This window comes from Candidatus Nitronereus thalassa (genome assembly GCF_032191465.1).
Taxonomy (GTDB): Bacteria; Nitrospirota; Nitrospiria; order Nitrospirales; family UBA8639; genus Nitronereus; species Nitronereus thalassa.
In genome coordinates, this window is sequence record NZ_JAQOUE010000001.1 from 397,035 (window position 1) to 512,377 (window position 115,343).

Here is a 115,343-nt window from a genome sequence, read left to right on the forward strand (position 1 = left end):
CGGGTTTTTCCAGTTGGACGTCTAGATTTTGATGCCGAAGGCTTGTTGCTGTTGACCAATAATGGGCTCGTCGCTCAAGCCTGTCTCCATCCTCGTTACCATGTACCCAAAACCTATATCATTAAGGTCTCGGGTGTATTTACGGATGAAGAACTTCAAATGCTGCGCGAAGGTGTGGTTTTGGAAGATGGTGTGACGTTGCCTGCTGATGTCAAAAAATCAGGAAAAGCCCAATCTAACTCTTGGTTAGAAATTACCATTCGCGAAGGAAAAAAACGACAAATAAAGCGAATGGTTGAAGCCTGCGGGCATCGAGTCTTGCGTATTAAGCGTATTCGATTTGGTCCCCTTCAATTACGAGATATCCCCGTGGGCACATTTCGCTATGCCACTGATGCCGAAGCCAATGCGTTGCGAGCCATTCTTCAACGAACAACCACGGAAGGGCCGACTGTCCGACCACGTCCCAAGCCCTACTTGAAAAATCGTATCAAACCTGGCGATACTCCGTCGTCTCGTTCTCCCAGAAAACCGGTCAGAAAAACTTCTGTGAGCAAAACCCGGAAGCCCAGAGTGCCACTGGAAAAACGAAAAATGGAGAGAAGTGGTGGGGTGAATCTCACACAGACAACACGACCAGTTAACAAGCGAGTAAGTTCTGTGAAGGGACCAGGTGTACAGAGCAGGGATCGACGTACTGCCAATTCTAAAAAATCTTCAAATCCTCGAGTGGCTTCTGGAAAACGTCAATCTCTGAAGGGGCGGGTGGTGTCCTCAAGTTTTTCCAAAAGAGGGACGCCTCAGAAACGAAAACCCGTTGCCCAACGGCGACCACGATAGTTATAGGGTACAAGAGTGACGCGAACACATCATTGTGGTGAATTAACTCTTAACGAAATCGGTCAAACCGTAACCCTGATGGGCTGGGTCCATGGGCGTCGGGACCATGGGGGTGTCCTATTTATTGATTTGCGGGATCGGTTTGGCGTGACACAACTGGTCTTTGACATTGAAAAAGATGCGCCCATTCATGCCGATGCGAACGCACTGCGAAATGAATTTGTTGTGGCGGTCACGGGGAATGTCCGTGTTCGTCCCGAAGAATCGATAAACCCACAATTAGCAACGGGGCATATTGAAATTGAAGTGGCCTCGCTCACGGTGCTCAATGAAGCCAAAACTCCTCCTTTCTTAATTGAAGATGATGTTCAGGTGACGGAATCGATTCGTCTGAAACATCGATATCTCGACTTGCGTCGTCCAAGAATGCAGCAGTTGTTGAAGCTCCGGCACGACGTCACCTTTCAAGTGCGACATTTTCTTCATCAACGCAGGTTTCTTGAAGTGGAGACGCCCATTCTTACGAAAAGTACCCCGGAAGGCGCTCGTGACTATTTAGTCCCAAGCCGAGTGAATGCTGGAGAGTTTTTTGCCCTTCCCCAGTCACCCCAATTATTCAAACAAATTCTCATGGTGGGAGGGGCCGATCGCTATTTTCAAATTGCGCGGTGTTTTCGTGACGAGGACCTTCGTTTGGACCGGCAACCGGAATTTACCCAAATTGACATGGAGATGTCGTTTATTCAGCAGGAAGATATTCTCACCTTGGGAGAAGAACTGATTGCCACGGTATGTCGTGAAGCCGCTGGCATCATCTTACCCACCCCATTCCCGCGTTTAACGTATCATGAAGCCATGGATCGATATGGAACGGATAAACCTGATCGACGGTTTGGTTTAGAGTTGCGGAATCTCAATGAAGTGGCCAAGCAGGTTGAATTTAAGGTGTTTCGAGATACTGTAGAATCCGGTGGGTTGGTCGCGGGATTGGTCATCAAGGGGGGCGGGCAGATTGCCAGAAACCAAATCGATCGCTTGATTGATGTGGCCAAAGGGTTTGGCGCAAAAGGGTTAGCTTGGGTGAAAATTGCTGATGGCTGGAAGCTTGATTCCGCCATCGCCAAATTTCTCAAGGCTGAACCATTTCAACAAGCCCTTCCCGATGCGGAGCCAGGTGATCTCATGGTCTTTATCGCGGATAAACCAGCTGTAACCTATGATGTCTTGGGCCGGCTAAGATTGCATCTTGGCGAAGAACTGAAGTTGATAGATCGTGACCGGTGGGAGCCCTTGTGGGTGACTGACTTCCCCTTGTTGGAATATGATCATGACGAACGTCGTTACGTGGCATTGCACCATCCCTTTACTGGCCCCAGGATCGAAGATATTCCCAAGTTAGATACCGCACCCTTGGAAACCCACGCGCAGGCCTACGATCTTGTGCTTAATGGGTTTGAAATTGGAGGGGGTAGTATTCGTATATATCAAAGCGACGTACAGCAAAAAGTTTTTGATCTTCTGGGTATCACGAAAGAGTCAGCTCAGGAAAAGTTTGGCTTTCTACTCGATGCGCTGGAGTACGGCGCCCCACCACATGGGGGCATTGCCTTTGGTCTTGATCGATTGGTCATGCTTCTTGGAAAGACTGAATCGATTCGTGATGTCATTCCATTCCCAAAAACCCAAAAAGCCCAGTGCATGATGACCGAGGCTCCTTCGGCTGTCAGCAATGTGCAACTCAACGAACTGCACATTAAGCTGAATCTTGAGTTGTAATCGGGCAGGAAAGGGAAAAATCTGGCACCGGCCTAAGTAACTACTCGAGCTTGATAGACATTCACGACAATACTATGTAGGCCCGTGGCTCCGTTTGGTTGGGGGCGAGTGATCTCCGAGGTTTGGACTTTTCCGGCGGTATCGATCGCGCGGACAGAAACCATTTTTTTCCCTGCAGGCACATCATTCCAATGATAATTCCACACCACCCAAGACCATGGAGATTGAGGTGGTTCAATCTCGGCCTCCACCCAAGTTTTTTCCTGATCCAAGCTTAGCTGGACTTGGGCAATAGAATGGGGACCTCCGAAGGCAATACCCCGGAAGTGAACGTTTGGGCCAGGCACATCCTGATAATGGCCTGGGCTGTCAATGCGCGAAAAGATGTGGATGGTGCCCTCATCCGTCCATCCCTTGCGTTGCCAATACCCTTGATAGTCACCGTTATACACTTCAATCTCAGTGATCCACTTCACATTCTTAATGCCATAGAGTCCCGGGACCACCAATCGGACAGGAAACCCGTGTTCTTTGGGGAGCTTCTCCCCGTTCATGAGATAGGCGAGCATTACTTCATCCCGCATGGCACGCTCAAAGGGAATACTATCGTGATAGGCATCCGCCCCACGGAAGATGACATCACGGGCGGTTTCGGTATCCGCACCCGCTTCAAGTAAAAGTTCTTTCAATGAAATTCCTCGCCAAATGGCATTGCCTATACTCGACCCACCAGGGAGGGTATCAATACACATTAAGGTTGAGATCTGATCAAACGAAGGCCGGTTTAGCAGATCACGCCATTTCAAAACCACTCGATTGCTAACAGCACCTTTCACCACCATCTGCCATTGTTCCTGGTCCAGATCCCGTGAAAGATTATACGGGGAGTCCATGTAGTTAACCGTGTAGAACTTATCATTTGGCGTAAAGTAAACCGTGTCGCGAGGCGGAACACCAAACATACTCCCGAGATCACAGCCACTCGTGATACTCGTGAGCCCGGCAAGAGCACCAAGCCCGGTCAGTTTAAATAAATTTCGTCTGGAAATATCCATGGATTGGGCTCAAGGAATTGCAGAAAATTGGAGGAACTCTCCGGCCAAAGTCTGTACGAATATTATCCCTCAGCAAGATTTATACTGCAAGGGAGCAAATTCTGGTTAGCATGTTGAAACCATGACCTCAATTGGTAGATTTCCTTGCTGGGAATCAATTTTGGGAGCAATAACCCGGTATTTTTGATTAGGGACCAATCAGGCGGATGGGGAAGTTTTTGCTTCCGGTTCGGCGAGATGTGCTCGGACTTCTTTGACATAGGTTTTGAAGGGGTTCGGCATGGGGAAGGGGGGCTGGCCACGGAGTTGGAAGATGGACCAGTTGATGACGTAGTGGGGGAAGCGGCGTTCGAGTGACGGCTCGAGGCTTGGGTCTTCGTTCCAATCTTTGCCGATGAGTTCTTTCACTAATTCGCTACGTCCAAAGGCGCGGGTGTTGCGAGGAGGGTTTTGCATGGCCAGGTCAATGGCGGTATTGGTGGTGACTCTGGGAGCACGGCCTTCTTCTTCCAGACCGAAGTATAGGCTTTTTTCAGGATTCAGATTGTGATATTCCAAGTCTAGGCTTTTCAGCCACGGATCATCCCATTCGAGTTTTTCTTCTTCTCGAAATGATTCCAAGAGCCAGAGTTTCGATGCCCAGTCCACTCGGCCAACCAGTTTGGTGTAGTCCCCACGAAGATCGTGAAGCACGGATTCCCATTGATCCAAGACCCAATCTGTGTCGTCATCTTGCCCGGCGTAGTGATCTTGGGCCGCTTTGAGAAAATCTTCCTGAATATCAATAGCTGATCGTATTTGACCATTCGCCAACCGGACTTCCCATTTTCTGGTGGGATCACGAGAAATTTCTTTTAAGGCTTGGATGGGTTCCTCTAGTTCTAGGCCAACCGGAGCATGGCCATCTTCGACGAGTTGCATGACCAAACCGGTGGTTCCCATTTTCAAGGCTGTGGCGACTTCAGCCATATTCGAGTCCCCGAGCAACAAATGGATTCGTCGAAATTGATTGGGGTCGGCCAATGGTTCATCGCGTGTGTTAATAATGGCGCGGTTATGTTGGACCCATTCAAAGAAATCGTTCACGATATGGTCGGCCCGTTGAGATATTTGAAACGGAACGTGGAGACGTCCTTTTTGATCTCGATGTCCAGAGTCTTTGGGCAACAATTGTTCAACCGGAATCCAGCCGTCATATATTTCCGCCATCCCGATTCGACCTGCACCGGTGAAAATTTGGCGGGTCACTAAAAACGGAATCAATTTATTTAACCCCTGGAGGTTAAAGGGGAAATGGCGCGATACCAGGTAGTTTTCATGACAGCCGAAGGTGGCATCAGTTTCGTGGTCGATATTATTTTTAATGAGTGAAATCTCTTGATCAACATTGAGTTCCGCCAATGTGCGTTGGAGGAGGCGGTCCCCGGCTCGGTCTGTGGCCACCAGATCGGCGAGCGTGGTGCATTCTGGTGAGGCAAACTCCAGATGTCCCATATCGACATAGAGCCGTCCGGAATTCAGTAAAAATCCTCCGTTGCCCGGAGGTTCATCGTATCCACGGTAATGAAGATCGAGCACGCCTTGTTCTCGAATCCGAAACACCTGATCAATCACACGATGGGCGAGCCACGACGGGGAGTGATCCGGGTCATCGCTATTGATGAGAAGCCCGTATTCTGTTTCAATTCCAAAAATTCGATTTAACATTGTGACTAAACGATTGAGTTAATTGGTGGCCTGTTTCAATAACGGCAGCAGAGAATAAATTTCTTGCTGGGAAAGAGTTCGATACTTTGAACTTCCAGGAGCTTGTCGTTCCAATACCCCACATTCCAACGTTTTATCCTTGAGCCCATTTTGGAGATGTTCCAGAATCTGTTCTTCTGAAAATGAATCATTCGATGAGTCCGTTTCTTTGGATTCCGACGAAGAGGATTCAGCATTTTCGTGATACTGATTTTGGGACAGAGCCCCAAGAGCCCAGGTGCGAACTGCGATGTCGAGAACCGTTTGTAGAGCTACCACAGTCGGAGTGATGTGTTTTTTCAGATAGGCTCGCATGGTGTCTTGAATAATTGGCGTGGCTCCAAGTACAGCGACCTCATGGTGTTCTTCAAACGTTCCATCATAGTCAACGGTAAAAAAATTATCTTGATTTGGCAGGTTTCCGAGTTCGGCCAAAACGAGTTTTGTGATGTAGGGCGCTTTGTAGATCTCTTCAAAGGCCTGTTTGATTGCAGGAGCCAAGCCATATTTGATGAGTCGCGATCCCGTCACATCTCCTGGTGATCGTTGAAATCCTTCCGTATGCGCCATATCTAAAATGGCAAACCGAAGTTTTTCAAGATCCGCAGGATGCCCCATCCCTCCAAGTCCGATGCGATCGTAAATCTCATAGAGTTTCGGGGTGCCATGGCTGGTCGTGAGCAGGATAATCCCGTCCGCATACGAGATGGCAACGAGGGGACTGCCTTGGCGAAATTGATCGTCGAGATATTGGCGTCGATTGCCAACGGCTTCGACCCATCGGTACGGTTCATCATACATACTGGGCAACCTTTGTCGTGAAGAGCGTTTTCAAATGTTCGGCTGGAATGGTTTCTACCCCTTCCTTCGTGATCCGCTTGACGATCGGGTAAAGATTGGCTTCAAAATTGGCACCACCAGTGGCGGAGTCGAACTCAGCGGCGCTGGTGAGTAATCGCAGGACTATAATAGATGCTTCTTCTTCATCAAGACCAGCGAGCGGTTGGCCACTCCAACGGTTGAGGTAATGGAGGATTCCTCGAATAATGGACGACCCAGATCCCGACACCGCATGGTCGACGGCTTCAAATTCAGCGCCAAGAATATCATGGAAATAAATTTTTCCACATTCATGTTGGTGGTCATATCCAGCAAAGACTGGGACCACAGCCCCAGTGCCGGCCAAGGCCGCAGGTGCATTTTCTTTCATGAGCTTTGATAAGGCTCGGAGCTTCCCTTCAAAGCTGAGATCTTGAAGTTGGCTCCGTCGGAAATATTTGAACGAATGTTCAAGGACTCTGGCCATTTCAAATGCTGTGGCAGGAACGCCGGCAATGGCCATGACACAATAGCGATCGATCTCCAGCACTTTATCTGTGCGGTCATACATGATCATGTTGCCTGCCGTCGCCCGACGGTCGCCGGCAACAAGCACGCCATCACGATATTTCACGGCTAAAACTGTGGTGCCCTGGGTAATCGACGGAGTTGAAATTTGCCCCTTCTCACCGAATTTCGGCGAGGGGAGTTCGAATTGATAGCCTTGTTCTTTTAAGAGTTGTAAAAAGTCGCCTTGAAAGCCCATGTTGATTATTCCCCTGTGCGTTGTCGGTAGCGTTCTGCCTGTTTGGGATCAACTTTGCGCATGCGCTTGATCAGATTATCCCGGCTTGGCGATCCTGGTTCTGGTTGGCGCGGCCCGGCATCATCATCTTTTTTGGGCCCGGGTGGTTTAGGGATGGGATCAAGAGGCCGCTCCCGTCGTTCTAATGTAGTCGGCTGGTTCGTTGGCGTGCTCCCTATCATATAAAACTGATTCTGTGATTTCATGAGATACCCTCCTTATACCGAGCTTATCGAATCTATGACGGCATTGAAACCACATCGGCCAGATGCTTGGCATTGTCGATTTTTTGCCAAAGCCGAGTGATGTGAGCCGGATCAAAGAGGTCAGACATATCTAATTGCTGCGGTTGAGTCAAACTTTTTAGCTGAATCCGTTCCCATTGGACTGATTGAATTTCATGCCGAAACTTCTTTACGCACAATCCACGAATTCCCGCTCTGGTCGTCCTCGGCCCTTGCCTCATGGCGGTTTGGATCTCATTTTCTGAGCACAGCCGATGGGCTTTGCCTTCTTGTTCAATTCCTAGGTACAACCCTCGGTCTGTGTTTACATTATGATACTCGAGATCAAGGCTTGCTAACCAGGGATCGGTCCAGTCTAATTTTTCATCTTGAGCAAATGATTCCAAGAGCCAATACTTCGTGATCCAGTCGATTCGTCCAATAAGATCCAAGCGGTTACGTTCTAGAAGCGCAAGGGTCGCTTCCCAATTTCTCAAAATCCAATCGGTATCGGGATCCTTTTCAGTGAAATGGTGTTTGGCGGCTTCAAGGTAGCCTGTCTGAATTTCCAATCCCGTCAGGGCTTTTCCCGATTGTAGGGGAATGGTGGCCTTGAGATCATGATCACGTGAAAGCGTCTTTATTGCCTTCACGGGATCGGACAATTGAAATTCGGGTGCCAAGCCTTGTTCAATAAGTTCGAGTACGAGTTGCGTGGTCCCCACTTTGAGCGCCGTGGCAAACTCACACATATTCGCATCCCCAACAATCAAATGTAGCCGACGATATTTTTGTCGATTGGCATGGGGTTCGTCTCGGGTATTTAAGATGGGACGGTTGTGCATGGTATCCACGCTCAGGTCCGTTTCCATAAAGTCCGCCCGCTGGGAAAGTTGATAAACGCCTGGTTGGTAGGGCTGATCTTGAGCTTCAATGCCAATTTTCCCTGCGCCAGCAAAGATTTGCCGAGTCACGAGAAACGGAATGAGCCCAGAACACAACTGATCAAAGGGAAGGTTTCTGGAGATAAGGTAATTATCGTGGCATCCGTAGCTGTGGCCATGCAGGTCGGTGTTGTTTTTGTACAGTTGGACTGCGGATGACCCCAGAATTGCATTTCGGGTATCGGCAGCATGTTGGATAATCCGTTCCCCTGCACGATCATGCGCAATGAGTTCGGAAAGGGTCGAACATTCTGGGGTGGAATATTCCGGATGGGTGTGATCGTTGTAAAATCGAGCGCCGTTGGTCAGGACCAAGTCACTTTTCATTTCGTAAAAGGAAAAGGGGCGATGGGCATCTAACTCGGCAAACTGTTCTTCTTCGACATCCTGTTGCAGCCCATGGACTCGAAACCCACGCTGGTCTTCGTGTGGATCTTCGCCTTTATAATCCCAGGTCTGTTCAAACTGCTCGGACATATAGGCACGAACGAGTTCCATGGATTCGACCACAGGATCAGACTGTTTTTGGTCTTCTCGGATAATGCCGTATTCAGTTTCAATGCCGAATAATCTCATGAGGTTCAAGAAGAACGTGGGGGAATTAAATGATGGCTCGATTGATCCGTTCTTCAGTCCGCCGGCCTTTCCTGAATGATGATACTCCAATGACTTGATCAGGATGATGATCGAGGAGCTTGAGCCATTCTTCGGCGGAATCATCTGGCGGAAGAATTTCGCCCTCACGGAATTCATCATCAATGGATTGGAGCATGTCCTCCAGTGTGAGACCATGGGCTTGTTCATTGATGGCTCGTTCGATTGCCCGTTCTTTGGCTCTTCGGGCCAGTGAGGCCAAGATGGCGCCGCTGATCAAGTCACGACGATACAGGGTTTCCTGTTTGCCATTTCGTAATCGAATACTCAGTACTCGTGTCTCGTCAGACTTTTTAAACAATTGTTCGATGGTTTCTTGAATGAGCGCGTCACAGGCGTTATCAGCGTTCTGCCCATGGGCCGCGAGAAATTCTTCAGAAAGTGGGAGCGTGGGTGTCAGGTAGATTTGAAGAATCTCCTGCGCTTCTTGTCGATCCGGCCGTTGCACTTTAATCTTTCGATCGATCCGCCCTGGACGTAAGACCGCGGGGTCAATGAGGTCGGGACGGTTCGAAGCTACGATGACCACCACATCTTGCAGCGAGTCGACACCATCGAGTTCTGCACAAAACATGGGAACCAGGGTGTTCGCGATATTATAGGAGCGAACGGCGCGACGAGTGCCTAAAATCGATTCCGCTTCATCAATGAAAAGGAAGGGGAGCAGGCCTTCCTTTCGTCGTTCGCGCGCCTGCATAAATAAATCTCGAATGATGCGCTCGGATTCACCCACCCACATATTCAACACTTCTGGGCCTTTGACATGAAGAAACGTTCCACCGGTAATCGGAGGTAGTTGACTTTTGGCCGAATCTTTTGGCTCGGCCACCTGGTGTTGAGCGACAATGTTGGCCAAACTGGCTGCCGTGGCTTTTCCAATCAGCGTTTTTCCGCACCCCGGAGGGCCATAGAGAAGAAACCCTTTGGGTTGGGTAAATTGATAGGCTTCAAAAGTTTTGGCGTGCAAGAGCGGATATTCAATCGCGCGCCGAATGGCATCAATCGCGTCTTGTTGTCCACCGATTTGTTCCCAGGTGACATCCGGTATTTCATCGAGCGCATGTTTGCTGCTTTGAGTATTTTCTATTCGTTCGATTCCTAATCGATGAGTGGGATCGAGTCGGATTTCATCTCCTGGTTTGATTGGTAGGTCTTGTAATTTGAAAGCCAGGTCAATCAATTGCCCAGGTCGTCCAGCCTCAGAATCAAGGCGCACCCTTCCATCAGATAACAATTCTTTCACTTTGACAATTGGGCCATTCCGATCAAATCCTAATGTGCCAATGAGTGCATAGGCTTCGTTGACTAAGACCTGTGCGCCAATCTCAAGGTCATCGGATGGCAATTGGGGGTCGATATTGGCATAGAACTCGTTGCCTCCTACGGAAATGCGAGCGACGCCTTCCGCGGGTTTATCAATTAAGGTGCCAATGCGATTCGCCGGGGCAGTCAGTTTTTCAACCACACTGTGGAGTTTTTTGATTTCCGCTTCACGTTCTTGTTGCGAAACCCCTTCTTGCAACAGTTGATGACGAATCTTATACAGCAGCTTTTGTTGAGGCGCTTCTTCCGGCAGCGTAGCTAAGCATTCATCAAGCAGCACAAGTGGATCCGTCTTGGTCGGTGGCTCTCGCAATGGTGGTGTGTCCTCGGGTATGTGCGATGGTTTTCGATCACTCATATTGTGTTTCGTCCATTTATTTGGTTAGACATTCAGCGGCCTCCTGGGTATAGCACTATCCTTATTGTACCCTGAGAATCTCCTAAATCTACAAGAATCTCCCCAAAAATACAGAAAAGCCTAAAATCCTCAAGAAACACACACCAAAAACCGAAAAGTTATCAAAAATAGGCTACATGTGTCTTCTTCTACCCCAAGCTGCTTTTGAACGTTGACCCATGGTTGAGTAGATGGATAATCCTTATTCCTCGTGCACCTCTTCCCTGCTTCAGGCGATTGTTGATGCACAGTCATGCTTTATCAGGGCCCAAAGTATTAGTCAAAGTTTTCAGGTTTTACTGAATAAACTACTAGCCATCACCCAAAGTGACTCCGGAATTATTGGGGAAGTATTAGAGTCCGAAGATGGAGCCCCATATTTTCAGGCCCATTCGATTTCCCATCTGACATGGAATGTGGAACCCCAACATCTCAATACCCACCCTGATCAAAATTTACGGTCCACGAATTTCGAGACGGTCTTTGGAAAGGTGATCTTATCCGGACAGCATGTGATCGACAACCATCCAGATCAGGATGATCCTTGGGTAACCATAGACGATCATCCAATTGCAGCATTTTTAGTAGTGCCGTTTTATTATGGTGATACTCTGGTTGGGATGGCAGGTATGGCCAATCGACCAAGTGGGTATGATGAAGCGCTCGTCGAGTTTTTGCGACCCCTGCTTGCGGTATGTGGAACCTTAATTGCGGCGAATCGGAACAAGCAAACTAGGAGTTACGCTGAAAGAGCACTTCAGGAAAGCGAAGAACGATTTGAGCTCGCGGTATGGGGTTCGAATGATGGAATTTGGGATTGGCCTAATATTCAAGAAGATAAGGAATGGTGGTCTCCACGGTTTTATGATTTGCTGGGATACGAGTTCGAAGAGATAACTCCTAGTTTACAAACTTTTAAAGAACTGTTGCATCCTGAGGAGCGAAATCGAGTCTTCGTTGCGGTGCAAAACCATTTTGAGAAAGACCTTCCATTTGACGTCGAATATCGCCTGCAGACGAAATCAGGGGCCTATCGATGGTTTAGGGCTCGTGGGAAGTCGGTCAGAAATCAGCAAGGAGTGATCACCCGAATGGCCGGGTCAATTCAAGATATTCATGACCAACGACAGGCCGAAAGGGCGATGTGTGAAAGTGAGGCACGATTCCGCACCATGGCCGATACCGCTCCAGTGCTCATTTGGATGTCTGATTCTGAAAAGAACTGCACCTATGTCAATCAAAGGTGGTTAGATTTTACCGGCCGGACCCTTGAACAGGAATTAGGAATGGGGTGGATCGATAATGTGCATCCTGAGGATCAGCAAAGGTGTTTGCCTATCTGCGAGGCTGCTTTTCAAAGTCACACCCCCATGGAGATGGAATTTCGGCTAAAACATAAGAAAGAAGGATATCGATGGGTCATTGATCGGGGTGTGCCTCGGTTTAATTCAGATGGACAGTTTCTTGGATTTATTGGAACCTGTGTTGATATTTCTGGACAAAAACAGCATGAACAAGCGATTTTTCGTTATAATCGTTGGCTTCAAAAAGAAATTGAGGAACGTACGATTCGCATTCATGAGTTGGAGCAACGACGCATGCAGGTGGAAAAACTTGCGGCACTGTCCCAGGTGACTGCGGGCATTGCCCATGAGATCAATAACCCTCTGGCGAGTATTCAACAGTCACTTCAGCTGGTGAAACAAATCATTCCCATGGACCATCCTCGGGCAAAGTATGTGCCAAAAATTGAACAAGAGATTCATCGAATGGCCACAATCATCAAGCAGATGTACCAACTCTATCAGCCACGCCAGGAATTTCCTCGATTACTCAACCTCAATCAGATCGTCAAAGATGCCAGTGATTTCATTGTCAATCTTCACAAAAATGGTCATGGACAAATACATTTGGATTTGTTCAATGGCATGTATGATCTGCCCCTCCCGGCGACTGAACTGCGTCAGGTGCTCTGTAATGTGTTACAAAATGCATTCGATTCGGTGGAGGTGCATGGACGGGTGGTGGTTCGTACAGGAATGAATGCGGGGACGGCTTGGATTCAGATACAAGACGATGGAGCGGGTATCAGTCCTGATGTTCTTTCTCATATTTTTGAACCCTTCTATTCTACGAAGGTTAATATGAAAAGGAATGGGATGGGGTTGGGTCTATCCGTTTCCAAAAGCCTACTCGAAGCCATGGGAGGGAAAATTCAGGTTTCCTCCACTCTTGGGAAAGGGGCGACGTTTACTATCTCGTTTCCCTTGCCCCTGGTTCCCACATATTCCACTCCTCCAGAAGAGAGTGTCTCCAGAGTTCTTAAGCCAATATCCTAATTGGCATGTTCCGGGTGTAACCTTACTCGGGATAAGACTCACCCAATAATGTTAGTGCTTGTGTGCTCGTTTCGGCTTTGGGGCGGTGTGAGGTTTGGGAATGGTCACAAAATCGGTCATGCCGATTTGCGGATTAATTGTGGTGTGGTTTCTCCACGGATAACAGCATCGGTGATGACCACTTCTTGAATCCCTTCCAAGGCTGGTGTGTCGTACATCAAGTTCAACATTTTTTCTTCAAGGATACTTCGGAGGGCCCGAGCGCCGGTTTTGAGCGACGCCGCTTTGTGGGCAATAACTTGAATTGCCTCATCGGTAAAGACCAGATCAATCCCGTCAAGTTCAAATAACGCACGATATTGTTTCACCAGGGCATTTTTGGGTTCGGTTAGGACGCGAACTAAATCGGCTTCGCTCAAGTCGGTAAGCGTGGTCATAATGGGAAACCGTCCGACGAATTCTGGGATTAACCCATACTTGAGCAGATCTTCTGGTTGCACGAGCTGGATTAAATCACTGGCATGGGACTGGCTTTGCGCTTCGGGGCTTGCACCAAATCCGAGGCGTTTATGACTCGTGCGTTGGGAGATAATTTGATCCAAACCGACGAATGCACCACCACAGATGAACAATATATTTTTGGTGTTAATACGAATGTATTCTTGATCGGGATGTTTTCGTCCGCCTTTGGGAGGAATATTACAAGTAGTGCCTTCAACAAGTTTCAATAACGCTTGTTGTACACCCTCACCCGAAACATCCCGGGTAATGGAGGCACTTTCTGACTTTCGGCTAATTTTGTCGACTTCGTCAATATAGATAATCCCAGTTTCCGCCCTCTTGGCATCAAAATCACAAGATTGAAGAAGTTTTAATACAACGTTTTCAACGTCTTCGCCCACGTATCCTGCTTCAGTGACAGTAGTGGCATCTGCAATCGCAAACGGTACTTGAAGTAGGCGCGCCAAGGTTTGAGCCATTAAGGTTTTGCCTGTACCGGTCGGGCCAATCAGCAGCACATTACCCTTTTCGAGCTCGACATCCTTGATTTCTTTCCCACTGAATACGCGCTTGTAGTGGTTATGAACGGCAACGGCCAGCACTTTTTTCGCTTGTTCTTGTCCAATGACATATTGGTCCAGAATAGCCTTGATCTCTGGCGGGCGTGGCAATTGAAAATTCGGTGGTGGAGAAGGGGCTTCTGCTTGTTTAGGGGAGTGCTCTGCGAGAAACCTTCCGCAGAGTTGAACGCATTCGTTGCAAATCAACAGGGTACTGTCGTTCCTACAAGTACCGCAGGTATATTTCGAAGGACTTTGAATAAAACCTGAGACGGCATTTTGTGCCCGTCCACAGAATGAACAGGTTGGATCAGAGGTCCCTTGTTTTGAATCCCAAAAAGGCATGAATTCATTCCTTCGTTAAAGCCCAACCATAGTTATTACAAAGTTGCTTGAGCCATGAAGCTCATTAGGAAATCATCCTGAATCCATCATAGACACAAGAGGATCTAATTTCAAATAGAAAGGTGGCTGTCATTGGTTGATATTCGTCTGGCAACTTCTTTTGACCAATTTGCAGAGAAGATGGTAGATAAGTTTTCTACACCCTTCTTTCATTTTAGTGATTGGGCCCTTCGTGTCAGAACCATCTCATCGTCTTTCCACTCTCCTTACACATCCCGGCACTGTTGCCTTATCCGGAAATATTCCTTTTGTTGAGGACCTCGGTGTCGCCAATCTTTCTCTTCGTCAACAACCAAGTGGACATTGGGTTGTGTATGGTCCGCTTGGTCGGCGAATTTTGTTTACCGATCCTGAAGGGCATCCTCTTCATGAATGCGAATGGGAATCGTCATCCAACGGCCAGATTCGACTAATCGCGGCCAGAATGTTTCTGGATTGGAATCAATGGGTGGGGATCAAACCGTCTGGATTAGTCAATTCCATGACCATGGATCTCAGTACTCGTCCAGGTTGGGAAGCCTTGACTCGTCAAGACTTGCGCCTTATGGCGTCGCAGGCTATGGGGGTCGCCCTAGAGGAGGTTGAGTTTTTCTATACTGATGAGGATTTGCGGATTGACGCATCTGGACAAGCCACCATCCAACAACGAAAGGATGCCTTTTACATTTTGGAAGATGGCACCTTTCACCATTCCCGTTTTATGTCCTGCATGAGTGCGATGCATTGGGACGCCATTGATTATCTGCCGGTCGTTGAGTTGTTTAAATCATTGTTGCCTGGAACGGGGAGCGCCGCCTTCGAATTGATTCGTGGGTTGTATGACGACCAAAATCCACAAATTCCCCGATCTCTGCAGTATCGCGGTATTCCAACGTATCCTTCTGATGCGGCCTTTGGTCTGTTTAGTCAATACTTTACGGCGTCGTTTTCCGGGAGAGAAAATCCCTTTACGGTGTTTATGGATACTCCGCGATCTCATCAAGTCTCCTGGCTACCCAATGCGAACCCGCCGTGTCGATATATCGATTCCGCTCAAGGGGTTTGCCTAACGGTGGCACAAGGACGCATCCAAAAAGTCACAGTGATGGATGATTCTACGGGGTTGCCGTTTTCGGCGTCGAATCCTCAGGGGTTTGCCGCATGCGCACGAACTCTTTCAATCAAAGATAATCAACTCATTCTTCAGGATAAGTCTATAACCAAGACCCTTCAGGTAAAGCCTATGTGGTCTGTGTCGAAGGAACAGAATGGGATATTATCTTCAGAAATTTCTTCGGCCCCGGATTGGCGAACCCTTTTTCCTCAAGGGGTGCCTTCGGTCAAACCGGCTGATGCCTTTTCTGCGGTCCTTCTGTATCCGCAAGATGATTCACCCATTGAAGAATTTGCCAGTCAACCATTTATCGCCGATTTCCTTGATGACTTCGTAGAACAGAATCAACAGTTGGCCATCAAACGGTCTGAAGCCCAACATGTCCTGATCCATACCTTTGACGCAGCGATCGGAACATGTTTGCTGCTAGACCAACACCGGCCTCATAGGGTTATGTATTCTCATGCGGCTTTGGCCCAGAAACAGGCTCAGTTGTTGTGGAATCAACTCGCTCGAAGTCATCGATTGGATTGGCTGTCCTCATTTCGATTTCTCCCGATGTCTCCCATGAAGCATTCAGAAAAGTTTAATTGGATTTATCGATGGATTCCTTTTGCCGATTATCAGCAAGATCAGCGTCTCCTTCAGAATATCCAAGATATCGTGGCGACTCTCGCCCCTCAGGGATTGGCGTTTGTGGCCGGTCCCGAATCAATTCCTGCTCTCGTTGCAAACTTGCCTGTACGCATCCTCTTTGGCGAGGCAGGTTCCGAATTGCAACCTTTTCTCATGCATCGATCGATCTTGCCAAAGTCACGGCTTAATCCTCACTTACATATCTGGTGTCTTCAAAAAATCTAATTGGTCGTGAAGTTTGGATTGTGTTGCCGTACCTTGCCGATCAGTGCATTCTTGCTTAAGGTGAGTAATCTTGACTTGATTGGTAGGAGCACGTAGGATGGTCAAGCCTTTAATGTCCCATCCGGTGAGGTGGGAAAGGAGACAAAACATGAATCATACTTCAGGGAGACTCCGCTCCCTAACATTTTGACCTTTCCTTCGTTTCGAGGGAAAGGTTTTTTTTTGCCAAAGCCCTACTTTTATGCCTAACGACGAAAATCCTCAAATGCAACAGGTCTCCATCATGGATGCCCATGAAATGGGAAGGGCCTTAACACGCATTGCTCATGAAATTGTGGAACGTAATAAAGGCGTGAAGAATTTAGCCTTGGTCGGAATCCGAACGGCAGGAATTCCCTTGGCACAACGACTACAAAAAATTATACGAAACATTGAGCAGGTCGATGTGCCGCTTGGAGAACTGGATATCACGCTGTACCGCGACGATTTAGCGATTCGAAAAAATCAACCACTCCTGAAAAAAACAGATATTCCCTTTCACATTTCAGATTTGATTGTCGTGTTAGTCGATGATGTTCTGTTTACCGGTCGAACCATTCGAGCGGCCATGGATGGACTAATCGATCTCGGGCGACCAGCGGAAATTCAATTAGCTGTTCTGGTGGATCGAGGACATCGTCAGTTGCCTATCCGTGCCAATTATGTCGGTAAAAATATTCCCACGTCCCGCGAAGAAAATATTCGAGTGTTCCTTGAGGAGTTAGGCGAGGAAGATCGGGTGTGTAAAATTGAGGTGAGAGGATAGAGGGGATCGGTCATGAGTCTCAAACGCAAAGACCTATTAAGTATTGCTTCATTGTCGGCTGAAGAAATTTCCCTGATTTTAGAAACGTCGGATCCGTTCAAGGAAGTGAGCGGGCGGGAGATTAAAAAAGTTCCGGCTCTTCGAGGGAAAACTGTTGTGAACCTTTTTTTTGAACCGAGTACCCGCACGCGTACTTCGTTTGAATTGGCTGCCAAACGTCTAAGCGCGGATGTCATTAACTTTTCTCCATCATCGAGCAGTGTGGTGAAAGGGGAGACGCTGATTGATACCGCACGAAATATCGAGTCTATGCAAGCGGATATTATTGTGTTGCGTCATTCCTCTTCCGGGGCCGCAGAAGCTCTGGCGAAGCATGTACATTCTTCGGTCATCAATGCGGGGGATGGGTGGCACGAACATCCAACACAGGCCTTGCTGGACCTCTTTACGATTAAAGAAAAAAAAGGCCGCTTGGCGGGTTTGACCGTGGCCATTGTCGGTGATGTGGCTCATAGCCGTGTGGCACGTTCAGATATTCATGGGTTGCTGAAGATGGGGGCGGAAGTGCGACTCGTTGGCCCGCCCACGATGATCCCTCCCTTCATTGAACGCATGGGCGTGAAGGTCTTTTCGAACTTTGATAAAGCCTTGCCTGGCGTGGATGTGGTGATCATGTTGCGCCTTCAACTTGAACGTCAGGGGCGATCCCTTTTTCCGTCGATTCGTGAATATGCCAACCTTTATGGCCTGACCTCCGAGCGAGTGCAACGGACCGAAACCGATCTGCTCGTGATGCATCCAGGCCCGATCAATCGAGGAGTGGAAATTTCCCATGAAGTGGCGGATAGCGCTCAAGCAGCGATTTTGGCTCAAGTTTCCAATGGGGTCGCGGTCCGAATGGGCCTGATGTATCTCTTGTCACAATTGCAATAAACGTTTTATCGATTCATCAACAAAGGACACAGACGATCAACATGAGAATTCTCATCAAAGGTGGCCACGTAATTGATCCTGGGCGTAGGAATGGCCAGGCTGATGTCTTAATCGAAAATGGAAAAATTCAGGCGATTGATGTCAGCCTTCAGGGTACACTGAAAAATCCTAAATCGGTTACCATCATCGATGCAACGGATTTACTCATTTGTCCAGGGTTCATTGATCTACATGTTCACTTTCGTGAACCTGGCTTTGAATATAAGGAAACCATTGCCAGCGGGGTCAACTCCGCGGTCGCGGGTGGGTTTACCACCGTGTGTTGTATGCCTAACACGAATCCTGTGAATGATTCCCAGTCCATCACGGACTTTATTTTGCAACAAGCCAAAATTGCCAACAAAGCGCGGGTCTTTCCTATTGGCGCGATTACGAAAGGATCCAAAGGCGAAGAACTTTCAGAGATTGGTGAATTGCATGAAGCCGGGTGTGTGGCGATTTCAGATGATGGGATTCCCGTGATGAATAGTCTGGTGATGCGCCGTGCCATGGAATATGCGCGGGCATTTGATCTTCCGGTGATTGACCATTGCGAAGATGTTCACCTTTCTGCCGGTGGCAGTATGAATGAAGGATTTGTGTCTACGGAACTTGGCATTCCTGGTATTCCGAATGCGGCAGAAGAGGTGATGGTCGCACGGAATATTTTTCTCGCTGAGCTCACAAAATCACGATTACACCTACCTCATGTCAGTACGATAGGATCGGTTCGGTTATTGCGAGAAGCGAAGTCCCGAGGAGTGGCAGTCACGGCCGAAGCCTGCCCACACCATTTTACATTGACGGATGAGGCGGTACGCGCGTTTGATACCAACGCGAAAATGAATCCACCCTTACGGACGGACGCGGATGTCCAGGCTATTAAGGAAGCCTTAACGGATGGCAGTATTGATATTATTGCAACTGATCATGCTCCTCATGCCACCCATGAAAAGCAGCGGCAGTTTGATAATGCCCCTTTTGGAATCATTGGGCTCGAAACAGCCTTCCCATTAACGTTGAATCTTGTCGAGGAAGGTGTGCTGACCATGGAGCAAGCTGTGGCCAAACTCACCTCTGAGCCAGCGCGAGTGTTTAACCTGCCCTATGGCTCCCTGGTCGTGGGAGCTGATGCTGATGTGACCCTCATTGATCCAAAAAAATCGTGGACCCTTGACCCCAATCGTCTCCATTCCAAAAGCCGTAATACCCCGTTTGCGGGATGGACGCTCAAAGGGAAGGTTGTCAAAACATTTGTTGGTGGACGTTTGGTGTATGAAGCTAATTAACTATACACCTAAATCTGAAATGCCAAAGTTCTAGGTTCACTCTTCCTTTGGTAGTGGCATATGAAGGAACAGACCCATGGCTCGTGTAACATCTGGTTGGCAGTTTTCCCTTTCACTGGCTGAGTTGATAGGTCTGGCTATATGGATTGGGGGACTTACCGTTATTCTGACTACAGTAATTCCTGCCGTGTTTAATTCATTGGGAATGGAACAAGGCGGACAGTTTTTACGAAAAGTCTTTGACGGGTATAACAATCTCACGAGCGGAATTGTGGTGGTGTTGCTGGGAACGGCGGCGCTTCGAACTTGGAAGTTTCAGTACATGCCCGAGAACATTCTGGCGGTGAGTCGTACCGAATGGGCTTTACTGTTGGCCCTCGTCTGTGTCACCGGATTGATAGTTTTCTTTCTTGGCCCCAAGGCGATTGAATTACAGGAACTCGCCTTTATGGCTGAAACACCGGAAGAAAAAAAACCTGCCTATGATGCCTTTTTTCGTACGCACATGATTGTTCGAGCACTACATTTAATCAATGGTGGACTGGCTATCAGTATATTGGTCGTAAAATTCCGACAATGGGTAAGATATCGAGCAGCGTTTGGTTTTGAATGATGACCCTTTACTTCCACGGAAACTATGAATAAAGCGATTTTAGCCTTAGCCGACGGAACGATTTTTGAGGGATATTCCTTGGGGGCATCCGGCGAGACATCTGGAGAAGTGGTCTTTAATACGGCCATGACCGGATATCAGGAAATTCTCACCGATCCATCCTACAAGGGCCAATGTGTGGCCATGACCTGCTCGCATATTGGCAACTATGGTGTGGCTCGACAGGATCATGAATCGAGGAAGACTTGGGCTGAGGGGTTTATTGTCAATGAAGCCTCGCGGCGGCCAAGTAACTGGCGGTCCTACCAATCCTTACATGAATATTTACAACAGCAGGGCGTGGTGGGAATTGAAGGGATTGATACTCGCTATCTTACCCGGCACCTTCGTGACCGTGGGGCCCAGCCCGGGGTTATTTCTCATGTTGATTTCGATACCGGCAATTTGGTGAATAAAGCTAAGGCCGTGCCTTCTACTACTGGACGGGATCTGGTTACTGAGGTCACCTGCTCGGCTCCTCATCCCTGGAACGAGGGTTCTGAGGAATGGACCATCTCCAACGGGGATTTGCCGAAGTATGGAAAGTCCTCACCTTCTCATAAATATCGGGTCGTGGTGTATGACTTTGGTGTGAAACTCAATATTTTAAGAAGGCTCGTGGATTGTGGGTGCGAGGTGACCGTGGTCCCGGCTTCGACTCCAGCTAACGCTATTCGGGAGATGAATCCCGATGGGCTCGTTCTCTCCAATGGACCTGGTGACCCACAGGGTGCTGCCTATGTGGTTCCCCATATTCAGGACTTATTAGGATGGAAGCCAATATTGGGAATTTGCCTAGGACACCAAATCCTCGGGCTTTCTCTTGGGCTTCCTACCTATAAATTAAAGTTTGGCCATCATGGGGCAAATCATCCAGTCATGGATCTGCGATCAAGAAAAGTGGAAATCACTTCGCAAAATCATAATTTTGCCGTCACGATGCCGGAAACTGTTGCAGCCTCCCCCAAGGGAAGGGCGGTCTTTGATACAAACTGGGGACCATTTACTCCAACCCACCTGAGTTTGAATGATGGATGTTTGGAAGGTCTGATTGGATGCAAGGCTCCGGTACTGTCGGTCCAGTATCATCCCGAAGCATCGCCGGGTCCGCATGATTCTTCCTATCTATTCAACCAATTTACCACCATGATGGAGCAAAGCCGTGCATAATCGTTTTATCCTTCTCATGTTTTTGACCATCGTTGTGACTTCCAGTGGATGCGTTTCTCAGGGGTTGTTTCCTAAAGCCGGACCTCTGGAGGAAACTGAGGTATCCGGAAAGGGAAAAGACAAAATTCTCCTCATTGATGTGTCCGGTCTCCTGACGTCCTCTCAACCAAGCGACATGATCGATCGCTTGTTCAACCGACCTAGCCTTCCGACACGGTTTAAGGAAGAACTTTCTAAGGCCGCGGAGGATAAAAAGGTCAAGGGAATCGTGCTTCGTATTAACACCCCTGGCGGAACCGTGACGGCATCCGATATTCTATATCATGAGGTTCAAGAATTTAAAAAAGAACATAAGATTCCCGTGGTGGCCTCCATCATGGATCTGGGGACTTCGGGAGGGTATTATCTTGCCGCGGCCAGTGACCGCATCGTGGCGCATCCTTCGGCCGTCACTGGGAGTTTGGGAGTCATTATGCTCACCATTAACGGCTCTGGCCTGATGGAAAAAATCGGGATTGAAGCCAATGCCATAACGTCCGGCCAGCACAAGGATATGGGGTCGCCATTTCGAAAAATGACGGAATCAGACCGTGCTATTTTTCAGAGCGTGATCGATTCTTTCTATCGGCGGTTTCTTGAGGTCATAGAGCAGGGGCGTCCCAATCTGACAAAAGAAAAAATTCGACAACTCGCCGATGGCCGGATTTACTCCGCGCCACAGGCCAAAGAAGCCGGGTTAATCGATGAGGTCGGATATTTGGACGATGCCATTGCCTTGGCCAAAAAACAAGCTGGTCTTAGCGATGCCACAGTGGTGATGTATCAGCGAGCTGGTGGATATCATCCCAATATTTACTCGCAGTTTTCGGGAAATGCGCCGGATACGAATTGGATGTTTCCCAAACTGGATGCGGTTTCGTTTGCCACTCTCTTGGGTGGGACACCCGCATTTATGTATTTATGGTTGCCATGATTTCTAAACCCATATGCCATTGGTTCAAAGGATCGGTGAGTTCGAGTTTTTGGAGGGACCGTCTTCTATTTGGGATACCCGTATTCATTGTGTGTCTCGTAGTGGTCGGATGCGTGAGAGCTCCTGGAACCGCACGAGACCAAATTATCTTTATCTCGGAAGAAAAAGAAATTGCCTTGGGCGTCAGCGCATTTCGGGATGTTCTCAAGCATGCGCGCTTGAATGCCAATCCAGAAATTAACGCGATGGTAAATCGTGTTGGCCGGCGTATCGCGGCCGTGGCGAACAAACCCGAATATCATTGGGAATTTGCCGTGATTCAAGATGATGAGCAAATAAATGCGTTTGCGCTTCCAGGCGGTAAGGTGGCCGTCTTTACAGGAATTTTAAAACATACGAAAACCGAAGCCGGATTAGCGACGGTGATGGCTCACGAAGTTGCCCATGCCCTTCAGCGTCATGGGGCGGAGAGGATGAGTCGAGGTATTCTTGAACAAATTGCCCAGGTAGGAGCCATTGCAGGAGCGGCATCAGGAACGGTGGATCCCCAATTGGCTTTGGGCGCCATGAGTGCCTATGGCGTGGGCGTAACGCTTCCTCATAATCGCCGACAGGAATCCGAAGCCGACTTTATCGGTCTGAAACTCATGGCCCAGGCAGGCTATGATCCACGGGAAGCCATTGGCTTTTGGGAACGTATGAGTGGGTGTCCTAAACAAATGATTGGTCGCTTTTGTTTCCGTTCCCAATCTGCGATCCCCGAGTTTCTTTCTACCCACCCCTCCGACGTCACTCGGATCAAACAAATCGAAGCCTGGATTGAAGATGCCTTGCAGTATTACCAGCCACAAGGGTCTGAAGAAGTCGTTCCAGGGAAAAAAGCCACTTTGCCCCAAACCCTTTCCTTGGCTTACTGAACCCAGTTATGCCCAAACGTCATGATCTCCATCGAATACTGTTGATTGGGTCCGGCCCGATTGTCATTGGTCAGGCCTGCGAATTCGATTATTCCGGTACCCAAGCTTGTAAGGCCTTAAAGGAAGATGGCTATGAAGTCGTGTTGGTGAACAGTAATCCTGCAACCATCATGACCGATCCAGATTTGGCAGACCGTACCTATGTAGAGCCGATTACTGTTGAAGTTGTGGAGCGCATCATCGAACGAGAGCGACCTGATGCATTGTTACCGACAATGGGAGGGCAAACGGCCTTAAACCTTACAGTGGCGTTGCATCAGCAAGGTATTTTAGAAAAATACAAAGTTCAATTGATTGGGGCGTCTTACGAGGCCATTCAAAAGGCAGAAGATCGTGATTTGTTTAAACAGGCGATGGAAAAAATTGGGATCTCTACACCGACCAGCCAACTGATCAAACACCGGGATGAGGCCATGGGTTTCCTGGAAGTGATTGGCTTTCCCGCGATTGTCCGTCCTTCCTTTACCATGGGCGGAAGCGGAGGGAATATTGCTTATAATCGCGAGGAATTTGAGCAATATGTCGATTGGGCTCTTCTGATGAGCCCGGTTGGGGAAGTGTTGATAGAACGATCCTTAATTGGTTGGAAAGAATACGAACTCGAAGTCATGCGAGACCTGAAAGACAATGTCGTCATTGTATGTCCCATTGAAAACTTCGATGCGATGGGTATTCATACTGGCGATAGTATTACCGTTGCGCCCGCCATGACCTTAACGGATAAAGAATATCAAGTTATGCGTGACGCGGCCCTAAAGATCATTCGGGAAATTGGAGTAGATACCGGAGGTTCCAACATTCAATTTGCCCTCAACCCGACCAATGGCGACATGATCGTCATTGAAATGAATCCTCGCGTCTCCAGGAGTTCGGCCTTGGCCTCCAAGGCCACTGGTTTTCCGATTGCAAAAATCGCAGCGAAGCTGGCGATTGGTTATACGCTCGATGAAATCATCAATGATATTACCCAAGTTACGAAAGCTTCTTTCGAACCTACGATTGATTACGTGGTAGTGAAAATCCCCCGGTTTACTTTTGAAAAATTCTTGGGATCGGATCCGACTCTCACTACGCAAATGAAATCAGTCGGGGAGGCCATGGCCTTGGGTAAAAATTTTAAAGAAGCATTCCATAAAGCCATTCGTTCCCTGGAAACCGATCGATGTGGGTTGGTGTCATTAGCTGGTATAGATCAATACCTTCCTGGAGATTCGTTAGAGGATGAGGTTCTGCAGCAAGTGAAGCAAAAGATTCGTTTGCCCCATCCTGATCGTCCTTGGCATATTGCCGATGCGCTTCGCCTTGGCATCACAAAAGACGAGCTTTATTCCATCACCCATATTGATTTTTGGTTTTTGGATCAACTCCAGGACCTTGTGGAATATGAACAAAGAGTTTTGCGAAAACTCCGAGATGCTGGAAAACGCCGTGCCGACCAGCCTGAGACCATGTTCTCCGATGCCGATGGCCATTCGCTGTTAACAGCCATGAAGAGAGTCGGGTTTTCCGACGCACGAATTGGACAATTAATCGGTTCTTCAGGGACGGAGATAAGGGTGTGGCGAAAGGCCAATGTTTCCCAAACCGTCACCTATGCGCGAGTCGATACCTGTGCCGCCGAATTTGAAGCTCAGACGCCCTATTTGTATTCCACCTTTGGCATGAACTGTGAAGCACGACCCACGGCTAATCAAAAAGTGGCAATTCTTGGGGGCGGCCCCAATCGAATTGGGCAAGGTATTGAATTTGATTATTGTTGCGTCCATGCGGCCTTGGCTTTACGTGAATTAGGGGTGGAAACCATTATGGTGAATTGTAATCCAGAAACGGTGAGTACGGATTACGATATTTCCGATCGGCTCTATTTTGAACCGCTGACTGAGGAAGATGTTTTGAACATCATGGATACCGAGCAGCCTATGGGCGTGGTCGTTCAGTTTGGGGGCCAGACCCCATTGAAATTGGCACTACCTCTAGAACGCGCGGGGGTTCCGATATTAGGCACCTCACCAGATTCTATTGATCGGGCTGAAGATCGTGAGCGATTCAGCGATCTCATAAAAAAATTACACTTGCAGCAGCCCATCAATGGCACGGCTCGATCAGGAGATGAAGCCTACGCCATTGCCAAACAGATTGGGTACCCTGTGATTGTCCGGCCCTCCTATGTGTTAGGTGGACGGGCCATGCAAATTGTTTATGACGAAGAGTCGCTGCGGAAATATATCCAAACGAATGTCATGACATCCTCCCAATACCCCCTGCTCATTGACCAGTATCTTCGTGATGCCACCGAGGTGGATGTTGATGCGCTCTCGGATGGGACTCATGTGGTTGTTGCGGGGATCATGGAGCATGTGGAGGAAGCCGGAATCCATTCCGGTGATTCGGCTTGTTCATTACCTCCTTTTTCGTTGAGGTCAGAAGTGATATCACGTATTCGCGAACAAACCATGGCACTGGCCAAAGAACTTCATGTTATTGGTTTGATGAATATTCAGTTCGCCGTGCAAAATGGCGATGTCTATGTTCTAGAAGTCAATCCTCGTGCATCACGAACCGTGCCTTTTGTCAGTAAGACTATTGGGACTCCCTTGGCAAAACTCGCGATGAAAACCATGCTTGGCAATTCTTTGACCTCCCTAGGATTTACCGAAGTGAAAAAGTTTCACCATATTTCGGTGAAAGAGTCGGTATTTCCCTTCAACAAGTTCGGAAACGTCGATGTGCTGCTTGGACCGGAAATGCGTTCTACGGGTGAGGTGATGGGTATCGATCAAGACTTCGGATGGGCGTTTGCCAAATCGCAAGCTGCTGCTGGTTTAGCACTTCCCCATCAGGGCACCGTCATCATGAGCGTCAAAGATAGCGATAAACCCGGAATCGTGGATGTGGCCCGACGGTTACATTTGGCGGGGTTTCATGTTCAGGCCACACGAGGCACCGCCATCCATCTTCAGGAACATGGTGTGACCGTAGAAATGGTGAACAAAGTCAAAGAAGGCCGGCCGCATCTCGTGGATCATATTAAAAATCGGCAAGCTCAGATCGTGGTCAATACCGTGGGGACAACCGTTTCGCAAGCTGATTCCTTGTCGATTCGGCGTGAGGTCCTGCAACAAGGCATTCCTTACTTTACGACAATTCAAGGCATTCGAGCGGCGGTAATCGCCATTGAATCCATGGGGAAACATCCTCTTTCCGTCCAATCCCTCCAAGAATATCACCCTACTTAGGCGAATATTTTTTTTCGGTCCTATTTGAAATTTCCTATCAAAAACTGAAATAGTTAGGGAATTGGTGATGACAACAGTTCTAAGTTGCCAGCCCTGAATTTGAGGAGAATGTATGTCGGTTCCCATGACGAAAAAGGGCTACGAAGCCCTCAAAGCTGAGCTTGATCGACTTCGGAAAGTCGAGCGGCCCAAAAACATTCAAGATATCGCGGAAGCTCGAGAACATGGAGACCTTCGAGAAAATGCCGAGTATAAAGCCGCTAAAGAACGACAGCAGTTTATCGATACACGCATGGCAGAACTCGAACATAAGCTAGGAAGTGCGGAGGTCATCGAAGTCACACCCGGAGTGAGCGAAACGGTCATGTTTGGAGCCACTGTACGTTTAATGGATTTGGAATCGGAAGAAGAAAAATCCTACACCCTTCTTGGGCAAGAAGAGGCGGATTTGAAAAATGGGTCTATCTCAGTACAATCGCCCATAGGACGAGCCCTGATCGGTCATCGGGTAGGCGACATCGTTCAAGTCAATCGCCCCGCGGGGATGATTGAATACCAAATTAAAGAAATATTTTTTCAGGAGTAACCGTATGCCTTCAGCGATATCTGTTGTGACGTTAATCACCGATTTTGGTGACCGTGATTATTTTGTGGCTAGCATGAAAGGCGTGATGTTGGGGATAAATAATCAAACACGGATTGTTGATGTGTCTCACCAAGTTTCTCCCTATGCTATTGAAGAAGCCGCCTTTCTATTAAACTCCTGTTATCACTATTTTCCTGATGGGACGGTGCATGTGGTTGTGGTCGATCCGAGTGTGGGATCTTCACGACGAGGACTGTTGGTAACCACTTCCCGCTTTTTCTTTGTGGCCCCCGATAACGGCGTGTTGAGTTATATTTTTGAAAACGAATTAAACGTGGAAGTTCGCCAAATTGAAAATCGGCAGTTCCGGCTAGATTCAAGCGGGGCGACATTCGATGGAAGAGATTTGTTTGCGCCCTCGGCCGCCTGGTTGACGAGAGGACAAACTCCAGGAGCCTATGGACGGTTGGTGACAGATTATGAGAAATTGCCAATTCTCAAACCCGAAGTGCGAAAAGGCATTCTTCACGGATATGTGACGTATATCGACCATTTTGGAAATATCATCACGAACATTACACCTGACGACATCAAGTCGTTACAAGAGATTACCCAAAATAAGAAATTCAGCATTCACCTTGGTGGGGCCACCATTGACGAGCTGAAAACTCACTATGAGCAAGGATCTCATGAAAAACCTGAAGCGCTGATTAACAGTAATGGGCATCTAGAGATATTTCTAAAAAAAGAAAGTGCCGCAGAAAATCTAGGTATTTCTATTCGAGCAAATCTCGAGATACATTGAGGGCTCATTTGGTTGTATTTTGGTTTTTCGAAGCACTGTATCCAGCGATAAAGCCCGTAGACCAGGCCCACTGAAAATTAAACCCTCCAATTCGTGCATCGCAATCTAACATTTCCCCAATTAAGTAGAGTCCAGGAATTAACCGTGACATCATGGTCCGAGGGTTGATTTCGCCAAGGGGCACTCCTCCTGCGGTGACCTCGGCAAAATTCCACCCTCGATGACCAATTACAGGTACGGGAAGGTTTGTAAAGATCTGAGTGAGTGCTTTTCGTGTCAGGTACGGTAATTGATTTAGGGCAGTGCAAGCCAAGTTGTCAGCGATATTTCCGTTTATAGGTTTTGGGGAAGTTCTTTTGTCTTGGGCGATTGCAAGTTCGCACAGGGCTTCCACTAATCGAGACGGAAGTTGTTGTCCCAGGATCGAGCCGACTGTCTTTCGTCCGGAGTGTTGTGAAGCCAGGGCTAACCAGTCATCGACCTCTTTAGTTGTCTTTTGTGGTAAACACGAAAGAAAAACCCTCACGTCTTGTTTGTGCTCATTTGCCATAATCCAAAATCGACTGGCATCCAATACAACCGGTCCACTGATTCCAAAGTGCGTCCAAAGAAGACTGCCGACCCGGCGATCAACAACCTTTCCATTGACTCGTGTGAGTAACTGCGCTTGGTGTGATATGCCTGAAAGACTCGTATGAATAAACGTGTCTGCTAATACCAGGGGGACGAGGGCAGGAAATGGTGGAGAAACAGAATGCCCTAAATTTTTGGCCATTGACCAGCCTTGTCCATCCGATCCAGACTTGGGCAACGATTTTCCACCGGTGGCCATGATGACCTGTTGCGCTGTAAGTTTCCCTTCTGTGGATTGAAGACAAAATCCTGTGTTTGTAGGCGTAATTGATTGAACGCGGTGATTCGTGTGTATCTGGATGCCTAATTCTTGGCAACGATGCATGAGGGCATTGAGCACCGTCCTTGCTTTGTTGCTGGTGGGGAATAATTTTCCTGTCGGTTCTTCTTTTAACTGTACATCAAGGGATTCAAACCACTTCACTGTGGCACGTTCATCAAAACGTTGAAGAATTCGCAATATCACTGACGCTGGCGCATGAAAATCTGAAGGGGTCACGTAGGCATTTGTGACATTGCAGCGACCTCCCCCAGAAACAAGAATTTTGCTTCCAATTGTCCGGGCCCCATCCAAGAGTACAATCGAAAGGTTGTTATTTGTCTCGGCGGCAAATATGGCGGCGGTTAATCCTGCAGCTCCTGCCCCGATGATGACAATATCATGATTGGCAGGCATGATAGGACGAACGGAGCATACGAAAATGGGGAGAGACGAATGGCAAGGTTATCGTTCCTGCTGTTTGGCACATTCAAGGCATAACAATGTGGTGGGATCAACCTCCAGTCGTTTGGTATGTATTTCATCTTCACATCGAATACAAAACCCGAAAGAATTATTGTCGATACGCTGTAACGCTGATTCAATGCGTTGTTTTTGCAGAGCTCTCCGTTGCTGAGTTTCCTTCGCCATGGCCTGGCCTTGGAGGGCGTCCATTCGCGATAGTCGACCTACTGATGATTGATCCAATTCTACAGTTTGAGCTGCTTCATTCCCCGACTGCTCCACCTTGATCAGCTCGTCGTGCAATTGGAGTAATTTTTGTTTGATCTGAGTTATTTCGGGTGGCACATCCCTCATTATTTACAGTACCCTGAGTACTTTTATTCAAATTATCCCAGACGTGTTAATGCATTTTGGTCAGTGTGATGGAACACCCCATCACGACCGTGAATTACTAGCTGGGTATCTTCAAAATAGCTAAATTGCCCATCGCCCTGGAGCATGACCTTAAGTTTATATCTAACGGTTTTAAATGCTTGATCTAAAAAGGGACTGGATAAGATGCCAAAGGTTTCTGATCCGACTTCCGCTAACAATTCAAATCCTTTTCCCTCCGGGTCCGCTTTGCCTCCTGCATTGACCACGATACCGCGCGGCACAATAAAACAACGAAGAACCAGTTGTTCGTTGGGGTCCCATAGCCAATAACCGACTTCCTCGTGAAAAGGTTTTTCCTCTCGTAATGGCCAGACCGACGTCGCATACCGTAATCCATACAGTACTTGGCGTCCATTAACGATTGGTCCTATGGGTTCAAACGTCATTCGTTCACGAAATTTAGTCTCAGACTGACCGTTTTTGGTGGGGGCTATATCAAGCCCCTGATCACCTTCCCAGGTGCCTGCCAAAGCAGCGAGTGCCCCTAAATTTTTGACGATCTCAGTATCGATGGTGCCTGGCTTCTGAAATACATCCATGCGCATTCCTCCATTCCTACATATGAGGTGGGGTAGTCCTTAGGACACTCCATTATTCGAAATATCTTAACGTCTCAGGGAACCAAGAATATCGTTGTGGACACATTATCGCAAATCAAGGCCAAGAGAGCTGGAGAATAGGTTGAGTTTTGGAAAAAACAACCGAAAACGTTTGAGGTTTTATCCACCATAAGTCTACATAAGATTGAGGAACTGCCATGAACAATCAAGAACTGAAAATGATCTTGGATATCATCAGCCGTGTAGGTAAGTCGCATCCATGGCATGGGGTGCCTATTGGATCTGACGCTCCCCGAGTCGTTACGGCCTACATCGAAATTGTCCCGGATGATACCGTGAAGTATGAATTGGATAAATTAACTGGCCATCTGAAGGTCGATCGGCCGCAGCGTTTTTCCAATGTCTGCCCTACGTTATATGGGTTGGTTCCACGAACCTATTGTGGAGAGAAGGTGGCTCAGCGATGTATGGAAAAAACCGGACGCACGGGAATTATGGGGGATGCCGATCCTTTGGATATTTGTATTTTGTCAGAAAAGAGTATCACCCACGGAGATATTCTGCTGGAGGCTCGCCCCATTGGTGGACTTCGCATGATTGATGACCAAGAAGCGGACGAAAAAATTATCGCTGTCCTGAAGGGAGATGCCCTTTACGAGTATTTCCAAGATATTCATGAATGTCCAACGGCACTTGTCGAACGCCTCAAGCATTATTTCCTGACCTATAAAGATTGTCCTGGCAGTGAACACCGGCAATGCGAAATCGCGGAGGTGTATGGACGGGATGAGGCACATGAAGTGATTCGACTTAGCCAGGAAGACTATCGGCAGACGTATCCAAAGCTGGAAACTCTTATTGCTCATACGGTTGAAAATTCTTAATTTTCTATAACACTTTATGATGATTCCTTTAAATTTAAAAGCTTGACGGTTTCGGTTCCCACCGGAAACGAAGTACCTGAGCCTACGACGGCGGTGCTTCTAGGTACTGGTGTGATAGCCTTTATCGCTGCCAGACGATTCATGAAGATATAAATTCATCGATCAAAAATGGTAAAAGGGGTGAGGATCTTGCAAGGTCCTCACCCCTTTTTTTTGAGTTGCAAGTCTCGAGTTTCGTCCTCACTCACTTGCCGGCAACTGTCGATGAGAATACTTAGCATTTGTTGTAACTCTTGTTTGGTCGTGACCAATGGAGGAACCAGAATGACAATATTCCCGATGGGCCTGATAAGTAATCCACGACGCCGACATTCCATCGCTATCTTATGGCCAATGCGGTCTGTTAGGGGCATTTGGGTTTTGGTGTTTTTGTTTTGGATGAATTCAATCCCGACCATCATGCCACATTGGCGAATGTTTCCGACCATAGGCAAATCTGCAAGGGGCTTAATGAGTTGTCGGAAATATCGAGTTTGTGTTTTGACGTTGGCCAAGGTTTTCGCATCATGAAAAACTTTTAAGTTGGCTAAGGCCGCGACACAGGCTAATGCATTGCCCGTATATGAATGACCATGGAAGAAGGTTTTAAACTCGTTGTAATCGCCTAGAAAGGCTTGATAGATTTTTTCGGTCGTCAAGGTGGCCGCAAGTGGAAGGTACCCACCAGTGAGACCTTTGGCAATGGCCATGAGGTCTGGCGTGATGTTTTCATGATCGCAAGCAAACATTTTTCCGGTCCGGCCAAAGCCTGTAGCGACTTCATCGGCGATCATTAGCACATTATATTTTGTACATAACTCACGAACTCGAGTCACATAACCCTGGGGCTGTGTAATCATCCCGGCCACGGCCTGAACCAAAGGCTCAATGACCACACCAACGATTTCTTGGTGTTTGGTTTTTAATACTTTTTCTAATGGATCGATACAAGCTAATTGGCACGATGGGTATTTCAATTGTAGAGGACAGCGATAACAGTAGGGTGCATCAACTGAAAGCGTATCGACCAGCAGGGGGCGAAACCGTTTGTGAAACAATGTGGTTCCCCCGACACTCATACTCCCAGCGGTATCTCCATGGTAAGCCAAATCCAATCGAACGAATTTGGTCTTCTTCTTGGCGGGAGGGGTCTGCTGTTGCCAATACTGGATGGCCATCTTGAGAGCGACCTCAACGGCAGTGGAACCATCGTCAGAGTAAAACACACGCGTCAGTCCTTTGGGGGCAATGCGAATTAATTCTTTTGCAAGGAGAATAGAGGGCGGGCTGGCCTGCCCCAGTAACGTGCTATGTGCCACCTTCTGCAATTGGGCCCGAATGGCTTTATCGATAAGAGGGTGCCGATGTCCATGAAGATTGACCCAAATAGAGGATGTGCCATCGAGGTATTTATTCCCATGGCCATCAATTAAGTAAACGCCTCGAGCCTTTTCAATGATTAAGGGATCCTCTTGCTCCCATTCCTGCATTTGCGTGAATGGATGCCAGACATATTGCCGATCCCACTTAGACAATTGCGCCAGAGTCGGGGAGGAACTGTCTTTTTTCTTAGATTTTTTTGGTGCCATCCTGTAAAGTGAACTTCAGTGTAGAATGGGGACGTTGCAAACCCCTTTGGTGCAACCCTCACCCCCCGGGGCGAGGGTTTTTTTTGGAAAATCTGGTCTTAAACTTCAGGGAAATCGTGGAATTATAGGGACTAGAAACTTTCTTTGACAAGAAAGCAAAACCCTAATAAAATCAATGGATTTGATTTTACAATGAACAATCTCTCCCGTATTCGCAACTTTTCCATCATCGCTCATATCGATCACGGGAAATCCACCCTCGCCGATCGTTTTCTGGAACTGACTGGTGCCGTCACGGCACGGGAAGCCCGAGAGCAGATCCTAGATGACATGGATCTTGAACGGGAGCGAGGCATTACCATAAAAGCCCATGCTGTCACTACCACGTACAAGGCTCATGATGGACAGACCTACCAATTGAACCTCATTGATACCCCGGGACATGTCGACTTTACGTATGAAGTCTCACGAAGCCTGGCAGCCTGTGAAGGAGCGCTGCTGTTAGTGGATGCGACCCAAGGTGTTGAAGCCCAAACCATTGCCAATGCCTATTTGGCTATTAATAATGACCTCACGATCCTGCCAGTGATTAATAAAATTGATTTGGCGAGTGCGGATGTCGAAGGCGTCAAACAGCAAATCGAAGACGTATTAGGTCTCGAAAAAGATGATGCGCTGCTGGTCAGTGCCAAGCAGGGAATTGGTATTGATGATGTGTTAAATGCCGTGGTTGTGCGAATCGCCCCACCGAAGGGTGATTTAACCAATCCGCTCAAAGCTCTAATCTTCGATTCCTGGTTTGATAGTTATCAGGGAGCCGTAATCCTGGTAAGAATCTTTGAAGGCATGGTTGAACCCGGTATGAGGATTCAACTGATGTCCAACCTACGGACATTCGAGGTGTCTGAAGTTGGAATTTTTTCTCCAAAACGCACTAAAACCCAAAAGCTCAAAGCCGGGGAGGTTGGGTATGTCGTGGCGGGGATGAAAGATGTATCGGACACAAAAATTGGTGATACTCTGACCGACGCCAATCGGCCCACAGAACATGCGCTGCCTGGGTATCGAGAGGTCAAGCCCCTGGTGTTTTGTGGGTTGTATACCACGGATAATTCGGATTACGAAGATCTGCGTGATTCCCTTGAAAAGCTTCGCCTCAATGACTCTTCGTTTATCTATGAGCCGGAAACTTCATTAGCCCTGGGATTTGGTTTCCGTTGTGGTTTTCTCGGTTTACTTCATATGGAAATTATTCGGGAACGACTCCATCGCGAATATGGTCTTGAATTGATCAGTACGGCGCCGACTGTCATTTATCGAGTGAAAACTCTCCAAGGTGAGGTACTTAATATTGATAATCCCTCAAAATTGCCGGAACCGGAACAAATTGAAACCATGGAAGAGCCCTTTATTCAGGCCACCATGATGGCTCCAGAACGGTATGCGGGAAATATCATGGCCTTATGCCAAGAGCGTCGCGGTACACAGGTGAGTATGCAATATTTAGATGCTTCTCGAATTATGCTTGTGTACCAATTGCCACTCAATGAAATGGTGTTGGATTTTTACGATAAGCTAAAATCCCGCACTCAAGGCTATGCCTCTCTTGATTATGAACTGTCGGACTATCGACAATCGGATTTAGTCAAACTTGATTTATTGCTAAATGGTGAAAATATCGATGCCCTATCCTTTATTACCCATCGGGAAAAAGCCCACCACCGAGGCCGTCAGTTGGCCGAAAAAATGAAGGAACTGATCCCGAAGCAGATGTTTGAGATTGCAATCCAAGCGGCAATTGGCAAACGAGTCATTGCCCGAGAGACCATCTCTGCCATTAAAAAGAATGTGACGGCCAAATGTTATGGCGGCGATATTACCCGAAAACGGAAGTTGTGGGAAAAACAAAAGGAAGGCAAAAAACGTATGAAACAATTAGGGCGCGTCGAAGTGCCACAGGAGGCCTTTTTGGCCTTACTCAAGGTGAAAGATGAATAAATATGGAGCATAATCCAAAACCACTGAATACCGTGGAACCGTCGTCTTCGAACCAAGAGGCTTCAGGGTCACCTGGGCCGCCCACAGAAAAACGGAGCGCGGAGGCACTTCCCAAAAAATCCATCTGGCGGGAATATGCCGAAGCCATCATCATCGCCATGATTTTGGCCTTTACCATTCGAGTATTCGTTGTCCAAGCGTTTAAAATTCCTTCAGGGTCCATGATTCCGAGTCTGCTCATCGGGGATCATATTTTGGTCAATAAAATGGCTTACGGCATTCAATTGCCACAAGATTGTACATTCGACATTTCTTTTCCACCCATGACGTGCTATTCCTCAGAGTTGCTTTTTGAATTTGACAAACCCGAACGGGGAGATGTGATTGTGTTTCGATATCCCGAAGATGAGGAAAAGGACTTTATTAAGCGAATCGTGGGGTTACCAGGCGATCACATCCAAATTCGAAATAAAATCATCTATGTTAATGGAAATCCATTGGACGATAAGGCCTGGACCCAACGAATTGACCCTGGGGTAATTGACGGCCGTATCACGCCGCGTGACAATCTTGATCCTCTCACCGTTCCCCCTGAATCCTATTTCGTTATGGGGGATAACCGCGATCAAAGTTTGGATAGCCGGTTTTGGGGTTATGTGAAAATGCATAAAATCAAAGGCCGTGCTTTTTTGGTCTATTGGTCCTGGAAAGGCCAAGGCTCGATTTCCGAATGGGTTCGTTGGGATCGTATTGGCAAAATCATCAATTAACCCTTTGTTATCTTTGGAACAATTCTTGTGCCCCTTTCCTCCGGCAAAAGCACTTCAATGAAACGAAACACCTCATGCCTGTCTGCTATTCCCCCCAACACTCTCGTTCCCTACCTTCGACGATTTTCTCGTGGTCATGTGTTGGTTATTGGGGATTTGATGCTCGATCATTATATTTGGGGCGCGGTAAGCAGGATTTCACCGGAGGCCCCGGTACCCATTGTTCACGTTGAACGAGAGTCTTTGCGCTTAGGCGGTGCGGCTAATGTGTATAACAATGTGTTGTCCTTGGGGGGGCAAGCAGAAGTTTGTGGGGTCATAGGAGATGATGAAACTGGAAAGCTCTTACTGAAGGAGCTTGGGTCCCAGCGACGTCTCCCACCTGGAATTGTTCTCGATGCCTCACGTCCAACCACGCGAAAGGCCAGAATTGTGGCTCATAGCCAACAAGTTGTTCGGTACGATGTGGAACAACGCCAAGATATATCTCAATCAATAGCCAGACGGATTCTCAAGCATGTAGACACACGACTTAACGCCATCTCCTGTATCGTGATTTCTGACTATGCTAAAGGGGTGATCACTCCATCCTTAATGGAACACGTAGGGCGATTGGCCAGAAGTCGAAACATTCCCATCATTGTTGATCCCAAAGTCGACCATTTTCCCTTCTATGCCGGGGTAACAGTCATTACTCCGAATCATACGGAAGCCCAGCAAGCCGCGGGATTATCTGGGCATGACCATGATGCCATTCATGACATTGGGCATTTGTTGCGTCAAAAGTTGGGCTGTGAAGCCGTCCTAGTTACCCGCGGGGAACAGGGGATGAGCCTCTGTGAAAGTCATGGTTCAAGCCTGCATATTCCGACGATGGCTCGCCAAGTTTATGATGTGACTGGTGCCGGAGATACCGTGGTGAGCACCCTGGCTTTGGCAATGAGCGTGGGGGCCTCCATTCAGGATGCCTCGATCTTGGCCAATTATGCAGCTGGGGTGGTGGTGGGACAGGTGGGCACCGCTTCAATAACTAGGGCTCAACTGAAAGAAGCCATTCAGCATTCCCATGAATAAACCGTCTATCACCATTGTCATCCCAGCTCGTTATGAGTCTTCTCGGTTTCCTGGAAAGCCTCTTGCCCTGTTGGCGAATAAACCCATTATTCAACATGTGTATGAGCAGGCAATTCGCGTGGCAAAAGTCGACCAGGTGATTGTGGCCACCGATGACTCCCGCATCCAACATGCCGTCGAGGAATTCGGGGGAGTGGCTCAGATGGTGACTGTGCCATGTCGTACGGGAACCGATCGTGTGGCCGAGGCTTGTCGGTCACTACCAGCGGAAATCATCATCAATTTGCAGGCAGATGAGATATTACTGAACCCAGATATTTTGAATGATTTGATCGATCCTTTTCTTCTCGCTGCTTCACCCTTGGGCACATTGAAGAGGAAAATTGAAGGGCAGGAAGAATTTTCTAATTATGGCGTTGTGAAAGTCGTCACAGACAAAGAGGGGAGGGCTCTGTACTTTTCTCGAGCATCAATTCCGCATACTCGGGACCAGGAAATGCATGGTTTGATTACCCCCTTTGCCTCCATTCATCTAGGAGTGTATATTTTTCAACGAGCGACATTGTTGCAATTTGCCGAGCTGCCCACCGGGAAACTAGAAGAGACGGAAAAGCTTGAACAATTACGAGCACTTGAACACGGCATACCCATTACCGTTTGGGAAACGAAGCAACCCTCATTGCGAATCGATACTCCGGAGGATTTGATTGAAGCCAATCGATCCTGGGATCGCCTCATGGTCGGGTCAGGTTAGAACCTTGGGAATGGAGAGATGGGCAAGATGAATAAGTTTATTTTTGTGACGGGAGGAGTGGTTTCATCCTTGGGGAAAGGTTTATCTTCGGCTGCCATTGGCCATTTACTTGAAAGCCGTGGACTGAAAATCTCCTTTCTCAAGCTGGACCCCTATATCAATGTGGATCCTGGCACGATGAATCCATTCCAGCATGGGGAGGTGTATGTCACCGACGACGGCGCGGAAACCGACCTCGACCTGGGTCATTATGAGCGATTTACCTCCTTGACCCTTTCCCAACAAAATAACTGTACGACCGGGCGTATCTATGACACCGTCATTAAAAAGGAGCGACGGGGGGACTATTTAGGCGGAACCGTCCAAGTGGTGCCTCATATTACCGATGAAATCAAGCAGACTATTTTAAATGTGGCTCATGGAACGGACGTGGTGATCGTTGAAATTGGGGGTACGGTTGGAGATATTGAAAGTCTTCCATTCTTAGAAGCGATCCGCCAAATGCCCTTTGATGTGGGACGTGAAAATGTCTTGTATATTCATGTCACGCTGGTCCCGTATATCGAAACAGCCGGGGAGTTGAAGACCAAGCCGACACAACATTCCGTCAATAAATTGCGAGAAATTGGTATTCAACCCCACATTCTTCTATGCCGAACCGACCGATTTTTGGCGCCATCGATGAAGGACAAAATTGCCCTATTTTGTAATGTGGACAAAGACGCCGTCATTACTGCAAAGGATGTGGAATCCATTTATGAAGTGCCCATTGTCTTTAGAAAAGAAGGGTTGGATGAGCTTATCGTGCGCTCCCTGCGTTTGGAGGCTGGACCGCCAAGCTTGCGTGCATGGGACGCCATGGTCCAAAAACTCAAGCGACCTACTCATGAAGTCACGATCAGCATGGTTGGCAAATATATGGGCTCCAAGGAGTCCTATAAAAGTCTTTCTGAGGCCTTGGTCCATGGCGGGCTCCCCAATGATACTGGGGTAAACATTCAGTGGATTGAGTCTGAGGATGTGGAACGGAACGGGCCCGACCAATATTTAAGTGAAACTGATGGCATTTTAATTCCCGGAGGGTTTGGTCTTCGAGGAATTGAGGGCAAAGTCGAAACTATCCGGTATGGTCGGGAAAAGGGTATTCCCTTTTTAGGGCTGTGTTTGGGCATGCAGTGCGCCGTTATCGAATATGCCCGTTCCATTTTGGGATTGGACAGAGCGAATAGTTCTGAGTTTGAACCCCATAACCCTTATCCGGTAATTGATCTACTTCCCGAACAGCGAACGGTAGAAGAAAAGGGAGGCTCAATGCGGTTGGGCGCCTATCCATGTCACCTGGTTGAAGGCACCCTGGCGCATAGGATTTATGGATCAACAGAGATTAGTGAGCGACATCGACATCGATATGAATTTAATAACGATTTTCGTGAAAAGTTGACGGCCAGGGGGCTCATCATCAGCGGCACTTCGCCAGATGGACGACTTGTGGAAATTATTGAACTGAAGCATCACCCTTGGTTTTTGGGCACGCAGTTTCATCCTGAATATCATTCACGGCCTCATCAACCGCATCCAGTATTTGCGGCATTTATCGAAGCAGCACTCAAACGAAAGTTTGGACGCTAGCGTCAAGAACCCTCGTTGGATACGAAAAATTCTATGGTGCAATCAATTGACCTCGGCGGGTTTCAGGGAGGAGGCTCCCATCCTCACTTTCTCATTGCCGGACCTTGTGTGATTGAAAGCGAACAACTCGTTCTCGATACAGCTTTTCAGATTGCCGATATTGCTAAACAGGTCGGCTTTCCATGTATTTTTAAAAGTTCCTATGACAAGGCTAACCGGAGTTCCATTCATTCATTTCGAGGGATAGGGATTGCGGAAGGCTTATCCATTCTAAAGAAAGTTAAAGAAAAAGTTCAGATTCCAGTTTTGACGGATGTGCATAGTGTCGGTGAGGCGACAATGGCTGGGGAGGTGGTGGATATTCTGCAAATTCCTGCATTTTTATGTCGGCAAACAGATTTGCTTATTGCGGCAGCAAAAACCGGTCGGGTGGTCAATGTTAAAAAAGGCCAATTTTTATCGCCTTGGGATATGAAAAATGTTGTGCATAAGTTAGAAGAAAGTGGGACAAAGAAAATTGTCCTCACCGAACGTGGGGCCTCATTTGGGTATAACAACCTGGTGGTTGATATGCGCTCGCTTCCTGTGATGCGAGGACTTGGATACCCTGTGGTATTTGATGCCACCCACAGTGTCCAATTACCAGGAGGGAGTGGCACGAAATCCTCGGGACAGCGTGAATTTATTGCTCCCCTTGCTCGGGCTGCAGCTGCGGCTGGTTGTGATGGGTTTTTCATGGAAGTACACCCAAACCCCGATGCAGCCATGTCGGATGGACCAAACATGGTTCCGCTTCATCAGCTTAAAGAATTACTTCAACAGTTACATCAGATTTGTCAGGTTGCAGGGAAAGCCGAAAATAACATTTTCTAAAACGATCGTCCCGGAAAATCACAATGCCTGTTAGTAAAGTTATCAAACTCCCCCTTGAGAAGAATTCCCAGTCTCCTGAGCCCGTCGTGGAACGTTCTTTGAATTTGCCGAATGTGCTCACTGTTTTGCGGATTCTTATGGTGCCGATTTACGTGATATTGTTTTTGAACCCAACTCCCATACGATCGATTGCCGCTGCTAGTGTATTTAGCCTTGCCGCCTTAACGGATTTATTGGATGGGTATCTAGCACGCCGTCGTGGGCAGGTTACGAAAGTTGGCCGATTGTTAGACCCAATTGCCGATAAATTTTTGGTCATTTCCGGGTTGATTTTGCTTGTGCAATTTCAACGAATAGATGCGTGGTTAGCCATTGCATTTATTGTCAGGGAATTAGGAATCACTGGAGTGCGAGCCGTGGCGGCTTCTAAAGGCTTAATTATCGCTGCAGGCCAATTGGGAAAATATAAAGTGGTGCTTCAGCTTGTGGGGATCATCTTTTTAACTCTTCAAGGAGCTTTAGTGATATCCTTTTTAGATTTTTATCTTCTAGGTACAGGTCTTCTCTATGGGGCGTTGGTGTTCTCCATAATATCCGCCGGTCAATATCTCTGGGAATTTTGGCAAGCTCTGGTGAATAAAGATTTTATTGAATAACGCTATCCAATTATTCTATGGCCTCTGACCTCAACGGTCTTATTTTTTTTCTCGCTGCCTACCTTATTGGTTCAATTCCCTTTGGTTTAGTTTTTTCCCGTCTATATGGTGTTCAAGATCCTCGTGAAGGGGGGAGCGGGAATATTGGTTTTACCAATGTCTTGCGACTTTCAGGGAAAAAAGTTGGGATTCTCACTTTAGTGGGAGATTTAGGAAAAGGCTGGGTCATAGGCTGGTTGGCAACGGTTTTTTTCCTTCAAACCATTTGGGGGCTTTTGGGAGTTTTAGCCGTGGTGCTTGGTCATATGTTTCCCATCTTTTTGAAATTTCATGGTGGGAAAGGGGTTGCCACAGGATTAGGGGGTATCCTAGGGCTTCACTTTGGGATGGGATTAATCCTGGTCCTTATTTGGCTCACCACTGTAGGAATTTGGAGATATTCCTCAGGCGGGGCCATCACGGCCTTTGGGGTTTTTCCTTTGTTGGTATTCCTATTGGGAGGAAGACTAGACTTTTTTGTCTTCTCCGTGTTGATCAGTGGAATGATTCTTTATAAACACAAAGGGAATGTCGAACGTTTAGTTAATGGGACAGAATCAAAAATTGGGTCATCCTCTTGATAAATTTTTAATTTAACATAATACTTGTTATGCGACATTAATTATTTTTGGCAATCTATTTAGGGTACCTTGTTTAAGCATCAATCCCCTTGTAAGCTGAATTTTATAGGATTTTTTAGAGATTGGAAAAAACTATAACCATGCAAACTCCCCAAATTAGAGACCTTTGGTGTTGGTGCCTTTCTGGTATTCTCCTTGCTCTAATACCCAATCCTTCTCAGGTCCAAGCTGCCTCAGATTCTCTTCTTTCTCAAACACGGGGTTTGCAGTTTCTCGAAGATATTCAAAATGCTATTTCAAGTTTGGCGGAAAACGTCACCCCCACGGTGGTGAATGTTTCCCCAATCCGGAGTTTCGGTCAAACAAAAAATCTTCCTCGACAACCCAGACCCAATACCCCAGGATCAGGTTCCGGTGTGATCATTCATGAGGATGGTTATATCGTCACCAACAACCATGTCGTTGGCGCTGGGTTTGAAGCGGAAATTCGACTATCCGACAGGACGACTTTGATGGCCGAAGTGGTCGGACGGGATCCTGATACAGATCTTGCGTTGTTAAGGGTTCAAGTAGATAGAAAATTAGCCGCTGCAAAATTTGGCGATTCCAACCAAGTAAAGGTTGGCCAATGGGTCTTGGCTGTGGGAAATCCTTTTGGGTTGGACCGGACCGTGACCCTAGGAGTTGTGAGCGGTATTGGCCGGGAAAATATGAACCTCTCGCGATATGAGAATTTCATTCAAACCGACGCTTCGATTAACCCTGGCAATTCGGGTGGACCGTTATTTAACTTGCGGGGCGAAGTGATCGGCATCAATACGGCCATTATTAATTTTGCTCAAGGTATTGGGTTTGCCATTCCCTCGAACATGGCGGACCGGATTGTTTCTCAACTAAAATCCGGGGGCAAAGTAGTTCGTGGTTGGTTAGGTGTCGGCATCCAACCCTTGACCCCAGAATTGAGCGCCAAATTTGGGGTGAAGGATGGCAAGGGTATTTTGGTGAATGAGGTCTTTGAAGGAAACCCGGCAGAAATCGCTGGAATTAAGCCGGGAGATATTATTACGCAAGTGGGCAAAGAAACTTTGGAGTCGCCGAATCAATTATCCCGAGTGGTGGCGGCGTTTGGACCGGGCGACGAAGTTCAAGTTCAGATTGTTCGTGATGGGCAGGCCATGACGCTCCCGGTGCTTTTAGGAATTAAAAAAGAAAAGCCCATCATGACCTCGTTACCCCCAATGCAAAATGGTATTGATTTAGGGATTGATGTTTCCCCGATCACCGACGATTTAGCCGATCATTTTAAAATTAAGGATCAGGAAGGAATTTTAGTCACAAAGGTGGGTCGGCAAAGCATTGCGTATTCCGAGGGACTCCGGGAAGGCGACGTCATAAAGGAAGTGAACAGGGCTGAAGTTCCCACGCTTTCCCATTTTAGGGACGCATTGGAGAATGTGCGCCCGGGAGAGACGGTTCTTCTTCGTATTCTTCGCGAAGGGCGAGCCTTTTTTGTAGTATTAAAACCCGAAAGTTAACGTTCCTGGCCCCGTGTCGTTTTTGGCGACCAATGAACTGGTTCTAGTCGTTATCCTGCCACGGCCTGTTTCGCAGCCATATGTTCTTCCACCACCTTGGTCATGACTTCCCTTGGGGCTTGTTCGTAGCCTGAAAATTCCATCACATAAGAACCCTTTCCGGCTGTGATGGAAGTAAGGGCCGGTGCATACTTTAATATCTCCGCTAAGGGGACGAGGGCCTTCACGATCTGGTTATGACCCTTGACATCCATTCCCAATATTCGCCCCCGCCGACTATTTAAATCACCAATCACAGCCCCAACCAATTCATCTGGAGCCGTGACTTCAACTTGCATGATTGGCTCAAGCAACACGGGATGTGCCGATTCCATGGCCTTTTTGAATCCCATGGATCCAGCCACCTTGAAAGCCATTTCAGAAGAGTCCACGGGATGATGTGATCCGTCGTAGACAGTTACCTGGATATCGACAACCGGAAATCCGGCCAGCAGGCCGTCATGCATGGCTTCAACCACCCCTTTTTCAACAGCAGGAATAAAATTTCTTGGAATGACCCCACCGACAATTTTATTTACAAATTCAAACCCACCCCCTCGTGGTAAAGGGTCAAGCTGCAGCCAACAATCCCCATATTGTCCATGGCCCCCAGTCTGCTTTTTGTACTTGCCCTGAGCTTGGGAAGTGGCTTGAATGGTTTCTCGATAGGCGACCTTGGGAGTGTGTAAATTCACATCCACGCCATATTTTCGATGAAGCTTTTCCAGGGTGAATTCAATGTGCGTCTGCCCTACTCCACTTAACAGCATTTCCTTGGTTTCATCGTTTCTAAAAAATTCAAGTGATGGATCTTCTTCCACGAGTTTGTGTAGGCCCAGGCTGACTTTGTCGATGTCGCCATTGTTTTTGGTTTCAAGCGCAAACGCCATGACTGGTCGGGTCAACTTCACTCCAGGAAGAATGACCGTATGTTTGTCAGCACAAATGGTGTCACCGGTTTGGGTATCTTTCAGTTTGGCTATGGCCACAATATCTCCAGCGGAAACACGGTCAATCTGAGTCGTCTTTTTCCCTAATAAGCGATAAAGGTGTCCCCCCTTTTCTTTGGCATGACGGACCGAATTGTAAAAATGGGAATCCGCCTCAAGAACGCCCGATTGAACTTTGATATAAGTCAGGCGTCCCATGAAGGGATCAATCGTGGTTTTGAATACATAGGCGGAAAATGGATCTTCCTCATAGAGAGGAACAACCTGTTCTTCTTCGGTTTGTGGGTTTCGGCCAGTCACCGGCTTCCTCTTCGATTGTTCTTGAGGCGACGGTAGCAAGTGCAAAATGGCATCGGTTAAAAGGGTGGTCCCGATATTTTTTGTTGCGGCTCCACACAGGACCGGGACAAACGATTGGTTGCCGACCCCTAATTTTAACCCCTCTAGAATTTCCTCTTCGGTAAGCTCCCCCTCCCCTAGATATTTCTCCAACAACTCATCACTTCCTTCTGCGGCACATTCAATTAATTTTTTCCTCGCTTCTGCCACAAATTTCGTCAAATTGTCTGGTATTTCAATTTCCTGAACTTTATGGCCATTGGCCACGGGGGTAATGGCCTTTTGTCTGAGAAGATCGATTGCTCCTTCCAGGTCTGCCTGTTGCCCGAGGGGGAGGGCAATGGGAATGCAATTGATTTCTAATGTTTTGGAAATTTCTTCAAGTATTGCATCAAAATTAGTGTGTTCCTTGTCAAGTTCATTGACAAAAATAAGAGAAGGAATTCCTCGCTCCTGAATGATATCCCATACCCGTTCGACTTCTGAGCGGAGTCCCGAGGCTCCAATCACCAAGATTGCACCGTCGGCCACGTGAATCGAGGCTTTGGTATCCGCAAAAAAATCTAGGGAACCTGGAGTATCGAGAATGTTGAGGGAGCAGTCTTTAAGATCCAAACGAAGAAGGGCTGTACTCATTGAATGGTGGTGGTGAACCTCTTCGGGTTCGAAGTCACCGATGGTATTTCCTGTGGAAATAGAACCCATGGAAGGAATAGCACCAGCGGAATACGCCAACGCTTCTGCTAAAGAGGTTTTTCCCGCACCCGCATACGAAGCCAAAACAACATTCCGAATAGAGTCGGACGATGGTTGCGTCATAGTTCCCCCTTTCTGCGTGCCCTCATTCTATGCTTGCCTTAATTGGAGTGTCAATAAAATGCCTCTCTGTCAGGGTTTCTGACAAAAGATCGTCAAGATTCGAACTCTGGCGTAATGGATATATGTTCTTCTGCTTTGCCTCGTAGTCCCAACTCCCCGTTTTTTCATTACTTCTTGGATTCTTCCCCTACTGTCTTTTGGTCGAAATTCTTCCATGTTTCATGGCATGGCAGATGCAAAATAACCAACAGCGTTAGGCAATTCCTACCGACCACGAATAATAAGAATAAGGAGAAAACAACATGACGAATCGAGCGCCGTAATTCAAAAGAATTTTAATAAAAATGGCATGAAATGATTTTTTGATCGTGTCCGCAGAGTCGGGCCATGGGGAAAGTCTACCCAAATTACTAAGTAAAATTAATTAGGTAATAAAAATAATCTCTTCTTCAATTTTGGAAAGAAGGATTTCACCAAAGAAAGGATTCATCAATGTCACCCCTCCTCGATAAAAAAACAAACACCATTATTACACCGGAGTTGTCTTTCAGTAAGGAAACCCCCGTTCAATTAGAATTGCATGGATCTTCTTGGCAGGGAAAAATGATCACTTGGTGGAATACAGGGCTATCAATTGTCGTGGATGGGTATATCCCAGTTACCGTTTCCCAAGGAGTCACACTTTCCTTCACCAATCGAAATTCTTTTTTACGTATTTCTGGAAAAGTGAAAAAATTGGATCTATGGGGAAGAAATCAGGAAGAGGAATTTCCCATACTAGGCCAGATGTGTGTACACATTGAATCACCGGATTTAGATGAATTCACTTCATTCAAATTGCGTAGCCTCTTAAAAAAACAGCAACAACAACCTCTTTTTACCCAGATATCATTAAAATTTTGTGCAGAGCAAACTGACGACCCCCTCATCGACGTCTCGCCACAGAAGTCGACCATGGTCAAACCCCCCATAGAATTACCGGAAATAGCCAAAGCTTTTCACCCCAGATTGGAAAGTACTCTGTTTCAATGCCGAAACGGAGCAGGAAAGACCATCATCGGATACCACGATTCACAAGAAAATTCTCACGACAACGCCCCGGTCATTATCCTCGCGCCTGGGTATGGTGAAACCAAACGAGAATATATTACCTTGGCGTATTTTCTTGCCAGTAATGGATTTCATGTGTTGCGTTATGACCATACGGACCATGTAGGAGAAAGCGAGGGCAGTCATGAATATACCAGTCTGACGACGATGAAACAGGATATGCAGGCAATACTCGACTACGCACAACAGCAATGGAAGGGAAATAAAGTCACCTTAGTCGCCACCAGCTTGGCAGGTCGTGTGGCCCTCAAGGTTCTCAGGGAAGGATATCAGATAGACCAACTGATTCTGATTAGTGGAATTGTCGATGTACGGGCCACACTGGCCGCGGTGCATCAGGAAGATCTCATCGGTGACTATTTGGATGGCCATGGCCGCGGAGTGACGAATGTCCTGGGATTTAATGTGGATGGACAGGTTTTCCTAAAGGATACCGTAGAAGGAGGATATAGTGATTTAGCCTCAACAATACTGGATGTCCAGGAAATTAACGCTCCCGTAGTGTGGTTTTCTGCAGAACAAGATGCGTGGATTGACAAGTGTGCTCACCAACAAGTGGTAGAAGCCCTCCCTTCACAACAATGTCGATCTTTCGTGATTCCGGAAGGATTGCATCGCCTTTTGGAAAGTCCCCGCAAAGCAAAAGCAGTTTATCGTCAAATCGTTTTTGCCTGTCAGGAACAATTGGCCTGGCAACCAAAACCCGACGAACTGATTGAACCGTCGCGTAAGGATATTGGGAGACAGAATCGTTTGGAACGCGAAAGAAATCAGACGCGGCGATTTCAGCACGAAGCCGACCATGTAGATTTTTGGTCACACTACTTGGCAAATTTTCATTACATTGCCAACAGTCATGATTATATGGCCGCGTTGGATCATATTTACCATCTCTTAGGTCCTGTTTCGCCAGGCAACCGGGTACTTGATGCCGGATGTGGAAACGGTCATTTTGGTTCATTACTATTCGCCAAAGAATGGACTCGACATCAACGGGAACTCCGATCCAACCAAGAACCAATCTATTATTTCGGTGTGGATTTTGTGGAGACGGCTCTCACGCAAGCCAAGATCCAACTTGCCCAAGTTCTTCGACAAGCCGACGAGGGACATTCGGAGGCCACGGTTCCCTCCAATATTCTTCACCCGAATTTTTATCGACTGGATTTGAATAAACCCCTTCCCTTTCAAGACGAAAGTTTTGATCGAATTATGAGTAACTTAGTGATTGGATACCTTCGGGATCCCGCAGCCAGCATACGTGAATTACTGAGGGTCTTGGCTCCTGGTGGAAAATTGGTGCTAACCAATCTCAAACCCTGCTCCGATTTAACTCAAATTTATCGAAATTTTGTAGACCGCACCACCGTCCGAACTGCCATTCATGAAGCGCGAGAGGTATTAAATAATTCAAGCCATATTCGCCAAGGTGAAAGCGAGGGAGCATTCCAATTTTATTCACAAGAAGAATTTCGCCAGATCTTGTCCTCTTGTGGGGCTGTCAATCCTCAGGTGTTTCCAACCTTTGGAAACCAAGCCTATATTGGGATAATAGAAAAACCTTCATTGGCAATCAACGAGGATATAGCCAGCATCTGGAGTTCCGATGCACTGGTGGCTGCATAAACGGATTAATAATTTGATAGTGAATTAGACCTCCGACGATTTTGTGAAAAACGAAGGGTCGTGATGAGGTGTACAGGCTGCGGCCTGATTCATCACGACCCAACCGAAAAACCCTCATTTTGCGGAGGGGATTTTTATTTGCCCTTGGCACTCTTCATCAAAATAGCTTCCTAGCCAAGCGAAGAAATTTCTTTGCATGTCTTCGTCATTTCTATTACCCTCCTACCCGTGTTTGTCGTGGTACTTTCTATGTTTCTCATCTCTTCCCCCAAGTCACTTCTATGACGCTTTGGGCCCTGAGTGGATTATTGAATGGTCTGGCAGCCACCGGGCTGACGATTTTAGTCTATTCCCGTGATCCGCATGATAGTCGGCACCGAACATTTGGGTACTTCGGTCTCGCCGTTGCCATTTGGAGTTTTGCGTATTTTGGATGGCAGTTGGCCGAAACTCGGGAGGTAGCCTTTTTTCTTGCCAGGATATTTATGATGGGTGCCATTTTTATTCCGGTCACCTATCTTCATCATATTCTCGTCCTTCTTCACCGTGTCGGTCGGCACAAAACGATCCTGCGCGTATCGTATGTTTTGGCGGTCCTTTTTTTAATTGGGAGTATGACCCCAGCCTTTATTGCCGATCTGCAGCCTGCGTTATCGTTTCCATTTTGGCCTCGAGCCGGGTGGTTGTTTCATCCATTCTTAGTCTGGTGGACGCTATTGGCCATATTTCCGATCTATCTCTTGTCTGTTGCCTGCAAACGCGAAATTGGGTCAAAGCGCACGCAATATTTGTACCTACTCTTGGGAACCATCATTGGGTACAGCGGCGGCGCCACAAACTTTCCCCTGTGGTATGACATTCCTCTTCAACCGTTCGGCACCATTTTTACCACGATCTATGTCGCTCTAGTGGCCTATACCCTCCTGCGCCATCGATTAATGGACTTTTCTCTCGCATTGGAAAAAGGAGTGACGTACCTGCTCCTCATGGTTCTCGTGGCGTTACCTGTGTATCCCTTGTTGCTGCTCATGCAAAAAATATTCTGGAATCAAATTAATTTACAGTTTTCATTCCTCTTGTTGGCCTTATTCCTTCTCACGATCATCGGGGCGTATAAAATGAAAATTGGCACGGAAGGGGTTATTTCTCGGGCATTATTTCGAGAACGCCACGAGATGCATAGAACACTCACTAATTTTTCAAAAGCGTTAGTCACCATTCTTGACGTGAGCACTCTTACCCAAGAAATTGTTCGCACCCTGGGACGAACCATGGGGGCCAACACGGTCGTCCTCTATTTGCTGAACCAACAACAGGGCAACTATCGTTTAGCTGCTGAGTTCGGCCAAGCAAGCAGGAATACCCCCATTACTCAAACCCTGGCGCGTGAAAATCTGCTTCCTCAGTATCTCCAGAAAACCAAAGTGGGATTCATGGTGCACGATCTTGAGTCAGACCCCAACCAGGAAACAGCCCAATTGTTGGTATTACTTCGAGAATCCTTTGATGGTGAAGTAATGCTACCCCTCATCAATAAAACCCGGCTCGTTGGGTTTTGCTGCCTAGGGCCTCGAATGGGTTCTGATTCCTATTCTGAGCAAGACTTGGCGATGTTAATGACCTTGGCCCAGGAAGCAGCCCTGGCGTTGGATAACAGCTTACTTTATGAGGAACTTAAAGATTCACAGGCGCAAGCCCATCGAGCTGATCGGCTCCGATCCTTAGAATCCATGGCTGGAGGGCTGGCTCATGAAATCCGTCCGCCTCTTGGTTCGATAAAAGCGTTTGTGACTCAAGTTCCTCAACGCATTCAAGATCCGGAGGTCGTGTCCAAATTGTCAGAAGAGGTGGCGCTTGATGTGGCGAAAATCGAACGATTGATCAAAGAAGTTTTGGATTATGCTCGGCAAACTAAAACGGAATTTCGGCAGGAAGACCTCAATGAAATCGTGGACTCCTGCTTGTGTTTTATCGAAGCCATTCCCACCTCCAAGCCAGTCATGATTGAAAAAACCTTGTCGCCGGTGATTCCCCCCCTGTGGATCGATCGTCAGCAAATCAAGCAAGTCGTGCTGAATATTTTCATGAGTAGCCTGGACATGATGGGTGCAGTAGGAGGAACCATCACGGTAGTGACTCAACCGCGAATGAAATCGGAGCAGGAACTTTGGGCAGAATTGGAGATTACGCTAGCGCGAGGTGGATTACCATTGTCTGACCTTCAAGACGGAGAAGGCGTCTTGTTTGCTCGGGAAGCGACTACCGACAAAAATGTTGAGCGGTCAATGCGGAATGAAGGATTTGGGTTGTCCATTGCCAATCAAATCATTCAGGAACATCAAGGATTTATTGACGTCAAGCCCGGAGTTGGGGCAGATATTTCAATCACGGTGTTGCTGCCAGCCAAATCTCGCACATCGAGGGCAAGCTGATTTATCGTGTTGGGTGAATAATTTCATGGCCCAAAAATCCTCGTCTTCCCTCAAGACCCCACACCTCATGGCCATCCTTTGTTTTGGTATCTTTTCAGGAGCCATGGCGCTGCATTCTATCCCTACCGCCTCCGAAACCATAGAGCCTTCTCGTGGAATATTGTGGAATGCCTTTCAGTATGGGTTGCCGCTACTTATCGGTGGGTTGTGTCTCACAGCGAAACGTTGGGCTTGCATGACAGCAATTATCTATGGAACCATCGGGTTAGCGTTGGATCTTGCCACAATTGTACAAAGCTTGACGGAAGAACCGGTTTCGCCAACATTTCTTGTTATCATTGTCACTACCGCTTTATTAAGCTTTTTTCTCATTGTTCTGGGTGGGAAGTTCTTGTTATCAGAACACAAGTTATCGGTCTAAAACCAAAATATCTGCTTAGAACCCTTCTGAGCACTTTCGATCGTTTCATGATATCTTGGCCTCTAAAATGACTCCATCCCAATCTCCTGTCCCCTTTTTCAATTGAAAATATCGTGTCTTTTTGAAGCCACAGGCTTTGAGCCAGCGCTGGACTTCGTTGGCGCTGTAGGTATTACCCGTGGGTGTATAGAGCAGCATGGTGACCGCAAACAGATTGGTTTCTAGTGTATCAAAGCCTGGCTTGTCCATGAGAAACGTATCTTGGATAAGGATTCGTCCGCCAGGATTGAGCGCTCGTTTCAATTTACGAAATAAGGCTTTGTTTTCTTTTGGCGAAAAAATGTGCAAGACGTTAGACATCCACATTACATCGAATTTACCCGGTACACTGCTTTTGAATAAATCCCCTGGATAGAAAGAAAGTCGTTTGCCATGCCGAAGAGGTTTGGCGATGGTCTTGGCTACTTCCAGTGCAGGCTCACGATCCCAAATTCCAGCTTCAAGCTTGGGATTTTTCGCTAAAAACTCTAGGGCATAGGTTCCAGGGCCTCCACCCACATCTAGTAACGAACTCACCGTTTTGAGATTGAGTTGTGCTGCTACTTGTTTGGCGGATTTGAGAGACCGTTGATGCATGGCCCAGGTAAAGGAACGACGATTTTCCGGATCGTCAGGTCCTTCATTTTCCAAAGGTTTTCCCACACGCACGGAATCCGTGAGGTTGGCCCAGTTTTCCCATTGGTGATGAAGAAGCTCGAGATAGGCGCCTTGGTACTGAGGGCTGTGTTTATTCAGCACCGTCCGGCCAAGTGTTCCCACGCCAAAGGTTTGTCCACGTTTTGTAAGCAACCCGGTTGTTTCTAAATTTCTGAGAACAATCTCAATGCCTCGCTCATTGGCTCTTAATGTTTTTGCCAAGGCCTTGGGTGCCCACCATCGCGAGCCCATGGTGGTGAAAATATCCAAGTCCAAGGCGGTTGCCAGAATTCGAGGTAAACGAAAAGCATACACGGCGTCGCGGAATTCATCCATAGTGCGAATGGAAGATGGAGAAGGCATAGGTAAAATCCTTTTGGAAGAGGAAAGAGTAACGGGTTAGGCTGCCGTAAATTGCTGTTGATAGCGGACAATTAATTGATCAAGTTCTGACAGATTCGCGAGGTTAATGGGGCGTTCAAAAAATACGGCAACATATTCATCAGTCATTTCTGTCCGCTCGGTAAACCCTTCTGCTTTGAGACGAGGCCGATATTTCGACACGACCTGTTGAATATAAAATTTAACCTGTTTCGCAAGCTCATCACTCCCTAGGTCTTCGGGAGTTCCATCGGATAGGAGGCTCTGCATATCTTCCAGCGAATAGCCGGCTTGGCAAATAAGTTGACCCTGTGGTGTGATTTCAAGTTGCCAGTCTTCATCGTCTAACCCTAAGGTTAACGCACCTCCAGCCTCATACTGAACAAACCCAGGATAGGTTTTTTTTAGATGTTTTTGAACTTGATCCCATAGCGGAGAGGTATTCGATGCGTCACTCATGATGTCGATCTTTCCTTATGAATTTGTTTGAGTCTTTTCGGCGAGTCGTTGCTGAATTTTCGCAAGACGCTGTGAGTTTTCTTCAAGTTTCGGTAATCCATATTTTCGATCAACACGAATGACGCGATGCAATAACCGCGCGGCTTCCTCATCATGGCCGGAGGCTTCATGACATCCTGCTAAGGTATACCAAGCCCCCCCCATTCGAAGTTCGTCACGTAATCGTTCGGCAATGGCCAAGCTTGTGTTTGCACAAGCCATGGCATCATCAAGGCGGTTCCAGGCTAAATACATGCGCGCCAGCATTTTATAAACATCCGCCTGCCCTGCATGATTGCCTACACGGTTCATGAGGGTAATCGATTGGGAATAATACTCCAAGGCTTGATCAAACTCTTTGGTTTCTTTGGCCACAAGTCCCAAGTCAGAGAGGAGCACGGCCTTGGCTCTATCATCCTTATAGAGGTTCATGATATCGAGCGCTTCTAGGTAATAAGCGCGTCCGCGTTCCCATTCCCCAGCATCGACATGCAAATTGCCAAGATTAGCCAATGTCGAACTAATACCCCGATCATCGCCAAGAAGTTTTTGAAGCACCAAGACTTCTTGGTAGTAATTATTGGCCTGTTCACGTTGCCCGCTGACGGCGCAAATATTTCCCAAATTTCCCAAGGTGGCGACCATTGCTCGTTGATCCCCGCTTTTTCGATCAGCTTCCAAGGCTTTGACATAACACTGATAGGCCTCCGTATAAAAGCCACGAGAAAAATGCTGATTGCCTTGGTCGTTGAGTTGGGCTGAATGAGATGGCCGCATGGAAAAAATGAGGAATGGTGATTGACACGAAAGGTCAAAAAAAATCAGCGGACTACTGCAATGCTTGTTTGACTATGGGTTTGGCTCCCGTCAAGATTGAAACACCGTCCCCAACTAACATGGAATCAAAATTATATTTCAAGAGACGCCGGAGTCCTTCTTTAGCCTTGGCCGCGTCTGTGTATTTCTCAGCCGGCAACATGCACACTGAACCTGCAGGCTTTCCTAGCAGGGCATCTCCGACAATCAATACGCCCTTTCCTTGTTGGATAAATAACGCGGATTCTCCTTTGGATTTTTGATCGGCAAGGTGAATGGCCCAGATGCCACCAGGTAAAAGTTCTTGGTCACGGTATACTTCGTCAGGAGTCACATTCATTTCCGATGCATCGCTTTCCGGAACGTACAGCCGACATTGAAATTCTTTTTGATACGCCGCAGCTTCACGCTCATGATCGCGGTTGGTCAAAAGGATGTAATCAAGTTGTCCACTATGTTTGACCTGAGCAATTTCTGAAGAAGTCATTGGAGGAGGGTCGACAAGAATACGGTGTTCGCCAACGTGGAGGAAGTGGCCGTTAAAATCAATCTGCTTCTCTTCAGAAAACCACGACCACTCCGAGATTCCCGGCAGTAACCCTTTCATAGGGCCGCAATTTCTTTTTTAAGCATGGACGTCACTTTGGTGAGAATATCCTCTTCCGTTGGAATATCAAGAATGTCGTCTTCAGGTACGGTAATAAACTTTCGGTTAGAACCTTTCGTGAGTGAGATGAGAAAAAGACTATTGGAAGGAGTGGTCGGAATCACCACTTCGACATTAGGATCAATGCCGGAAATGACCTCAAGAAATTTCGCCTTGCCTTCTTCAAAATCTTCCATTCCTTTTATTCAATCCTTTCACTATTCATAACAAAATACGAAAGTATTATCCTGGGAACTTTTGTCCATCTGCAAATTCACCGTCAAGCCAAATGTCTATAAACTTCCGGAACTAGTGGATGGAACTGGTCCTAACAATTTATTCACCTCGTCTAAAATGATCTTATGATCGGCTAAATCCATATTTCCGACCCTCTGCCACCGAATCACGCCTTGTTGATCCAGAATGTAGACGTTAGGAATAAAGCGTCCTCCTCCATATAAGCGATCCGTGACTTGATCAGGGTCGATGAGATAGGGATAGGTCACCTTCAGGGGAAACATTCCCATAAATTCAAGAATATCAGCCTTGGAATCCCCGGAGGAATTGACGCCCACTACCGCCACGTTTTTTCCTTGTGTCGCTTCGTGAACCTTTTGCAAATTGGTACTTTGAATGAGGCAAGGTTCACAAATATGAAAAAGACCCAGAACTACGACTTTTCCCTTCAAGTCATTTAAAGACACTTGTTGCCCTGCCACAGAGGTAAGGGAAAATAACGGAGCTATCTCTCCGACTTTGAAAAATCCTTTAGCCCAACTTGTACCCCCTATTGCCAGGAAGCCGATCATGAGACCGATCAAAACATATCGACGATTCATAGCGTCCTCCACCTAGGTTAAATGGTCGATGAGAATACCCAACAACCTGAACAGATCTTAACATACGATTTTGGAAGGGAGCAATTTACATGGGGGTAGTTATTTGAAAAGGAAAAGAATCAGGGGTTTTCCTAGCTTATTGCAAGAAAGGCAATGCCCATACTGGCATGTTTTATTGAGTTGGTTTGGCATTGCGTTCCCGATGATATTCGTCATAATTCTGTGTCTCGGGACATTCCCTTCCAGGTTCAAGGTGACACTGCTGGTCTCCCCAATTTTGAAAAATATCGTAAACAGTTCGTTTGACTGTATCGACGCTGCATCCTTGGCACATCAATATGACCATGAAATAAAAAACGCACCAATGAATTTTCATTTTCTCTTTTTTCTTGCAGTGAACAAGGAAAACAATATAGCCAGTGACCCGAATGTTGCACCTATAATACCTCAGAAAATAGGAAATTCTTTCCCGGGGGGGCTTGCAATTCTGTGAGGTGCCACAGAGATCAGAATTTTTATTAAAAAATGCTTCTTTCAGTTCTCCACATGAACCAATCTTTTTTTAATACCCAGGAAAACCCGGAACGAACGGAAGGAGAATGGACACAGCAATCAAAATAATAATAATCCATTCTAATACTTCCATTCTCTGGTTTCCGGTTTGATCGGACAATTTTTCGTAAATATTTTCAATGGTGTTGAGTTTTCTTAGGATACTGGAATCCCACCCTTCAAGATGAAAACGCTTGGAGGTCATACGATACACACGAGCGAGATATTGATCCCCTAACAGTTTAAGTGAATTAGTGACGCGTTCAAACAAAATGGCCCCATCGACCTGTAGTTGAGCAATGCGACGAAGATCGGTTTTATAAAACCCTGGCCAAAATGATTTTGCCCCGGCCTTTCGTGTCAGGGTTTCATAGGCTTCGTCCAAGGCATCATCTAATTGTTGGTCAAGGTAGCGTCGCTCAAGTAGCTGCACATTGGCAAATTCCAGTACCGCCAAGACATCGGCCATCTCCGTGCCAAATATCACCGCACCATTCCAGTCAATGACGGTAAGATCCTGAACGCCAAAAGAAATATGACTGGAATTCGAATCCTGTACTTCTTCTAGGGATAAAGTTTCATGTTCGGATCGGAGCAATTGAGCCATCTCTTGGGCATAAGTCTGTTGTAATTCCTGAGGACTGAGGTTGGGTGTGAATTTTTCAAAATGCCAAATAGTATAGTCCTCAACAAAAGGCGAGATGTGGTATTTTTCAATGGCATTGGAAAACGTGGCGGTGATGTGTTGAACCAAATCTTGAGCCCCTTTTAGGAGCAAAGCATTTTCGAATAAGGCCTCGCTTAGTGATTGAAAACGGGAGAAGGGCCCTTGTAAGGGGATGCGAAAGTGAACCGACACAGCTCCAAAATCGTAGAGAACCACCTCGACCTTAGAGGAGGTCGTCCATTGGCCAATGGAAATGGGAGGTACTTCTTGAGTCACTCTCAGGGGTAAGGGCCGGTAGTCAAAGTACTCTGGTTCGGCACGCGTGCGTTGGATCCGAAGGCGTTCTTTGGTTGATACAATCTGCTTGTCAGCTAGATCTAAATCGATCCCAGCACCAATGTCATAGGAAAATATGGCGAAACATGTGCCTTGTTCAATTGTTACGCTATTATTCAATTTCAGGTTTCCAAAAATTGTTTATAAGGCGAATTTATAATGTCCCTAGCAGAACTTGCAGTTTTGGGAAAGCCTTCAACTGTCTTCCAAACTCTTTTAGCTCGTACCCAAAACCCTCTAAACAACAGCACTACTGCTCTAGTCGAAGATCAGAAGAACCAAAAGGATGGCAAAATTTGGATAGATACCACCAGAGTCAATACAGCGAATCAAAAAAGATGTCCCAAACGACTTTAAGCAAGGTATACATTCAATATTCTTATTCTCCTCTGCCAGATCAGGATTGAGAAATTTTTTTCCCGTCACTTTGTCCCGAGGGTTTTGGCGGCTTTTTTTACATCTTTTTGATTGACCCACAGAACGGCTCCACACCGCCCTGCGCCACCTCGCACAGCTGCTGTCGCCCGGATGTTGATTTTGGCTTTTGCAAGCTTTGCGGCATGTGGGGCAAAGGCCCCGACCTGATCCTTTTCATCGATTATAAAACATGCTTTAGGGCCCTTGATGTTCCATTTGGCTTGTTCTGCAGCAGCAGTAAACTTGGCAGGGTCAACTGGTACAAAATCGATTTGGGCTTTTCCATTTTTCGGAAATGCCAGAAAGGCCAACAGGTTTACCTTGGATTTTTTTAAATGCTCTAATCTCTTGATGCCTTGTCCAGCTTTGTGGGGAACCTTCATTTTGTAATACTGCGCTAGGTGTACGGAATTGGACATGGGGACCTCCTCGGATTTGGAAAGCTGTAGTGTCTCGGAAGATGGTGTGGCTGACTTTGCCAAAAATATTCCGGTCTGGTTGCTTCGAGAATGTGTCGCATGAGACTTGTATCATGTTTTTTGATCTTTTCAAAATGCAGGGCAATTACCTGAAAATTATGCGGTACATTTTGGGACAGCAACAAGATGGACACATACCTATGAACTAGAATGACAAGGCAGGTCCTTATCAAAATGGTGCAATCAGGGGACGGAAATATGGTACAGTTTTTCATGGTTCGGGTTTCAATTTTCTCGACGTCTTTAATAAAATGAATAGAAGGGCTAGTTGCTTTGACGGCATTCATTGGTTTTTGCGTTAACCGTTCATTCTAACCACATGGGTGACATCATGAACTTGCATCAACGTGGCGCGGAACTCGTTAATCAATTGAAGGCCCTTGTGTTGGAGGCTCTGTTGAGTCATCCCGAGGGTGGAGTTGGCAACCAGGGAGTTTCCCAACGCGAAATTGCTCGGCGAGCGGGGCTCCATAACATTGGGACAGTGGAGTTAGATCGTACCTGCCATGAAATGTTGAGTTTGCTACGGAAGGATGGAAAAGTGGAGCCCCTTGCCGAAACCAATCGGACCGACGAAGAAGTTCACTGGAGACTCTCTCAAAATTGAATATCTTTTTTTCTTAGAGGGAAGACCTTAGAGGTAGACAGTTTAGTTTTGATTAACAGGTTTGATCAATGGGAGAAAAGCATTCTAACTTAAAAAGTCTTCACAAAAATATTACCAAGACTCCAATTTCAAAGGCGATGCGTAGTATTCCGGCCAACTGCTCCACGAAGCCACGAAAGACATGAGTCGGTTGATCGTTGGGAAAATCATTCTAACGCAACTTGAATTCTTCTTTCCGAAAAGGCATAGGCCCGGACCCACTATTCCAAAAACTTTCGTCCATAGCTAATCATCTTATCCGAAATTGTTGGAATAGTGCGGGCAATGACATCCACGCATTCACTACATTATTCCTCACCGAATCGAACCCTCTGTCCAGGAAAAGGAACAAGAGGAGCACATGGGGCGTTCTGACTTCTTGGCCATTCTTTACCTACCCTTGTTTAATTTGACAGGTCACCAACAAATACCAAAAATAATTAATCTAGTGTTGATGGAGGTGTTTTAAATGACTCGGAAAGGAACAGCATGAAAATTCTCTGGAGTGTGGACTTTTCGCGTGATTCGAAGGCAGCAATCCGATGTTTATCGGGTGTAGATTTTCCGAAAGGATCAGAAGGGTTATTGCTACATGTGATCTCGAAAAACGAAGAACTTCGAAGGTTGGGACATATTTCTGACTTCGCGATAAATTTGAGCCAACTTCAACAGAAGACCATTGAGCGTGTTCACCGAAACCTGAAAAAACTGGCCGATCGATTTTTGCCGTCAACGCTTTCACGATCCATTCTAGTGAGAGAAGGCAATCCGGGAAAAGAGATTTTAACCGTTCTCAATAAAGAACACCTTGATTTGGCGGTATTGGGTACACGAGGGGTTACCGGAATCAATCGTTTCCTGCTTGGCAGTGTGAGCGATTGGATTCTCCAAGAGGCCCCCTGCCCAGTACTTATCGCCCGAGGAGCTGGACGGAAAGAAAAGCGTGGCATGCGAATCGTCCTGGCCACGGATGGTTCTAGTAAGACTGAGATCGCAGTAGAGTTTATCAACCAGTTATCTTTCCCCCCCAACTCAGAGATTGTCCTCTTTCATGTCATCGAGCCAATCGACTATACGATAGTGCAAGATGATTATCGAACCTTAGGTCTCGGGCCTTCTGGTCTCCAGGAATTACAAAAATTAGTCAAGGAAGTTCACGGGCGACGAAAAAAATCCCAAGAATCCCTCTTGAAGCAGACCAAAAAAAGTCTAACCCTACGCAAGGGAAAAGTGGAACATATTGCCGTGGGGTATGCTGCCGAGGAAATTGTCAAAGCTGCCTATCGATTTCGGGCAGACTTGGTCGTCATAGGCTCTAGGGGGCTCACCGGCGTGAAGCGAACCTTGCTCGGAAGCGTCTCCAGTCGTGTGGTGCGCCATGCGCCATGCTCCGTCCTGGTTGTACGAAAAAATGAAAAGTCAAAAAGAGTACGAATCTAAAGATTGCTGGGCTTTTCAAAATTTCAAGAAAAAGGCAGGTATGCCATAATTTTTGTTACGCAGCTTGCTGTAGCTTACTTGCTTGAGGTTCGGTAAACCCGCGGAGCAGTCCTCCAATGACGATGGCGCGTAAGAATCCTGAGACTAAGAAAACCAAAGGGAGACTCGTGGTCAAAGAAATTTGTAAGATGGGCACGACGGCTTGGCTTGGTAAAGTGACAGCCAACCAACTGCCGGCCATAGCGCCAATAAACCATCCCAAGGCATTCGCCGTATTATAGACTGCCACGCCCATTGCCCGATCTTCGCGTGGCACCGCATGAAACACAAAATTCTGTAACCCCAGCGCCATCCCACTCCACAACACCCCGCCAAAGAAATTGATTGCCACCAAGTAGGGCACGCCGGTATGGAACAAATACAGCATCGGTAAAAATGGCACGAAGATCCCACACCAGCGGATCAGGGCCTTGGTTCCATATTGATCACTCAATCGTCCCCACAAGGGAAACGTGAGAATTTGTCCTAGGACTCCTGAAGCCAGCCAGAATGTATATTCCAGGTAACTCCAGTGCAGATCTTGTAACAGGTAAATCACGAAGTATGGACCGGCAATCAATACCGCTGCATGAAGGGAGCCGGAAAACAGAAGAAATTTTCCGAAATTTTGGCTGTGGATCCATTGCTTTGAGGGCAAGAGCGAAATATCAAGTTTGGGGAGAGCGGGAACCACGCTTTCATCCACTCGAGCCAACGACAAAGCCGAAGCGGCTCGTGCGGCTGCGGCAAAGAAAAAGAGTATGCCAAAACCGATAAGGGGCCGGCCTAGGCCCTCAACCCAATGCAACAACACCCCTCCTCCAACTAATGCCAGAAATTGTGTCATCGTCATAACGCGTGCGCGCCGACTAAAATAAGATCCCCATTGATGAGAATGCACCAAATCGGTCATGAGACTATTCCAGGCAGGAATGACCAGGTGCCCCATAGTGAAATACGCCACCGCACAACCAATGACCAGCCACGCCCCGATTTCAGGGAAGACCCACGGTAAAGCCAACAATGGTCCCCACATACACATTTGGGCGACCATGCCCGTGAGAATGACCGGCCGACGTGCCTGGAGTCGATTGAGTAACCAGACGGAAAGGAACTGGGCCCATACGCCTAGTGTTTGGGGAATGGCCGATAAAAGTCCAATTTGAAACGGGGAAGCATGAAAGATCAACGCAAAAGCTGAGAGGTACGATTCGCCTCCGCCTTGAGAAAGGGCATAAAAGAAGGCATCCCGTAAGCCATAGCGTTGTCCCCGTTTCATTCCAGGGTGTGATGAGAGATGGTCGTTCATATTTAGGAAAATAAAATAGAGTTAATCAGCATATGTCTGCACGATAGTAATGAAGGGAATACAGCTCGTACGCTTAACCGTGGTGATAAAATAACATTCCAAAGGAAGAGGCTATTTTGGGGGCGGCTAACGTGGAGACGTGTTTACATCAAACAAGCCAAGTTGGATTTCTTCAGCCTTGGTGAAGGGAATGGGGTATTGATCGGTGAAGCAGGCATGGCAGTAGTGGTCGTTCCGGCCTGGGGCAGCATTCAACATTCCTTCGAGACTTAAATACGCGAGACTGTCAGCGGTAATGTATTTTCGAATTTCTTCAATGTTATGACTGGACCCGATCAGTTCTTTTTGGGTCGGCGTATCGATCCCATAAAAACAGGGCGCGATCGTGGGCGGTGAACTGATCCGCATATGAATTTCCTTGGCCCCGGCGTTTCGCAACATTTTCACGATTTTCCGGCTGGTGGTTCCCCGCACGATGGAATCATCCACCACGACCACCCGCTTTCCTTCAAGCACATCCGGCACGGCATTGAGCTTGAGTTTGACCCCAAAATGCCGAATCGACTGTTCAGGCTCAATAAACGTTCGCCCAATATAATGGTTACGGGTTAACCCGATTTCAAACGGTATTCCGGCACCCTCCGAAAATCCCAAGGCCGCGGGCACTCCAGAGTCCGGGACGGGAATGACAATATCCGCCGGGACCATGGCTTCTTTAGCCAATTGCCGGCCCAACGCCTTCCGCACAGGGTAAACCGCATAATTGCCAAATATCTTTGAATCAGGTCTGGCAAAATAGACATATTCAAACACGCATTTGGCCGGAGTTTCCGGCACAATAAATGGGTGGTGGGAGGTCAACCCTTGGTCATTGACCACGATCACTTCGCCCGGTTCCACTTCGCGCACGAATTCAGCCCCAATTAAATCAAAGGCACAGGTTTCCGACGCCACGATCCAGGCATCTTTATAACGACCCAGGCAAAGAGGACGAAATCCATAGGGATCCCGTGCCGCCACCATCTCATGCTCCGTCAGTAAGGCGAGTGAATAGGCGCCTCGGACCAGAGAGAGGGCTTCGATGAGTCGGTTGAGGAAGCTCTCCCCTTTGGAATGAGCAATCAGATGCACGATGACTTCGCTATCGGAGTCGGATTGAAAGATGGAACCATAGGCTTCGAGTTCACTTCGCAGAACGGAGGCATTGGTGAGATTCCCATTATGCGCCAGCGCCAAATGCCCAAAAGCATAGTTAACGGTCAGGGGTTGAATATTTCGATGATTGCTTTCCCCGGCGGTGGAATACCGATTATGCCCTATGGCTTTCGTCCCCTTTAACCGACGAATCTCTTTTTTCGTAAAAATATCCGCTACCAATCCCATCCCTTTTTCCACGTTGAAATTGTGGCCATCGGTCGACACAATCCCCGAGCTTTCCTGCCCACGATGCTGGAGCGCATACAAACCCAAATAGGTCAGATTCGCCGCTTCCTTATGACCATAAATCCCAAAAACGGCGCATTCATCATGAAATTTATCAGGCATAATAAGTTCCGTGGGATCGGGATTCATTGAAAGGGAATTGGGAGAGGTTATGTGATTTTTCATAGTTCCATAATTTTAAGTTCGACTTGAACTTAACTTTAAATTTAGTCGTGAAGCTTGTGTTCTAAGCTGCTATTCCAAAGATCAAATAAATCAGTGACGGGCAAGTGAAGGCTGCATCCAGGAGTTGACCGCCCACCAGTTACCGCAATATCTAAGTCGACCCCACCAACTTCTCCCACATCCATGGCAGGAACCTCTCGTTCCTGACAGAAAGACAACACCTGTTTCGAATGTTCGGGGGAAATAGAAAGTACCACACGGGAGGGGCTTTCTCCAAAAAGCAGCGCATCCAATCGCTGCCCATCCGACTCCAGCTGAATTTTTCCACCCAAGGCTTTCCCGTCAACGACTTGAGGAGAGAAGCAACATTCGGCAAGTGTAACAGCCAGGCCTCCATCCGAACAATCATGCGCGGATTGAACCCACCCTTGGTGAATCATGGCCAGCAAGCAATCGTGAAGAGCTTTTTCCGTTTCCAAATTAAGCCAAGGCGGACTCCCCTGCTCCCGATAATGTACGATTTTCAGATACTCCGTTCCACCTAAATCTTCCTTGGTTTCCCCCAGCACAATAACGCGATCCCCAGGGTTCTTAAACCATTGGGTCGTGGCATGTTCCGCAGGCTCGATAAGCCCAACCATCCCGATAACGGGGGTGGGATAAATCGATAGCCCATTGGTCTCGTTGTACAGGCTTACGTTGCCGCTCACGACAGGAATGTGAAAGGCACGGCAGGCATCCGAAATGCCTTCGACGGCAAGCACAAACTGCCACATAATGTCCGGCCGTTCGGGGTTCCCAAAGTTCAGACAATCCGTTACACCAATAGGTTGAGCGCCAGAACACACCAAATTGCGAGCCGCTTCGGCAATAGCTAAGGTGCCGCCCATGTAAGGATTGAGCAGGCAATACCGGCTGTTACCATCGGTGGTCATGGCCAAGGCCTTGTTTGTGCCTTTAATTCGTACGACTGCTGCATCCGAACCAGGACGAACGATGGTATTAATCCCCACCATATGGTCGTATTGCCGATACACCCAGGACTTGCTGGCGATCGTAGGAGATTCTAAAAGGGAACGCAGAACAGTCTCGGGGTCTTTTACATCAGGCAGATTGTCAAAAGAGTAGGATTGCAAGACGTCTTGATATTCTGGTGGCTTTATCGGGCGCTCATATTTTGGGCTTTCGTCGGCTAAGGCCTTCGCGGGAATTTCAGCGACCACCGTTCCATGCTCCTTTAAACGCACAAAACCGTCATCGGTCACCTTCCCGACTACTGCCGCATCAATGCCCCATTTTTTGCAAATTGCCAGGACTTGATCTTCTTTTCCCGCCTTAGCCACCAGCAACATGCGCTCTTGGGATTCCGAAAGCATGAGTTCGTACGGGGTTATGTTAGGTTCGCGCCTGGGGACATTCGCCAGTTCCAGTTCAATACCCGTCCCAGCCCTTGAGGCCATTTCACAGGAAGAACTCGTCAATCCAGCCGCCCCCATATCCTGGATACCTGCCAAAATATCTTTATCCAAGAATTCCAGACAGGCTTCGAGCAAGAGTTTTTCCAAAAAGGGATCGCCCACCTGGACATTCGGCCGTTTCTTCTCCGAAGCGTCATCAAAACTGTCCGAGGCCATGGTGGCCCCATGGATGCCATCGCGCCCAGTTTTGGCGCCGATATACAACACGGGATTGCCGACTCCTTCGGCGGCACCTCGCAGCAGTTGATCTGTTTTCACAATGCCCAGGCAAAACACATTCACCAGCGGGTTTTTGCCATAAATATCGTTAAACACAATTTCGCCGCCGACCGTGGGCACGCCAATACAATTGCCATACCAGGAAATGCCGGAGATCACGCCTTTGAGTAAATGCCGGTTTTTTGCCTGATCCAGCTCGCCGAATCGAAGAGAATCCAGAAGCGCAATGGGTCTGGCGCCCATCGTGAAAATGTCGCGGAGAATACCCCCGACTCCGGTGGCCGCTCCCTGAAATGGTTCGATGAACGACGGATGGTTGTGGGATTCCATTTTAAACACAGCGCAAAGTCCATCCCCGATATCCACTGCTCCGGCATTTTCCCCTGGTCCTTGGATCACGCGCTCCCCTTCTGTGGGAAATCGCTTAAGATGAATCCGAGAACTCTTGTACGAGCAATGCTCGCTCCACATCACGGAAAAGACACCTAGCTCGGTGAGATTCGGCTCGCGTCCAAGATGTTTGAGGATCTGCTGATACTCTTCATCCGACAGGCCGTGCTGTTGAATCACCTCTGGCGTAATGTCAGTCGAAGAGCGCTGCATGGATTAGAAAATTAAAGTGAAGCTTTAGATGGCTGTTTGGTCTTTAATGGCCGATTTTCTTAAACTTATTCCCCTCCTTTGTAAGGAGGGGTTAGGGGAGGTAGAAAACTTCTAACTCATGAGAGCAGATCATACACGTTCCGAAGAAAAAAAGAAAAGATGTTGATTATATGTGGGGTTTCGTCCCCACACGACGAGTCCCTTTTGTTTCGGCAAAAGGGACCAAAACCATTTCCGCCCGTGCGCGGCCCTACGGGTGTCTGGACTACCACCACGAATCAAGGTGGCTCAGAAACTCGCGAATTCTATCCTGAGTCTTACCGGAGGACTCAAACAGTATTCGCCTAAAGAGGTAAGATTCGTGGCGGCGGCCCAGCCGCGCCCAACGCGGGGCGACCTGGGGTCACCATAATTTTTGCACTCAAAAATTTTCAACCAAAGGATTGATCTAAAAGGTAAATCGCCTAGGCGTCTCACATTAGGGCCAGCTTTTTGGACCTGTCTGGGTCCTCAATAAGATCATTATGTTCTTCATATAATTTTCTCAGCGTAGACAGGGCAATCTCTAAACATTCATTTCTTTTTTGAACTGCATCCTCATGTGATATTTCTATTACCCCATGCACAATCTGGCTTCTATAGTTATAGAATTTCACGATTTTCTTCTGTAAACCTAACCTATCCTTTGGCAAGTCCTTTAGAAGTTTCGAAATTGAGATAGATATTCTAAAACTTAACTCGTCATTACCTCCAAATAGGTTTTCCCACGCTATAACAGCGTCCACGAATCCATCAATGGGATTTGTGCGTTCATTGATTGCAGAAAGGATTCGCCGAATAGCTATTCTTATTGTCTCATCATTTGACGAATTTATAGTCGAAGACCAATGCTTTAGTGACTCCGATGACCCTGCGCTTAATAGATAGTGCTGCACTGGCGACCTTAGTTTGTTTGACCAAGATATGTTTGTGCCAAGACTTATGGGATCAACAATAAGTGTCCAAGCAGGCGTAATGCCTACTGGTGGGTTCCTCTCTAATGCCAAGGCAAATGTCAAACTCAAGTTTTCTTGAGTTTTTTCTAGTTCACTCCTCGCTTGTCTAAATTCAGGTGGCCATGTCAGCTTCTCATCTGCACTTGGCTGTAAAAAATCAACTTTGTATTGATACTCAGATTCTAGAATGAATCCTAAGGATACATTTTCTTCAGATAGAACAGACGGTCTAGCTGCTGAAGGTACAAGGTCCAGAATTTCTGAATTATATCCTCTTATTTTACCCCACTCGATATCTAGAGAATCTAGACTTTTCAAACCCACGTTATGAAATCCAATAAATACGGGAACCCTAATCGTTTTCCCATCAGCAACATCTCGAACCATATTTATAACTTCTTCAATCGGAGGTAAAAGAGCCTCTTTTGATATGGTTCCACGTAGCTGCATGAGCTCAAATGCATTTGAGATTAGCGTTTCCGGGAAGCCCGATAGCTGAAAACTACCACCGCGACCAGTAGATGAACTATAATACCCAATTGTCTCCATATCATTCTTACCAATTTTTGAGAATATTTTTTTCAATGAATCATCTTTTAATATTTCCTTAAATAGCTCATAACGAGCAGGTAATTTATATAATGCAGACCCTATCCGGAAAAAAGGATTTGCAAAATAAGAACTGTTAGACGGTGGTTTTATTAAAAATAGTGGATATATTTCGAACGCAAGGCAGGAGACTAAATAAGCAACTCTGTCTTTGCTCTCAATTGTAAGTGATTCCCCACCCAAATGCTCTCGCCATAAATTAAACAAGTGCCTCTGCCCTTCAAAAAGATCAGAAAAACTATGCATAATGGGGAAATCGACATCGCCTTGATCAATAGACTGCATCCTTAACTGGCGACAAATTCGAATATAGTCTTTAAGAACCACTGGTTGGTTTCCATCCAATTCAAAATTTCCATTGATTAGATCCTGGGCGTCTTGATTATTTATATTTAGTATGTATGCAATAATCTGATGCCCCATATTCTTCACAAATAGTGGGATCTCCACACTGCTCATTGTATCTTCCTCTTGGTTGTTAGGTGAATTCGTCATCATTTCTCCCTCTGTGCAGTATATCTGACCAATATCAAACCATCTAGGCAATGACTTCTTAAATAAATACATTGGGTGCGGCGGAGCTGGAGTGCCGAATCGACTTTTCGGCGAGGGCTGTTTGAGTGGAGAGGTGGCTTTGCACCTCGGAGCGAGTTCCCGAGCCATTGTGATTTGGTACGGAAGCGGAGGAACCCGGAAGAGAATGGTACGCTTTTTCGCAATTCTCTGGAGGGACGCGCACGGGCAAAAATGGTTTTGGGTCCTTTTGCCGAAACAAAAGGACCTCGTCGGCGGGGGCGAAACCCCGCTATAATAAAATCCTGGATCCCCGATAAAGAACGTCGGGGATGACCGATTGGGAAGATGAGAAAGGAGAGAGATTTACTTCGGATTTATCCCAATGATATAGGCGATCCAGGCGGTTTCTGGCTCTGCTTTTTTGACTCGTCGGTAGGTTTCTGTGCCTTTGCCTGTTTTTTTGTCGGTGCCTTCCCAGAGAAAGTGCACATCCTCGAACCCGGCTTCCCGCATGAGTTCCATGACTTCGGGCATGGTCCATAGTCGCCAGTCGTAGACAAAGGCATTGCGCATTTCACTGCCATCTTGAAAGGCATAGTGAATGCGGCAGGTGTAATAATGCGTGGCGGGGTCGAAGACATCCTGATCCCAGATAAAGGTGAAATTGCCGATTCCATCGTTGTCGCGATTTTTCACTCTCCGGGGCTCTTCTTGCATGACAAAGCATTGACTCCCCCCCCAAATGTCCACCATGAACATGCCACCAGGACAGAGAGACTGCTTGGCTCGTTTAAAATATTGGAGCAAGGTCGGTCGTTCTTTAAACACCATATAGCTGAAATTCATGGCGACTGTTAATTGTGCCTCCGAGGGATGATGATTTAGCACGTTCCCATTCACGAGATTGAGACGTTGTTGTTGATTGGGAGTCAGGCATGACACATTATGCTTGATGCCCCAATTGAGGGTAGGCCAATCCAAGTCCACGCCCATTGCATGGTTATCACGATGGGCTGTGACGAAATGGGAGGCCAAGGCCGCCGTTCCGCAAAAGTCCTCGCGAAAATGTCGAAGGGTTTGCCCGGTATATTTTTTGTAATGATAGGAGAAAAATGGAATGTCGCTCTCCGGGCCTTGGACACTTTTTTGATACAACACATGACGGTCTGCGAGTTTGGCCATCTTCAAACGACGACCTGATGGTGTGGCTTTTCGTTTAGTCAACATACCCTCTTTGTTTCTTTTTAATAGTGAATGGGTGGTCCTTTGCTGCTTATGGCAACGGGTGGCATCATACGGAAAGAAGGTTGCCAGTTTCTAGAGGAATGATGCCTTAACTGTAAATTTCTTTTGCGAGATGAAGTTGTCCGTTAGTTCTGAGTCACTTATAATCGAGACGAGTGAGGTTTTTCGCGAGTCTTTCAATTTTCAAGATTCGACCCAAGCAAAGTCTCAACCTCTGCTTGATGAAACCTTCACAAACAACACAGCTCACGATGACCTTAGTCATCACCCTGACATTTATTTATTCATCGAAAAAGGAGTAGACACATGGAATACGCACGGGAAGAAGCCAAAACCGATGTCCAGGATGATCCAAAAGCCCGGGAGCTATTACGCCAAGCGTTTGAAAAGACTTCGCGATGGCCTGAGGGGTTTGCCGGGTTTGAAGCGGATCTATCCATCAACGTCAACGGCGAAGTGACCAATGGCAAGGTCACCGTCAAATCATCCAAAGAGGTTGATGTCTCTTTGCCAAATGAAGATCTTCAAAAATGGGCTCAAGGCCAAATTTCAATGATTGCCACTCATCGGGGTCCAAGAAATTTCGAAGACTCTGATGGCAAGTACAACCTGTCTTTTGCTGGGCAGGAAAATCATCCCCAGGGGCCACGCATTAGTTTAGGCGACTCGATGGGGTCCACCTATCGTATCAAGGATAATCGGATTACCCAGATTAATCGCAAAATGCCCTATGTGGCGTTCACCATTAATGTCGAAGATAGCGCGGTGACTCAAGATGATAAATATCTTACGACCCGGTACACGGTGTATTACTTCTCCCCCAAGGATGGGTCTTTAGCCAACGTCGAAAGTTTTTCCGACACGCACACCAGAATGGGCAACGCCGACCTTCCCGCTACGCGACGGATTATCTCTTATGAAAAAGGCGAAATGGTCACGCGGCTGATCACGTTCCAGAACCATAAACCGTTATAAGGCAGCCCTTTGATTTCTGTAGCTGCAGCATCTCATGCTGCCCTTCGCCGAAGCGTTTTGCGTGTCTGCCTAAGAGGCGCCATGAGATGGCGCAGCTACAGATTTCTAGAAGAACAAAAATCGTTTATGGATCTTCGAACTGGGTATCCACGGAGCGTTCGCAATAAACTTGGGGAATTTGTGCACTTGGCCCGGATGATTGATAAATGCCGGGCCAAGCAAGACGGCCAGTTGGGTGAATATTTGTATCCGTGCCCAATGGACCAAAAATTTTTGGATTTTGTTGGTATAACCAGAGATGCGTTTTTTAATGCCGTTGGCTCCCGCACCGACGAGGAAGTCCTTCACTGGGTTCACATGAACGCCAAATCCCACACCCCTCAGGAAATTGAAGCCTGGAACACCGCCCTCCTGACTCGTGGTCCAAACACCGACGAAAAAGCCGAGTACTTCTTGAAAACTCGCGACAGCATCGACCCGACCCGCACCGATATCACCACCTGGGCTGATTTATTGGACCTGGACGAAGGCAGAGAGGTGCCGATACGAAAGTAAAATGTTTCTGAAAAGACCGTGTTTGTTACGACAAACCCTGCCCGCTGGTGCCGCCACCAAAGCCGCCGAACCCGCCACCAAAGCCGCCTTGGCCAGTTCCCCAATATTCACCTCGCCGCCATCGTTGAAACGGATGTCGACGTTCGGGACGAGTGAAACGCCAGAGTGCAAAGAGCATCGCCACCACCACAGCGACATTCATCCAAAACCCTGCGCTTGATTTTTTCTTTTTAACCGGATCTTTGGTGACTTTTCCCGACGCCGCCGAGAGTCCGACCACCGTTTGGAATATCGCTTCCCCATAGTTGGAAGACTGAAACATGGGTATGAGGTGCTGCTCGGATAATATATCAAGCTGAGGTTTTCCAATGACCGGGATTAAGGTTTTTCCCAAGACTACCACCGCTTGCCGTTCATTCAATGAGGTCAATAGCAGAATCCCTTGTTCTTTCTGTGCTGTGCCAATTCGCCATTCTTCATACAGCGCTTCCGCATAATTACGAGCATGGGGATAGGGTTTTACGGTGGGGATGGTCACCACAATTAATTCCACCCCGGTCCGGGTTTCTAATTCCTTACACACCCCACGAATCCGCGATTTCCATTCCTGATCGAAGAGTTCGGCAAAATCACTCACATAACCCCGTGGGGTTGGGAATGTCTGTTTTTTAATGCCATACGGCGAGTCAGCCCAACACACTGGAGTGACAAAAAGACAGACAATCAAAAGGAACAACGGAAAACGTTTCATGATTTTCCCCCTTGGAATCTTCCCTCCTGATCAAGAAGGTCGACCCGTGCAGTTAAGGCTTCCAAGGCCCCAAGATATCGGTTCAGAAGATTCGGGAAATCATGTTTGCCGGGGGTGCTTTGTCCGCGTTTCAATAACCAGACTTCATGAAACGCCCCGGGGTCAAGATTTAATATAGAGGGCATCCGTTTCAGAATTTCATCGGGAGTGCCTTTGGAAGGTTGTTCCATCAACCGATACAACCCCCGCAAACAGGGAATTACGGTAGTCAACGAAATGGGAAGCAAGGCATGAATACCTTCTGGATTCCCTCGGGTTTCGACAAATTGTTGGCGGACCCGGAGCAAGTTTCCACGGATTTCTCGTTCACATTCAATGAATAAATGTCGACCTTCGATGTGCAGCTCGGGAAAAGGATCTCGGCCGGCTAATAAGATATGGTGATCTTGAATCTCATAAAACTCTAATGGAAAGGTTTCGAGAAAACTCCCTAATTCTTCCCGGGTAAACATGAGTGGAGCCAAGATGCGTTCCTTAGACCATCGACGGTTCAGTTGGCTACATCGCTCCATTATATTCATGGTGAGATGCTCAAACACCATAAGGATGTTCATATTGGATCGGTCTTGCAGATAATCACCACGAGCCAAACTGCCATAAAGGATAATGGCGCCTACATCTGCACCAAGAGATTTCGTGGCATCACGAAGGTACGCATCCAGGGTACGTTGCGCCCGCTCTGGCATTTTTTCCCAGTTGGTCGGAAATTGAGACATCGGTGAATTGGGTTTCTTGAACCTAGAGTAAAATTAGTGAAAGCCTGCCTGAGATGGGAGTTGATTCGCGCGTGGATCAGGGAGAAATCCGGCTGCTTGCAGTCGGTCGATCATTCCAAAGGGCGGTGTCTTACGCAATCCGGCAGTTGCAGTCAGGACTTGATATTGCAATCGCCGATTGTGATCTAAGGTCGAAAAGACCCGGTTGCGAAGCCAAGCCAATAACGGATTTCCTGTATTCCAAAACAACACCTCTTCATCCGCCAATCGCTGAAGCATCTCAACTTGTGGACGCCGTTGCGCCTCAAAGGTTTTGAGTGCGTTGGCGGTGAAGTCGTCTTGTGAAAAACACGAGGACAACACTTTGGCCAACACTACAGCGTCCGCCATGGCCTGCATCCGGCCTTGTGAGGCATGGGGATTCATTCCATGGGCAGCATCTCCGATTAACACTGCGCCATCGGCTACCCAGGTTTTGGCTCGAGCACGGCCCGTCCCCATATACGCGGTTTGTTCCCAAGACTGTAAATTCTCAAAGGTGCGCGCGAGGCCTGGATAAATGGCTTTCCACTTTCGTTGCAAACTTTCAATGCCTTCCTGTTTCACGGCCTGAAGCGAATTTGAGGCGATCATATAGAACACATAGACCTGATGGCCGGCTGCGGGAAACACTCCAAGAATTTCATTTTCTCCAAGAAAGTACTGGGATTCTTCCAGTTTTTCAGGACAAGGGAGAATCGAAATCAGGTAACTTTCTTTGTATCGATGCAATTGAGTGGAAATGCCCAGAGTGTCACGAACACGAGAAAACGGGCCATCTGCGCCTACCGTCACTTTGGCAGAAATGCGAACGGGGGTTCCTTGGGTTTGGGCCTCGACTCCGGTGACCGTATTCCCTGTTTTGACCAGTGATTTAAAGCTCGTGTCATACCACAGCCCACCAGGGTTGTGTTTTTCAAGTTCGGCAAGCACGGCATGGTGGACAGCATTTGGAAGCGTTACCAATGCACGGTTATAAGGCGGTGGAAGGAGATCATAATCAATGGTACATAATCGTTCCCCGCCCATTTGCCGAAAATGAAAATGTCGAACGGATTGGACCGCCTCTTTGGGAAGCTTGTCCAAAAGTTCTAATTGATCAAGGATTTGCTGGCCGTTGGGTTGAAGAATCTCGCCCCGTAGCCCGGTTGGTGGGCCAGGACTTTGTTCCACAACCAAAGTTTTGATGCCCTGTTTGGCGAGGATCAGGCCAAGGATTGCGCCGCCTCCTCCAGCGCCTACGACCACCACATCGGTTTGAATATCCATAGGGTTCGAGTTGGTTTTTTCGACGATTTGCAGAAGGAATTTATTGGGAATTTCCCCTCAATTCTGAAAATGGGGAAACCTTACTTCTATTCAAATATATCTTGGAAATGGTCCCCAGCCTCTTCCCACGCCGGCAGATTGGTTTTTTTTAACCACTCCTTGAGGAAGACTTTCTGGTCCTTCGTCAACATTTGCTTAATTTGGTGGGTTCGTCCCTGCAAGGGCTGCAAAAACCCAACATTCTTTTCCGGATCCAATGTCGCTGTGCGCACATACACGTTGGTGTAAGCCGTGGGGGCATCTTCTTCCCCCTCCCCTTGTAGCCACACTGACAAGTATTTGTCTAAATTCAACCCAGAACTATCCAACGCCGGATCGGTTTCATGAAAAAGATCGTTTTCCGTTTGGGGCAACGGGTTGGCTTCATGGGCCCGGAAAAGAAAATTATGATTCCACATAGATTTGGCAGAGCACTAGTTAACCCTTTGATAATACGACCTTCTCTGAAAACCATAGTGTCAAGGACTTCAATTGAAAGTCAACTTCATTAAGAGCGGAGATGGAAAAATTTACCTACTTGATAGAAAGTTCTCCGGTCCAAGGATTGGCAACTGGGCATTCGTCTAGGATTTACTCACTGGGGAGAATTCTGGTAGGGTGAATTCAGGTTGTCCGGTATCACCATTTTACGAAAACGTTGTCTTGTATTGGCCTAATATTTGTTTAGAAAGTTTCCCTAGAGGAAGGAGCGAGAATTTATGAAACGATTGATTCTCTTGTTGTTCGTATTGAGCTTGGTGTCTCTCAGTGGTTGTGCAAGTTCTGGCGAAGTCACCAAACTGCGATTGTACGACGTGATGCATTCCACCTTGGAAAATGCTGGAGGAAACCTTTCGGTTGCCGTGTCCGGATTTGAAGACAAACGACCTCCCGCCCAACATCTTGGGTCCCACTACTGTTTTTTCGGTGGAGTCAATCATTTCGACCTCATGGACGGTAATCTGAGTGATGGCCTCTCCACGGCCTTTGTGAATTTTCTGAACAAATCAGGATTTAAAGCCTCTGGTAAAAATAGTGGGCCTGCTGATGTTCGCATTACAGGCAAAGTCACCAAATTTACGGCGAATGCCAAAGGCCAGTTTCTTTCCACGAACATCAATGTTGATGCCATCATGGAATTCACCATTTCTAATGTGGCCGATGGCAGCACGGTCCGCATGACCATTGGTGCCGGCGGAAGTGACGACGTAATATTTTTCGGCCCAGAGGATCTTGAAAATTTGGTCAACGAAGTTCTTCAGGAGGGGTTCGAAGAATTAGTCGAAAAAACATCCGTGCAAGGAAAAACCTTGCGAAGAAAAGTGTAAGCCGTTTTCTCTCCTTTTCTCTCACCCTTAGAATTTTGACGGGGCGGTTTGGCTATTGCCCCCTACCGTAAATCCTCCCAGCCGGTTTTTCATCAGTCGGTTGGGAGGATCTCACCTTAATTCAACCTACTTATGGAATTTTCAAAGGCCAAACACACATTCCCCTCTACTGGAAGGCCAATTCGACAAAAAACCCATCAAGAATTTTTTGTTATTTTGGAAAAAAGAATTACTTGCTTTTCCCTAGATAAAAAGCTATAAACCGCCTAACTGGAGGGATTGAAATATTGAAATTTTTGTCAAGATTTTGAAGTCCAGTTTTTAGAATCTACACGGTACTTCTGGCACGTATGGAATCATCTCAAAGCCCGCAAGCTACCATTTTGATTGTGGAAGACGAGGAAGGTCCTCGCGAGTCTCTCAAAATGGTGTTAAGCCCTCACTTCAATCTCTACTCCGTGGACAACGCCGAGGTTGCCCTGAATATCCTTAAGGAACAGGAGATTGATTTAGTGACTTTGGATTTAAAGCTTCCTGGCAAACAAGGCATGGATCTGTTGCAAAAAATTCGTGATGAAGGACGTGACACGGAGGTTGTGATTATCACGGGATACGGAACGTTGGAATCCGCGGTGAATGCCATTCAGCACGGCATTGCTGCCTATATTACCAAACCATTTAATATCCCTGATCTCCTCGGCGTGATTCATAAAGCCCTAGATCGGCGTCGACAAGTGGATACTTTGCGAGGCTCGTTAGAAGCCTTTAGCTCTCTTTGGGTGCCCGCGGGAGAGCCTGCCTCTCTCACTGAGAAGCTCCGGACACTCCTTGGAGCGAAAAATCCTGAGCTAGCGCAACATGCTCAGCGGGTTCATTATTACACCTCCTTGCTCTTAGAGCATATGGAATTGCCAGCTAAAAGTAAGGAAGGTATTCAGTTGGGGGCACTTCTGCATGATATTGGCCAATTAGGGTTACAGGGCCGATTGGCCTTGGGAAACTCTGAACATACGACCGAGGAAAAGGAACTCCTCGCCTGCCATCCAGTGATTGGGGAACGGATGCTTCAATCAATGACTTTTCCTGAAGAAACTCGTGACGTCATTCGATCGCATCATGAGCGATTTGACGGAACGGGGTTTCCCAATCAGCTTCAAGGGGAGGCCATTCCTTTAGCGGCGCGTGTTGTGGGAATTGCCAACACTTTTGACAATCTTGTCTCTGGCGGGGTGGACACCATGCCGGTAACCGTTCCGGAAGCCCGTGAATACATTCGTCAGGAAGCCGGGAAGGCACTTGATCCAGCTCTTGCAGACTTGTTTGCCAAGATTGTTGGATAACTCTGAACCGTTCTGATCCACATCGACATCTCCCGTGTTGAGATGGTTCAGAGTTGGCTCACCCCCCGTCCAAAATGATTTTATGAGTAAAATTCACCAAACCCCACAAGAATTAACCGACGAAGTCACGACGCTCAAAGCCCGTATTGCGCAACTTGAGGCTAGTGAAGTCAGACGAAAACGTGCGGAACTCACGTTGCGTGCTGCCGCGGAAGAATGGGAACAGTCTTTTAATGCCCTAACCGATGACGTCATTATTTTAGATAAATCCGGAACGGTTCTGTGGGCGAATAAAGCGGTTCGTGATCGGTTCGAGGGACATCATGGAAATATTCTTGGGCTTGACTATCGCGTACTGTATTACGGGACCGTCAACCCAAATGTTCGCCCTCCTTGGGATTCAGTGTTACAAGGCGCATTATCTGCAGCGGTAGAAATTCCGCTTCCCAAACTGAATGGATGGTTTTCCGTTTCCTGCTATCCCTTGTACGACATTGAAGGAAAGCAATGGGGAGCGATATCAATTATTAAAGACATTAGTGACCGTCGGCGTGTAGAAGAGGCCCTTCGGGATATTGCTCAGGGGGCCCCTGCTGCTGGTGGCGCCGCGTTCTTTCGGGCTTTGGCTAAAGACCTTGCCAAGGCCCTCGATGTTCAATACGCATTTCTGGCGGAGCTAAACGAATCTACCCTTCAAGAAGCCAAGACCGTGGCAGTTTGGGCCCGAGATCATTTTACGGATAACTTTGCATGGAGCTTGGTGGATACTCTAGGTTCGCAAATCCTTCAAAGTAAATCGCCTTGCTGGGGAAACGAATGTCAACATCTCCATTCCAAAGATCCGTTATTAGTCAAATGGAACATTCAGAGTTATATTGGCATTCCCCTTCAAAATTCTTTAGGCCAAATCATTGGGTTAATCGTCGGAATGGATTCGGAGCCCGTGCGGAATTTGCCGTTGGCTCAATCCATCCTTGGAGTGTTTGCCGTTCGTGCCGCAAGTGAATTGGAACGCAAACGTGCTGAAGAAGCCTTGCGTGACAACAAAGAACGCTATCGAGCGATTGCCGAACATGCCTATGATTTAATTTTTGAAATCCGGCCCAATGGATCTCTTCTGTATCTGAGTCCCAGTTGTGGAGAAGTTCTTGGATACGACCTTCAAGAATTTCAGCAATATAATTTTCTCGACCTTCTTCATCCTGAGGATCAAGAATCTCTCAATCCTAACTTTGAAAACAATATTCGTTTATTGCATGACTGGCAGATGGAATGCCGATTACATCACCAATCAGGAGAATGGAGGTGGTTTGAAAGCCATGTTAAACCCTTCCGGACCACCACAGGAGATATTCTTGCCGTTGTCGTATCCAGAGATATTACGGAACGGCGACGAATCGAGGAGGAACGTCTTCGTGCCACAAAATTAGAATCCATTGGTATTTTGGCTGGTGGGATTGCCCATGACTTCAACAACATTCTCACCGCGGTGTTTGCGAATATTGGTTAGGCTAAAATGTTAACTACCAAAGAATCAACGGGATCGAGTCCGACAACCGTCGAGCGATTAACCGCCGCCGAAAAAGCTTGTCTCCGAGCACGGGACCTGACCAAACAGTTGCTGACGTTTGCTAAAGGTGGAACTTCGGTCAAAAATCGCGCCTCTGTCATTCGATTAATTAATGATACGGCCGGCTTTTCCCTGCGAGGATCAAATGTTCGGTGCGATCTGATATTGCCTGAAGACCTGTGGTCGGTGGAGGTCGATGAAGGACAAATGAGCCAGGTAATCCAAAACCTCATTATTAATGCTGATCAAGCCATGCCGAATGGAGGGGTAATCAAAATCGTTGCGGAAAACATCGCCGTGGACAATTCTCAAAGTTTACCCATTCAATCCGGTCAATATGTCAGGGTATCGATTCAAGACCAGGGTACTGGCATTCATCCAGAGAACCTTTCCAAAATTTTCGATCCCTATTACACCACTAAACAAAAGGGCAATGGCTTGGGGCTCGCGACAACCTATTCAATTATTAAACGCCATGATGGTCATATCACGGTCCAGTCTGATCTTGGCATTGGCACGACCTTTGTCTTTTATTTACCGGCCGTCGAAATGGGTGGGACGGAAATTGTCGTTGAAGAACAACGTTTCACACATGGCTCTGGTCGTCTGCTCGTGATGGAAGATGAGGAAGATATTCGTGATATCCTTGGGACGATGTTAGTTCATTTGGGCTATGAAGTAGATTTTGCTTCTGATGGCATTGCCGCCATTGAACTCTATCGGCAAGCTCAACAGGCAGGGCAACGATATGTAGCCACCATCATGGATTTGACCATTCCTGGTGGGTTAGGCGGGAAAGAAGCCATTCATCAACTCAAAGATCTTGATCCAGATATCGTGGCGTTAGTCTCCAGCGGTTATTCGAATGATCCGGTGATTGCCAATCCCGAACAATTTGGATTTAAAGGCATGGTGGCAAAGCCCTACAATCTTTCCGACCTAGGTAAAGCACTGGATCGGGCTTTAGGCCAGGATGACCAGACTAGCAATTCATCTTCCTGAAGAGAACTCCCGCGCAATATCGTCGGGAGAAAACACCCCTCGCTCCGTAATAATTCCTGCGACATACTCCGCCGGAGTGACATCAAACGCAGGATTGACAATTTTCACATCTTCAGGAGCAATTCGAGGACTTCCATGGACGGATAAAACTTCCTCTCGACTTCGTTCTTCAATAGGAATGGCATCGCCGTTTGGGGTGTCCATATCAATGGTTGAAGACGGTGCCGCGACATAAAACGGGATGCCATGAGCTTTCGCTAGCACTGCCACGGAATATGTTCCAATTTTATTAGCCACATCTCCATTGGCAGCAATCCGATCCGCTCCTACGACACAAACGTGAATTTTTCCCTGTCGCATCATGGTGCCCGCCATGTTATCGGTGATTAAAGTCACAGGAATTCCATCTTGCATTAATTCCCAAGCCGTGAGCCGTGCGCCTTGGAGGACAGGTCTGGTCTCATCAGCAAACACTTCAATATTTTTTCCAGATTCCCACGCTGCCCGAATTACACCTAACGCCGTCCCATATCCCGCAGTGGCCAGTGCGCCGGCATTACAATGTGTCAGAATTGTCTGCCCATGCTGAATTAACTCGGCCCCATATCGTCCCATCGTTCGACACATCTCAATATCTTCCTGACAAATCGCTTCCGCTTCATGAACCAAGCATGCCTTGAGCTCTACAATTGAGAGGTTTGGTTGAAGCTCTATCACCTGCTTCATTCGATTAATGGCCCAAAACAGGTTCACCGCCGTCGGTCTGGTGGACGCCAGATGATCCCCAATCTTGCCGATGGCTGTTACAAATTCTTGGCGGTCGGTACTCTGAACAGCATTTGCTCCTAGGGCTATCCCCATAGCGGCAGTCACCCCAATGGCCGGGGCGCCTCGCACACGAAGTTCACGAATGGCATTGGCCACCGCCTGATAGTCTCGACAGTCTAGGATCTCAACTCGGCCAGGCAACTGGCTCTGATCCAATAACCGAACCACGCCATCCTTCCACTCTACGGTTGGAATCATGAATTGCGCCCTTTTCTTTCTCCGTTCTCAATCAACGTCTGAGTCCTGTTTGGTTCCATGCGACTTTACCCTTTGATATTTCCGATGGGCAAGAACTCGGCTACTTTCTTTGTAATGCCGGCTGTTTCAACAGCTTCCACAATCTGGGAAATATTTTTATAGGCAAGCCCAGCTTCTTCTGCCAACCCTGACATGGACACCGCTTTCACTAAAATCCCGCGTTGGGCCATCTCCTGTAATAATTGACCCCCACGAACTTGCCGTTTGGCTTGGGCCCGAGACATGGTTCGCCCCGCGCCATGCATGGTAGACCCAAAGGATTCCTTCATGGCCTGCGACGTTCCCACCAAAAGGTAGGACCCTGTTTCCATCGAACCCCCACAAATCACCGGTTGCCCAATCTGCCGAAAGGCATCAGGAAGTTCAGGGCTGCCAGGACCAAAGGCCCGCGTCGCTCCTTTTCGATGTACGAGCAAAGGTTTATTGAAGTACTTTTCAACCTTGGCAATGTTATGTGCAACGTCGTACACCTGATGCATACCCAGAGATTCTGGAGATTGTTGAAAGACCTTACCAAAGGCTTCTCGTATTTGGTGAGCAATGACCTGACGGTTTGCAAACGCCGTATTCGCGGCACAATTCATCGCGGCAAAGTATTCCTGTCCCTCGGTGGACTGAAAGGGAGCACAGGCTAATTGTTGATCTTTAACATGAAGTCCATAGCGAGGCATCGCTTTTTCAAACGTTCGCAGATAATCCGTACCAACTTGGTGACCAAACCCTCGAGAGCCACAGTGAAACATGATCACGATTTGGTCATGTCCGTGAATACCTAGAGCTTCAGCGATCGCATGGTCATAAATTCGATCGTGGTGAACCACTTGCACTTCCAAGTAGTGATTACCCGCCCCTAAGGTTCCCAATTGATTCATACCCCGTTTCATCGCATGTTCAGAAATACAATCGGGATCCGCGCCTGAAAGACAGCCGCTTGCCTCAGTCCGACTGAGGTCTTCATCCCATCCATATCCCTGATCTACACACCAGCGAGCGCCCTTTCGCATAATCTCTTGAAATTTCTTATTGTTGAGTTTCACAAATCCTCTCGCCCCAACACCTGCTGGTACGGTACGAAATAATTCAGTCATTAAGGCATCTAATCGTGGACGCACATCGGCCAGGGTCAAGTCTGTTCTGATCAATCGCATACCACAATTAATGTCATACCCCACACCGCCTGGAGATATAATTCCATGCTGCAGATCAAATGCTGCAACCCCTCCAATAGGAAATCCATATCCCCAATGGCCATCGGGCATACACAAGGCATATTCCTGAATGCCTGGCAGGCAAGCCACGTTCGTTACTTGTTCAAACACACCGGCATCCATATCTTGCAATACTTTTTCCGTGCCATATATACGAGCAGGAACCTGCATGCCAGGCTTTTCCGATTTGGGTATTTCCCACAAGGCCTCGGAAATTCGATTTACGGTCATGGACGTTGAAAATTTCATGAAGAACCCTATTTAAAACTATTACACATCGACCACCACTCGAGCTTGATACTTGCCGAGTTCGGCATGTACCTCATACAGATGCTTAGTAATCGCTTTGACATCGGAGCGAAGTTCCTGAATCTTTCCATCAATCTGATCACCAAAAACCATACCGCGAATATGCCATGTGTGAGAATCAAGATCTTCTTCTACGTCCGCCTTAATTTCATGATACACAACTGCTTCTGCATCTTTGAGAAACACCAAGGTAGAAAGCCATTCAAACAACAGCTCATCCAAGGAGGCTTGGGTCAACCTGACTTCATGCGACCACTGAGAGCCAACTGTGAAGGGATCAGCCATCAAATTCAATAGCGCCTCCCCAGCGGCCATGAATAATTCCGAGGGGGTATCTCCCCATGCATCAAATGCCATATCGGCATGGGCTACATTTTCAATAAACTGAAAGCCTCTACTCATTAATTGGGTAGCAAATTGTTAATATTGTTTAGGTAAATTGCAAAAGAGAAAGCACCCGACAACCGAAAGATTGATGCTACGTTGAAGCTTATATTCACAGCAGAGAACTAACTAAATTAAATAGATTAACTCAAAACGTTATTGCCCCTTCCCTTTATCAGCCTTAGGAGGGATATCTGAATCTTCAGTCTTCTTGGGAAATAAAATATTTTTGGGAAGCGAAACCGTATTTTTGAGTACATTAAATGCTGCCCTTGTAAAACCCGTTAATCCAGCTTTAAATGACTCCAATGGAAGGGGCTTAATCACTGGATCTTTCAATGGTCCCTTAATATCGAACAGGGCTATATGACTATTTTTTTGTTCACTTTCAAACAATATTCGAAATAATGAAATTTTTTCCAACAAATCAAAATAGGCTCCTAACGGACTTGCGGCCACAGCAAGATCTAATTGGTCATCAACAAGATTATAGGTGCCCGCACCCGTAAGCTTAAGAATAGGCCCATCCATAAAAATATCTTCAGAGGTAATAATTCCGCTGCTAATCCTAAGAGTGGCTGATTGCTTTTCGAACGGATACCCATCTTTTTTTAGATCAACTTTCCCTTGGAGGACTGCCGGAAGGTTCATCAAGGCCAACATTTTTGGTATCACGGTGCCACGTTGAATTCGACCATCCCTTACAAGAATTTTCAAATCCCCATTGAGCGTAGGAAAAACTCCGCGGGTATCGTTTCCATTTCCCTGAACCATTCCCTGCATAGAAAGAGTTCCCGTCCAGAATCGCTCGTCGAGTCTTTCGGCACTGAGAAAAGTCGTTTGTAAAGTTTCAAAGGGCACATCCTTTATCTTGAACCACGTCTTGACAGTCGCCGGTTGCCGGACCGGCAGATGAATGAGAAATCTTCCTTCAAGACTTCCTGAATCGGTTTTACCGGTTATTTGGTCTACCCCCACAAAACCATTTTTAATCCGCAGCCGACCTTTGAGATTTTGTAACTGCAGATCTTTATACCATGCACGAGTAAAGATAAGGTTGCCACCAACGGTATGAGTTGCCGCGATGGTTTCCAACACATCCCGAAGGGGGGAACGCTCCCCCTTCGGGACTAACAGATCAATATCAAACTCAGGAGCGTTTATCTGGAAGGTCACCTGTGGCGTCGAATCCCAATTTTTTATAGACCCGGCGATCCCCGCTTCACTATCCTGCATTTGAAATTGCAAACGCTGAACAACCGCATCATGACGAGCCAATTTCACACGAACAAACACATTCTGCATCGGGCTATTCAGTCCATCCACGGGAACAACGGCATCGCTGAGTACCAACCATCCATCTTTTTTCCATTGACGCCAATTGTCCCCTTTCCCGTCAATTTTCAAGGAAAACTCCATCGCCCCTTTTCCTATGGCTCCATCCAACAATGTCAGACCCGCCGGCAACGATTGGAATTCGAAAGGGGACGCCGTCACCGATGCTTGGAACTGCCCCATTTTGCTTTCGTCAAAGAAGCCGTTTCCGGAAAGTGTCAGGGGAGGAATGGCCAAAACCATTCGGTGTGCCTTCAGGCCCAATCCCGCGCCGAATTCCAAATTGGCGTTGAATGTGCCCTTAACTTTTAATTCCTTGCGGAGTACCCCCTTCAGATTCAGGTCGAGATTTTCAAGATTCCATAAAGTTTGAATACGGGGACGCTCCATTGGACCGGAAAGAGTAGAAACAAACGTAGCGGAGCCAGACACCATTTCTTGATAGGGTGAAAAAAATTCCTTGAACTGAGATTGGAGATCTTTGGTAAAAACTCGTCCACCAATTTGAAAATTTTCAAATGCTGGGGCATTGTGGAAATTGATACTGCCTTCTACGGTTATGGGACTGGATTGGAAAACCCCTTTAAAAGAAGTAAAGTTAAGAAGCTTGGACGAGAAATTGATGGTTCCAGATACATTACTCATGGCTCCCTCAATTCCAGGAAGACGAAGCATCACGGCCTGAGGGTTATATTGAGCCTGCACAACAGCAATGTGGGCAGGTTTGTCAAGAGGACCGGCCAGGCGGATCCTTAGTTCCCCACCCCCCTTCTCCCCCATAAATCCTGCCATGGCATGATTGGGAGTCGTCCACTCAAAGAGATTTTTTAGAAAACTGATAAGTTTCTTCGATGGAACCTGCCCCTGAAGTTCGGCGAAGAGCCAGGGACCTTCTTCCCGGAATTCAATTTCCCCAGATCCGGAAGATACAGGAATAGAATCATAGATTCCTGAAAATTCTTTTAATTGTGCCCCTGATGGATTGAGCACCACTGTTCCCTGAACCTTTTCTGCTACACCCCAGGTCTTTCCCAAATCAAGATAACCTTCGGAAACTTTAAATTCCCCAATCAGATCAAATTTCCTTCCTGGGGAACTGGAGGTGGATAGGGTCGCCGATGCAACTTCCAGTTTGGCTTCCAGTGGTTGATTCATGATGGCGTCATGGATTTCATTTGGGATCAAATGTATCGGAACGATCTTCAACAAATTTGTAACGCTTATCGGCGCACTCGTCCATGTCGCAGAAACCGTAGGAGAAACTTCAGTTTGTAATCCTGAGATATTGACCTGTCCTTGTACATTGATGGCATCCGTTAAGACGATGACATCGGATAACGTCAAGGCATACCCATTTTGGTCTGGTGCATATCCGATCTGTCCTTGAATTTGCAGGTGGCCATGCGGCTGGATTGGAAAATCCTTAATATGAAAAAGTCGAGCGAATTGGATTAACTCCCCCTCTTTCAGATCTAGGTTCGTTCGAACCTCAACCTGAGGGCCTGTAGTTTTTTCTCCCGATAATGGAGTTGCAAAAAATCCTTGTGCTTCAGATATGGTGCCTTGGATGGAGAGATTCGATTCTCCCCGTTGATTCAGATCTGCGACAAGCGAAACTTCCATTGGTTTTATCGCAGATAGGTTGGAGACATGCATGACAACATGTTGGAGCGTAAGTGTTTCGGGATTAGTCACGTCCAAGGCATCAATGATCTGAATCGTTCCATTTTCAATTGTCAGCGAATATTCAGCGAGGAAGGCACCAGCTTCTATTCCTCCTGCTGGGCGATTTTGTAGAAGTGAATTAATGTTCCATTGCCCCAATTCATTGCGTCGAAGATAGATCTTGGGATTTTCAATGACTAAGCCTTTGGGAATGACTTCATCCTGCAATACCGAAAGAAAACTTAAATTCAATTGAATTTCTGAGGCTTCAACAATGGGTTTACCTTGCTCTGATTCAAGAATCTGAAGATCCGTCAAGGTTAACCGGGGAAATGGGAAAAATGTGACTCGGACCTCCCCCACTCTAAGATTGGGACCAAAGGCGCTCAACATCTGTTGTTGAACCACCCGTCGCACCGTATCAAGATGAAAAGTGAGAAGATAGCCAACGGCCAGCGTCCCGAACATCACCAAAAGGAGCAACATTAAAATGGTACGCCGTCGTGCGGACATCCTGTCACGCATAATCACTACTTCTCCTTATCTGTTCCATAGTAGTTCGTGTCATCCATTCTAACAAAGGCCTGACAAAGAATCTTGTGCTTTTGAGTAGTCTGCCGGATTTTCCATTTCACATACCTCGGTCCGTGGTCCTTGACACTCTACACCGTCGCCGATATGGTCCTCACCCAACTGATTGTTTGGCCCGGTGATGGAACAAATCAGCAACCTCCACGACATTCATTCGACCATTTGAACACGCTTACGGCCTAGAATATGAGCGCCTTATCTCTCAGTCCTCGACTGCTTCTCTCTCGAACACTTACCTCTTCATTATTGAAACTGTACGACTACCCACACCCGGGTTCGCCACATAAAATTATCAAAGGCTACGACAAGGCCCATGCACTACGGACCGCAAAAATGTGCATGGCCGTCGCCTTGTCCTTACATCATGATCAAAACCTTGTCCGCCACTATCAAATTGCTTGTTTACTGCATGACCTAGGACGTGCCGGGTTGGATCAACATCTATTTGGAAAAATTTGGTCTTGGGCCAAAACGCATCGCATTCCAACTCGCCCTGCCGAATGGCGAGCCAAACACCCTGACACTCCATATGGCAAGGAAGCCGAGGCATTTATTCGGATATACCGTGAGCAATTACAAAAAGAAGGGATAATTATTGATAAATGGGCCAGCGAACAAATCGAAATGCGTTTAGGCTATGCTCGACGGATGAAAAGAGTCCTTCGCTGGCGAAAACCCCAACTACGACAACTTGGAATTTCGTGGCATCGATGGATGGAAAAAGTTATTTTGTATTACTATTATCCAGAGCTCATGCCGCAAACCCCTAAGTGGGTTAAGGAGTTTGGAGAGATTTTAGTGGCCTGTGAGCAACTCGAAGCCTACAGCAATCGGCAACGCGGGAAAGATTACTATACGCGATCACAGGAAAGTTTCAAAAGTGCATTTGAGTACCTCAATTCCTTACAACGAAAAAAACAGTTAAGCCAAAAGGTTGTTACGGCCGTGAGAGCCTTGACGGCACAGGGACACTTTGATTCAATTCTTCAAGCTGCCAAAGGGGCGGCCTTGACATCCAATGACCTTCGGTTTCTTCGATCCTTATCATCCTAGTCACGACTATGGCTGTTCTTACCCATCACGTATCTCTTCAGATGAAAGGTGATTCTCATATTGAAAATATGACATCTCAAGTACGTCATCTGCTTTCGGATAGCGACTTGAATGCAGGCATTGTCACCATTTTTGTGAAACATACGACCGCCTCCGTGTTGATCATTGAAGATGAACCAGGACTTCGAGCAGATACGAAGACGATATGGGATCGGTTAATACCAGCGGACCCGACATGGCAACATAACACCAGAAATCCTGGAGAGGTGAATGGACACAGCCACCTTCGAGGGCAATTCCAGGGGCAATCAGTCACCATCCCATTTATGGAGAGAGAATTAGCGCTTGGAACCTGGCAAGAAATTGTGATGATTGATTTTGACACACGCGCTCGGACACGAGACCTTATCATTCAAATCATGGGAGAATAAGATTTTTGGTGAATATGACTTCTTGCGTAAATAACCTCCTTGAGAGAAGACCTTTCCGTCCTGTTCTCCTCAGGATCCTTACATTTGGGACGATGCTCTTGGTTCTGTCCATCACTTTATCGGGATGGTCATACTGGAAAAACTCTCAGACTCAGCCACAGGAATTTTCGTGGCACACTTCCTCTTCCCCATTTTTCAGACTGGTGGATTTGGGAAATGATGAACTAGAAAATATTTCTATTTTCGAACGTGCCACCAAATCCGTGGTCTTTATTACCAATACTGCCATACGTCGAGACATTTGGTCGCTCAATACCTTTGAAGTTCCCCAGGGATCGGGGACGGGAATCATTTGGGACAAACAAGGGCATATTGTGACAAACTTCCATGTTGTCTATGGAGCAGATTCCATTGAAGTGGTCCTCTCGGATCAATCCACGCACCAGGCCCAAGTCGTGGGACTCGATCCAGATCATGATTTAGCCGTCCTACGCATTCGCACGGCCAAGGAACAGTTGATTCCCATCAACATTGGGAATTCCCAAGGGCTACGAGTGGGGCAAAAAGTTCTGGCTATCGGAAATCCCTTTGGATTGGACCATACCCTTACCACCGGTGTGGTGAGTGCATTGGATCGAACCATCAAATCCATGAACGAACGAACCATTGAAGGCGTGATTCAAACCGACGCGGCCATCAATCCCGGAAATTCCGGAGGTCCCTTACTGGATAGCTCGGGCCGATTGATAGGGATCAATACCCAAATTGTCAGCCCTAGTGGAGCCTATGCTGGCATAGGATTTGCCGTCCCTGTTAATACGATCACCCGAGTCACCCCTCAATTAATCAAGTTTGGAAAATTGATTCGTCCCGGGATGGGAATCTCTTTAATTCCTGACTCCATCGCCGCTCGATGGGGCATTCAAGGTCTCATCATTGCCAAAGTGGAACCTGGAAGCCCTGGCGAAAAAGCAGGATTGCAAAGTGCCAAGGAAACTCGGCTTGGTCGAATACAGCTTGGAGATATTATTACCAAAATTGATCAAGAACCCGTGAAAGTCTTTGATGATTTAGTCCGAATCCTTGATCGGCACAAAATTGGAGATCGAATCACTGTGGAAGTGCAACGAAAGGGCAAACCCCGCAATGTGGTCGTTGAGTTGCAAGCCATTAATTAATGTCTCTCCGCCCTTCTCCCCCTGACAGTGAACCTGTTAGTGACTAGCCGTATCAAAATTGAAGGGTTATTGGCTCCTTATTTGCTCAAAACCAGAAAAAATTGTATTTTGAAAATAGATCCTCTTCCTGAATTTCATGGAGATTGAACATGACACAGATTCAACAAAGTCATACTGAAACTCGCCAGCATGTGAGACGTTTCACAATGTTTCTCACTTTGACGATTTGGTTTTCTATGTTTAGTGGGTTGGCGTGGGGTAATTCAGCCAACCAGAAACAGCTGGTGGAGAATGCTAAACATACATTGGAAAGTTTCATGGAAGACCCCAACCTCACTTGGTTTCAAGAACATGTGATCGATGCCAAGGCATTACTTATCATTCCTCAATCGCTCAAAGGCGCGTTTATCTTTGGTGCGGAGGGTGGGAGTGGAGTCCTCATTGTCCGTGACTCCGAAACCCATGAGTGGAGCCACCCAGCTTTCTATGTTTTGGGAGGCTTAAGCTTCGGATTTCAATGGGGTGGACAAGCATCGGAGGTCATTATCATGGCCCGAACCGATGGGGCAGTGGAAAAACTCTATTCTTCTTCCTTTAAATTGGGCGGGGATGCCTCGATTGCCGCTGGGCCCTATGGAGGCGGAGTAGAAGGATCAACATCCGCCAATCTCCGCGCCGACTTCCTTTCATTTTCTCGTTCAAAAGGCGCGTTCGCGGGAATCTCTTTTGAAGGAGCCGTAATTTATTCAAGCGAGGATTCTAACGCGGCCTATTATGGAAAACCCGCCAGGCCCATCGATATTTTCGTCAAAAAGACGGTGAGCAATCCTCATTCCGATGGCCTGAGACAGGCCGCCAAAAACGCGGTTCATTAACGCATTGACCTGTTCTTTCTTTTTTCTGCCTACCAAATAAGAAGACCCCCTAAAGATGGCAAGGCATCTCAGGGGGGTCTTATATCGAACTCTATAGAACTCGGCAAAAGGGTTAAGGAGGTGCTTTTAGCTTTGAACCGCTGGAATAATCACAACCTGGCCATCCTTATAGTCTACAGTGACTGAATCCCCATCCTTCACTTCTCCCTTGACCAACAATTTCGATAATGGGGTTTCCACATCATGTTGAATCAACCGTTTCAAGGGGCGAGCACCATAGACTGGATCGTAGCCACGGGTCCCTAAATCTTCTAATGCTTCAGGCGTCACCTGGAGTGTGATTCGACGGTCAGCTAATCTCGCCTTTAAACGAACTAACTGAATATCCACGATTCGACTCAACTCGTGAGCCGTCAATGGATGGAAAACGACCGTTTCATCAATACGGTTTAAAAATTCTGGACGAAAATGATGTTTGATCTCATGAAACACCAGTGTTTGCAATTCTTCATAGGAACGACCATGTTGCTGGGCTTCTAGAATTTCTTGGCTTCCGATATTTGAAGTCATGATCAGAACCGCGTTTTTGAAATCCACCGTCCGTCCCTGTGAATCAGTGAGCCGTCCATCATCTAAGACTTGAAGCAATACATTAAATACATCATGGTGAGCCTTTTCGATTTCATCGAAGAGGATGACAGCAAAGGGACGACGACGAATGGCCTCCGTCAACTGGCCACCTTCTTCATAGCCCACATATCCGGGAGGGGCTCCAATGAGCCGTGCCACGGTATGTTTTTCCATGTATTCGGACATATCGATCCTGACGAGATTGGCCTCATCATCAAAAAGGGTATAGGCCAAGGCCCTGGCCAATTCGGTTTTCCCGACACCCGTTGGGCCAAGGAACAAGAATGAGCCAATGGGTCGATTCGGATCTTTGATCCCTGATCTTGCACGAAGCACCGCATCCGCGACCGCTCGAACTCCTTCTTCCTGTCCCACGACTCGTTGATGAATTAAATCGCCAAGCTTCAAAAGTTTTTCCATTTCACCCTGGAGTAACCGACTGATGGGAATGCCTGTCCATCGACTCACCACTTCGGCAATATCTTCTTCATCAACTTCCTCTTTTAATAGACGTGACGACTCACCTTTATTTTGGTCAAGACGATCTTCTTCGGCTTGCAGTTCACTCTCTAGTCGAGGTAGTGACCCGTACCTCAACTCAGCCACGCGGTTTAAATCATATTCCCGCTCCGCTTTTTCAATCTGATGCCGCATATCTTCAATCTGTTGGCGAATGTGTTGCAATCGCCCCACCGATGCCTTCTCGGCATCCCATTGTGTCTTGAGCCTAGATAACTCCGCACGCTTTCCTTCAAGCTCGCCTTCCAAAGTTTCCAACCGTGCCTTACTTCCCGGGTCTACCTCTTTTTTTAAGGCTTCCCGTTCAATTTCGAGTTGTAACACCTTGCGGGAAATTTCATCCAATTCCGCCGGCATGCTGTCGATTTCCGTACGAAGCCGCGCCGCGGATTCGTCGACTAAATCGATGGCTTTATCAGGAAGAAATCGATCACCGATGTAGCGATGAGAAAGGCGAGCCGCTGCTACCAAAGCGGAATCCTTGATCCGCACTCCGTGATGCACTTCGTAGCGCTCCTTGAGCCCACGCAGAATGGAAATGGTATCTTCGACCGAGGGTTGTTCCACATACACCGGTTGAAACCGTCGCTCCAAGGCTGCATCTTTTTCAATATGTTTTCGATATTCATCAAGAGTCGTGGCTCCGATCAGATGGAGCTCTCCCCTCGCCAATAAAGGCTTTAACAGATTCGCGGCATCCATGGCCCCTTCAGCGGCTCCTGCTCCCACCACGGTATGCAATTCATCAATAAAAAGGAGAATTTCACCTTGGGATGATTGAATTTCTTTCAAAACAGCCTTTAATCGTTCTTCAAATTCCCCACGAAATTTGGCCCCGGCAATTAACGACCCCATGTCTAAGACAATAAGGCGTTTCCGTTTTAACCCTTCGGGAGTGTCTCCCTTCACAATCCGTTGGGCAAGCCCCTCGACAATCGCCGTTTTCCCAACCCCCGGCTCTCCTATTAATACCGGGTTATTTTTCGTACGACGCGAGAGAATTTGAATCGTCCGACGAATTTCTTCATCCCGTCCGATGACCGGGTCGAGTTTCCCCTGGCCTGCCAGACGGGTGAGGTCTCGTCCGTATTTTTCTAACGACTGGTAAGTCCCTTCCGGGTTTTGACTTGTGACTCGTTGATTTCCACGAACTTTTTGTAATCCTGCCAACAGTTTATCTCGGGTAATACCTAATTCTTTGAACACCCCAGATTCTTTCACCATGGCCAACAAAAGATGTTCAGCACTAACATACTCATCTTTCAGGCCTTGCATTTCCGTTTCGGCATTGGTGAGCAGATTTGCAGTTCGCTGGGTCAAATGAATCTGTCCAGGAGCAGAACCCGCCCCTTGAACCTGTGGAATTCGCGTAAGAGCCTTTTCCGCCGCGGATTTTACCGCAGAAAGGGATACTCCCGTTTGCTCAATGATGGGACCAGCTAAACCCTCAGGCTGTTCCACCAACGCCATTAATACATGCTCGACATCAAGTCCTTGATGATTTCGTCTCATGGCGATGGACGACGCTGCCTGTAAGGCTTCCTGAACTTTCAATGTCATACGATTCATATCCATGGTCGGTGACTCCCTTCCCGCAGTATTTGATCCTTCCCTTTTGTAGAGATAACCACCATTGGTGCCAGATCAAGTCATGAGGAGGGAAAAGTATGTGAGGATGCCTGTCTCGCCCACATATTTCCCGCCAGAGTGGCCCTTACCCTCCGGAAAATTTCTTGTATCCCTTGTATCCAATGATATCTGTTAAAAAAGTATTGTATGAAAAAGCTCTTCAACTTGCCCAGTAACCGTCCGATAGTCTGACAATAGCCGCAAGGGATTGCCTTGAAGAGTTTTATGCGTGTGGCCCATACGCACCGCACATTTGAATAGTTCTGATTCTTGAGAAGGGAGCGTGTGGGTTTGGAGTTCATGAACCATTTGAAGTTTATGTTCGACGTCACGAAGATAGAGGTAATATCTTTTGAGTTGAGCACCTTGCTCAGGCGAAAGATGTCGAAACTCGATAAGACGTTTTAGGCCTTTTAGATTATTGGGTTCAAACAACTCCGGCTCTTCTGCAACATGAAGCAATTGGAGCGTTTGAACAATAAATTCAATATCTCGAATCCCTCCAGGGCTCAATTTGACGTTTCGATCTTCCTCACCTTTTCGGTGCACTTTTTGATGTATCTGAGTTCTTAGGGTACGCACGGCCTCAACGATATTCGAGTTGGCATTGGGCTCTTGCCCTATCACAAAGGGCTGGATTTTGCGTAAGAACGTCCGTCCTATCGCTACCTCTCCGGCAATGGGGCGAGCCTTTAGAAAGGCTAAACGTTCCCAGGGACGTCCCCTTGTCTGGTAATAGGTAACCGCTTCACCAACAGACCACGCCAATGGACCAATGCCTCCCTCTGGCCGCAATCGCAAATCCACCCGAAACAAGAACCCTTCGCCGCTAGACTGGGACAATACCTGGGTCAGTTTCCTGGCGAGGGCTTGAAAGTAGGCTTCATTGGTAATACTGGATTGTCCAGTCTTGGCGTTCGTGTGCCCATGACTAGATTCGTAAATATAGACCAAATCAACATCTGAACTATAATTAAGCTCTCCTCCACCGAGTTTTCCCATTCCCAGAATGGCAAACCGAGTTTGAAAAGATTTGCCTGTGGGATTGGTATGGTGCGGAATCCCATGCTGTTGCTCCATCTCAGTTTTCACAATTTGATACGCCGAATGGATCACAATTTCGGCGAGTTGAGAAAGTGAGACAAAAGTTTCCTGGACCTTCGCCACTCGAAATAAATCCCGAGCCCCAATGCGAAGCATTTCTCGGCGATGAAATCTTCGTAAAATTTCTATCTTTCGGCCACCGGAAGTTACAACGCTCAGCGCCTCATGTAACATTACCTGGAGTCGCTTTTTTGTAGGCCGTGTTTTAAGAATGCGTTGGTCTTCCATCCAATAAATCACCATGGGGTCACGTATAATCGTTTCGGCCATGGCTGGACTATTACCGAATAACACGCAGAGCAACCGCAAAAGATGTGGAGTGTTGGATAAAAAACTAAAGACCTGGGCCCGGGCATTCCCTGCTTCCAGGTATCGTTCCCACTCATTCAATCCCTGGTCAGGATCGGCGGTATGGGAAATGGTGTGCAAAATACTTGGGAGAATCCGAGCAAGCAATTGTCGGCTTCGCGGATCACCCGCCATCGATTGCAAATTGGCATCAGCCTTTTCAATATCATGAAACCCATAGGGAGTGAGTAATCGGGAAACCTCGTCCCGTGGTAAGTCTCGCGCCAAAAGAAGCGGCGTTGGGTCAGGCCGGTAGGTGAATGTGGATTTTGAGGGAAAGGCCATAGGAAAATAAAAATAGTAAAGCTTGATTATAGAAGGGCAGACCAGACCTTACAATGCCTAGACTTTTCGGTATACTGAGGAATGATGAACACTTCTCCCGACCTGACAACGTTACAGGCACTTTTGCCAGCTGTTGACACACGCCAGATCCAAGATTTTCTGGATCGGATGGATCCGGATTATTTTTCTCAGTTTCCTCTTGAAACCGTGAGCTCCCATTTGGGCCTAGCAAATACCCTCAGCCTAAAACATCCCTGCGCTCTTCAAATCCTACCTGATAAACACAAAGCAAGATTTCAGTTAACACTGGCGGCATATGATTATTTTGGAGAATTTGCGACGATTTGTGGCTTATTGTCAGCCTACGGATTAGATATTCGAGAAGCCTATATTTTTACTTATCTGGACGAAACCCCACCACCCTCCTCTCAACCCAGATCATTGAAGGTCATCAAATGGTCAGCCAGACGCAAGTCTTTCCATTCCGGGTCCTCCCGCAAAAAAGTCGTGGATGTCTTTTATGTCCAAGTACTTCCCGGGTACACCTTTTCAACCGAGGAACAACAAACGTTCTCAGAAGAACTTTTAGCAATGATTCGTTTGTTAGAGGGGCACCAAACACAAGAAGTACGACAAATGGTCAATCGAAAATTAGTTGAAGCCCTTGGTAAAAGGAAAACTCCCCTAGCCAATGTCGTTCATCCTGTGGAAATTCAGTTCAATAACACGTTGTCTCCGCGAGATACTGTTATGGACATTGGAGGCACTGACTCTCCGGCCTTTCTCTATGCCTTTGCCAACGCTTTGACGATGCGGGGTCTGTATTTATCGAAAGCTACCATCGAGGTAGATGGAACACGAGTTCGAAACCGCTTTTACGTGAGAGGTCGCCAAAATCAAAAAATCGTTACCGCGGAGGAGCAACAAGAATTAACTATCGCAGCCACCTTTATCAAAGAGTTTACGCTGTATTTAACTTGGGCTCCAGACCCAAGTAAGGCCCTCGCACATTTCGATCAATTTCTGGATCAGCTCCTAGATACCCATCCGACGAAGAAACAATTTACTTGGTTGAATAAAAAAACCTCTCTGGCCCAACTTGCGCAATTATTCGGCACCAGTGATTTTCTGTGGGAAGATTTTCTCAGACGGCAACATAGCAACCTTCTCCCCATCATGGAAGACTTCCACAAACACACGGGACCGCCGTCGAAGGCTAAATTGAGCAAAACCCTGCGCAAAAGACTTGGCAAAACCAAACGTCCAGAAGCAAGAAAGTCCATTCTTAATGAGTTCAAAGACGAAGAGTTGTTCCGCATTGATATGGACCACATTCTCAACAGTACGCCGCTACCAAAATTTTCCAGTAGTTTGACCGTCCTCGCCGAAGTTATTTTGGATCAAGCGCTTATTGAGGCACAAACCGTTGTGAATCAATCAGGGACGCCACCAAAAACAAAAAAAGGGCAACCCCTTCCCTTGGCGATTTGTGGATTGGGAAAACTCGGCGGTCAAGAATTAGGCTACGCCTCGGATATCGAAGTTGTGTTCATTTATGATGTGCCTTCTAAAACCACTCCAAAGAACTTGCCCAACATTGGTGAATATTACGAACGGCTCATTCAGGAGTTTCTTCATTGGATTGAGGCCAAACAGGAAGGGATTTTTCAAATTGACACCAGACTTCGCCCCCATGGAGAGAAAGGTTTGTTGGCAAATTCCTTGGAGGAAATTCAACGGTACTACGCAGAAGATGGAAGCGCGGCGCCTTTTGAACGCCAGGCCTGGATCAAACTCCGCCATGTTGCGGGCAACGCCGCTCTTGGTCGAAAGGTGGAGGCCCATCGAGATGTCTTTGTCTACAGCTCAGTTTCTTGGCCCCTCGACACTGCCCTACATTTACGTCATCGCCAAATTCGTGAACTGGTACCTCCAGGGGCCATTCATGTGAAATATAGTCCCGGAGGCTTAATTGACATTGAATATACCGCGCAATATTTGCAGTTAATGTATGGCCACACGGAACTCACCTTACGCACCACCCATACCCTCGATGCCTTGCAGGCTTTACAAAAATCGCAACATCTGTCATCCCAGGACGAACAATTTTTGAAAGACGATTATGTCTTTATGCGAAGAGTCATTGATGGGCTTCGCATTGTGCGTGGAAACGCCAAGGATTTAGTGCTACCCGAATCGAATTCCGAGGATATGATATATCTCGCGCGTCGACTCGGATATATCACGGAAGTGTGGAAGGAGGGTGCGAGAACTTTCGAGGAGGATTTAAAAGAACGGATGACACGAGCCCACCAAATATTCACGAAACTATTCAGCACCAAAACATCGAATCCAACAAGCTCACCCTAGCTCTTCCGTGTCCACTTCACTCATAAAAAACACGCCCCTCTCTTAATTTTTCAAGAGAGGGGCGTGTTCATTCTCACCTCTCACAGAATAAGAGGTAATGTCACAACCTTGACTAAATATCGTAGTACATGAAAAATTCGTGTGGATGAGGACGAACTCTCAGAGCATCCACCTCATTCTCCCGTTTATAATTGATCCAGGCCTCAACAAGATCTTCCGTAAATACTCCCCCTTTGAGGAGGAATTGGTGATCGTTGGCCAAATTATCTAAGGCATCCTCTAAACTGGCCGGAAGCGTGGGAATATTGGCCGCTTCTTCTGGTTCCAGATCGTACAAATTTTTATCCATGGCTTGGCCTGGATCAATTTTATTTTGGATGCCATCAAGTCCAGCCATTAACATGGCACTAAATGCTAAATAAAAATTCGCCGTGGGATCAGGGAACCGAACTTCAATCCGTTTGGCTTTGGGATTGGGGGAATACATGGGAATTCGAATTCCCGCGGACCGATTTCGACTGGAATAGGCCAACAAGACGGGAGCCTCAAATCCTGGCGTCAATCTTTTATAAGAATTGGTTGTGGGATTCGTAAAGGCCGCTAATGCCGGCCCATGCTTTAAAATGCCTCCAATATAGTATAGGCACATCTTTGACACCCCGGCATATTCTTTTCCTGCGAACAACGGCGTTTTATCCTTCCAAATACTTTGATGCGTATGCATTCCCGTACCATTATCTTTGAACAGAGGCTTTGGCATAAACGTCGCCGTCTTATTGTGACGCTTGGCTACATTTTTCACGATGTATTTATACCACATCATTTTGTCAGCCATGCTCAGCATGGTGTCGAAACGCAGATCAATTTCCGCCTGTCCGCCTGTCGCAACTTCATGGTGATGCTTTTCAACATGAATCCCGGCCTTTTCCATTTCTCGGACCATTTCCGAACGAATATCTTGTTGGGCATCGGTGGGCGAGACAGGAAAATAGCCTTCCTTGTGTCTTGGGCGTGCGCCGAGATTGTGCCCTTCCAACCCGGAATTCCAAATGCCTTCTTCGGAGTCGAGAAAATAATATCCAGAATGGCTATTTTGATCATAGCTCGCATGATCGAAAATGAAGAACTCCGCTTCCGGTCCCCAAAACGAGACATCCCCGATTTTGGTGCTCTTTAAATACTGTTCTGCGCGTAGAGTCACACCCCTTGGATCACGCTCATAAATTTCTCGGGAAACAGGATCTTGCACATCACAAATCATACTCAAAGTAGGAATTTCCATAAATGGATCCATTTTGGCAGTGGATGGATCAGGAACCACCAACATGTCACTATTTTGAATCATCTTCCATCCACGGATCGAAGACCCGTCAAACCCTGAGCCATCTTTGAATAAATCCATGGTCAGTTCTGAGGTGGGAATTGAAAAATGCTGCCAAGCACCCATCAAGTCCACAAATTTCAAATCAACCATTTCTACTTTGTTTTTTTTGGCAAAATCCAACACTTCACGCGCGGTCATTCTCAACCTCCTTCAAATAATGTTGTATAAATCTCTTAAAAATCTAAAGCGGTCATGTGTTTCTCATCATCTTAAAACAACCAATGATTGAGTGCTGGATTACGAATAAGCCCGTTCATTATGTTGGCTCAGGTCTAACCCGACATTCTCGTCATCCGCAGTTACTCGAAGACCAATGGTCACATCCACAATTTTCAAAATAATATAAGTCCCCACCACAGAAAAGATCATTGTCACAATCGCCAATCCAGCTTGGATGCCAAATTGGCCAGCATTGCCGAAGAATAATCCTTGGGCTCCAATCGATGCAAACAGCCCAGTTGCGAGAATTCCCGTAAACCCGCCGACGCCATGAATCCCTACAACATCAAGAGAATCATCGTACCCGAGCCGGGTTTTCCAAATCACCGCAACATAACAGACCACCCCTGCCACGAGCCCCACGAATAATGCAGAAAGTGGTCCAAGAAATCCAGCACCCGGAGTAATGGTGGCTAAACCAGAAATCATTCCGCTGGCTACCCCCAAAATAGTGGGTTTTCCCTGATTAATCCATTCCGCAATCATCCAGCTGAGCCCGCCGGCACAGGCCGCAATATGCGTGGCCACAAACGCCGAAGCGGCGACCCCATTGGCGCCTAACGCACTTCCTGCGTTAAATCCAAACCACCCAAACCATAAGAGCCCCGTTCCCAGCACGGTCATGGGAAGATTATGTGGAGGCATGGCTTCCGTACCAAGCCCTTTTCGTTGGCCAACGAGAATAGCACAGATTAACGCGCCGAATCCTGAGCTGATGTGCACAACCGCCCCCCCGGCAAAATCAAGAAATCCCATTTGCGCCATCCACCCTCCACCCCACACCCAATGGGCCAGTGGTGAATAAATAAAGGTGGACCACAGGACGGCGAAGGCCAATAAAGCCGTAAACTTCATACGTTCAGCAAAACTCCCGGTAATGAGCGCGACTGTAATCGCCGCAAACATGAGCTGAAACACCATAAACACCAGATGAGGAATGCCCGTCCCGGGAAAGGCCTCCACTCCAACGCCCATCAGTCCCAGATGGTCCAATCCTCCTATCACACCACCGACATCTGGACCAAAAGCCAGGGTATATCCCCACAGCACCCAGACGATGCTAATCACGCATAAAATGATCGCCGTATGCATGATGGTGCCCAAGACATTTTTGCTTCGGACGAGGCCTCCATAAAACAACGCCAAACCAGGGAGGGTCATACAAAGCACCAGGGCGGAAGAAACCAAGATCCATGCGGTATCTCCAGTATCAATGGCTGAGGTCCCTTCCTGGGCCCACACAGTCGAAATACTCAGGCTTCCTAATGCCACCATTAAGAGTAGCCAGATTGTGCACTGTTTGGCTCGTTTCACAAGATCACCTCGGTTTAAGGTTTATCAGTCAATATTTGTACGATCGTTGATGCGGCATCCCTAGAGAGGAAAATCAAACAGCCCCTTCTCCAGATTCCCCTGTTCGAATACGAATCACTGTATTCACGTCGGAAACGAATATTTTCCCATCGCCAATGCTCCCCGTTTTCGCAGCACGGGCAATCGTTTCAATCACTTTTTGTTCGAGGTTATCTGGGATCGCCAACTCCAATTTAATTTTTGGCACGAAATCGATTTGATACTCCGTACCCCGGTAAGTTTCTTTATGCCCTTTTTGACGACCAAATCCTTTCACCTCGGTGACGGTCATTCCTTGAACACCTAGCTCAATCAATGCATCTTTGACTTCATCAAGCTTGAACGGTTTAATGATGGCTTGAATCAATTTCATTTCTCGCCCCTCTCTCTTAGTAGATAGGACGGATCAAGGCCCAACGAATTTTTCTGTCATATCGTTGAACCCTGATCCGCAAATTCCCAATTTTATGCATACGCGCGTTCGCTGTGTTCACTCAAATCGAGACCGAGCGCTTCTTCCTCTTTGGTGACTCGTAGCCCAATAGTCATGTCCAAGACCTTCAAGATGATAAAGGTTCCAATGAAGGAAAAAATCCACGTCGCACCCACCCCTACCAATTGAATGACCACCTGTCCCGGATTTCCGAAAAACAATCCGGTGCCTCCACCAACGCTGGCAAAGAGCCCCGTAGCAATGGCACCCCAAGTTCCACCAATACCATGTATCCCAAGCACATCCAATGCATCGTCATATCCCAACTTACTCTTCCACATCACTGCGGCATAACAAAAAACGCCACCGCCTAATCCCACCCAAATAGCGGAAATGGGTCCCACGAAGCCAGCTGCGGGGGTGATCGCGACCAACCCGGCCACCGCACCACTGGCCGCACCAAGAACCGTAGGTTTCCCACGGTAGACTCTTTCGATGGCAATCCACCCAAGCGCACCAGCGGCCGTAGCCACATGTGTGGCCACAAATGCACTGGCAGCCACACCATTGGCAGCTAAGGCACTACCGGCATTGAATCCGAACCATCCTACCCAGAGGAGAGCCGCACCCACGATAGTAAACGGAAGATTATGCGGGGAAAGATTTTCCGATCCATAGCCATGCCGCTTTCCAAGCACCAACGCTGCGGCTAAGGCGGCTACCCCTGAGCTAATATGCACGACAGTGCCACCAGCAAAATCAAGTTCTCCCAGCCCTGCCAGCCAACCGCCACCCCAGACCCAATGGGCCAACGGTGCATAAATGAAGGTGGCCCAGAGAACTGCAAACAGAGCAAAGGCACTAAATTTCATGCGTTCGGCAATCGCTCCACTAATCAAGGCGACCGTAATTCCGGCAAACATCAATTGAAACACCATAAAGGCAAGTTCTGGGATGGCGGTACCGGAGAAGGCTTCGGTTCCTACTCCACTCAGGCCAAAGAATTCGAAGCTTCCCATGACTCCGCCGACATCAGACCCAAAGGCAATTGTGTAGCCCCAAAACACCCAGACTATGCTGACGATACAGACCGAAATAAAACTATGCATCATGGTGCTGAGAACATTCTTATTGCGCACCATTCCCCCATAAAATAAAGCTAACCCCGGGATGGTCATTAAAAGCACCAACGCTGAGGATGTAAGAACCCACCCGGTATCGCCAGCGCTGATTGCTTGGGCCTCTTCCACTTCTTGTGCGAAGGTGGAAGTTGGTACAAGTACTAGTAAAAATACGGAAATTATTATACTTAATATCCTATTAAACTCGTTTTTCGTATAGTTCATGTCCCCTCCTAAGCTTCCTTAAAAGAGGAAGATAGTTTCAAAGGCCAAGGTTTCTTGATGATTGACAGCACTTGCACCGGACTGAAACGTATTTTTGTCGGACTTATCATAACGAAATTCTAACCGGGTAATTAATGGCGGAACAGGTTTAAACTGAAGGGTAACTGTCGATTCCCAAAGCGTTTGGGCAACTCCTGCCCCTGCTACAGCAACACAGGTATTCGACTTTCCCACGGCAGAGGCCCCTGGGCCTGTTGGTGCAGTAACCAAACACGTCCGAGAACCTCCGGCATCCTCAAAAATTTCTCCCCTGATGTGCACTCCCCACTGATCCGTGAATTCATGAAGGGCATAGGCTGCCACTCCATTCCATCGTGCAGTCCCTCCACCTGGACCTACCGCTTCCTGGTTGGCATAGTAACCTTCCAAAGCAAAAGACGTTTGATCAGTGGCCTGGAAGGTTGCTATTCCGCCTGCAAGAATTAAATCGCCTTTCGGCCCAACCGTCGCAGGGGCCACCCCTGGAAGTTCTGGTCCCCAAAATAAGAAACCCGTCAAACCGACTTTGTCATTTGGATTTATAAAAAGGGCCGTCTCAACGGATTTTCCTCTATTGAAGTCCCCAGGACCCTGAGTAAAAGAATCAATACCTCCAATCGCAAAGGCCACATATTCATTAAATGCATATGAAGCCCGAATTCCTGTCGTCGTGAAAGGCTCACCAAAACTAAACATGAAAGAGCGAGAAAAATTAGGATTTAAAGGGCTTTCAATGACTTCATACCCGATCAGCGTATTTTGTCGGCCAAACTTTAAGTCCACCCCTTTTCCCAAAGGCGCAATGTATTGGACATACACCTCCTGGAAATCAAACTCATCACCAAAATCATCCCCTCCTGTGAATTGGGAGTCTTCACCAAAATTTAACTTTACGTGAAACCCTGCACGGTCAGTCATACTCCCATCGTGTTTTCCTTCTCGTTCCAACACTAATTGCGCAAGATTTACTCGAAAAGACTGAGCATCAGTATCAAACGCGCGCAATTGATTGACCTGATTTCCAGGATTATTAAAATTATGCGTGTACGACACATCCACAAAACCATAAAAAGAAATATCCAATTTGTTAGCTAGAGAATGTTTTTCCACATCCTCGCGCTGAACTTTTTCCAATTGTTTCAAGACATCCGAAGGGTCACCCTGGGCTAAGACCTTGGAAATTCCTCCAGGTAAAAACAGCGCACAACACAAAATAAGGTTAAGGGTCATTATCATCCGAGAACAAAAAACTTTTAAATTCTTCATTTTTTCTCCTTTACTTTTTAAGCAGATGGAGCGAAAGCGGACGATTTCTCAGCATGCCGACATTGGCCAGGTATGTCATCGTGGGTTTATCCGTTAGGCGATACAAGAAATACATAATCGTGAATATTTGGGTTCGGGTTGAAAGCTAGCTATGAACAACAGACCATCCTTGATGATTTTTGTCACGCATTAAACCTAAATGGACCAATTCAAGCAAAAAAAAAGCCCCCAACCTAGTTATGACAGGCTGAGGACTACATTGTCCTAGTATTATATTTTCCACCCCCACTGAAACCTCGCTGTCCCAATGGTGGGAGTATTTATAATCGGCAACTAGGCAGAAAGTCAAGAAAAATTTTTATTTTTTGAAAAGCACGACAAAATAAAACTTAACATTAATACTTTCCACATTTGAATGGGGCCACACCTCGCCCTATTTACAGGCTCTTCAATATGGTACAAATACCTTTCCCTAGATCTTTCGAATGCCAATCTTAGTTATAAGATTACTTGATGAAGTATCGCTCATCACCTTGCAACCTAGTTTTCTTTTCTAGTTGAAAATCATGCTAAAACTATGAGTTCCATTCCCCCGTCAAATCCTGATGAAATAGATCCTTCCGCAAGTGTTTCGGAAATTCCCAAAAATCCATTGGGTGGGCAAACACTTATTGTGGATCAATCGGATTCGAACTCGTATCCTCGCCCAAGTGCGGCCATCAAAGATGCTGGACCACAAGACCTCATTTATATTCGTGCGGGCCAATATGAAGATCGTCTATTCATTGCTGAAAAGCCTATTCATATCGTTGGTGCAGGGCGCGACCAGGTAGAAATTTTTAGCCGGCGAAGTGGACCGCTCTATCTCCAAAAAGTTCCCAGCGGTCATATATCCGGGATCACATTTCGATATGTGGGCAGTGATCAGCATTCTGCCATCAATATTCTTGATTCCACTTGCACAATTTCTCAATGTCGCGCCATGGAAGGAATTTTGTCCGGCATTGTCATTTATGGACCAGAGTGCCGGCCGACTCTCAGTGACAATGAGGTGTGCAGCAATCGGGAATCAGGCATTTTCACCTTTGCGGGAGCTCGCCCCTACCTTACGATGAATGACTGTTTTCATAACCATCACTTTGGCCTTGCAGTTCGAGATGATGGAAGCAGTCCTGATCTGACCAAAAATCTCTGTCATCACAATATGCTGAGCGGTATCTTATTATTTCACGGAGCCAAAGCCTTGGTATTGGAAAATACCTGTGAGCACAATTTTCATTGGGGAGTGGTGATGACCCCGGATAGCCACACCTCTCCGGAGCAGGAACAACTCCTTCAGGCGAACACCCTCACCAATAACCCACGGGGTGCTCTTATTATTACGCATGAGCCCCTCAGTGAAATTGGCAGGTAAATGGATGAAGAAAAAAGAAGAAAGAGAATGTGGAATCCGAATGTTAAGTTCGACGAAAAAACCCAAAAGCTAAACACCCCCAGCCTATAAGAAAACACAGGCCACCGAGGGGTGTCAGTGCGCCAAGCCATCGCATATCAGCAATGGCCAAACAATATAGGCTTCCCGAAAAAATGAGAATGCCAACAAAAAAAGCCCAAGCAGCTTTTTGAAATACTTTGGATTCAAATTGCGTCAAGGCCCATCCAGAAAATAACAGGGCCAGCGCATGAAACATGTGATACCGAACCCCTGTTTCAAAGACCTCCATCATTCGTTCCGAGAGGCGTGGCTTAAGCATATGTGCACCGAAAGCACCGATGGCCACGGCAATTCCCGCCAATACTGCTCCCAACCCTAAAATCTGTCGTCCATTCATCATGAAGTCCCTTGATTTTGACTAAGGAGAACTGACGGTAGGAATAATTCTGCCCCATTGAATATGTTGCCAGATTCGCTCATGGCCCCAATACAAACCAATTTTGGCCAACGCATCAACGGACCCCACAATAGCCGCGGCCGCTAATTCTCCCGAATAGATAAATACGACGATGGTGGTCACTAGGGTAGCAATAACTCTCCAACTGATGCCCTTTACTACACTCCGAAGATGCGTTTCCATGACAAGCTCCTAATTTTCAAATAAACCAAAGCCATTTAGGCACTGACCGGCAATGGTCTCTTTGGCTTCTTAGATCGTGTCGTCTTAGCTGTAAGTTGCTGAGCGAAATCCTTCAACGTGTAATGATCAAGCACACCAGCAATGGCATTTCGTACCTCTTGCATGGGGGTTTTTATCGGACATTGCAGAGCATCTGCATACGGACAATCCTCACATGTTTGATACGCCGTCTGGCTCACACACGGAATGGGTGCCAGCGGTCCATCTAAAGCACGAATGATTGTGCCAAGGGAAATTTGTTCAGGTTTTTTAATGAGCCTGAACCCGCCATCCACTCCTGGGCGGCTTCCCAAAATCCCGGCATGTTTCAACTGAAGCAGAATCGCCTCTAGGAATCCCAAGGGGATATTTTGTCGCTCCGCGATATCTGAACGACGCACCGGCCGTTGGCCATAGGCTTCCGTCAATTCCAACAATGCCCGCAAGGCATATTCGCTTTTTTTAGATAAACGCATGATTCATTATAAAGTTAACTAAATTGATAAACAATTAGAAATTAATTTTGCAACTATTGAGGTACGATATCCAAACATTCATTGAAATTAAGGAAAAAGCTGGGGATGAATTAAGATATTTTTCAGGTCAGTCTGTTTTTACCAAATCTATGACTGTGGGCCTTCAACCATTTTAGGGTTCCCAGTCCAAGTTGTAGGAAGATTGGTGGACGCCGATGGAGAAACTTCGAACTAGTTGTTTCAAATATTGGAGGAGTGGAACCTGACCCTACAAGACGTTTCGATCAACTTGCCCTCCGCTTTTTAACTCTTACGCCTTACGAATTGGGAATCAGACAACACGTAAAGTCGCGATTATAACAGAATGGGTATTCAGTAATATTTTTCCTTCACTCTTGTTTCGCTTATTCTATTTTTGCTTTGGCAAATATCAAAAAATTAAAGTTTTTTGCCCTCCCTTTGCCTTAGAGGTATACCTTAAAGAAGTATATCGCTCTCCGTTTTGATCTAAGGATCTGGTACTGAGTATTCTGTGGCTGCAGCAATCAGGAGGTAGCCATGAAACAACAGCAGTGGAATTCCGAAACCAAGCCGATGATGGTCCTAGAAGGGCTGAAAGGGCGACCGGTCGCTGAATTGGGCAATGCCCATCAGATTAGTCAGGCCCAGTATTATCAAGGGTGCGACCAATTTCTAGCGAATGCCGATCGTGCCTTTGAGAGACTCAGCCCGTGATTAGCGGACGAACCACTTGCAGCGGGAAAATACCCATCTGAAAGGCGTAATTGGGGATTTGGCAGTGGAATTAAAAAAACGACGAGGGCTGAGGATGAGGCGGGAACCGTACGCCAAAGTGGGTGAACGAAACCACAAGCTTGTGGCACACATCCGTTACATCAAAGCGGACCATCCCTTTTGATGCTATCGTCGCGTCTGGGCCTATCTGCGGTATGTGGAGCAACAGCCGATCACAGCGAAACGCGTCTATCGGCTGCTGAAATTGCATGCCCTCCTGGTGCCCCGTCTAACCTACGGCTCAAAGCCAGCTGGGTAGCGCATCGCCGGAAACCGAAGCCCACGGCGCCCAATCAGTGGTGGGGCGTCGATATGACCAAAGTGTTAATCGATGGCTTTGGATGGGTCTATGTGGTCCTCGTCTTAGATTGGTACACTAAGAAGGTCGTGGGCGACTATACCGGGCTTCAAGCCAAGACCTGGCATTGGTTGGTAGCGTTAAACACGGCCGTCCATCAGCAATTTCCAGACGGGGCGAAGAACCACGCATTATCCTTAGATAGCGGATAATGGGTGTCAGCCCACGGCTGTGGCCTTGATGCAGGCCTGCAGGGCCTGCAGGTATCATGCAAGCGTTCACCAGCTACAACAATTCGAAAGGCAATGCGGACCCTGAAGAACTGGTCTGGATTTGGGAGTGGAAGGGGCCGGTGGGATTCATCGAAACCCTGGAAAAGTTGATCAAGAAGTACAACAGGTAATATTTCCATTCGGTGTTGCGCTACCAAACGCCGATGGCATTTGAATAACAACACGAGGCACGCCACATAACTCTGTTACAAACCGCTTTATAAATGAGGGGCATTACAGGAGAGAGATGAAAATCGGCAAGAAAAATCAAAAAACACTTATGAATATTGGAGATTTTTTTAAAGGGCCCCATCTAAGGAAGTTTTTTAGGTCAAAACCAGCTATAATACAGGATTGTTATGAAATAAATTTCTGCTCAAAGGAGGAAAACTATGTATTGGATTAAGGTTCTTGTGACAAGTGTTGTTCTAATAAGTCTCGTAGGGTTGGGGCAAGCAAAGATATTTCCCACAGACCATCCCCCTCACATCTCCAATGAATTGGCTGCAGAGGAGCATTGGGAAACTTCTGAACTTTATGAAGAGGAGCTCGTACGATTGGAAGTAAAGGTGGGTCATCTGGAAAAACGGATTGAGCGGTTCACTAAGAAACCGTATCTCGATATCAAAGGATTCAAGAGAGAAAGCGCGAAATTATTAATTGAAGCATACAATTCGGAAATTGCTGACCTCCGTATGCATATTACTTGGCATAATACTCAGGCTAAACGGCTTAGCGAAATGTCCTCATCTGATGAAAAGAAAGCATTAAGAGATAGCTAATATCATCAAGAAAATCCTTTGCCTGTAAGAAATGATGTTCCTCGGGCAAGGTGGTAGCATTTTGTAAGAGGCGCAGGCACATTTCTCCAAGCGATCCAAGCTATGCCAGTATAATGATGCCGCGATCGGACGTGTATTATCCTGTGAGGAAACTATTTTGACATGAGAGGTCGCTCGTTGTTTCATCATAAATGGGAATTTTCAAATTTTTGTTTTTAAGAAAACAAAAAAATAAAAACCACACTATTTCAACGTTTTACAGAAGGCATTTCTCACCCTATTTGTGCTTTTATGAACAAGGTAAAAAAGTACAAATTGAAAAAAGGCTCGGGAAAGGTAAAACAGTCGGACATTTAATGTCCAAAAACAGAATAGGGTGTTCAGTCACATTGAAACGGCATCTTAGCAGTGTAGATAAGATGCTTCCCCCAATTCCAGCAATTCGATGTGGCAACCCCAGATTTTCTTGGCATGACCGGCACATAGCTCATGGGAACGAATTCCAGCCAAGCATTTTTCACCCGTATTAATGAGGAAACTCCACGCTACTCAAGAAAGAAGACGCTCCAAGAGTTCGCGAAATTTGGGCATGATACCCTATTACGGAACCTGCAGGATTCGAACCGCCACAGCTTCGTTCCCTATCATGCCTTGAAGCAATTTTCATGGTTTAGAGTCTAATTAGGCTAACCTAGGAAAAAACAGATTTTCGCTTGAAATATCAATGGCTTACAGGTGGTGGTGGAGGGCAAGCATTCCACCCGTCGTTGACACTCCTCCACATTGAAATTCAAGGAGTTGCACTAGCACCTAGAAATACCATTGGATCAAATTTAACTCTTTATTGACATACATTGAACATAAAAATTCTGCGTTTTTGTAGGGATATCCTGTGCGCTGGGTTGAGCGCCATTTGTACATCTTAAGATAGTCCTGGCGCCACATTAGAAGACACCGGTTTTCTAAACCGACACTTTAAGAAAATAAAGTACATTCTTGAACAGCATGTCAACCCATAGTTCTTATGGCATACAAAACAACCGGGTCCTCACATTGTTCGCAAAGACCCGGCTGATCTAAATTGTAATTGATCAAAAACCTAATGGGCTACAATCAGGGTACTACCGTTACGACATCCGTGCCTTTGATGCGTTGCCCTGTGGTGGTTTGCCCTTCAAGCGTGGCACTCGTCGCCTCACCTGTGAGCTGCAACCCTTCGGTTTCTATATGTACCACCAAGTCCGTGCGTCCATCCCCATTGACATCTTCCTCCGACGCTTGGGCCGTGCCATTGCCTTTTACTCGCACTTGAGCATCTGCCAAGGTGACGGTCAACGAATCGACTGTAGTTGCATCAAACGTTGCACTACTCAAGATGGCAACGGGAATCTTGCCATTGGAGCCGAGGTTAATTGGGTTGTCCTCACTCCCGGGTTTAATATCAATCTCAACGAATTTGGCATTCTCTCCCGCTACCACCGTCACGGGCTTCCCGCCAACAACAACGACCACCGGGGACGGATTTGTGGAAGGTGTTGTGAAAGTGCCTTCACTGGGATCCGCGGTCAGTTCATTCCCCGCCCCCAATTCCACGGTCGCAGGTTCGCCATTAACCTCAAAGGCCACCATGACAGGTGCAATGTTCGTCGACGGGGCGGTAATCGTGCCCGTCTCTGGATCCACCACTGCTCGGCTGCCTTGCGTCACAGTCAGCGTGGCAGAATCCCCGGTAAGCTGAATATCGGCAGTCACATTACCGGTAAACACTTCGAGATCCACACTGCCACAGCGCACCGTCACTTCGGTATCGCGCTCCAGACGCAAAACCGATTCATCAAGATTGTTGGGCATGCACACGGAAACCCTGGCTTCCTGCCCACCCCCCGACGGATCGGTAAATAACCGAATACCTGTGGGGCCAGGATCGGCACTGATCATCAACTGTTGATTGCCCTCGGTGAGTACTTCACCAAATGTGCTACCGCCAAGGACTGGGCCATCGCTAAACGTTTTAGATTTGTCGTTTGGTTCCAAATCGACTCCATCGGCAAGGCCATCGTTATCACTATCTTGTAGGCACGCTGAAAACTCCGAGGTACTGCCATCCGGGGCCGTGGCTGTGGCAGTCATGGCGATCCCCGACGGATCAGCCCCACTCACCTGGGCAACAAACTTTGCTTCCCCCTGTCCGTTCGTTTCGATGACTTGGGAGCCGAGGAAAATTCCTCCTTCGCCCAAACCAGCCGGATCACATGATTCGGTCCCAAAAAACTCGATCGTATACGTGGTTAAGGGGAAACTTGATAGGGTGCCACGGACAGTGGCTTGACCTTGGCCCCCAGAGGAGAAACTGAGCACAGGGAAATTTTGCCGTTGATTGGGTCCGACATCAACATCATCGTCGTCATTCAGCGTGACCCCATCAAAGCCCACATCAATCCCGAGATCACCATTGCTATGCATCCGATTCTGGGTGATAGTATTGCCTACACCCGCATTGGCTGTCAGCGCCACGCCGTCCGTGCCATTAAACGCAATCAGGTTATCGGGCCCGATCATGTTTTCACTTGCCCCATCCAGAAGGATCACGCCTCCCGCGGCATTGGGGACGGCACTATTGCCACTGATAGTCGTGCCAATATAATTCCCCATCACCAGATTCATGGAGGCTCCTTTGGTAATGGTGATTCCTGATGCATTCCCGGATATGACATTCCCTGCCCCCTCGGTAGTCCCTCCAATGATCATGCCGTTGGCTTGGACCAGGATGCCGTTGGAGGTATTGCCAATGGCTGAGGTTCCGGTGAAATCGGTCCCAATTAAGTTACCTTCCACGCGGTTGTTGGGCCCAGCCGATGCCTGGAACTCGATCCCCCTATCCCCATTGCCGGAGATCACGTTGCCGGCACCAGGAATGGTGCCACCGATAAGATTGCCGTTGGCACTCCCGACGAAGACAATGCCGTCACCCGTATTCCCGAGTGCGCCGGTGCCATCTTTATCGGTGCCAATGAAATTGCCCTGCACCACATTGCCGGTATTGACCGCGCCGCTAAACCGAATGCCCGTAGAATTTCCAGAGATCACGTTGCGGGCTGCAGGCGTATTTCCACCAATGATGTTATTCGAGGCGAGGGCAAGATTCATTCCGAATACCGTATTCCCTAACGCCACCGTGCCCGTAACATCAGTACCAATATAATTGCCCTGAATAATATTGCCTGTCGCTTCCACTTGAGAAATTTCAATGCCGCTGGCTCCGTTCCCTGAAATGAGGTTGCCGTCATTGGGTCCAGTCCCACCAATAACGTTCTGCTGCGCCTTAAAAATGCGAACCCCATTTTGACCGTTGGGCACGGCACTTGTGCCTGTGGCATTTGTGCCAATCAAATTACCCAACAGCGCATTGACGGAGGCAACCCCATTCAGTTCTACTCCATGCTGGATATTGCCGGAAATGACGTTGCCCCCGTTTCGAACGAAACTCCCAATCGTATTACCACTACCGTTGTTCACGCGAATCCCACTTCCCGTATTACCTAAGGACCTATTTCCTGTCACATCGGTCCCAATGAAATTTCCGAGCACAGTATTATTGGTGGCGACTGTCCCTTCAATCCGAATCCCGTCCTGTCCATTACCGGAAATGAGATTACGCTCATTCGCTGAAGGCCCGCCGACAATAGTTTCAGCCACGTTACGTAGCTCAATGCCATCATTCCCATTCGCAACAGCAGTTAATCCATCAATGTCAGTCCCGATGAAATTTCCAACAATTTGAGTCCCCTTGTTTTCTGATCCAGTAAGTAAAATTCCATCGAGCGTATTCCCTGATATGACGTTCCTCTCGCCGTTCAAAACTCCGCCCACCACATTGTTTGCAGCATTACTGATAAATAGACCATAAGTGCCATTGGATAGCGCGACCTTTCCTTGAGCGGCGGTCCCAATGTAATTGCCTACAATGCGATTGGCGTCGCTCCCTGCCAACGTAATAAGAACACCTTCTGCCGTATTCCCAGAAATGACATTCTGCTCTCCAGTGGCAGTACCACCTATTAGGTTTTGGTTTGCCCCTAATGTCAGGACTACACCGGATTGATTCGGCACCGCACTAGTTCCTAGAGCATTGGTGCCAATGTAATTGCCACGCACCATATTCCCAGTTGCCCCGGCTTGAATCAGGCGAACCCCCGCCCCACCATTGCCGGATAACACATTCCCCAAACCCGTCGCCGTGCTGCCAATTGAGTTATTTGGCGAATTATTGACGAGCACCCCGTGTAAGCCATTCCCTGCTGAGGTCCCGCCTGTGACGGTGGTCCCAATGTAATTGCCTTCGATCTTGTTGTTACCGCCAACGGCACCAATCAAAATTCCAGATTGGTCGAACCGGTTAATCACCAACCCCCGCACTGTACTATCACTCGTGCTCAGCGTCAGGCCCGAACTGCTCACCCCAGCATTGGAGCCGTCCAATTCAATCACCGGGACGTCTGCATAGCCCGCCTGCGTCGTACCGTCAATGATGACTGGATCGGTCAAACTCGGCAGAGCCGCCGTCGGCTGAATCGTATGAGGGCCCTCTCCATCGAGATCAAACGCAATCAGATCTTGGTCGGCTCTTGCGTTTGCGGCTATGATCGCTTCGCGTAAACTGCAATGCGTCAGGTTACACACCCCATCATTGCTATCGTCTGTTGCATTCACAGTGAAGAGCCCGGCAGAAAAGGGATCAGCATTAATTAAGAGCACCGAGGTCCCACGACCCGAAACGAAACCATCCAACAAGGGATCAAAATCCACCGTGCCTTCCAGAACCACTTCAAAGTTGAAGTCCGTGCCCACATCCGGTTGGTATGTATAGATGCCTGGAATAAGTTGAAGCGAATGCTGGATTTCTGCAGCCACCTCCCCGTTCGTGCCACCGAAAACCGTGAAACTGGCTGCGCCAGATTGACGAATGTCAATCTCCAGAGGGAAGCCACTCACTACCAGGGTATCCGTGCCACGACCGCTGACAAAACCATCCAAGGCTGGGTCAAAATCCACCAGGCCGTTGACATCAACCCTGAAGTTCAATGAGGCCGCCGCCGCATCGGAAATCACCAGGGTATAGTCTTGGTCCGGAATCAAGTTGACTCGATTCACGAGGCTCGTCCCAAATGAGCCCGTCTTGGTTGACACTTCAAACGTAGGACTTGTCAGGGCCGTCGCATCGATATGAATGGAGGAAGGTAGCGGTCCTGAAGGACGCCAGCCGGTGGTAACGCCATACGCCACTGGCCCAACGGAACGGAAGGTGATCCATCCGATATTTTCTCCCCATGCTCGACCGCTCAATTCCCCTGTGACGGGATCAATGATTACGTGATAATTTGCCGTGGCACAACTATCAGTATTTCGACACGACATACTGATCCACCCGACGTTTTCCGCCCAGGCGTAACCGTGCAGATGTCCAGTGCCATCATTCATAACGCCGCTGCCATTGCTCGGATGAAGATTAATCCATCCGATATTCTCCGCATAGGCGAAGCCTTCCACCGTTGTATCGGTGACGGCCACGCCGGGTCCAAAGATCGGTTGAAAATTAATCCAACCAATATTTTCACCATACGCGAATTGCTCCCCTGCTTCATCAGGATCGATATTGGAAGAAGGCGGCACAACCGGCACAACGCCTCGACCAGTCAGATTAATCGAAACCAACGGTTCATCGACATCATCACTGGCAATTTCCAGAACATCACCGTGACTACTTTCAGATGAAGGCGTGAACCTAACCTCGACATCAGTACTGGCACCAGGCGTGAGCAGAAAGGGAGTGGTTGGAGTAAGGGTAAGCGCAAGGTCTCCAGTCCCACCAGACTCGAGGGACACAGACTCCAACGTAAGATTACTCGTTGGACCCACATTCGATATGGTCACAGTGGCAGACTGACTCGTGGCAAGCTCCACGTCACCAAAGTCGATGACGGTCGGCACGACCTGAATGTCCGACTGAGAGACAGGAGGCGCAAAGGACATCGTGATAACGGAAATGTCCATACGGTCAACTTGACTTCCTGCGTTGGCAATAAACGCAACCTGATTCCCGAAGACATCATTCAAACGCTGATCATCCGGTAGATTCGTGACTTGAAAGATCTCGCCCGTGGAGATCCGGTACACAAAAATCTCAAAATTCCCTGTGACGTTTGACTCCCAGGTGACCAAGTCTCCGTCGATGGTTGGCGCATACGTTACAAAACCCTCTAATTGCACGGCAGTCCGTCGTTCACTCGTGTCAACGTTCAAAAGCTCGATTGACCATGTCTTAGATGTACCCTCAGGAGGAAAATCAGAGGATTCCCACACAATCCATGCACCGCTGGTGTGCGGATACCGTTCGGACAAATTTGCATCGTTGGCAATGTCTATAATCTGTCCGGTCGTCAGATCATAAGCCTTAATATTATGCTGTCCCTGATTGGGATTGGTGGATGAGTCAAACTCTTCCCAGACAACCAATCGCTGGCCAATTTCGACGGACGTGGCAGCATGGGGACCGGATAGTGTAATTCGAGCAGGGCCAGAACTCCCAGAAAAATCCAGCAGTTGAATCGTGGACGCTCCAACGGGTCCTTCAACCCAAGCGATAGAATCGCCATGAATGCGAGCCTCCCGGACCAAGGCCGAATTCCGAAGCACGGTAATATTACCCGTAGATATTTGGTAAAGACGGATTTGCCCCAAAGTTGATGCATCTGATTCAAACGCTGTGTAGACGACGAAATCACCCTCTGCATCGTTTAATTGTTCACTTAAAACATCGTCCGAAGCAACCGCGACAGGCAGACCAATCACGCCGTTATCATTGATACGTTGCAGGAAAATGTCACCTGGTCCAAATCCTGTTGAAATACGCTCCACTTGTGTAAACACCACATAGCGACCAGCAGAGTCTTCGCCTAACACGGGAGTTGTTGCAAACAAGGAGGACGGAGAAACGGTGACGTCAAACGAAGTCTGGCTGGGAGGAACCGGAAAGACAACATCGGTCAATTCCACCACCGAGTTATTAGCGGTGTCGAGTTCCGGCACGGAGTTGGTGACCGCAGCCGTAAAGGTGGTTTGACCCAACTCGGATGGCGTGACATCCAATATGATCTGCGTACTGGTATTGACTGACAGCGTGCCCAACTCGCACGTCACGCCCGAGGACCCCGAGCAGAAGCCACCAGGGAAGGTGGCGCTATTGACGGTCATGCTGCTAGGTACCGTTGCGGTCAGCAGGGTATCCAAGGCCACGTCAGGACCGGGATTGGACACTTCCAAGACATAGACCAATGATTGTCCAATAAAGGCAGGATCCGGCGAATCTATGGCGGTCAAGGCAAGGTCCACCTGCGGATTGCTCGTTTGCACGGTAATGTCTTGCCCATAAAACACAAAGATTTGGCCGGAGGCGGAGTTAGCATTGGGAGCGCCAACGATGACATCTATTAGACCGTCATTGTTGAGATCGCCCGCTGAGGACACGGCATACCCAAATTGACTATCTGGTTCGGTTCCTTCAAATACCAAATCTTGGTTCGGATCGTTTTGGTCCACTATTAACGTGGCTTTGCCGGGATCAAAGGTATTGTTGAGAAAGGGTGATCCGACAATCAGGTCAGATGCCCCATCCCCATTAAAGTCTCCCGCATTCGCCACATCCCAACCAAATTGTTCACCAGTTTCAGCTCTCGATCGGATGGTAAAACCAGTGCCGGCACCGCCTTGCGTTTGAATGGTTCCACCTGGAGAATCAGTGGTTATACCAGGACACCCCAAGACCGCGTTGCCAGTGACAGCAGGATTCCACAGCGCCACCGAAACTCCACAGCGGTCACTGTCAGACGCGAGTATTGAACTGTCATCACCTTGCGTCACCCAATCAATAACCGCATCGTCCTGCCCACCTAATACGACAGCCATTCTCCCATTCTCATTATTCGCTAAAGGACTAAAGGGGAATGGGCTCCCAATGATAACATCACTGATCCCATCATTCGGAATGACCGAGTTTCCAAAATCCCCTGAGCGAACAACCACACCAAATTGCGGATTCCCAGAAGACCCGAGAACAAGACTATTCGGCCCAATCGTCCAATCAGCTTGGGAGGCCAGCAGCGTCACCGGGGAACTGCCCGTGTCATGCCCGAAAAAGAGATACACCTTCTTTTCCTCAGGCGCCCCGACCACCACATCGTCAATGCCGTCGTTGTTAAAATCGCCAGCGGTATACACCGAAGTGCCAAAGGCACTGCCGACGATCTCTCCTTGCAAGATCACATCCGCCTCGAAATCCGCCTGGCCTCCATACGCAATGTAAGCCTTCCCTGTTCCGGCACTAAAGGGCGCCCCGATGATCACATCGTCAATGCCATCGTGGTTGAAATCTCCGGCATACGCCACCGAAGTACCTAGTTGCTCACCGGAACTGCCTGCCAGCACCCCCGCCTCGGTCCCCGAAGGCCCCACCAACAGATGCGCGGTTCCCGCGTCGCTGTTCGAACCCGGAGCCCCTACGATGAGGTCCGGAACCCCATCATTGTTGAAATCTCCCGCATGTGACACGGCATGCCCTAGCCGCCCTAAGACGTTGGAGGACGCTGAGGGCAAATCTGCAGGTAAAATTTCTAATGTTGGGGGCGGGGGTGGGATATCACCCACCTCTAAGAGGGTCGTAATTTGCTGGACATTGTTCTTGTAATTGGGATCAAATTCTCCAACAGTGCGCACTTCAACAGAAGCCACGCTATTCCCGGGCAACATATTGCTTGTAACTAAAAAGATTCTCACTAATGGAGTCCCTCCTGAAACAACAGTCCCCACATCACAGGTCACCGTCTCGGAGGTCGCCGTACAGACCGCACCGCTCGCACTATCAAAACTAGTTCCTTCCGGCAGGGTGAGGATGACCTCCACCTGACTGGCATCATCAGGACCGTTGTTCGCAAGCTGAATGAAGTATTCCGCCGACGTGCCTTGAATAATCGGATCTGGCAAGACCGAGAGATCAGCAGAAAGGTCAGCCTCAGGTCCACAAATATTTGGGGTGAACAGTTCTGCGGTATTCAGCATCACCGTATTCACGCCATCAAATGAAGTAAATCCACCGACAACCAGCACTTGTCCGGTTCCCAACACAGTCGCGGTAGGAAATTCGCGTTGAGTGCTCATAGGCGGCATTTCGGTCCAGAGACCTGAAGTGGGTGTATACAATTCACCGGCAAAAGCATTTGTGGAACTCCCACCGGCCGCAAACACACGACCGTCCGCCAGCCGCACCATCCCGAATCCGCGGCGACTGATATTTAAATCATCCGTCAAAATCCAGGTCCCGGTATTCGGATCATAGATTTCACTTGGCGCACCATCCGTAATTTGCGAGCCCGCTACCAAGACTCTGCCATCTGCAAGGCGCACGGCCTGACGCGCCGAATGTGGCACTTGCATGTCGCCGGTAAGCGACCAGGGATTCTCGACGGCCGGATCTACGGTGTAGTCAAAGAGCTCAGCAGAACGAAACACTTCTCGGTCAGGAGACGGCAGCGTGTTGCGTCCTCCTGCAAGAAGTACGTTGCCATTCGTCAATAGCGTCGCTGTTGCAAACACTCTAGGGGTCAACAAGTTCCCACGAGTTGTCCATGTGTTGGTGCGGGGGTCAAAGACTTCGGTCGTCGTATCGGTGTTGTGTCCGCCGGCCACGAGCACCTGCCCGTTAGGCAGCAGAGTTGCGGTATGCGCGAACCGTGCGACACTCATGGACTGATTAGGTCCGGTCAGCTCTGTCCATTGGCCTGTCGCAACATCGTACAATTCTGTTGAGGTCAAGACTTCAAGGTCTGCTTCGGCATTGATGGTTTGACCACCAGTGATCATAACTTTCCCGTTCGGCAGGAGTGTCGCGGTGTGAAAATTCCTTGAAACGTGCATCGAGCCCGTGGGTGTCCAGGAATTCGTTACCGGATCATAGAGTTCGGCAGAACTCAAAAACCCGGATTGCCCAGGGGCCGGCTGCCCGCCAGCAATAAGAACGCGCCCATCGGGCAGCAAGGTGGCTGTGTGGGAGGCTCGAGGCGAGGATAGGTTTAAAGATTGACTCCAGGTTCCCGGATCAGCTGGCACCGGCAAGTCGCGGCAGACCTTGGCCACAAAAGCATCGATCCCCCCGTTATTGGTTGACTGAAGCGGACTGTTCAAAGTCCCAGGGAAACCAGACGCGGGCGTATCGGTCAGACCAGCAACATGCGGATTGCCGTTCAAGTCTACGTCGACGCTAAACCCTGCATCCGTCCCACTGCTCCCAAGATAGGTCGAGATACCAAGTGCCGATCCATCCCCCTTCATGACAGTGACAAAGGCATCCGTACCACCCCCGTTGATCGATTGAATGGTACTGGCGGCCGTGCCAGGAAACCCCGACGCTGGGGTTGAAGTGAATCCGGTGACGTGAATATCTCCTGCCCGGTCCACAGCAATGTCTTCACCCCGATCGACCCCGTTCCCTCCCAGATATGTCGAAAAGAGAATGGCCGATCC

90 protein-coding genes (2 of these 90 cut by a window edge) are annotated in these 115,343 nt (G+C 47.6%); 45 read left to right on the forward strand and 45 right to left on the reverse strand.

Translation table 11 applies throughout. The annotated features are described in order from the left end of the window. Together PPG34_RS02005 and aspS are read left to right on the forward strand one after the other, a co-directional pair. Positions 1-840, forward strand: the 3' portion of a protein-coding gene (locus PPG34_RS02005; protein ID WP_313831462.1) for a pseudouridine synthase. Its footprint begins 306 nt before the window's first position; the window shows 840 of its 1,146 coding nt (coding positions 307-1,146); its start codon lies off the left edge, out of view; it ends in the stop codon at positions 838-840. A 15-nt stretch (positions 841-855) separates the two neighbouring features. After that, the gene (gene aspS / locus PPG34_RS02010; protein WP_313831463.1) at positions 856-2,616 is read left to right on the forward strand and encodes an aspartate--tRNA ligase; all 1,761 of its coding nucleotides are present in this window, start codon (positions 856-858) and stop codon (positions 2,614-2,616) included. A gap of 32 nt (positions 2,617-2,648) precedes the next feature. Here aspS and PPG34_RS02015 read toward each other — a convergent pair whose 3' ends face one another. From PPG34_RS02015 to PPG34_RS02045, 7 genes are all read right to left on the reverse strand, one after another. Next, a complete protein-coding gene (locus PPG34_RS02015; RefSeq protein WP_313831464.1) occupies positions 2,649-3,671 on the reverse strand; it encodes a molybdopterin-dependent oxidoreductase in 1,023 nt (340 codons plus the stop codon). A 198-nt stretch (positions 3,672-3,869) separates the two neighbouring features. Continuing rightward, positions 3,870-5,378: a proteasome accessory factor PafA2 family protein gene (locus tag PPG34_RS02020; RefSeq protein ID WP_313831465.1), complete on the reverse strand. Its 1,509-nt coding sequence runs from the start codon at positions 5,376-5,378 to the stop codon at positions 3,870-3,872. An 18-nt stretch (positions 5,379-5,396) separates the two neighbouring features. Continuing rightward, complete coding sequence (locus tag PPG34_RS02025) at positions 5,397-6,218, reverse strand: hypothetical protein (protein WP_313831466.1); 822 nt, start codon at positions 6,216-6,218, stop codon at positions 5,397-5,399. Then, the gene (locus tag PPG34_RS02030) at positions 6,211-7,002 is read right to left on the reverse strand and encodes a proteasome subunit alpha (RefSeq protein ID WP_313831467.1); all 792 of its coding nucleotides are present in this window, start codon (positions 7,000-7,002) and stop codon (positions 6,211-6,213) included. Before PPG34_RS02030 ends, PPG34_RS02025 begins: the two co-directional genes overlap by 8 nt. 5 nt (positions 7,003-7,007) lie before the next feature. Continuing rightward, positions 7,008-7,247: a ubiquitin-like protein UBact gene (locus PPG34_RS02035; RefSeq protein WP_313831468.1), complete on the reverse strand. Its 240-nt coding sequence runs from the start codon at positions 7,245-7,247 to the stop codon at positions 7,008-7,010. Positions 7,248-7,279: 32 nt separating this feature from the next. Next, complete coding sequence (locus PPG34_RS02040; protein ID WP_313831469.1) at positions 7,280-8,785, reverse strand: proteasome accessory factor PafA2 family protein; 1,506 nt, start codon at positions 8,783-8,785, stop codon at positions 7,280-7,282. Between the two features lie 25 nt (positions 8,786-8,810). Beyond that, a complete protein-coding gene (locus tag PPG34_RS02045; RefSeq protein WP_313831470.1) occupies positions 8,811-10,544 on the reverse strand; it encodes an AAA family ATPase in 1,734 nt (577 codons plus the stop codon). 230 nt (positions 10,545-10,774) lie between these two features. Between PPG34_RS02045 and PPG34_RS02050 the strand changes: the two genes are divergently transcribed. After that, positions 10,775-12,922, forward strand: coding sequence for a PAS domain-containing protein (locus PPG34_RS02050; RefSeq protein WP_313831471.1), 2,148 nt, complete (start codon positions 10,775-10,777; stop codon positions 12,920-12,922). A 116-nt stretch (positions 12,923-13,038) separates the two neighbouring features. On the opposite strand, the gene clpX is transcribed toward PPG34_RS02050, so the two are convergent. After that, positions 13,039-14,328, reverse strand: coding sequence for an ATP-dependent Clp protease ATP-binding subunit ClpX (gene clpX, locus PPG34_RS02055; protein WP_313831472.1), 1,290 nt, complete (start codon positions 14,326-14,328; stop codon positions 13,039-13,041). Positions 14,329-14,560: 232 nt separating this feature from the next. On the opposite strand from clpX, the gene PPG34_RS02060 reads away from it, so the two are divergent. From PPG34_RS02060 to PPG34_RS02110, 11 genes are all read left to right on the forward strand, one after another. Beyond that, positions 14,561-16,342 (forward strand): hypothetical protein, encoded by a 1,782-nt coding sequence (locus PPG34_RS02060; protein WP_313831473.1) that lies wholly within the window; start codon positions 14,561-14,563, stop codon positions 16,340-16,342. Between the two features lie 241 nt (positions 16,343-16,583). Continuing rightward, on the forward strand, positions 16,584-17,147 hold the full coding sequence (gene pyrR / locus PPG34_RS02065) for a bifunctional pyr operon transcriptional regulator/uracil phosphoribosyltransferase PyrR (RefSeq protein ID WP_313831474.1): 564 nt from the start codon (positions 16,584-16,586) through the stop codon (positions 17,145-17,147). Between the two features lie 12 nt (positions 17,148-17,159). Beyond that, positions 17,160-18,080 carry an aspartate carbamoyltransferase catalytic subunit gene (locus PPG34_RS02070; protein WP_313831475.1) on the forward strand — a complete coding sequence of 307 codons (921 nt, stop codon included), beginning with the start codon at positions 17,160-17,162 and terminating at the stop codon, positions 18,078-18,080. A 41-nt stretch (positions 18,081-18,121) separates the two neighbouring features. Then, the gene (locus PPG34_RS02075) at positions 18,122-19,408 is read left to right on the forward strand and encodes a dihydroorotase (protein ID WP_313831476.1); all 1,287 of its coding nucleotides are present in this window, start codon (positions 18,122-18,124) and stop codon (positions 19,406-19,408) included. Positions 19,409-19,484: 76 nt separating this feature from the next. Beyond that, positions 19,485-20,021, forward strand: a complete 537-nt coding sequence (locus PPG34_RS02080) for a DUF4149 domain-containing protein (protein WP_313831477.1) — start codon at positions 19,485-19,487, stop codon at positions 20,019-20,021. Positions 20,022-20,045: 24 nt separating this feature from the next. Then, the gene (gene carA, locus PPG34_RS02085) at positions 20,046-21,230 is read left to right on the forward strand and encodes a glutamine-hydrolyzing carbamoyl-phosphate synthase small subunit (protein WP_313831478.1); all 1,185 of its coding nucleotides are present in this window, start codon (positions 20,046-20,048) and stop codon (positions 21,228-21,230) included. Then, a complete protein-coding gene (sppA, locus tag PPG34_RS02090; protein WP_313831479.1) occupies positions 21,223-22,203 on the forward strand; it encodes a signal peptide peptidase SppA in 981 nt (326 codons plus the stop codon). The genes carA and sppA overlap by 8 nt, the downstream gene beginning before the upstream one ends. A gap of 113 nt (positions 22,204-22,316) precedes the next feature. Next, a complete protein-coding gene (locus PPG34_RS02095) occupies positions 22,317-23,120 on the forward strand; it encodes a M48 family metallopeptidase (protein WP_313831480.1) in 804 nt (267 codons plus the stop codon). 8 nt (positions 23,121-23,128) lie between these two features. Next, positions 23,129-26,416 carry a carbamoyl-phosphate synthase large subunit gene (gene carB, locus PPG34_RS02100; RefSeq protein WP_313831481.1) on the forward strand — a complete coding sequence of 1,096 codons (3,288 nt, stop codon included), beginning with the start codon at positions 23,129-23,131 and terminating at the stop codon, positions 26,414-26,416. A gap of 112 nt (positions 26,417-26,528) precedes the next feature. After that, positions 26,529-27,002 (forward strand): transcription elongation factor GreA, encoded by a 474-nt coding sequence (gene greA / locus PPG34_RS02105; RefSeq protein ID WP_313831482.1) that lies wholly within the window; start codon positions 26,529-26,531, stop codon positions 27,000-27,002. Between the two features lie 4 nt (positions 27,003-27,006). Beyond that, complete coding sequence (locus PPG34_RS02110) at positions 27,007-27,807, forward strand: SAM hydrolase/SAM-dependent halogenase family protein (protein WP_313831483.1); 801 nt, start codon at positions 27,007-27,009, stop codon at positions 27,805-27,807. 4 nt (positions 27,808-27,811) lie between these two features. Here the strand turns inward: PPG34_RS02110 and PPG34_RS02115 are convergent, their stop codons facing one another. Genes PPG34_RS02115 through PPG34_RS02125 form a run of 3 tightly spaced genes read right to left on the reverse strand, consistent with a single transcriptional unit; the run spans position 27,812 to position 30,138 of the window. Next, positions 27,812-29,116: a BaiN/RdsA family NAD(P)/FAD-dependent oxidoreductase gene (locus PPG34_RS02115; RefSeq protein WP_313831484.1), complete on the reverse strand. Its 1,305-nt coding sequence runs from the start codon at positions 29,114-29,116 to the stop codon at positions 27,812-27,814. 48 nt (positions 29,117-29,164) lie between these two features. Further along, entirely contained in the window at positions 29,165-29,509 is a 345-nt protein-coding gene (locus tag PPG34_RS02120; RefSeq protein ID WP_313831485.1) for a TraR/DksA family transcriptional regulator, read from the reverse strand. 41 nt (positions 29,510-29,550) lie between these two features. Continuing rightward, complete coding sequence (locus tag PPG34_RS02125; RefSeq protein WP_313831486.1) at positions 29,551-30,138, reverse strand: heme-binding beta-barrel domain-containing protein; 588 nt, start codon at positions 30,136-30,138, stop codon at positions 29,551-29,553. Positions 30,139-30,356: 218 nt separating this feature from the next. Here PPG34_RS02125 and PPG34_RS02130 point away from each other — a divergent pair, with 218 nt between their 5' ends. Both PPG34_RS02130 and PPG34_RS18310 read left to right on the forward strand, forming a co-directional pair. Then, positions 30,357-31,043, forward strand: coding sequence for an inorganic pyrophosphatase (locus tag PPG34_RS02130; protein ID WP_313831487.1), 687 nt, complete (start codon positions 30,357-30,359; stop codon positions 31,041-31,043). Between the two features lie 42 nt (positions 31,044-31,085). After that, complete coding sequence (locus PPG34_RS18310) at positions 31,086-31,196, forward strand: PEP-CTERM sorting domain-containing protein (protein ID WP_420888056.1); 111 nt, start codon at positions 31,086-31,088, stop codon at positions 31,194-31,196. A 47-nt stretch (positions 31,197-31,243) separates the two neighbouring features. Here PPG34_RS18310 and bioA read toward each other — a convergent pair whose 3' ends face one another. Continuing rightward, entirely contained in the window at positions 31,244-32,671 is a 1,428-nt protein-coding gene (bioA, locus tag PPG34_RS02135) for an adenosylmethionine--8-amino-7-oxononanoate transaminase (RefSeq protein WP_313831488.1), read from the reverse strand. Between the two features lie 192 nt (positions 32,672-32,863). On the opposite strand from bioA, the gene lepA reads away from it, so the two are divergent. From lepA to PPG34_RS02180, 9 genes are all read left to right on the forward strand, one after another. Further along, positions 32,864-34,669, forward strand: coding sequence for a translation elongation factor 4 (lepA, locus tag PPG34_RS02140; RefSeq protein WP_313831489.1), 1,806 nt, complete (start codon positions 32,864-32,866; stop codon positions 34,667-34,669). Positions 34,670-34,671: 2 nt separating this feature from the next. Next, the gene (gene lepB / locus PPG34_RS02145) at positions 34,672-35,439 is read left to right on the forward strand and encodes a signal peptidase I (RefSeq protein ID WP_313831490.1); all 768 of its coding nucleotides are present in this window, start codon (positions 34,672-34,674) and stop codon (positions 35,437-35,439) included. A gap of 57 nt (positions 35,440-35,496) precedes the next feature. Next, on the forward strand, positions 35,497-36,513 hold the full coding sequence (gene rfaE1, locus PPG34_RS02150; RefSeq protein ID WP_313831491.1) for a D-glycero-beta-D-manno-heptose-7-phosphate kinase: 1,017 nt from the start codon (positions 35,497-35,499) through the stop codon (positions 36,511-36,513). Continuing rightward, positions 36,506-37,267: a 3-deoxy-manno-octulosonate cytidylyltransferase gene (gene kdsB / locus PPG34_RS02155; protein ID WP_313831492.1), complete on the forward strand. Its 762-nt coding sequence runs from the start codon at positions 36,506-36,508 to the stop codon at positions 37,265-37,267. Before rfaE1 ends, kdsB begins: the two co-directional genes overlap by 8 nt. Positions 37,268-37,294: 27 nt before the next feature. Beyond that, positions 37,295-38,896 carry a CTP synthase gene (locus PPG34_RS02160; RefSeq protein ID WP_313831493.1) on the forward strand — a complete coding sequence of 534 codons (1,602 nt, stop codon included), beginning with the start codon at positions 37,295-37,297 and terminating at the stop codon, positions 38,894-38,896. A gap of 33 nt (positions 38,897-38,929) precedes the next feature. Beyond that, complete coding sequence (kdsA, locus tag PPG34_RS02165) at positions 38,930-39,769, forward strand: 3-deoxy-8-phosphooctulonate synthase (protein WP_313831494.1); 840 nt, start codon at positions 38,930-38,932, stop codon at positions 39,767-39,769. Between the two features lie 23 nt (positions 39,770-39,792). Beyond that, positions 39,793-40,425, forward strand: coding sequence for a CDP-diacylglycerol--glycerol-3-phosphate 3-phosphatidyltransferase (gene pgsA, locus PPG34_RS02170; RefSeq protein ID WP_313831495.1), 633 nt, complete (start codon positions 39,793-39,795; stop codon positions 40,423-40,425). Between the two features lie 17 nt (positions 40,426-40,442). After that, a complete protein-coding gene (gene plsY / locus PPG34_RS02175; RefSeq protein WP_313831496.1) occupies positions 40,443-41,045 on the forward strand; it encodes a glycerol-3-phosphate 1-O-acyltransferase PlsY in 603 nt (200 codons plus the stop codon). A gap of 140 nt (positions 41,046-41,185) precedes the next feature. Beyond that, complete coding sequence (locus PPG34_RS02180; RefSeq protein ID WP_313831497.1) at positions 41,186-42,580, forward strand: Do family serine endopeptidase; 1,395 nt, start codon at positions 41,186-41,188, stop codon at positions 42,578-42,580. Positions 42,581-42,630: 50 nt separating this feature from the next. Here PPG34_RS02180 and fusA read toward each other — a convergent pair whose 3' ends face one another. Further along, positions 42,631-44,727, reverse strand: a complete 2,097-nt coding sequence (gene fusA / locus PPG34_RS02185) for an elongation factor G (RefSeq protein WP_313831498.1) — start codon at positions 44,725-44,727, stop codon at positions 42,631-42,633. A 492-nt stretch (positions 44,728-45,219) separates the two neighbouring features. Here fusA and PPG34_RS02190 point away from each other — a divergent pair, with 492 nt between their 5' ends. The 3 genes from PPG34_RS02190 to PPG34_RS02200 all read left to right on the forward strand — a co-directional run bounded on the left by PPG34_RS02190 (position 45,220) and on the right by PPG34_RS02200 (position 50,316). Beyond that, a complete protein-coding gene (locus PPG34_RS02190; RefSeq protein WP_313831499.1) occupies positions 45,220-47,463 on the forward strand; it encodes an alpha/beta fold hydrolase in 2,244 nt (747 codons plus the stop codon). A gap of 281 nt (positions 47,464-47,744) precedes the next feature. Next, positions 47,745-49,895, forward strand: coding sequence for a GAF domain-containing protein (locus PPG34_RS02195; RefSeq protein ID WP_313831500.1), 2,151 nt, complete (start codon positions 47,745-47,747; stop codon positions 49,893-49,895). A gap of 25 nt (positions 49,896-49,920) precedes the next feature. Then, complete coding sequence (locus PPG34_RS02200) at positions 49,921-50,316, forward strand: hypothetical protein (RefSeq protein WP_313831501.1); 396 nt, start codon at positions 49,921-49,923, stop codon at positions 50,314-50,316. Between the two features lie 45 nt (positions 50,317-50,361). On the opposite strand, the gene PPG34_RS02205 is transcribed toward PPG34_RS02200, so the two are convergent. The 8 genes from PPG34_RS02205 to PPG34_RS02240 form a co-directional block, all read right to left on the reverse strand. After that, positions 50,362-51,375, reverse strand: a complete 1,014-nt coding sequence (locus tag PPG34_RS02205; RefSeq protein ID WP_313831502.1) for a methyltransferase — start codon at positions 51,373-51,375, stop codon at positions 50,362-50,364. Positions 51,376-51,411: 36 nt separating this feature from the next. After that, positions 51,412-51,852 carry a hypothetical protein gene (locus PPG34_RS02210; RefSeq protein ID WP_313831503.1) on the reverse strand — a complete coding sequence of 147 codons (441 nt, stop codon included), beginning with the start codon at positions 51,850-51,852 and terminating at the stop codon, positions 51,412-51,414. 15 nt (positions 51,853-51,867) lie between these two features. After that, complete coding sequence (locus tag PPG34_RS02215) at positions 51,868-52,668, reverse strand: tetratricopeptide repeat protein (RefSeq protein WP_313831504.1); 801 nt, start codon at positions 52,666-52,668, stop codon at positions 51,868-51,870. A gap of 52 nt (positions 52,669-52,720) precedes the next feature. Further along, on the reverse strand, positions 52,721-53,314 hold the full coding sequence (locus tag PPG34_RS02220) for an MBL fold metallo-hydrolase (RefSeq protein WP_313831505.1): 594 nt from the start codon (positions 53,312-53,314) through the stop codon (positions 52,721-52,723). Continuing rightward, positions 53,311-53,550 carry a hypothetical protein gene (locus tag PPG34_RS02225; protein ID WP_313831506.1) on the reverse strand — a complete coding sequence of 80 codons (240 nt, stop codon included), beginning with the start codon at positions 53,548-53,550 and terminating at the stop codon, positions 53,311-53,313. Before PPG34_RS02225 ends, PPG34_RS02220 begins: the two co-directional genes overlap by 4 nt. Positions 53,551-53,646: 96 nt before the next feature. Next, the gene (locus tag PPG34_RS02230) at positions 53,647-54,192 is read right to left on the reverse strand and encodes a peroxiredoxin family protein (RefSeq protein WP_313831507.1); all 546 of its coding nucleotides are present in this window, start codon (positions 54,190-54,192) and stop codon (positions 53,647-53,649) included. Positions 54,193-54,754: 562 nt separating this feature from the next. Further along, a complete protein-coding gene (locus PPG34_RS02235; protein WP_313831508.1) occupies positions 54,755-55,867 on the reverse strand; it encodes a hypothetical protein in 1,113 nt (370 codons plus the stop codon). Positions 55,868-56,169: 302 nt separating this feature from the next. Next, positions 56,170-56,583 carry a hypothetical protein gene (locus PPG34_RS02240; RefSeq protein WP_313831509.1) on the reverse strand — a complete coding sequence of 138 codons (414 nt, stop codon included), beginning with the start codon at positions 56,581-56,583 and terminating at the stop codon, positions 56,170-56,172. Positions 56,584-56,974: 391 nt separating this feature from the next. Between PPG34_RS02240 and PPG34_RS02245 the strand changes: the two genes are divergently transcribed. Together PPG34_RS02245 and PPG34_RS02250 are read left to right on the forward strand one after the other, a co-directional pair. Next, the gene (locus PPG34_RS02245) at positions 56,975-57,250 is read left to right on the forward strand and encodes a hypothetical protein (RefSeq protein WP_313831510.1); all 276 of its coding nucleotides are present in this window, start codon (positions 56,975-56,977) and stop codon (positions 57,248-57,250) included. Positions 57,251-57,778: 528 nt separating this feature from the next. Then, on the forward strand, positions 57,779-58,729 hold the full coding sequence (locus PPG34_RS02250) for a universal stress protein (RefSeq protein ID WP_313831511.1): 951 nt from the start codon (positions 57,779-57,781) through the stop codon (positions 58,727-58,729). A 55-nt stretch (positions 58,730-58,784) separates the two neighbouring features. On the opposite strand, the gene PPG34_RS02255 is transcribed toward PPG34_RS02250, so the two are convergent. The 5 genes from PPG34_RS02255 to PPG34_RS02275 all read right to left on the reverse strand — a co-directional run bounded on the left by PPG34_RS02255 (position 58,785) and on the right by PPG34_RS02275 (position 67,332). Beyond that, entirely contained in the window at positions 58,785-60,047 is a 1,263-nt protein-coding gene (locus tag PPG34_RS02255; RefSeq protein WP_313831512.1) for an MFS transporter, read from the reverse strand. 156 nt (positions 60,048-60,203) lie between these two features. Continuing rightward, a complete protein-coding gene (purF, locus tag PPG34_RS02260) occupies positions 60,204-61,622 on the reverse strand; it encodes an amidophosphoribosyltransferase (protein ID WP_313831513.1) in 1,419 nt (472 codons plus the stop codon). Between the two features lie 104 nt (positions 61,623-61,726). Then, the gene (gene purL, locus PPG34_RS02265; RefSeq protein ID WP_313831514.1) at positions 61,727-63,985 is read right to left on the reverse strand and encodes a phosphoribosylformylglycinamidine synthase subunit PurL; all 2,259 of its coding nucleotides are present in this window, start codon (positions 63,983-63,985) and stop codon (positions 61,727-61,729) included. A 473-nt stretch (positions 63,986-64,458) separates the two neighbouring features. Further along, complete coding sequence (locus tag PPG34_RS02270) at positions 64,459-66,087, reverse strand: HEPN domain-containing protein (protein ID WP_313831515.1); 1,629 nt, start codon at positions 66,085-66,087, stop codon at positions 64,459-64,461. 381 nt (positions 66,088-66,468) lie between these two features. Further along, on the reverse strand, positions 66,469-67,332 hold the full coding sequence (locus PPG34_RS02275; protein ID WP_313831516.1) for a hypothetical protein: 864 nt from the start codon (positions 67,330-67,332) through the stop codon (positions 66,469-66,471). 324 nt (positions 67,333-67,656) lie between these two features. On the opposite strand from PPG34_RS02275, the gene PPG34_RS02280 reads away from it, so the two are divergent. Then, complete coding sequence (locus tag PPG34_RS02280) at positions 67,657-68,325, forward strand: DUF3386 family protein (protein ID WP_313831517.1); 669 nt, start codon at positions 67,657-67,659, stop codon at positions 68,323-68,325. A gap of 126 nt (positions 68,326-68,451) precedes the next feature. Beyond that, on the forward strand, positions 68,452-68,880 hold the full coding sequence (locus PPG34_RS02285) for a DUF5069 domain-containing protein (protein ID WP_313831518.1): 429 nt from the start codon (positions 68,452-68,454) through the stop codon (positions 68,878-68,880). A gap of 25 nt (positions 68,881-68,905) precedes the next feature. Here the strand turns inward: PPG34_RS02285 and PPG34_RS02290 are convergent, their stop codons facing one another. From PPG34_RS02290 to PPG34_RS02305, 4 genes are all read right to left on the reverse strand, one after another. Further along, positions 68,906-69,631: a TPM domain-containing protein gene (locus PPG34_RS02290; protein WP_313831519.1), complete on the reverse strand. Its 726-nt coding sequence runs from the start codon at positions 69,629-69,631 to the stop codon at positions 68,906-68,908. Continuing rightward, complete coding sequence (locus tag PPG34_RS02295) at positions 69,628-70,407, reverse strand: hypothetical protein (RefSeq protein WP_313831520.1); 780 nt, start codon at positions 70,405-70,407, stop codon at positions 69,628-69,630. The genes PPG34_RS02290 and PPG34_RS02295 overlap by 4 nt, the downstream gene beginning before the upstream one ends. Positions 70,408-70,440: 33 nt before the next feature. Continuing rightward, positions 70,441-71,715, reverse strand: a complete 1,275-nt coding sequence (locus PPG34_RS02300) for an FAD-dependent monooxygenase (RefSeq protein WP_313831521.1) — start codon at positions 71,713-71,715, stop codon at positions 70,441-70,443. A gap of 86 nt (positions 71,716-71,801) precedes the next feature. Continuing rightward, entirely contained in the window at positions 71,802-72,128 is a 327-nt protein-coding gene (locus PPG34_RS02305) for a hypothetical protein (protein ID WP_313831522.1), read from the reverse strand. A 345-nt stretch (positions 72,129-72,473) separates the two neighbouring features. Here PPG34_RS02305 and PPG34_RS02310 point away from each other — a divergent pair, with 345 nt between their 5' ends. From PPG34_RS02310 to PPG34_RS02325, 4 genes are all read left to right on the forward strand, one after another. Next, entirely contained in the window at positions 72,474-73,082 is a 609-nt protein-coding gene (locus PPG34_RS02310; RefSeq protein WP_313831523.1) for a YajG family lipoprotein, read from the forward strand. 350 nt (positions 73,083-73,432) lie between these two features. Next, positions 73,433-74,422 carry an HD-GYP domain-containing protein gene (locus PPG34_RS02315; RefSeq protein WP_313831524.1) on the forward strand — a complete coding sequence of 330 codons (990 nt, stop codon included), beginning with the start codon at positions 73,433-73,435 and terminating at the stop codon, positions 74,420-74,422. Between the two features lie 82 nt (positions 74,423-74,504). Beyond that, positions 74,505-75,932: a PAS domain S-box protein gene (locus PPG34_RS02320; RefSeq protein ID WP_313831525.1), complete on the forward strand. Its 1,428-nt coding sequence runs from the start codon at positions 74,505-74,507 to the stop codon at positions 75,930-75,932. A 6-nt stretch (positions 75,933-75,938) separates the two neighbouring features. Continuing rightward, entirely contained in the window at positions 75,939-76,994 is a 1,056-nt protein-coding gene (locus PPG34_RS02325) for an ATP-binding protein (RefSeq protein ID WP_313831526.1), read from the forward strand. Here the strand turns inward: PPG34_RS02325 and mtnA are convergent. From mtnA to PPG34_RS02345, 4 genes are all read right to left on the reverse strand, one after another. Continuing rightward, a complete protein-coding gene (gene mtnA / locus PPG34_RS02330) occupies positions 76,983-78,020 on the reverse strand; it encodes an S-methyl-5-thioribose-1-phosphate isomerase (RefSeq protein WP_313831527.1) in 1,038 nt (345 codons plus the stop codon). The genes PPG34_RS02325 and mtnA overlap by 12 nt on opposite strands. Before the next feature lie 65 nt (positions 78,021-78,085). Further along, a complete protein-coding gene (locus PPG34_RS02335) occupies positions 78,086-79,537 on the reverse strand; it encodes an RtcB family protein (RefSeq protein ID WP_313831528.1) in 1,452 nt (483 codons plus the stop codon). A 21-nt stretch (positions 79,538-79,558) separates the two neighbouring features. Next, the gene (locus tag PPG34_RS02340) at positions 79,559-79,999 is read right to left on the reverse strand and encodes an archease (RefSeq protein ID WP_313831529.1); all 441 of its coding nucleotides are present in this window, start codon (positions 79,997-79,999) and stop codon (positions 79,559-79,561) included. A 138-nt stretch (positions 80,000-80,137) separates the two neighbouring features. Then, positions 80,138-83,506, reverse strand: a complete 3,369-nt coding sequence (locus PPG34_RS02345; RefSeq protein WP_313831530.1) for a YhdP family protein — start codon at positions 83,504-83,506, stop codon at positions 80,138-80,140. Positions 83,507-83,758: 252 nt separating this feature from the next. Here PPG34_RS02345 and PPG34_RS02350 point away from each other — a divergent pair, with 252 nt between their 5' ends. The 4 genes from PPG34_RS02350 to PPG34_RS02365 all read left to right on the forward strand — a co-directional run bounded on the left by PPG34_RS02350 (position 83,759) and on the right by PPG34_RS02365 (position 87,109). Next, positions 83,759-84,625 (forward strand): HD domain-containing protein, encoded by an 867-nt coding sequence (locus PPG34_RS02350; RefSeq protein ID WP_313831531.1) that lies wholly within the window; start codon positions 83,759-83,761, stop codon positions 84,623-84,625. A gap of 41 nt (positions 84,626-84,666) precedes the next feature. After that, positions 84,667-85,056 carry a secondary thiamine-phosphate synthase enzyme YjbQ gene (locus PPG34_RS02355; protein ID WP_313834260.1) on the forward strand — a complete coding sequence of 130 codons (390 nt, stop codon included), beginning with the start codon at positions 84,667-84,669 and terminating at the stop codon, positions 85,054-85,056. A 203-nt stretch (positions 85,057-85,259) separates the two neighbouring features. Next, positions 85,260-86,234, forward strand: a complete 975-nt coding sequence (locus tag PPG34_RS02360; protein WP_420888077.1) for a S1C family serine protease — start codon at positions 85,260-85,262, stop codon at positions 86,232-86,234. Between the two features lie 149 nt (positions 86,235-86,383). Then, positions 86,384-87,109: a lipid-binding SYLF domain-containing protein gene (locus PPG34_RS02365; RefSeq protein ID WP_313831533.1), complete on the forward strand. Its 726-nt coding sequence runs from the start codon at positions 86,384-86,386 to the stop codon at positions 87,107-87,109. A 126-nt stretch (positions 87,110-87,235) separates the two neighbouring features. Here the strand turns inward: PPG34_RS02365 and clpB are convergent, their stop codons facing one another. Both clpB and PPG34_RS02375 read right to left on the reverse strand, forming a co-directional pair. Continuing rightward, complete coding sequence (gene clpB, locus PPG34_RS02370; protein WP_313831534.1) at positions 87,236-89,833, reverse strand: ATP-dependent chaperone ClpB; 2,598 nt, start codon at positions 89,831-89,833, stop codon at positions 87,236-87,238. Positions 89,834-90,019: 186 nt separating this feature from the next. Beyond that, positions 90,020-91,624, reverse strand: a complete 1,605-nt coding sequence (locus PPG34_RS02375) for a [protein-PII] uridylyltransferase family protein (protein ID WP_313831535.1) — start codon at positions 91,622-91,624, stop codon at positions 90,020-90,022. 81 nt (positions 91,625-91,705) lie between these two features. Here PPG34_RS02375 and PPG34_RS02380 point away from each other — a divergent pair, with 81 nt between their 5' ends. Next, the gene (locus tag PPG34_RS02380; protein WP_313831536.1) at positions 91,706-93,994 is read left to right on the forward strand and encodes a [protein-PII] uridylyltransferase family protein; all 2,289 of its coding nucleotides are present in this window, start codon (positions 91,706-91,708) and stop codon (positions 93,992-93,994) included. Positions 93,995-94,106: 112 nt separating this feature from the next. On the opposite strand, the gene glnA is transcribed toward PPG34_RS02380, so the two are convergent. From glnA to PPG34_RS02405, 5 genes are all read right to left on the reverse strand, one after another. Further along, complete coding sequence (gene glnA / locus PPG34_RS02385; protein ID WP_313831537.1) at positions 94,107-95,516, reverse strand: type I glutamate--ammonia ligase; 1,410 nt, start codon at positions 95,514-95,516, stop codon at positions 94,107-94,109. 99 nt (positions 95,517-95,615) lie between these two features. After that, positions 95,616-96,872, reverse strand: a complete 1,257-nt coding sequence (locus PPG34_RS02390; protein WP_420888078.1) for an ammonium transporter — start codon at positions 96,870-96,872, stop codon at positions 95,616-95,618. 112 nt (positions 96,873-96,984) lie between these two features. Then, complete coding sequence (locus tag PPG34_RS02395) at positions 96,985-97,323, reverse strand: P-II family nitrogen regulator (protein WP_313831539.1); 339 nt, start codon at positions 97,321-97,323, stop codon at positions 96,985-96,987. A 92-nt stretch (positions 97,324-97,415) separates the two neighbouring features. Next, positions 97,416-98,729, reverse strand: coding sequence for an ammonium transporter (locus PPG34_RS02400; protein WP_313831540.1), 1,314 nt, complete (start codon positions 98,727-98,729; stop codon positions 97,416-97,418). Between the two features lie 18 nt (positions 98,730-98,747). Then, entirely contained in the window at positions 98,748-100,034 is a 1,287-nt protein-coding gene (locus PPG34_RS02405; RefSeq protein ID WP_313831541.1) for an outer membrane beta-barrel protein, read from the reverse strand. Between the two features lie 577 nt (positions 100,035-100,611). Between PPG34_RS02405 and PPG34_RS02410 the strand changes: the two genes are divergently transcribed. Continuing rightward, complete coding sequence (locus PPG34_RS02410) at positions 100,612-101,448, forward strand: right-handed parallel beta-helix repeat-containing protein (protein ID WP_313831542.1); 837 nt, start codon at positions 100,612-100,614, stop codon at positions 101,446-101,448. A gap of 43 nt (positions 101,449-101,491) precedes the next feature. On the opposite strand, the gene PPG34_RS02415 is transcribed toward PPG34_RS02410, so the two are convergent. The 3 genes from PPG34_RS02415 to PPG34_RS02425 are packed head-to-tail and all read right to left on the reverse strand — an operon-like array spanning position 101,492 to position 102,624. Next, a complete protein-coding gene (locus PPG34_RS02415) occupies positions 101,492-101,869 on the reverse strand; it encodes a DUF423 domain-containing protein (protein ID WP_313831543.1) in 378 nt (125 codons plus the stop codon). Positions 101,870-101,887: 18 nt separating this feature from the next. After that, a complete protein-coding gene (locus PPG34_RS02420) occupies positions 101,888-102,109 on the reverse strand; it encodes a DUF2061 domain-containing protein (RefSeq protein WP_313831544.1) in 222 nt (73 codons plus the stop codon). Between the two features lie 35 nt (positions 102,110-102,144). Continuing rightward, a complete protein-coding gene (locus PPG34_RS02425; RefSeq protein WP_313831545.1) occupies positions 102,145-102,624 on the reverse strand; it encodes an RrF2 family transcriptional regulator in 480 nt (159 codons plus the stop codon). Positions 102,625-103,182: 558 nt separating this feature from the next. Here PPG34_RS02425 and PPG34_RS02430 point away from each other — a divergent pair. The 3 genes from PPG34_RS02430 (at position 103,183) to PPG34_RS02440 (ending at position 104,771) form a co-directional block, all read left to right on the forward strand. Further along, positions 103,183-103,359, forward strand: coding sequence for a hypothetical protein (locus PPG34_RS02430; RefSeq protein WP_313831546.1), 177 nt, complete (start codon positions 103,183-103,185; stop codon positions 103,357-103,359). Positions 103,360-103,542: 183 nt separating this feature from the next. Beyond that, positions 103,543-103,929, forward strand: a complete 387-nt coding sequence (locus PPG34_RS02435) for a DDE-type integrase/transposase/recombinase (RefSeq protein ID WP_313834261.1) — start codon at positions 103,543-103,545, stop codon at positions 103,927-103,929. A gap of 452 nt (positions 103,930-104,381) precedes the next feature. Further along, positions 104,382-104,771 carry a hypothetical protein gene (locus PPG34_RS02440; protein WP_313831547.1) on the forward strand — a complete coding sequence of 130 codons (390 nt, stop codon included), beginning with the start codon at positions 104,382-104,384 and terminating at the stop codon, positions 104,769-104,771. Between the two features lie 1,113 nt (positions 104,772-105,884). Here PPG34_RS02440 and PPG34_RS02445 read toward each other — a convergent pair. Further along, a protein-coding gene (locus tag PPG34_RS02445) for a DUF7948 domain-containing protein (RefSeq protein WP_313831548.1) crosses the window boundary here: on the reverse strand, positions 105,885-115,343 show its 3' portion. Its footprint extends 2,013 nt past the window's final position; the window shows 9,459 of its 11,472 coding nt (coding positions 2,014-11,472); its start codon lies off the right edge, out of view; it ends in the stop codon at positions 105,885-105,887.

Coding starts and splice junctions, on each gene's coding strand:
- PPG34_RS02015 (WP_313831464.1), bottom strand. CDS start 3,671: ATGGATATTTCCAGACGAAATTTATTTAAACTGACCGGGCTTGGTGCT.
- PPG34_RS02020 (WP_313831465.1), bottom strand. CDS start 5,378: ATGTTAAATCGAATTTTTGGAATTGAAACAGAATACGGGCTTCTCATC.
- PPG34_RS02025 (WP_313831466.1), bottom strand. CDS start 6,218: ATGTATGATGAACCGTACCGATGGGTCGAAGCCGTTGGCAATCGACGC.
- PPG34_RS02030 (WP_313831467.1), bottom strand. CDS start 7,002: ATGGGCTTTCAAGGCGACTTTTTACAACTCTTAAAAGAACAAGGCTAT.
- PPG34_RS02035 (WP_313831468.1), bottom strand. CDS start 7,247: ATGAAATCACAGAATCAGTTTTATATGATAGGGAGCACGCCAACGAAC.
- PPG34_RS02040 (WP_313831469.1), bottom strand. CDS start 8,785: ATGAGATTATTCGGCATTGAAACTGAATACGGCATTATCCGAGAAGAC.
- PPG34_RS02045 (WP_313831470.1), bottom strand. CDS start 10,544: ATGAGTGATCGAAAACCATCGCACATACCCGAGGACACACCACCATTG.
- PPG34_RS02050 (WP_313831471.1), top strand. CDS start 10,775: ATGGATAATCCTTATTCCTCGTGCACCTCTTCCCTGCTTCAGGCGATT.
- clpX (WP_313831472.1), bottom strand. CDS start 14,328: ATGCCTTTTTGGGATTCAAAACAAGGGACCTCTGATCCAACCTGTTCA.
- pyrR (WP_313831474.1), top strand. CDS start 16,584: ATGCCTAACGACGAAAATCCTCAAATGCAACAGGTCTCCATCATGGAT.
- PPG34_RS02070 (WP_313831475.1), top strand. CDS start 17,160: ATGAGTCTCAAACGCAAAGACCTATTAAGTATTGCTTCATTGTCGGCT.
- PPG34_RS02075 (WP_313831476.1), top strand. CDS start 18,122: ATGAGAATTCTCATCAAAGGTGGCCACGTAATTGATCCTGGGCGTAGG.
- PPG34_RS02080 (WP_313831477.1), top strand. CDS start 19,485: ATGGCTCGTGTAACATCTGGTTGGCAGTTTTCCCTTTCACTGGCTGAG.
- carA (WP_313831478.1), top strand. CDS start 20,046: ATGAATAAAGCGATTTTAGCCTTAGCCGACGGAACGATTTTTGAGGGA.
- carB (WP_313831481.1), top strand. CDS start 23,129: ATGCCCAAACGTCATGATCTCCATCGAATACTGTTGATTGGGTCCGGC.
- greA (WP_313831482.1), top strand. CDS start 26,529: ATGTCGGTTCCCATGACGAAAAAGGGCTACGAAGCCCTCAAAGCTGAG.
- PPG34_RS02110 (WP_313831483.1), top strand. CDS start 27,007: ATGCCTTCAGCGATATCTGTTGTGACGTTAATCACCGATTTTGGTGAC.
- PPG34_RS02115 (WP_313831484.1), bottom strand. CDS start 29,116: ATGCCTGCCAATCATGATATTGTCATCATCGGGGCAGGAGCTGCAGGA.
- PPG34_RS02125 (WP_313831486.1), bottom strand. CDS start 30,138: ATGGATGTATTTCAGAAGCCAGGCACCATCGATACTGAGATCGTCAAA.
- PPG34_RS02130 (WP_313831487.1), top strand. CDS start 30,357: ATGAACAATCAAGAACTGAAAATGATCTTGGATATCATCAGCCGTGTA.
- bioA (WP_313831488.1), bottom strand. CDS start 32,671: ATGGCACCAAAAAAATCTAAGAAAAAAGACAGTTCCTCCCCGACTCTG.
- lepA (WP_313831489.1), top strand. CDS start 32,864: ATGAACAATCTCTCCCGTATTCGCAACTTTTCCATCATCGCTCATATC.
- lepB (WP_313831490.1), top strand. CDS start 34,672: ATGGAGCATAATCCAAAACCACTGAATACCGTGGAACCGTCGTCTTCG.
- rfaE1 (WP_313831491.1), top strand. CDS start 35,497: ATGAAACGAAACACCTCATGCCTGTCTGCTATTCCCCCCAACACTCTC.
- kdsB (WP_313831492.1), top strand. CDS start 36,506: ATGAATAAACCGTCTATCACCATTGTCATCCCAGCTCGTTATGAGTCT.
- PPG34_RS02160 (WP_313831493.1), top strand. CDS start 37,295: ATGAATAAGTTTATTTTTGTGACGGGAGGAGTGGTTTCATCCTTGGGG.
- kdsA (WP_313831494.1), top strand. CDS start 38,930: ATGGTGCAATCAATTGACCTCGGCGGGTTTCAGGGAGGAGGCTCCCAT.
- pgsA (WP_313831495.1), top strand. CDS start 39,793: ATGCCTGTTAGTAAAGTTATCAAACTCCCCCTTGAGAAGAATTCCCAG.
- plsY (WP_313831496.1), top strand. CDS start 40,443: ATGGCCTCTGACCTCAACGGTCTTATTTTTTTTCTCGCTGCCTACCTT.
- PPG34_RS02180 (WP_313831497.1), top strand. CDS start 41,186: ATGCAAACTCCCCAAATTAGAGACCTTTGGTGTTGGTGCCTTTCTGGT.
- fusA (WP_313831498.1), bottom strand. CDS start 44,727: ATGACGCAACCATCGTCCGACTCTATTCGGAATGTTGTTTTGGCTTCG.
- PPG34_RS02190 (WP_313831499.1), top strand. CDS start 45,220: ATGTCACCCCTCCTCGATAAAAAAACAAACACCATTATTACACCGGAG.
- PPG34_RS02195 (WP_313831500.1), top strand. CDS start 47,745: ATGACGCTTTGGGCCCTGAGTGGATTATTGAATGGTCTGGCAGCCACC.
- PPG34_RS02200 (WP_313831501.1), top strand. CDS start 49,921: ATGGCCCAAAAATCCTCGTCTTCCCTCAAGACCCCACACCTCATGGCC.
- PPG34_RS02205 (WP_313831502.1), bottom strand. CDS start 51,375: ATGCCTTCTCCATCTTCCATTCGCACTATGGATGAATTCCGCGACGCC.
- PPG34_RS02210 (WP_313831503.1), bottom strand. CDS start 51,852: ATGAGTGACGCATCGAATACCTCTCCGCTATGGGATCAAGTTCAAAAA.
- PPG34_RS02215 (WP_313831504.1), bottom strand. CDS start 52,668: ATGCGGCCATCTCATTCAGCCCAACTCAACGACCAAGGCAATCAGCAT.
- PPG34_RS02220 (WP_313831505.1), bottom strand. CDS start 53,314: ATGAAAGGGTTACTGCCGGGAATCTCGGAGTGGTCGTGGTTTTCTGAA.
- PPG34_RS02225 (WP_313831506.1), bottom strand. CDS start 53,550: ATGGAAGATTTTGAAGAAGGCAAGGCGAAATTTCTTGAGGTCATTTCC.
- PPG34_RS02230 (WP_313831507.1), bottom strand. CDS start 54,192: ATGAATCGTCGATATGTTTTGATCGGTCTCATGATCGGCTTCCTGGCA.
- PPG34_RS02240 (WP_313831509.1), bottom strand. CDS start 56,583: ATGTCCAATTCCGTACACCTAGCGCAGTATTACAAAATGAAGGTTCCC.
- PPG34_RS02245 (WP_313831510.1), top strand. CDS start 56,975: ATGAACTTGCATCAACGTGGCGCGGAACTCGTTAATCAATTGAAGGCC.
- PPG34_RS02250 (WP_313831511.1), top strand. CDS start 57,779: ATGAAAATTCTCTGGAGTGTGGACTTTTCGCGTGATTCGAAGGCAGCA.
- PPG34_RS02255 (WP_313831512.1), bottom strand. CDS start 60,047: ATGAAACGGGGACAACGCTATGGCTTACGGGATGCCTTCTTTTATGCC.
- purF (WP_313831513.1), bottom strand. CDS start 61,622: ATGCCTGATAAATTTCATGATGAATGCGCCGTTTTTGGGATTTATGGT.
- purL (WP_313831514.1), bottom strand. CDS start 63,985: ATGCAGCGCTCTTCGACTGACATTACGCCAGAGGTGATTCAACAGCAC.
- PPG34_RS02270 (WP_313831515.1), bottom strand. CDS start 66,087: ATGATGACGAATTCACCTAACAACCAAGAGGAAGATACAATGAGCAGT.
- PPG34_RS02275 (WP_313831516.1), bottom strand. CDS start 67,332: ATGTTGACTAAACGAAAAGCCACACCATCAGGTCGTCGTTTGAAGATG.
- PPG34_RS02280 (WP_313831517.1), top strand. CDS start 67,657: ATGGAATACGCACGGGAAGAAGCCAAAACCGATGTCCAGGATGATCCA.
- PPG34_RS02285 (WP_313831518.1), top strand. CDS start 68,452: ATGGATCTTCGAACTGGGTATCCACGGAGCGTTCGCAATAAACTTGGG.
- PPG34_RS02290 (WP_313831519.1), bottom strand. CDS start 69,631: ATGAAACGTTTTCCGTTGTTCCTTTTGATTGTCTGTCTTTTTGTCACT.
- PPG34_RS02295 (WP_313831520.1), bottom strand. CDS start 70,407: ATGTCTCAATTTCCGACCAACTGGGAAAAAATGCCAGAGCGGGCGCAA.
- PPG34_RS02300 (WP_313831521.1), bottom strand. CDS start 71,715: ATGGATATTCAAACCGATGTGGTGGTCGTAGGCGCTGGAGGAGGCGGC.
- PPG34_RS02310 (WP_313831523.1), top strand. CDS start 72,474: ATGAAACGATTGATTCTCTTGTTGTTCGTATTGAGCTTGGTGTCTCTC.
- PPG34_RS02315 (WP_313831524.1), top strand. CDS start 73,433: ATGGAATCATCTCAAAGCCCGCAAGCTACCATTTTGATTGTGGAAGAC.
- PPG34_RS02320 (WP_313831525.1), top strand. CDS start 74,505: ATGAGTAAAATTCACCAAACCCCACAAGAATTAACCGACGAAGTCACG.
- PPG34_RS02325 (WP_313831526.1), top strand. CDS start 75,939: ATGTTAACTACCAAAGAATCAACGGGATCGAGTCCGACAACCGTCGAG.
- mtnA (WP_313831527.1), bottom strand. CDS start 78,020: ATGATTCCAACCGTAGAGTGGAAGGATGGCGTGGTTCGGTTATTGGAT.
- PPG34_RS02335 (WP_313831528.1), bottom strand. CDS start 79,537: ATGAAATTTTCAACGTCCATGACCGTAAATCGAATTTCCGAGGCCTTG.
- PPG34_RS02340 (WP_313831529.1), bottom strand. CDS start 79,999: ATGAGTAGAGGCTTTCAGTTTATTGAAAATGTAGCCCATGCCGATATG.
- PPG34_RS02345 (WP_313831530.1), bottom strand. CDS start 83,506: ATGCGTGACAGGATGTCCGCACGACGGCGTACCATTTTAATGTTGCTC.
- PPG34_RS02350 (WP_313831531.1), top strand. CDS start 83,759: ATGAGCGCCTTATCTCTCAGTCCTCGACTGCTTCTCTCTCGAACACTT.
- PPG34_RS02355 (WP_313834260.1), top strand. CDS start 84,667: ATGAAAGGTGATTCTCATATTGAAAATATGACATCTCAAGTACGTCAT.
- PPG34_RS02365 (WP_313831533.1), top strand. CDS start 86,384: ATGACACAGATTCAACAAAGTCATACTGAAACTCGCCAGCATGTGAGA.
- clpB (WP_313831534.1), bottom strand. CDS start 89,833: ATGGATATGAATCGTATGACATTGAAAGTTCAGGAAGCCTTACAGGCA.
- PPG34_RS02375 (WP_313831535.1), bottom strand. CDS start 91,624: ATGGCCTTTCCCTCAAAATCCACATTCACCTACCGGCCTGACCCAACG.
- PPG34_RS02380 (WP_313831536.1), top strand. CDS start 91,706: ATGATGAACACTTCTCCCGACCTGACAACGTTACAGGCACTTTTGCCA.
- glnA (WP_313831537.1), bottom strand. CDS start 95,516: ATGACCGCGCGTGAAGTGTTGGATTTTGCCAAAAAAAACAAAGTAGAA.
- PPG34_RS02390 (WP_420888078.1), bottom strand. CDS start 96,872: ATGGTGGCATTAGGAAGCCTGAGTATTTCGACTGTGTGGGCCCAGGAA.
- PPG34_RS02395 (WP_313831539.1), bottom strand. CDS start 97,323: ATGAAATTGATTCAAGCCATCATTAAACCGTTCAAGCTTGATGAAGTC.
- PPG34_RS02400 (WP_313831540.1), bottom strand. CDS start 98,729: ATGAACTATACGAAAAACGAGTTTAATAGGATATTAAGTATAATAATT.
- PPG34_RS02405 (WP_313831541.1), bottom strand. CDS start 100,034: ATGAAGAATTTAAAAGTTTTTTGTTCTCGGATGATAATGACCCTTAAC.
- PPG34_RS02410 (WP_313831542.1), top strand. CDS start 100,612: ATGAGTTCCATTCCCCCGTCAAATCCTGATGAAATAGATCCTTCCGCA.
- PPG34_RS02415 (WP_313831543.1), bottom strand. CDS start 101,869: ATGATGAATGGACGACAGATTTTAGGGTTGGGAGCAGTATTGGCGGGA.
- PPG34_RS02420 (WP_313831544.1), bottom strand. CDS start 102,109: ATGGAAACGCATCTTCGGAGTGTAGTAAAGGGCATCAGTTGGAGAGTT.
- PPG34_RS02425 (WP_313831545.1), bottom strand. CDS start 102,624: ATGCGTTTATCTAAAAAAAGCGAATATGCCTTGCGGGCATTGTTGGAA.
- PPG34_RS02430 (WP_313831546.1), top strand. CDS start 103,183: ATGAAACAACAGCAGTGGAATTCCGAAACCAAGCCGATGATGGTCCTA.
- PPG34_RS02435 (WP_313834261.1), top strand. CDS start 103,543: ATGCTATCGTCGCGTCTGGGCCTATCTGCGGTATGTGGAGCAACAGCC.
- PPG34_RS02440 (WP_313831547.1), top strand. CDS start 104,382: ATGTATTGGATTAAGGTTCTTGTGACAAGTGTTGTTCTAATAAGTCTC.